The 115,343-nt window shown below is 49.1% G+C and carries 101 protein-coding genes, 3 tRNA genes and 7 pseudogenes (2 of these 111 cut by a window edge); 56 read left to right on the top strand and 55 right to left on the bottom strand.

All coding sequences use genetic code 11. From position 1 onward, the window contains the following. Window positions 1-21 carry the final stretch of a YdgH/BhsA/McbA-like domain containing protein gene (locus A7K98_RS01795; RefSeq protein WP_087487008.1) on the top strand. It extends 189 nt beyond the left edge of the window, so the window shows 21 of its 210 coding nt (coding positions 190-210); its start codon lies off the left edge, out of view; it ends in the stop codon at window positions 19-21. 204 nt (window positions 22-225) lie between these two features. Next, on the top strand, window positions 226-435 hold the full coding sequence (locus A7K98_RS01790) for a YdgH/BhsA/McbA-like domain containing protein (protein WP_087487007.1): 210 nt from the start codon (window positions 226-228) through the stop codon (window positions 433-435). An 81-nt stretch (window positions 436-516) separates the two neighbouring features. On the opposite strand, the gene A7K98_RS01785 is transcribed toward A7K98_RS01790, so the two are convergent. Next, window positions 517-837: a darcynin family protein gene (locus tag A7K98_RS01785; RefSeq protein ID WP_087487006.1), complete on the bottom strand. Its 321-nt coding sequence runs from the start codon at window positions 835-837 to the stop codon at window positions 517-519. Between the two features lie 378 nt (window positions 838-1,215). Between A7K98_RS01785 and A7K98_RS01780 the strand changes: the two genes are divergently transcribed. Beyond that, window positions 1,216-2,898 carry a DnaJ-like cysteine-rich domain-containing protein gene (locus tag A7K98_RS01780; protein WP_087487005.1) on the top strand — a complete coding sequence of 561 codons (1,683 nt, stop codon included), beginning with the start codon at window positions 1,216-1,218 and terminating at the stop codon, window positions 2,896-2,898. A gap of 60 nt (window positions 2,899-2,958) precedes the next feature. Here A7K98_RS01780 and A7K98_RS01775 read toward each other — a convergent pair whose 3' ends face one another. Next, a complete protein-coding gene (locus A7K98_RS01775; protein ID WP_169715428.1) occupies window positions 2,959-4,377 on the bottom strand; it encodes a sugar porter family MFS transporter in 1,419 nt (472 codons plus the stop codon). A 570-nt stretch (window positions 4,378-4,947) separates the two neighbouring features. Between A7K98_RS01775 and A7K98_RS01770 the strand changes: the two genes are divergently transcribed. After that, window positions 4,948-5,745, top strand: a complete 798-nt coding sequence (locus tag A7K98_RS01770) for an IclR family transcriptional regulator (RefSeq protein ID WP_087487004.1) — start codon at window positions 4,948-4,950, stop codon at window positions 5,743-5,745. Between the two features lie 60 nt (window positions 5,746-5,805). Here A7K98_RS01770 and A7K98_RS01765 read toward each other — a convergent pair whose 3' ends face one another. Continuing rightward, complete coding sequence (locus A7K98_RS01765) at window positions 5,806-6,654, bottom strand: sugar phosphate isomerase/epimerase family protein (protein ID WP_087487003.1); 849 nt, start codon at window positions 6,652-6,654, stop codon at window positions 5,806-5,808. Between the two features lie 1,215 nt (window positions 6,655-7,869). Between A7K98_RS01765 and A7K98_RS01750 the strand changes: the two genes are divergently transcribed. Further along, a complete protein-coding gene (locus tag A7K98_RS01750; RefSeq protein ID WP_157665817.1) occupies window positions 7,870-8,334 on the top strand; it encodes a helix-turn-helix domain-containing protein in 465 nt (154 codons plus the stop codon). A gap of 289 nt (window positions 8,335-8,623) precedes the next feature. After that, on the top strand, window positions 8,624-8,899 hold the full coding sequence (locus A7K98_RS01745) for a YdgH/BhsA/McbA-like domain containing protein (RefSeq protein WP_087486999.1): 276 nt from the start codon (window positions 8,624-8,626) through the stop codon (window positions 8,897-8,899). Between the two features lie 208 nt (window positions 8,900-9,107). Here the strand turns inward: A7K98_RS01745 and larB are convergent, their stop codons facing one another. The 9 genes and pseudogenes from larB to A7K98_RS01695 all read right to left on the bottom strand — a co-directional run bounded on the left by larB (window position 9,108) and on the right by A7K98_RS01695 (window position 21,778). Beyond that, window positions 9,108-9,794, bottom strand: a complete 687-nt coding sequence (gene larB / locus A7K98_RS01735; RefSeq protein ID WP_087486997.1) for a nickel pincer cofactor biosynthesis protein LarB — start codon at window positions 9,792-9,794, stop codon at window positions 9,108-9,110. A 3-nt stretch (window positions 9,795-9,797) separates the two neighbouring features. Beyond that, entirely contained in the window at window positions 9,798-10,646 is an 849-nt protein-coding gene (locus A7K98_RS01730) for an adenine nucleotide alpha-hydrolase family protein (protein ID WP_087486996.1), read from the bottom strand. Continuing rightward, window positions 10,646-11,929 (bottom strand): nickel pincer cofactor biosynthesis protein LarC, encoded by a 1,284-nt coding sequence (larC, locus tag A7K98_RS01725; protein ID WP_087486995.1) that lies wholly within the window; start codon window positions 11,927-11,929, stop codon window positions 10,646-10,648. The genes A7K98_RS01730 and larC overlap by 1 nt, the downstream gene beginning before the upstream one ends. A gap of 378 nt (window positions 11,930-12,307) precedes the next feature. Further along, a complete protein-coding gene (locus A7K98_RS01720; protein ID WP_087486994.1) occupies window positions 12,308-13,291 on the bottom strand; it encodes a 2-keto-3-deoxygluconate permease in 984 nt (327 codons plus the stop codon). Window positions 13,292-13,384: 93 nt separating this feature from the next. Further along, window positions 13,385-14,668 carry a nickel-dependent lactate racemase gene (larA, locus tag A7K98_RS01715; protein WP_087486993.1) on the bottom strand — a complete coding sequence of 428 codons (1,284 nt, stop codon included), beginning with the start codon at window positions 14,666-14,668 and terminating at the stop codon, window positions 13,385-13,387. A 318-nt stretch (window positions 14,669-14,986) separates the two neighbouring features. Next, window positions 14,987-16,150, bottom strand: coding sequence for a CdaR family transcriptional regulator (locus tag A7K98_RS01710; RefSeq protein WP_087486992.1), 1,164 nt, complete (start codon window positions 16,148-16,150; stop codon window positions 14,987-14,989). A 242-nt stretch (window positions 16,151-16,392) separates the two neighbouring features. Next, complete coding sequence (locus A7K98_RS01705; RefSeq protein ID WP_087486991.1) at window positions 16,393-19,911, bottom strand: AAA domain-containing protein; 3,519 nt, start codon at window positions 19,909-19,911, stop codon at window positions 16,393-16,395. Window positions 19,912-20,139: 228 nt separating this feature from the next. Next, window positions 20,140-21,435, bottom strand: a pseudogene (locus A7K98_RS01700) (type II toxin-antitoxin system HipA family toxin). 37 nt (window positions 21,436-21,472) lie between these two features. Continuing rightward, window positions 21,473-21,778 (bottom strand): helix-turn-helix transcriptional regulator, encoded by a 306-nt coding sequence (locus A7K98_RS01695; RefSeq protein WP_087486990.1) that lies wholly within the window; start codon window positions 21,776-21,778, stop codon window positions 21,473-21,475. 888 nt (window positions 21,779-22,666) lie between these two features. On the opposite strand from A7K98_RS01695, the pseudogene A7K98_RS21530 reads away from it, so the two are divergent. Then, window positions 22,667-22,750: pseudogene (locus tag A7K98_RS21530) on the top strand (type VI secretion system tube protein Hcp); the annotation flags it as partial. Between the two features lie 52 nt (window positions 22,751-22,802). Then, window positions 22,803-23,240, top strand: coding sequence for a hypothetical protein (locus tag A7K98_RS01680; protein WP_157665815.1), 438 nt, complete (start codon window positions 22,803-22,805; stop codon window positions 23,238-23,240). A 284-nt stretch (window positions 23,241-23,524) separates the two neighbouring features. On the opposite strand, the gene A7K98_RS01675 is transcribed toward A7K98_RS01680, so the two are convergent. Genes A7K98_RS01675 through A7K98_RS01665 form a run of 3 tightly spaced genes read right to left on the bottom strand, consistent with a single transcriptional unit; the run spans window position 23,525 to window position 26,291 of the window. Continuing rightward, complete coding sequence (locus A7K98_RS01675) at window positions 23,525-24,550, bottom strand: RES domain-containing protein (protein WP_087486988.1); 1,026 nt, start codon at window positions 24,548-24,550, stop codon at window positions 23,525-23,527. Between the two features lies 1 nt (window position 24,551). Next, window positions 24,552-25,484: a sce7725 family protein gene (locus tag A7K98_RS01670; protein ID WP_087486987.1), complete on the bottom strand. Its 933-nt coding sequence runs from the start codon at window positions 25,482-25,484 to the stop codon at window positions 24,552-24,554. A gap of 6 nt (window positions 25,485-25,490) precedes the next feature. Then, window positions 25,491-26,291: a sce7726 family protein gene (locus A7K98_RS01665; protein ID WP_021554049.1), complete on the bottom strand. Its 801-nt coding sequence runs from the start codon at window positions 26,289-26,291 to the stop codon at window positions 25,491-25,493. A 1,143-nt stretch (window positions 26,292-27,434) separates the two neighbouring features. Between A7K98_RS01665 and A7K98_RS01655 the strand changes: the two genes are divergently transcribed. From A7K98_RS01655 to A7K98_RS01640, 4 genes are all read left to right on the top strand, one after another. Then, window positions 27,435-27,998 (top strand): adenylate/guanylate cyclase, encoded by a 564-nt coding sequence (locus A7K98_RS01655; protein WP_232461581.1) that lies wholly within the window; start codon window positions 27,435-27,437, stop codon window positions 27,996-27,998. 234 nt (window positions 27,999-28,232) lie between these two features. Beyond that, window positions 28,233-28,634, top strand: coding sequence for a TIR domain-containing protein (locus A7K98_RS01650; protein ID WP_087486986.1), 402 nt, complete (start codon window positions 28,233-28,235; stop codon window positions 28,632-28,634). Window positions 28,635-28,641: 7 nt separating this feature from the next. Continuing rightward, entirely contained in the window at window positions 28,642-29,607 is a 966-nt protein-coding gene (locus A7K98_RS01645) for a caspase family protein (RefSeq protein ID WP_087486985.1), read from the top strand. Window positions 29,608-29,641: 34 nt separating this feature from the next. Beyond that, window positions 29,642-30,091: a hypothetical protein gene (locus A7K98_RS01640; protein WP_087486984.1), complete on the top strand. Its 450-nt coding sequence runs from the start codon at window positions 29,642-29,644 to the stop codon at window positions 30,089-30,091. A gap of 10 nt (window positions 30,092-30,101) precedes the next feature. Here the strand turns inward: A7K98_RS01640 and A7K98_RS01635 are convergent, their stop codons facing one another. After that, window positions 30,102-30,377, bottom strand: coding sequence for a hypothetical protein (locus A7K98_RS01635; RefSeq protein WP_087486983.1), 276 nt, complete (start codon window positions 30,375-30,377; stop codon window positions 30,102-30,104). A gap of 312 nt (window positions 30,378-30,689) precedes the next feature. Between A7K98_RS01635 and A7K98_RS21235 the strand changes: the two genes are divergently transcribed. The 3 genes and pseudogenes from A7K98_RS21235 to A7K98_RS21230 form a co-directional block, all read left to right on the top strand. After that, window positions 30,690-31,436, top strand: coding sequence for a DUF2157 domain-containing protein (locus tag A7K98_RS21235; RefSeq protein WP_157665813.1), 747 nt, complete (start codon window positions 30,690-30,692; stop codon window positions 31,434-31,436). A gap of 260 nt (window positions 31,437-31,696) precedes the next feature. Continuing rightward, a pseudogene (locus A7K98_RS01625) lies at window positions 31,697-31,987 on the top strand (hypothetical protein); the annotation flags it as partial. An 82-nt stretch (window positions 31,988-32,069) separates the two neighbouring features. Continuing rightward, window positions 32,070-32,616 (top strand): annotated as a pseudogene (locus tag A7K98_RS21230) (transposase); the annotation flags it as partial. Between the two features lie 10 nt (window positions 32,617-32,626). Here A7K98_RS21230 and A7K98_RS01610 read toward each other — a convergent pair. Then, window positions 32,627-33,277: pseudogene (locus A7K98_RS01610) on the bottom strand (IS110 family transposase); the annotation flags it as partial. 88 nt (window positions 33,278-33,365) lie between these two features. Here A7K98_RS01610 and A7K98_RS01605 point away from each other — a divergent pair. Then, window positions 33,366-33,671 (top strand): annotated as a pseudogene (locus A7K98_RS01605) (integrase core domain-containing protein); the annotation flags it as partial. Between the two features lie 17 nt (window positions 33,672-33,688). On the opposite strand, the pseudogene A7K98_RS01600 reads toward A7K98_RS01605, so the two are convergent. The 3 genes and pseudogenes from A7K98_RS01600 to A7K98_RS21225 all read right to left on the bottom strand — a co-directional run. After that, window positions 33,689-34,261: pseudogene (locus tag A7K98_RS01600) on the bottom strand (tyrosine-type recombinase/integrase); the annotation flags it as partial. Between the two features lie 189 nt (window positions 34,262-34,450). Then, window positions 34,451-34,535, bottom strand: a tRNA-Leu gene (locus tag A7K98_RS01595). A gap of 77 nt (window positions 34,536-34,612) precedes the next feature. After that, window positions 34,613-34,885, bottom strand: a complete 273-nt coding sequence (locus A7K98_RS21225) for a hypothetical protein (RefSeq protein WP_157665811.1) — start codon at window positions 34,883-34,885, stop codon at window positions 34,613-34,615. 137 nt (window positions 34,886-35,022) lie between these two features. On the opposite strand from A7K98_RS21225, the gene A7K98_RS01585 reads away from it, so the two are divergent. Together A7K98_RS01585 and A7K98_RS01580 are read left to right on the top strand one after the other, a co-directional pair. Beyond that, window positions 35,023-35,538 carry a DUF2501 domain-containing protein gene (locus A7K98_RS01585; RefSeq protein ID WP_087490323.1) on the top strand — a complete coding sequence of 172 codons (516 nt, stop codon included), beginning with the start codon at window positions 35,023-35,025 and terminating at the stop codon, window positions 35,536-35,538. A gap of 275 nt (window positions 35,539-35,813) precedes the next feature. After that, a complete protein-coding gene (locus A7K98_RS01580; protein WP_087486979.1) occupies window positions 35,814-36,488 on the top strand; it encodes a MarC family NAAT transporter in 675 nt (224 codons plus the stop codon). Between the two features lie 51 nt (window positions 36,489-36,539). On the opposite strand, the gene A7K98_RS01575 is transcribed toward A7K98_RS01580, so the two are convergent. From A7K98_RS01575 to A7K98_RS01565, 3 genes are read right to left on the bottom strand one after another with little or no spacing between them, the layout of a single operon-like run. Beyond that, window positions 36,540-37,808, bottom strand: coding sequence for a c-type cytochrome (locus A7K98_RS01575; protein ID WP_087490322.1), 1,269 nt, complete (start codon window positions 37,806-37,808; stop codon window positions 36,540-36,542). Between the two features lie 13 nt (window positions 37,809-37,821). Next, the gene (locus A7K98_RS01570) at window positions 37,822-39,591 is read right to left on the bottom strand and encodes a GMC family oxidoreductase (protein ID WP_087486978.1); all 1,770 of its coding nucleotides are present in this window, start codon (window positions 39,589-39,591) and stop codon (window positions 37,822-37,824) included. Between the two features lie 30 nt (window positions 39,592-39,621). After that, a complete protein-coding gene (locus A7K98_RS01565) occupies window positions 39,622-40,350 on the bottom strand; it encodes a gluconate 2-dehydrogenase subunit 3 family protein (RefSeq protein WP_087486977.1) in 729 nt (242 codons plus the stop codon). A gap of 400 nt (window positions 40,351-40,750) precedes the next feature. Between A7K98_RS01565 and A7K98_RS01560 the strand changes: the two genes are divergently transcribed. Further along, window positions 40,751-42,250: a helicase HerA-like C-terminal domain-containing protein gene (locus A7K98_RS01560; protein ID WP_087486976.1), complete on the top strand. Its 1,500-nt coding sequence runs from the start codon at window positions 40,751-40,753 to the stop codon at window positions 42,248-42,250. Between the two features lie 49 nt (window positions 42,251-42,299). On the opposite strand, the gene A7K98_RS01555 is transcribed toward A7K98_RS01560, so the two are convergent. Both A7K98_RS01555 and A7K98_RS01550 read right to left on the bottom strand, forming a co-directional pair. Next, window positions 42,300-42,791 (bottom strand): MFS transporter, encoded by a 492-nt coding sequence (locus tag A7K98_RS01555; protein ID WP_087486975.1) that lies wholly within the window; start codon window positions 42,789-42,791, stop codon window positions 42,300-42,302. Continuing rightward, window positions 42,788-44,218: a M20 family metallopeptidase gene (locus A7K98_RS01550; RefSeq protein WP_087486974.1), complete on the bottom strand. Its 1,431-nt coding sequence runs from the start codon at window positions 44,216-44,218 to the stop codon at window positions 42,788-42,790. Before A7K98_RS01550 ends, A7K98_RS01555 begins: the two co-directional genes overlap by 4 nt. A gap of 155 nt (window positions 44,219-44,373) precedes the next feature. Between A7K98_RS01550 and A7K98_RS01545 the strand changes: the two genes are divergently transcribed. The 3 genes from A7K98_RS01545 (at window position 44,374) to A7K98_RS01535 (ending at window position 50,504) form a co-directional block, all read left to right on the top strand. Then, window positions 44,374-45,306, top strand: coding sequence for a LysR family transcriptional regulator (locus A7K98_RS01545; RefSeq protein ID WP_087486973.1), 933 nt, complete (start codon window positions 44,374-44,376; stop codon window positions 45,304-45,306). Window positions 45,307-45,404: 98 nt separating this feature from the next. Beyond that, window positions 45,405-46,697 carry a DUF445 domain-containing protein gene (locus tag A7K98_RS01540; RefSeq protein WP_087486972.1) on the top strand — a complete coding sequence of 431 codons (1,293 nt, stop codon included), beginning with the start codon at window positions 45,405-45,407 and terminating at the stop codon, window positions 46,695-46,697. A gap of 201 nt (window positions 46,698-46,898) precedes the next feature. Further along, entirely contained in the window at window positions 46,899-50,504 is a 3,606-nt protein-coding gene (locus tag A7K98_RS01535; RefSeq protein ID WP_087486971.1) for a S6 family peptidase, read from the top strand. A gap of 59 nt (window positions 50,505-50,563) precedes the next feature. Here the strand turns inward: A7K98_RS01535 and lptG are convergent, their stop codons facing one another. Next, window positions 50,564-51,640, bottom strand: a complete 1,077-nt coding sequence (gene lptG, locus A7K98_RS01530) for an LPS export ABC transporter permease LptG (RefSeq protein WP_087486970.1) — start codon at window positions 51,638-51,640, stop codon at window positions 50,564-50,566. After that, window positions 51,640-52,740, bottom strand: a complete 1,101-nt coding sequence (gene lptF / locus A7K98_RS01525; protein ID WP_087486969.1) for an LPS export ABC transporter permease LptF — start codon at window positions 52,738-52,740, stop codon at window positions 51,640-51,642. Before lptF ends, lptG begins: the two co-directional genes overlap by 1 nt. 266 nt (window positions 52,741-53,006) lie before the next feature. Between lptF and pepA the strand changes: the two genes are divergently transcribed. From pepA to A7K98_RS01510, 3 genes are all read left to right on the top strand, one after another. Next, entirely contained in the window at window positions 53,007-54,518 is a 1,512-nt protein-coding gene (gene pepA, locus A7K98_RS01520; RefSeq protein ID WP_087486968.1) for a leucyl aminopeptidase, read from the top strand. A 120-nt stretch (window positions 54,519-54,638) separates the two neighbouring features. Then, on the top strand, window positions 54,639-55,097 hold the full coding sequence (locus A7K98_RS01515; RefSeq protein ID WP_087486967.1) for a DNA polymerase III subunit chi: 459 nt from the start codon (window positions 54,639-54,641) through the stop codon (window positions 55,095-55,097). Between the two features lie 5 nt (window positions 55,098-55,102). Continuing rightward, window positions 55,103-57,958, top strand: coding sequence for a valine--tRNA ligase (locus A7K98_RS01510; protein ID WP_087486966.1), 2,856 nt, complete (start codon window positions 55,103-55,105; stop codon window positions 57,956-57,958). Between the two features lie 111 nt (window positions 57,959-58,069). Here the strand turns inward: A7K98_RS01510 and A7K98_RS01505 are convergent, their stop codons facing one another. After that, the gene (locus tag A7K98_RS01505) at window positions 58,070-58,969 is read right to left on the bottom strand and encodes a carbon-nitrogen hydrolase family protein (RefSeq protein ID WP_087486965.1); all 900 of its coding nucleotides are present in this window, start codon (window positions 58,967-58,969) and stop codon (window positions 58,070-58,072) included. 347 nt (window positions 58,970-59,316) lie between these two features. Between A7K98_RS01505 and A7K98_RS01500 the strand changes: the two genes are divergently transcribed. The 14 genes from A7K98_RS01500 to A7K98_RS01435 all read left to right on the top strand — a co-directional run bounded on the left by A7K98_RS01500 (window position 59,317) and on the right by A7K98_RS01435 (window position 72,297). Beyond that, entirely contained in the window at window positions 59,317-60,168 is an 852-nt protein-coding gene (locus A7K98_RS01500) for a MurR/RpiR family transcriptional regulator (RefSeq protein WP_087486964.1), read from the top strand. Window positions 60,169-60,511: 343 nt separating this feature from the next. Next, window positions 60,512-61,303 (top strand): transporter substrate-binding domain-containing protein, encoded by a 792-nt coding sequence (locus A7K98_RS01495; protein ID WP_087486963.1) that lies wholly within the window; start codon window positions 60,512-60,514, stop codon window positions 61,301-61,303. Window positions 61,304-61,430: 127 nt separating this feature from the next. After that, complete coding sequence (locus A7K98_RS01490) at window positions 61,431-62,093, top strand: amino acid ABC transporter permease (RefSeq protein ID WP_087486962.1); 663 nt, start codon at window positions 61,431-61,433, stop codon at window positions 62,091-62,093. 9 nt (window positions 62,094-62,102) lie between these two features. Then, window positions 62,103-62,759, top strand: a complete 657-nt coding sequence (locus A7K98_RS01485; RefSeq protein ID WP_087486961.1) for an amino acid ABC transporter permease — start codon at window positions 62,103-62,105, stop codon at window positions 62,757-62,759. Next, a complete protein-coding gene (locus tag A7K98_RS01480) occupies window positions 62,743-63,537 on the top strand; it encodes an amino acid ABC transporter ATP-binding protein (protein WP_087486960.1) in 795 nt (264 codons plus the stop codon). The genes A7K98_RS01485 and A7K98_RS01480 overlap by 17 nt, the downstream gene beginning before the upstream one ends. 35 nt (window positions 63,538-63,572) lie before the next feature. Then, window positions 63,573-63,788, top strand: a complete 216-nt coding sequence (locus A7K98_RS01475; RefSeq protein ID WP_087486959.1) for a hypothetical protein — start codon at window positions 63,573-63,575, stop codon at window positions 63,786-63,788. A 41-nt stretch (window positions 63,789-63,829) separates the two neighbouring features. After that, the gene (locus A7K98_RS01470) at window positions 63,830-65,167 is read left to right on the top strand and encodes an amidase (RefSeq protein ID WP_087486958.1); all 1,338 of its coding nucleotides are present in this window, start codon (window positions 63,830-63,832) and stop codon (window positions 65,165-65,167) included. Window positions 65,168-65,177: 10 nt separating this feature from the next. Further along, window positions 65,178-66,677 (top strand): M81 family metallopeptidase, encoded by a 1,500-nt coding sequence (locus A7K98_RS01465; protein WP_087486957.1) that lies wholly within the window; start codon window positions 65,178-65,180, stop codon window positions 66,675-66,677. Window positions 66,678-66,890: 213 nt separating this feature from the next. Next, entirely contained in the window at window positions 66,891-68,228 is a 1,338-nt protein-coding gene (locus tag A7K98_RS01460; protein ID WP_087486956.1) for an aspartate aminotransferase family protein, read from the top strand. A 3-nt stretch (window positions 68,229-68,231) separates the two neighbouring features. Further along, window positions 68,232-68,789 carry a carboxymuconolactone decarboxylase family protein gene (locus tag A7K98_RS01455; protein ID WP_087486955.1) on the top strand — a complete coding sequence of 186 codons (558 nt, stop codon included), beginning with the start codon at window positions 68,232-68,234 and terminating at the stop codon, window positions 68,787-68,789. Window positions 68,790-69,058: 269 nt separating this feature from the next. Further along, window positions 69,059-69,811 (top strand): glutamine ABC transporter substrate-binding protein GlnH, encoded by a 753-nt coding sequence (gene glnH / locus A7K98_RS01450; protein ID WP_087486954.1) that lies wholly within the window; start codon window positions 69,059-69,061, stop codon window positions 69,809-69,811. Between the two features lie 60 nt (window positions 69,812-69,871). After that, a complete protein-coding gene (gene glnP, locus A7K98_RS01445) occupies window positions 69,872-70,528 on the top strand; it encodes a glutamine ABC transporter permease GlnP (RefSeq protein WP_087486953.1) in 657 nt (218 codons plus the stop codon). Between the two features lie 2 nt (window positions 70,529-70,530). Beyond that, window positions 70,531-71,256 (top strand): glutamine ABC transporter ATP-binding protein GlnQ, encoded by a 726-nt coding sequence (gene glnQ / locus A7K98_RS01440; RefSeq protein WP_087490321.1) that lies wholly within the window; start codon window positions 70,531-70,533, stop codon window positions 71,254-71,256. Window positions 71,257-71,277: 21 nt separating this feature from the next. Next, entirely contained in the window at window positions 71,278-72,297 is a 1,020-nt protein-coding gene (locus A7K98_RS01435) for a C45 family autoproteolytic acyltransferase/hydolase (RefSeq protein ID WP_087486952.1), read from the top strand. Between the two features lie 89 nt (window positions 72,298-72,386). Here the strand turns inward: A7K98_RS01435 and A7K98_RS01430 are convergent, their stop codons facing one another. The 4 genes from A7K98_RS01430 to rraB form a co-directional block, all read right to left on the bottom strand. Then, a complete protein-coding gene (locus tag A7K98_RS01430; RefSeq protein WP_087486951.1) occupies window positions 72,387-72,596 on the bottom strand; it encodes a YdgH/BhsA/McbA family protein in 210 nt (69 codons plus the stop codon). Window positions 72,597-73,049: 453 nt separating this feature from the next. Next, window positions 73,050-73,259 carry a YdgH/BhsA/McbA-like domain containing protein gene (locus A7K98_RS01425; protein ID WP_087486950.1) on the bottom strand — a complete coding sequence of 70 codons (210 nt, stop codon included), beginning with the start codon at window positions 73,257-73,259 and terminating at the stop codon, window positions 73,050-73,052. Window positions 73,260-73,539: 280 nt separating this feature from the next. Then, window positions 73,540-74,304 (bottom strand): tRNA isopentenyl-2-thiomethyl-A-37 hydroxylase MiaE, encoded by a 765-nt coding sequence (gene miaE, locus A7K98_RS01420; protein ID WP_087486949.1) that lies wholly within the window; start codon window positions 74,302-74,304, stop codon window positions 73,540-73,542. Window positions 74,305-74,407: 103 nt separating this feature from the next. Beyond that, window positions 74,408-74,833, bottom strand: coding sequence for a ribonuclease E inhibitor RraB (gene rraB, locus A7K98_RS01415; protein WP_087490320.1), 426 nt, complete (start codon window positions 74,831-74,833; stop codon window positions 74,408-74,410). A gap of 176 nt (window positions 74,834-75,009) precedes the next feature. Between rraB and argF (A7K98_RS01410) the strand changes: the two genes are divergently transcribed. The 11 genes from argF (A7K98_RS01410) to nrdG all read left to right on the top strand — a co-directional run bounded on the left by argF (A7K98_RS01410) (window position 75,010) and on the right by nrdG (window position 86,841). Further along, on the top strand, window positions 75,010-76,017 hold the full coding sequence (argF, locus tag A7K98_RS01410) for an ornithine carbamoyltransferase (RefSeq protein WP_087486948.1): 1,008 nt from the start codon (window positions 75,010-75,012) through the stop codon (window positions 76,015-76,017). Window positions 76,018-76,632: 615 nt separating this feature from the next. Beyond that, window positions 76,633-77,853, top strand: coding sequence for an arginine deiminase (gene arcA, locus A7K98_RS01405; RefSeq protein ID WP_087486947.1), 1,221 nt, complete (start codon window positions 76,633-76,635; stop codon window positions 77,851-77,853). Between the two features lie 17 nt (window positions 77,854-77,870). After that, window positions 77,871-78,785, top strand: a complete 915-nt coding sequence (gene arcC / locus A7K98_RS01400; protein WP_087486946.1) for a carbamate kinase — start codon at window positions 77,871-77,873, stop codon at window positions 78,783-78,785. Between the two features lie 87 nt (window positions 78,786-78,872). Continuing rightward, window positions 78,873-79,877, top strand: coding sequence for an ornithine carbamoyltransferase (gene argF, locus A7K98_RS01395; RefSeq protein ID WP_087486945.1), 1,005 nt, complete (start codon window positions 78,873-78,875; stop codon window positions 79,875-79,877). 48 nt (window positions 79,878-79,925) lie between these two features. Continuing rightward, a complete protein-coding gene (locus A7K98_RS01390) occupies window positions 79,926-81,329 on the top strand; it encodes a YfcC family protein (protein WP_087486944.1) in 1,404 nt (467 codons plus the stop codon). A gap of 111 nt (window positions 81,330-81,440) precedes the next feature. After that, entirely contained in the window at window positions 81,441-81,920 is a 480-nt protein-coding gene (locus A7K98_RS01385) for an arginine repressor (RefSeq protein WP_087490319.1), read from the top strand. A 246-nt stretch (window positions 81,921-82,166) separates the two neighbouring features. Then, window positions 82,167-83,102 (top strand): aspartate carbamoyltransferase, encoded by a 936-nt coding sequence (pyrB, locus tag A7K98_RS01380; RefSeq protein ID WP_087486943.1) that lies wholly within the window; start codon window positions 82,167-82,169, stop codon window positions 83,100-83,102. Window positions 83,103-83,117: 15 nt separating this feature from the next. Beyond that, entirely contained in the window at window positions 83,118-83,582 is a 465-nt protein-coding gene (gene pyrI / locus A7K98_RS01375; RefSeq protein ID WP_087486942.1) for an aspartate carbamoyltransferase regulatory subunit, read from the top strand. Window positions 83,583-83,660: 78 nt separating this feature from the next. Next, window positions 83,661-84,047, top strand: a complete 387-nt coding sequence (ridA, locus tag A7K98_RS01370) for a 2-iminobutanoate/2-iminopropanoate deaminase (protein ID WP_087486941.1) — start codon at window positions 83,661-83,663, stop codon at window positions 84,045-84,047. A gap of 186 nt (window positions 84,048-84,233) precedes the next feature. Next, the gene (nrdD, locus tag A7K98_RS01365) at window positions 84,234-86,372 is read left to right on the top strand and encodes an anaerobic ribonucleoside-triphosphate reductase (RefSeq protein ID WP_087486940.1); all 2,139 of its coding nucleotides are present in this window, start codon (window positions 84,234-84,236) and stop codon (window positions 86,370-86,372) included. A gap of 4 nt (window positions 86,373-86,376) precedes the next feature. After that, on the top strand, window positions 86,377-86,841 hold the full coding sequence (nrdG, locus tag A7K98_RS01360) for an anaerobic ribonucleoside-triphosphate reductase-activating protein (protein WP_087486939.1): 465 nt from the start codon (window positions 86,377-86,379) through the stop codon (window positions 86,839-86,841). A 44-nt stretch (window positions 86,842-86,885) separates the two neighbouring features. Here the strand turns inward: nrdG and A7K98_RS01355 are convergent, their stop codons facing one another. Both A7K98_RS01355 and A7K98_RS01350 read right to left on the bottom strand, forming a co-directional pair. Further along, window positions 86,886-88,088, bottom strand: coding sequence for an acyltransferase family protein (locus A7K98_RS01355; RefSeq protein WP_087486938.1), 1,203 nt, complete (start codon window positions 88,086-88,088; stop codon window positions 86,886-86,888). 415 nt (window positions 88,089-88,503) lie between these two features. Then, window positions 88,504-88,932 carry a YhbP family protein gene (locus tag A7K98_RS01350; RefSeq protein ID WP_087490318.1) on the bottom strand — a complete coding sequence of 143 codons (429 nt, stop codon included), beginning with the start codon at window positions 88,930-88,932 and terminating at the stop codon, window positions 88,504-88,506. An 81-nt stretch (window positions 88,933-89,013) separates the two neighbouring features. On the opposite strand from A7K98_RS01350, the gene A7K98_RS01345 reads away from it, so the two are divergent. Then, entirely contained in the window at window positions 89,014-89,307 is a 294-nt protein-coding gene (locus A7K98_RS01345; RefSeq protein WP_087486937.1) for a GIY-YIG nuclease family protein, read from the top strand. Here A7K98_RS01345 and A7K98_RS01340 read toward each other — a convergent pair. Both A7K98_RS01340 and ubiT read right to left on the bottom strand, forming a co-directional pair. After that, window positions 89,298-89,798, bottom strand: coding sequence for a GNAT family N-acetyltransferase (locus A7K98_RS01340; protein WP_087486936.1), 501 nt, complete (start codon window positions 89,796-89,798; stop codon window positions 89,298-89,300). The genes A7K98_RS01345 and A7K98_RS01340 overlap by 10 nt on opposite strands. Further along, window positions 89,792-90,316 carry a ubiquinone anaerobic biosynthesis accessory factor UbiT gene (ubiT, locus tag A7K98_RS01335; protein WP_087486935.1) on the bottom strand — a complete coding sequence of 175 codons (525 nt, stop codon included), beginning with the start codon at window positions 90,314-90,316 and terminating at the stop codon, window positions 89,792-89,794. The genes A7K98_RS01340 and ubiT overlap by 7 nt, the downstream gene beginning before the upstream one ends. Before the next feature lie 153 nt (window positions 90,317-90,469). On the opposite strand from ubiT, the gene ubiU reads away from it, so the two are divergent. The 3 genes from ubiU (at window position 90,470) to A7K98_RS01320 (ending at window position 93,479) form a co-directional block, all read left to right on the top strand. Continuing rightward, entirely contained in the window at window positions 90,470-91,465 is a 996-nt protein-coding gene (ubiU, locus tag A7K98_RS01330) for a ubiquinone anaerobic biosynthesis protein UbiU (RefSeq protein WP_087486934.1), read from the top strand. 8 nt (window positions 91,466-91,473) lie between these two features. After that, window positions 91,474-92,376, top strand: coding sequence for a U32 family peptidase (locus tag A7K98_RS01325; protein ID WP_087490317.1), 903 nt, complete (start codon window positions 91,474-91,476; stop codon window positions 92,374-92,376). Between the two features lie 92 nt (window positions 92,377-92,468). After that, the gene (locus tag A7K98_RS01320; protein ID WP_087490316.1) at window positions 92,469-93,479 is read left to right on the top strand and encodes a luciferase-like monooxygenase; all 1,011 of its coding nucleotides are present in this window, start codon (window positions 92,469-92,471) and stop codon (window positions 93,477-93,479) included. A 115-nt stretch (window positions 93,480-93,594) separates the two neighbouring features. On the opposite strand, the gene A7K98_RS01315 is transcribed toward A7K98_RS01320, so the two are convergent. From A7K98_RS01315 to rlmE, 17 genes are all read right to left on the bottom strand, one after another. Continuing rightward, window positions 93,595-95,478, bottom strand: coding sequence for a DEAD/DEAH family ATP-dependent RNA helicase (locus A7K98_RS01315; RefSeq protein WP_087486933.1), 1,884 nt, complete (start codon window positions 95,476-95,478; stop codon window positions 93,595-93,597). A 16-nt stretch (window positions 95,479-95,494) separates the two neighbouring features. Then, entirely contained in the window at window positions 95,495-95,551 is a 57-nt protein-coding gene (gene yrbN, locus A7K98_RS21700) for a protein YrbN (RefSeq protein WP_156994705.1), read from the bottom strand. Window positions 95,552-95,655: 104 nt separating this feature from the next. Further along, window positions 95,656-96,540: a lipoprotein NlpI gene (gene nlpI, locus A7K98_RS01310; protein ID WP_038016971.1), complete on the bottom strand. Its 885-nt coding sequence runs from the start codon at window positions 96,538-96,540 to the stop codon at window positions 95,656-95,658. A 132-nt stretch (window positions 96,541-96,672) separates the two neighbouring features. Then, window positions 96,673-98,805, bottom strand: coding sequence for a polyribonucleotide nucleotidyltransferase (pnp, locus tag A7K98_RS01305; protein WP_087486932.1), 2,133 nt, complete (start codon window positions 98,803-98,805; stop codon window positions 96,673-96,675). A gap of 316 nt (window positions 98,806-99,121) precedes the next feature. Then, complete coding sequence (gene rpsO / locus A7K98_RS01300) at window positions 99,122-99,391, bottom strand: 30S ribosomal protein S15 (protein ID WP_038016938.1); 270 nt, start codon at window positions 99,389-99,391, stop codon at window positions 99,122-99,124. Between the two features lie 105 nt (window positions 99,392-99,496). Continuing rightward, complete coding sequence (gene truB, locus A7K98_RS01295; protein ID WP_087486931.1) at window positions 99,497-100,438, bottom strand: tRNA pseudouridine(55) synthase TruB; 942 nt, start codon at window positions 100,436-100,438, stop codon at window positions 99,497-99,499. Next, complete coding sequence (gene rbfA, locus A7K98_RS01290; RefSeq protein WP_087486930.1) at window positions 100,438-100,842, bottom strand: 30S ribosome-binding factor RbfA; 405 nt, start codon at window positions 100,840-100,842, stop codon at window positions 100,438-100,440. Before rbfA ends, truB begins: the two co-directional genes overlap by 1 nt. Before the next feature lie 66 nt (window positions 100,843-100,908). Next, window positions 100,909-103,605, bottom strand: coding sequence for a translation initiation factor IF-2 (infB, locus tag A7K98_RS01285; protein ID WP_087486929.1), 2,697 nt, complete (start codon window positions 103,603-103,605; stop codon window positions 100,909-100,911). 18 nt (window positions 103,606-103,623) lie between these two features. Further along, window positions 103,624-105,129, bottom strand: a complete 1,506-nt coding sequence (gene nusA / locus A7K98_RS01280; RefSeq protein WP_087486928.1) for a transcription termination factor NusA — start codon at window positions 105,127-105,129, stop codon at window positions 103,624-103,626. A gap of 24 nt (window positions 105,130-105,153) precedes the next feature. Continuing rightward, window positions 105,154-105,606, bottom strand: a complete 453-nt coding sequence (gene rimP / locus A7K98_RS01275; RefSeq protein ID WP_157665808.1) for a ribosome maturation factor RimP — start codon at window positions 105,604-105,606, stop codon at window positions 105,154-105,156. Between the two features lie 203 nt (window positions 105,607-105,809). Next, window positions 105,810-105,886 (bottom strand) — tRNA-Met (locus A7K98_RS01270). Window positions 105,887-105,943: 57 nt separating this feature from the next. After that, a tRNA-Leu gene (locus A7K98_RS01265) sits at window positions 105,944-106,030 on the bottom strand. Between the two features lie 48 nt (window positions 106,031-106,078). Next, on the bottom strand, window positions 106,079-106,414 hold the full coding sequence (gene secG / locus A7K98_RS01260) for a preprotein translocase subunit SecG (protein ID WP_087486927.1): 336 nt from the start codon (window positions 106,412-106,414) through the stop codon (window positions 106,079-106,081). A 258-nt stretch (window positions 106,415-106,672) separates the two neighbouring features. Further along, window positions 106,673-108,007 carry a phosphoglucosamine mutase gene (gene glmM / locus A7K98_RS01255; RefSeq protein ID WP_087486926.1) on the bottom strand — a complete coding sequence of 445 codons (1,335 nt, stop codon included), beginning with the start codon at window positions 108,005-108,007 and terminating at the stop codon, window positions 106,673-106,675. Window positions 108,008-108,011: 4 nt separating this feature from the next. Continuing rightward, entirely contained in the window at window positions 108,012-108,845 is an 834-nt protein-coding gene (gene folP / locus A7K98_RS01250) for a dihydropteroate synthase (RefSeq protein WP_087486925.1), read from the bottom strand. A 78-nt stretch (window positions 108,846-108,923) separates the two neighbouring features. After that, window positions 108,924-110,867 (bottom strand): ATP-dependent zinc metalloprotease FtsH, encoded by a 1,944-nt coding sequence (gene ftsH, locus A7K98_RS01245; RefSeq protein WP_087486924.1) that lies wholly within the window; start codon window positions 110,865-110,867, stop codon window positions 108,924-108,926. Window positions 110,868-110,922: 55 nt separating this feature from the next. After that, the gene (gene rlmE, locus A7K98_RS01240) at window positions 110,923-111,552 is read right to left on the bottom strand and encodes a 23S rRNA (uridine(2552)-2'-O)-methyltransferase RlmE (protein ID WP_087486923.1); all 630 of its coding nucleotides are present in this window, start codon (window positions 111,550-111,552) and stop codon (window positions 110,923-110,925) included. Window positions 111,553-111,677: 125 nt separating this feature from the next. Between rlmE and yhbY the strand changes: the two genes are divergently transcribed. Beyond that, the gene (gene yhbY / locus A7K98_RS01235; protein WP_087486922.1) at window positions 111,678-111,971 is read left to right on the top strand and encodes a ribosome assembly RNA-binding protein YhbY; all 294 of its coding nucleotides are present in this window, start codon (window positions 111,678-111,680) and stop codon (window positions 111,969-111,971) included. Window positions 111,972-112,191: 220 nt separating this feature from the next. Here yhbY and greA read toward each other — a convergent pair whose 3' ends face one another. Further along, complete coding sequence (gene greA / locus A7K98_RS01230) at window positions 112,192-112,668, bottom strand: transcription elongation factor GreA (protein ID WP_087486921.1); 477 nt, start codon at window positions 112,666-112,668, stop codon at window positions 112,192-112,194. A 244-nt stretch (window positions 112,669-112,912) separates the two neighbouring features. Here greA and dacB point away from each other — a divergent pair, with 244 nt between their 5' ends. Then, a complete protein-coding gene (gene dacB / locus A7K98_RS01225) occupies window positions 112,913-114,349 on the top strand; it encodes a serine-type D-Ala-D-Ala carboxypeptidase (RefSeq protein ID WP_087486920.1) in 1,437 nt (478 codons plus the stop codon). Window positions 114,350-114,411: 62 nt separating this feature from the next. On the opposite strand, the gene A7K98_RS01220 is transcribed toward dacB, so the two are convergent. Continuing rightward, window positions 114,412-115,343: the 3' portion of a TonB-dependent siderophore receptor gene (locus A7K98_RS01220; RefSeq protein ID WP_087486919.1), read on the bottom strand. The gene runs 1,393 nt beyond the window's last position; only the last 932 of its 2,325 coding nucleotides appear in the window; its start codon lies beyond the right edge, outside the window; the stop codon is at window positions 114,412-114,414.

The following is a 115,343-nucleotide window of genomic DNA, read 5'->3' as shown; positions in this document are numbered from 1 at the left end:
ACGGCTGAACTGAATAAATAACAGCGTTTCTGTACCGTGCAAAAGGCCGCCTACGGGCGGCTTTTGCCTGTCTGCAGATCGCAGCAACACCGTTTCTCAATCATTCAGTTTTTTTGATTCGATACAACAATAAGCTTAGCTATTCACCTACCGCTTCCTGGCGTAGCATAACTTTCATCGGGACAGAACGTCCCACACCAACAAATTTATGCTGAGGAAACAATCATGAAAACCATCAAAAATATTGCTGCTGTTGTTCTGTTATCTGTTATTTCTGCCGGTGCTTTTGCCCAGACGGTCACCGCAACCGCCTCGACTCTGGACGGTGCCGAAGCGAAAATTGCTGCTCAGGCCAAAGCCGCAGGTAGCAGTTACAGCATTACCGAAGCTCACTACGGTAATCAGGTGCATATGACGGCTGAACTGAATAAATAACAGCATTTCTGTACCGTGCAAAAGGCCGCCTACGGGCGGCTTTTGCTTATGCGGAAATGGTCATCAGACAAGGGGGAAGGATCAGTGAGTCTGTTTTTCAAACTCTTTAAAGCCATCTTCAATCGTCGGGATAATTTCGGCAATTTCAAAGTAAGGGGTGGTAATCAATTCTGAGTCACGCAGCCTTTCAATTGAGTAATAAAATGACTGCATATCCTCAGCCTGAAACATCGCAACATCAGTACAACGGGTAGTAAATGCCTCCGCGTCGAACATTCTGAGTGTCACTTTCCCGTCACTCAGTACCTCTGCCATCACCCTGTCTGCAATCCGGTTTCTTTCTTTTCTTGGCAGCCGCAGCCAGGCGGTCGTGGTTTTCAGCAAAACAAAGACAGTAATCATTATTGCTCCTGTTGTAGGGTTTTTCTCAGAGTATCAGAGCTTTATTACACAATGTCTCACCGGACTGGCTGGTTTTGTAACAGCCGGTGTCGCCCTCAGACCAACAACACCCGCCAACTGAATCAGAAACTTAATCACAGAATCAGCCCCCCCTACAGAATACAGGGATAAATCATCTATGAATTCATAGTGATAAACCATTTGCCTGAACCGTCACCTGACAGTATTGTAAAGAAATAGTTAACTATGTAATCAAATAATTATCCGGTAGCGCTAAGTCAGCTACCTTCTCCGGCCGGGAGGTGACTGATCTCCCCGGCGACTGCGGTTGATACAAAACTGGCTACCAAAATCTTTCAGTGAAAACGGGACATCACCATGGAACAAGAGGCCTGGCTTACCGTCGGCAAAAGAGTAATACAGGACTTTACTGAAACCTCTACCCGGCTGGTCCCGGAAAAAATCGAACTGACAGTAAAGGAGTTTGTGAATTTTGCCTTCCGGATCCACCTGCAACTGGGTTTTCGCCTGCAGGAACAGCGCACCACCCAGCCAGGGTACATTTCTGCCGGTGAAAATCGTCGGGTATTTACCCATGCCAGTGAATATTCTCAGGCCCTGAAAGCAGAGAGCAGTGCCGTCTGGTCACGCACAGAAACGCTGCGTGAAGCCAGGGCATTAGTACTCTCACAGCAATATGGGGAGTTGCGCCAGGCAACGGTCATCTACTCACATCCGCGTCAGCTGTGCCATACCGAAGATTGTCATAACTGCCACGGCCGTGGCAGGATCAGTTGTTCCGGCTGTTCAGGTTCCGGCAAAAATAGCTGTCACGGCTGTGGCGGCAGTGGCCAGATCACAGAACAGCGGACGCATTACGACCATTACACCAAACAAAACCGTTACGAGAATGTCTATGTCTCCTGCTCATCCTGTTACGGCAGCGGAAAAATCAGTTGTCGTCAGTGCGGCGGTTCAGGCCATCAGAGCTGCTCCCCCTGTAATGGTACCGGTGTACTCAGCGAGATCACCCGCCTGCAGACCGTGGTTATTCCGGACTATCAGTTGGTCTACTTTAATAGTGATGTTCCGCAGTATGTTAAAGACGGGTTATACAAAACCGGCCTGCCTGACCTTGAACAGGTGGGTCAACTTGTGCTGATCTCTGACAATACGGATGAAGAGCATTATCAGGTGAATTTTCTGTTCGATGCCAGCGTTCCGTTTGCCAGACTGGACAGCCCGCTGCCGCAGTTGCACAGTGACGAGCAGGTCATCCACTGGATAATCTATGGTAGTGATCCACAGATTCTCGACTCCGGGCATGTGGTTGAGCGCATGCTGAAAGGCGACCTGGATGAGCTGGTTCTTGTCAGCAAAAAGAGCCGGCTCCTGAACCCGTTTATCGCCTGTTTCAGCCGCAAGACGCTCCGGACGTTTATGGAATCGGAATCCCATCAACAGATGTTGCAGGGCAACGCCAAAGGTCTGAGCGGGAAATTGCTGAGTGAGCAACTGAACCGGAGTTTGTCAGAACCTTACATCGAAGAGTCGCTCTCCAGCCTGCGTTCGCTGAGCCGGGCGATTCAGAACTGGTCAGTGATCAAATGGATTATTTTCAGCAGCCTGCTCAGCTGGCTGCTGATGCCGTTATTTACCGCATTGAATCATGCCTGGTTTCCTATTCCAGACTCAGGCAGAGTCTACCTGACGCCTTTTACCCGCTGGGATAGTCAACATCATATTCTGGCCTCTCTGGAATTACTGGGACGTTATTGTGGATTATTTACTGCGGTCTCGGGTCTGATCATCCCGGCGCTTGGCTATGGCTGGCTCCGTTTTCGGGCCAGACAGTGCCATGGCCCGGAATGGTCACAGTGGAGTCTGGCAAAAGGAGGGGGGCGCCATCGCTGGTTGCTCAGCCTGGTCACCAGCCTGCTGTTGAGCGGAATATTACTGGCCCTGTTGCCGATCTGGCTGACGCCGTCGGGATCACTGTTTGACGTGATCCCCTTTGAAACTCAGGCCCGGCAGATTTTGCATTTTATCGGACAGTTTTAGCCAGTTTTCACTGCGGCGCTGCGAAAATTTACAGCGCCGCATCCTGCCGGTTAGCGGAAATTACTGCCCCAGATCACGCAGTTTTTTCCCGGCCATCAGGTTTCTCTCAATATGTTCCAGAGTAATCCCTTTAGTTTCCGGCACCAGCAGAAAGGTGATAACGATAAACAGCAAATTAAAGCCGGTGTACAGCCAGAAAGTCCCCGCAGCACCAATCGAACTCAGTAACGACAGGAAGGTCGCACCGATAATCATATTTGCTACCCAGTTTGTGGTGGTAGAACAGGTAATACCGAAGTCACGGCATTTCAGCGGCTGAATTTCAGAACAAAGGATCCACACCACCGGTGCGGCGCTCATCGCATAACCACCAATACACAGCATGGTCATTCCGACAGAGACCCATGACAATCCTGAGCTGATCTGCCCTGCCCCGGCTTTCATCAGGCAATACCCCAGAACAAGGGTTGCAAATGCCATCACACTGAAGCCAATTTTAAGAATCGGTTTTCTGCCAGCCTTATCCACGGTAAACACTGCGATAAAGGTGGCAAACATAAATGTCAGCCCGACAACCACGGTGGCAATCATCTGCTGTTGAGTGCTCTGGAATCCAGCCATTTTAAAAATCTGTGGCGCGTAATACATGATGATATTCATCCCGGTAAACTGCTGCATTCCCTGCAACACCATCCCCAGAAATACCGCCCGCCGGACATTCGGGTTGCTTCTGAACAACGCAAAACCTCCCTGTTTCATTCGCAGGCTTTCCCTGATTTCGTTCAGCTCCTGGCGGGCCTTTTCCGAGGTGTCACGCAGCATACGCAACACTTCTTCCGCTTCAACATGCAACCCTTTTGCCGCCAGCCAGCGCGGGCTGTTCGGCAAGAAAATCACCATAAACAGCAGTACCACTGCAGGGATCGCCAGAACCCCCAGCATGGCTCGCCAGTTGCCGCTAAAACTAAAAACGGTATCCGACAAAAACGCCACAACAATCCCGAAGGTGATCATCAGCTGGTACAGGCTAATCATCTTGCCACGCACCTGCTCCGTCGCCATTTCTGAAAGATACAGTGGTGCACTGTAGGACGCGATGCCTACCGCCAGTCCCAGCAACACCCTGAACGCCAGCAACATATCCACTCCGCTGGCAAAAGCAGAACCGAGAGAACCGATAATAAACAGCACGGCACCCGCCATCAGGCTGTATTTACGCCCCAGACGGTGCGAAACCCAGCCATTACACAGTGCCCCCAATGCCGCGCCCAGCATCATACTGCTCACCACCCACTCCTGCTGATGCCCGGAGAGCTGGAAGTGTTCGGTAATAAACGGCAGTGCCCCGGAAATCACCCCGATATCCAGCCCAAACAGTAACCCGGCCAGCGCCGCAGAAACCGAAACGAACATATTCATTTTTCTGACTTTTGACTGGTGGTCAGCACCATATTCAACCACATGGTTTACATGAGACATCATTAAGCCCCGCTTATTCAGCATGTAATATTGAGCCAGCTTACAAAGCAGACATCCCGGGGGGTTAGAGACTAAGCATCCACGTATATGGACAATTCAACTGAAACAGATACTCCTGTGACGGAGATCTCACTCATCTGGCGGGAGATTACACAAACTCTGTAACATAATGACATAATTCACTGTTCTCCTGAAAATCTACAAAGCACAGCAGCTGTGCTGCATTTCAGGGGAATGGAAAGCCACAGAACATCAGGTAAGTAGCCGGAAAGATATGGAGTATTTTCCTGACCTCACCGGGAGAACGGCGAATGACCAGCAGGAGTTATTGGATGAAATATCGGGCTAACCGTATTTCAGCAGGAATTATATTATTCGTAGCCATCGCGATATCTGGTTCAATAATAGTTCCCCCCTTGCGGTTTTGGCGATTAAATTAATATTAAGCATCATGGAAAAAACAAGTCATTGATAAATTTACATATTTAGTCTTATTTTCAGCTATCCACTCAATTGACTTTCGGTTTTTTACTATGCTAGATTCCAAAATCATAATAACGAGATATTCTGATGACAACCTCTCTTCGACTGAATAAATCTGCCTCCCGGGCGGTTCAGTTACTGGAATTTCTTTCCGGTTGTGAAAAAGCTCCGACCCAACAGGAAATCAGTGAATATTTACACCTGCCCAAAAGCAGTACCTATGAACTGGTGTATACGCTGATGGCTACCGGAGTGGTGGAATATGATAACGAAGATTTAAAAACCTTCCGTCTGGGAATTAAGGTATTTGAGATCGGCATGAGTGTTTTACAACGCTCCGGATTTCATCAGATAGCGCGGCCTCTGCTGGAAAAGCTCAGCAGCGAAACCAATGAAGTGGTATTTCTGGCCATTGAGAATGACGGTGAAGTGGTTTATCTGGACAGGGTCGAAAAAGAACGAAATCTTGCCAGATTTGCTAACACTGTGGGTTCTCGCGGACCGATGTACTGCACCGGGCTGGGGAAGGCACTGCTTGCCACCTATCCGACGGACAAGGTCAGTGATATCTGGCAGAAGTATCAGTCACAGCATCAGCCTTTTACCGAAACTACCCACACCAGTCTGCCCTCACTGCAAAATGACCTGCAACAGATCAGGCTGCGGGGTTATGCGATTGATAATGCTGAACGGGCCACCATCACTTATTGTGTGGCAGCACCGGTATATGACTATTCCGGCCAGGCCGTTTGCGCTATCAGTATTTCCTGCATGCTACCGGCTATGAAAGCCGGAGATTCAGAACGTTATGGCAACAGCATCAACGCGACCGCACTGGAGATATCCCGGCAACTGGGGTTTCGCGGTAAAACACTTTATCCCTGATCTGCCGGATCACTACTCTCCCCGCCATTACTGACGGGGAACGGATATTGTGGATGACTGCTACAGTGAATATCCGACCACACTCTCAATATATTTTCTGGAATCTGCCAGTACTTCGGTGATGCGCTCTAATGAGACTTTGTCTTCGGATCTCACCGGGAAAGTATCGGCTTTACGATGCATACGCAGTGGAATTTCCAGACTGCACGGGATCTGCCGCTCAGCCAGTTCCACCAGAATCTGCCGGTAATCCAGATCTCCCTGACCGATAGCCGGGAAACGGTATTCGCCATTGCGTTTCTGCACATCCTTTACATGAAAATGAGTCGCACGCGGCAGCATAGCTATTGCATCAGCAATCGGGTCGATATCACTTCTCATCGATAAGGTATTTCCCGGATCAACGTTCAGACCCACAGAGTCCTGTGCAATTTCATCCAGCGCCGCAAATACCTCTTCGGCACAGGTCATAAAGTTGTAATTAGGATCGCCGCCATTTTCCAGACAGATAATGCAATTATGTTCACGGGCCAGAGGTGCCAGTTGTTTCAGGTTACTGACGATAATGTCGTGAAATTCCTGTTTACCCGGGGAGATATTCAGATATTTGACGCCAAGTTTACCGGCAAAACGGATGCGGGCAGAGAACTGATCAATGGCATCTTCACCCGACAGAGGTACCGTACAGCCGAGTGCATGCATTCCCAACTGATGTTTTTCCAGCAACTCCTTCACATGACGGGCATGTTCATCTTCGAACAACGCAGCATTCAGATTGCCGACATAGCCCTGGTTATAGGCAAGCTCCACGAACTTAAACCCGGATTTTTTAATCACCGCAAAGGCGGTGTCCAGATCCCAGCCATCGAACATCGCGGTGTTGACGCCAATAATTAATTTGTTGTCCATCGAATCCTCATAATAGCTTGTGCAGGTAATGAAAAATGGCCCGGCACCTGCCTCTATATGTTCTCTGCTGCACTCTTTACTCAGAAATATGCCCGGACAGCCGGTGGTGAGCGCCACTGATAATCGCCATTGCACACAAACACTGCTGCCGGTGAAACAGATTCCGCTTCACCGGCTCACTCATAGCACCGAAAATAGTCATGCAGGTAGTCATCAGGGCTTAAATCAGACAGATGTTCACATATACGAACCAGGTTCTCAGATATAAATAAAAAAATACGCTGATATCGATCCCTGTCAATCAGGCCACTCTCTTACCGGTTGATTCTGTGACTACCATCACTGATATTCCGCTGTCGGGCCAGCCGACAGATGACCTTCCCCGCAGCTATCCCACAGCCTGAAGGGCGACAGTCGCCGTAATAAGCAGCCGTTTATTGCTAAGACCGGTTGATAAAGCCGGTGGCTTTCCGGGATAACAGAGTCACTGAGTGAGCCAGCATTTAGGGCAATATCCTCCGAAGATCTGTGATTAACAGCCATTAACCTGTAACAGTGAAAAACCGATACCGTTTCACAACCTGCTTCATATCCTGCATTGCATAACCCGTCAGTGATTCAGATATCGAACAAAAACAGCCAATTATGTGCTGAGAAACTCTGCGGCAACATTTAACCACTGCCCTGCCAGTAAAAAATGTTAATTATTAATGTAAATCATTAACTTAAGACAAACCAGAACATCAATAACAAAACCAGGCGAGCGATAATAGTGAAGCAAGCCTACCTTTCTGTTACATTTGTACATCTTTGAACGCAATTAAGTTACAAAAAAGGCAAGGTCAGACAATTCTGTTGGGTATATAGTTTGTTTTTAACGCCGAAATGATTCGTTTGAAAAATGAAGTTGTTTATTAAAATTGCTTGTTCGTTTATGGTTGGCATCAATACACTGGTCACTAATGAATCGGTAACATTCCCAAAAAATAATAAAAAAGCAGTCCTGTCTTCAGTATTTACCTGCAGATTTCCCTGGTTAATTTCATCATCTCCTCCTTCTGGCTTCACTGTCTGACCGATAATTTTACTTTCCGGCCGGGCCTGTATTTTTAGGTTTTAGCTTGTCAGCTTAAATATTTTTATATTGCACTGAAATTACTATTTCCCGGTAATTTCCCGGTGCTGCCAGCTCATTTTTCCCTGATGGAGAAGTCAGTGAATAGTAACATCATTCGTGATCTTGTTGTATGGGTTGAATCTCATATTGAAGATAACCTGCAGCTTGACGATATTGCAGAAAAATCCGGTTATTCTAAATGGCATTTGCAGCGGGTTTTTAAAGAAACGACCAGTATGACTCTGGGGAATTATGTACGACAACGTCGTTTATCCCGGGTGGCGATTGATTTAAGGTTAACCAGTCAAAGTATCATTAATATTGCCGAAAAATACTGTTTTGATTCGCCGCAGTCTTTTTCAAGAGCGTTTAAAAGCCATTTTAAAATCTCTCCCGGGGGTTATCGCCGGTCGGAAAACTGGATAACCCAGGGAATTCTGCCCGCGCTTTACACCAGCGTTCATCACGCTTCGACCCCTGTCAGGCCTGGTTTTGCTGCTGCTCTCCCTTGCCGTCACATCGGGCCATTGCCCTATGATGTTATTCCTTTAAAATTTTATTAAATTGCAGACTGAAAGTGGTAAATAGTCTTTAAATTAATTCTTATTTATCAGTGTATAACAATAGCATTGTCAGGGTTAACAATGAAAAACAATGCTTCTCTTCGGGACTGTTTTAAATCCCCGGAAAACAGAAGATATTTTCACCCACGGCCATGTTCAGCAGAAACAGAGAATAGCCATAAATGTTAATTTACCGGTAAAAAACCCGTTGTCCCGGTGGTGGCAGAGGACTAAGATCCGTTTCGCAGATGATGCAAACAATTAAATATAAACCTAGTGGTATTAAAAAATGAAACCTGTACGGTTCGTAGCAATAGCAGTCGCGTTATTCACAATCAGCTCCACTTCTTTTGCCGCAACAGAAATTAGTAAGAGTGAGTCATCCGGTCTGAAAAACATGGGAAATATAAATGTGATACAAAACATGGACGATATCCATGAAAATGACATTTCCCGTAAAGCTGATGCAGCAGGAGCGGATTATTATGTGATTAACACCGCTGGTTCTATTGGGAATGGGTCAAACAGTATAATCAGCGCAACTATCTTTGCTAAGAATAAATAGTTACTCACTGTTATCAATAATATTGAGTGAAATATGGCCACCTGCGGGTGGCTTTTATATTTCTGCTGACACAGGTTAATAATAAAAGAGATGAAAGAGGCACCACTGTCGCAGTTCCTGATGCCCGCTATTCACCGCAGTTTTATGGAAGAAATGCCGGAATCACACCGCCAGGCCCTGCCTCATTTCATCCTGCACAGCCATCTGTTTAACCATCATTTTGCCGGCGCCCGGTTTTATAAATCTTATGGTAGATCTTGATAGCCGCGCAGGCGGCACCATAGCCATTGTCGATATTCATGGTCATGATAGCGCCACTGCAACTGGCAAGGCAGGAAGAGAGCGCCACCTGGCCACCAGCGGCAACCCCGTATCCTACCGGAGCTGGCACCGCAATAATGGGCGCATCGATTAACCCGGCCAGCACTGTGGGCAGAGCTGCCTCCATGCCTGCCACCGCGATAATGATGTCATAGCGCTGTAACTCCGGCAGAATACGTTGCAGTCGCCAGAGCGCTGCCACACCGACATCCTGAAACAGATCACAGCTGATACCGTGGTAGTTAAGGGTCATCTGAATTTCATGGCACAGCCTGGCATCAGAAGCGCCACCGGAAACCACCGCAATACAGGCCTCCCCGTCGGGTGTGACCTGTTCCCCGAGCACCGCACAGGCAGCCAGCGGGTCGTAGCTCAGTTGCGACTGAAATTCCGCCGGTAGCTGTGCTAATTTTTCTGACGACAGGCGGGTTAGCAGTAGCCGACGCTGCTGTTGCTGCGCCTGTCGCATTACTGCGCTTATCTGATCGGCAGTCTTAGATTCACAGAACACGGCCTCTTCAATACCACAGCGCTGATAGCGTTCAAAATCCATTACGATGTCAGACTTAATCATCCTTTAGCCTCCAACATTTTTAACGCCGACAAATGCACTGCCTTGTTTGTAACTGGTGACAGTCACCGGCAACATGGCCAGTGCCGGGGTCAGCAGCCGTGTCACTCCATCAATCAGGGCGGATTTTTTCTGCTCATCAAGAATCTGACAAACTGCCGGAGACAGCTGGATTTCATGCTGCTGATGACGAATGCGAAAACGTACCACATCAGTGTTCAAGTGCGATTTGATAAAGGTTTCAACATTATCAACAACCTGCAGATCCTGCTGATTGATGGCAATACCGGTTTCGATACGACTCGCCAGGCAGGGAGAGGCAGGCAGATCTTTAAGATCATCAAGCCCGAAATGGCTGGCGATCTGGCGGATCATCCGTTTGTCGATCTCCAGTTCAACATAGGGTTGCAGCACATTATTTTCACGTGCGGCAATAAGCCCCGGACGATAATCACCGAGATCATCCAGGTTAGTGCCTGTCACCAGATAACCGGCATCCAGGCCAGTCATTTTCTCGAACAGGCAACTTTTACAGTAGTAACAGCGATTGACCGGGTTCGCTTTATAGTCTGAATTTTCGATCTCGTTACTGGTAATAATTTTCAGATTCCAGTGGTAGCGACTGGCGTAATCCGCCACCCGTTGCGCGTCGGCAGAAGGAACCGCCGCAGAGGTGGAATGGGCTACCAGAAATTCCCCGCCCTCAATCTGGTTTGCAACAAAGGCCAGTAACATGCTGTCAATACCGCCACTGGTGGCAATGGTACAAGGCTGATGCGCCCGGAACCAGTCAGTCAGCCGGGTGATTTTTCCGGTGACTGACTCAGTGTTTTCTGTGACTAACTCTGTGTTCATCAGTCGGTACCTCTGTTGCTCTTGCGGTTAACGGCCAGCGTTTCAACATGATATTTTAGCTCAGCTGACACAGCGTAATTGTGTTGCACCTGCTGCCATGCATCTGCTTCCAGCTTCGCGGTGAAACTACCATCCGGCCGCGTGGCAATTTTTACCGGCCACTGCTGGTGCTGATATTCCACTTCACTGGCCTGGCGCGGCAGTTTAAACCGGGAACTCAGCCAGTAACGAACTCCCAGCGTGGTGGTCAGCAGGAAGATCTGCTGGCAGATGTCCTGCACTTTCTCCGGGACACACAACAGTTCTGTCCGGAACAGCAATCGTTGTTTTTTACCACTCAGGCAGCTGGCGGACAGTTCGATCACCTCAGGGATCTCTCTCAGTTTCTGCTGTGCGATCGCCAGGGCTTCTCCGCTCATATCATCAATATCAAACTGGATGATCATGACCTGATCCTGTAACTCATCCTGAACCGCAGGCTGATCGGCAGTAAATGCACAGATCCGCAGAATATTCGCCAGCCGGGTAAACTGGCGTTTACCGCATCCGTATCCGTCTCTGTACAAACTCCCGATTGGGCGGACCGACTGATTTTCTGCCAGCCAGGATAAAATAGCCGCCCCGGTGGGAGTTACCCGCTCCCCGGTTTCGTCGTCATGACTCCAGCGGAAAGATTTCAGCAATTTAACTGTGGCCGGAGCCGGTACCGGCAAATCACCATGAGCACAATGAACGGTGCCATTCCCCCACGGCAAAGGCGAGAAAGACCAGCTGCGCGCCCCACTGCGCAACACCAGAAAAACAGCACTGATAATATCGATAAGCGCATCATCTGCCCCGACTTCATGCAGATGAATCTGGTCTACCGGGATGCCATGCACTTCGCTTTCAGCCTGAACCAGCCGCCGATAAATATCCGATACACCCTGACGGATTTGCGGATCACTCACCTGCTGTATCCGCTGGTCAATCTCTGCGAACGAGTAGTGATGATGATCAGTGCCATTGGCATGTCGGCTTAGCGACGGTGCAGAAGAGGTTTGCGGGGTAAAGACAATGTGGTTTTTGTCATCAAAAACGGCATTTTTCTTCATCACCAGGAAGCGTTTGCCGCAGATATCCTTCTGAGTCATCGGCCGGGTCGCTATCTGGTAACTGTCAAAAAAAGCTAAGCTCGCCAGCTGCTGCTGCAAAGGTTCAGTCAGTTCAGGAAAGGCATCCAGCATTGCGGCACAGAACATATCTCCTGCCATGCCACCAATAAAATCCATATGTACATGCATCTCTGCCCCCTAATCCTGTACATTCATATTTATTCTGACAGCCAGTGCTGGCTATTTTTCCGCTCTCAGTGCCTACAGAATACGAACCTGCTCAGTACGCTTTTTTTGCAAGCTCGTCACCGTAATGTGACCCGTGGCACCTGTTATCCGGCCCCGGATTCTCTGTCGCCTGTCGCTACCTGCCCGGGTTTATCCCTACACGCGGAATAATCTTTGTGTCCTTCGGCCGCCTGCCAGGCCTTATACAATCCTCTGTTTTAGTATAGGCACTGTGAACGGCCATGCAGCCCTGTGGCTGCGTCTCTGTGAACTGCGGCTTAACTGCTGACGTTATCTGTGTTCAGGCCGGCGATCATCAGCCGGCCCCGGAAATGCTTTTTATAACGGCTGATTGTCGGATGTCAGCTGGGCTATCTGTTTTTTACGACGTCTGCTCAGCCAGGCAACAATCATCGGCATGCAGAGCGCCGTGACAATCACCGAGGTCGCCACCTGGGCGGTCGCAATTTTTTCATACGGAGCCCAGCTGGGATCAATCAATGCCATCGCCGCCGGGGTCGCTACCGCATTACCTGCAGTTGTCCCAATAAATGCCCCGGAAAGCACCGGCAAACTTTTACCTTTGCGGGCAAAGATCCAGTTCATAATGAAATAGCCGAGGATCCCGGTCACCAGCATAGTGATCACTCCCAGCAAAATTCCTGAGATTCCGGCTTCAAAGATATTTTCGACATGCATACCCGCACCAATCGGAAACGAGAAAAACGGGATGGTCAGCTTCTGGCCCGGACGGAAAAAGGCACGCAGTTCAGGATCGAGGTTACCGAGAATGAATCCCAGCACCAGCGGAATTAAAATGGCGACAAAGTAAGTGGCAGGAATCACTGAAATACCCGTAATCCCAAAAGTCAGCATGGTAAAGAATGGACCTTCGTTCAGCGACACCACAGACACCGCACCACGATCGCTTTCATCGCCATAAGCATCGGCCAGGGCCGCATAAACACCAGCATTGGCATTACTCATGGCGGCAACCATTGCCAGCGGGGTCAGCCCCAGAATACCAACATGCCCATAAAAATAAGCGGTAAGCAGCCCTATTATTGAACCAAAGAACAGCTTAATCAGGGTTAATGAAAAGCCTTTCGCCATAGGCATTTTGGCTTCTTTTATTTTAATCTGCGAACCGGCAAAGAAAATGAATAATGATAATATGGTGTAACCGCCGGTTTTAAATAACGCAGTAGTAAATAACCCTACATTTAACACTTCCGGAAAAAAAGTATTAGTGAGCATTCCCAGTATCAGGGGAACGACCATTAACCCGCCAGGTATACGTTCAACAGCTCTTAATATTTTCATCTGGGCACCTGTTATTATGTAGGGGTTAGCACCGGAATGATATCCGGTGCATAGGTAAGACTTTCCAGTATTTTTTAAAGGGGCTTAGTGCCGTTACTCAATAATTACAGATACACCATCCGGTATTACCGTAACCCGGGCGTTTTCTCCCTGTAGTGAGAATGCTTTATTAATTGCATCCTGCAAATCCGGACTGTGATCCAGTTTCATATCCAGAATAATTTGAGGCGAAATTAAATCGGTGACAAAAATAACATGGAAGCGGGACATTACCCGCGCCAGAATTTGTGACTGCCATTGATCAGGAATAGTTTTATCGGCCGGGGTTTTCTTCGCATCTTCAATAATGTCATTGACGTCTTTGGCGTCTCTGAAAGTATTAAAAAAGCCGCTTCCTCCATGACCATCACGGGCACCGGCGACCATAATTATCACTCCGCCAGGTTTGGTGGTGGCCTCTGCTGCTGTCATTCCTTTTACTGCCTGATAAATATTCTGATCCAGCGGATAACCCCCATTACAGGTAATAGTGATATCGCTTTCCAGTTTACCGGCACTCATGGTTTTACGCACAAACTGGCAGCCCTTTTCGTGGGCCGTCACTGCATCACCCGAGAAGCAGCCGATAATGCGTTTATCATGGTCCAGCACAACGTTCACAATAAATTGTAATGCCGACAGTTTTGCCGCGTAGACCATATCCTGATGAATCGGGTTACCTGTCAGATTCCCTGTACGGGCTTTCAGTGAATCGATAAATACTCCGTTATGGTTTCCGACCACCGAGGTATATCCGGCAACGCCCGGGAACACCGCTTTGCGCCCTCCGGAGAAACCGGCGAAAAAGTGCGGTTCAATAAAGCCTTCGGCCACCAGCAGATCACATTCCACAGCCAGTTTATTGATGACGCAACGGGCTCCGGAAGGCAGCACACCGATATCGGTTAAACTGCTGTCATCGCGGGAATCATGAACAATGATGGTCTCGTTATCGAAAATTTCCTGCCCGTATTTAGCAATCAGCTCTTCTTTGGTTGAAGCGCGGTGAGTACCGGTGGCAATCAGGATAGTGATTTTCGCATCCGGGCTGACACTGCGAATACGCCGCAGGATAATCGGCATAATAATGGCTGATGGCACCGGCCGGGTATGATCGGAACTAATGACTACAATATCTTTTTTACCGGCGGATAACTGCTCCAGCGTGGGTGAATCAATCGGGTTATCCAGCGAATTTTCAACCAGTTGTTGCTCACTGGTCTGGTAGCTGGATTGCAGAAATTGTGAGTTATCAACGACGATAGTACCGTGAAAGTTTTTATCCGGAATTTCTCCGGTCTGGTAGCCGTGATCATATTTCAGTTTAATATCAACCATAACGCCCTCTTTCGATACTTATTGCAACCATTTATCGGCTCGACGGTATTTCGCTAAATAACAGGCACAAAAGCTGGTGAGCTCTGGTTAGCGGTAATAAATCAATTATGGCCCCGACATTGCGGAGTGTAATTATTAATCGGCACAGAAATTAATAATAATTTGCGGTGATTTTTGTGGGATTCTACAACCCCCTGTCTGGTCGATCACATTTCCTGGCCGAAGGTGATATGGCCCGCGATTATCTTAAAAAAACCATATTTTTCGCCGTAATCAGACCCGGATCATAAATATCAGCCACAATCTTCTCTGCAACTCTCACGGGGTATTTTCGCTGTCCAGCTGTAATGCCACATATAACAGCAAACGGTCGTCAAACTTACCCAAATCCAGGCCGGTAAGTTCAGAGACACGATTAAGCCGGTACTCCAGCGTATTACGATGAATAAACAGCTCTTTTGCCGTGTTCCCTGCCTGGACATTACAACGGAACCAGCAGTCCAGCGTCCGGCGCAGCAACCCGTTATTATCCGAGGCTTTCAGCTGGTTAAGCGGGATAGCCAGTTCTTTGGCCTGCCAGCCGCCCCGCAGGCTGTCGAGCAGCACCGGCAAAATCAGATCCTGATAGCAGTAACAGCGCTGTGACGGCATACGCTGCTTACCAACGTTCATAGTGGCACGGGCGGTCCGGTAAGAACGGGCAAGGCCGCCCGGCCCGGAAAAATAGTTACCCAGAGAAAAACGTACCCGTAACTGGCTGCTCTTTTCGATACGCGCCACCAGATTTTCGATGCGCCTGCGTTGTTCTTCAGCATCCCACTGGCCGTGGCTGTTAAGCGCCGGTCTGAGCACCACAATTTCGGTCAGCGATACGATTGCTATCAGGTTATTTTGCTCCGGGGTCATCAGCAGCGTCTGCAACTGCTGCAACTCATCCATCGCACTGCCGACCCCCAGTTGCCCGCTATCGACCTCGACCACCGCCGCAACCCGCGGCTGGTTCAGATCAATCCCCAGCCGCTGGGCCCACTCCACCAGCACTGAAGGCAACTCATCGGAGCGTATAAGATTCAGCACCAGCTCTTCACGCAGGCGGCTGTCGCGGGCCAGCATATGCAACAACCGTGACTGCTCCAGCATCATCTCTGCCGCCATCTGCACCAGTTCGCCGTACTGGTGCAATTGCCCTGGATTACCGGTCAGCCCTATTACCCCGACAATCTCTTTATCGACCCGCAACGGAAAATTAACCCCCGGCTTCACCCCGTGCAGCCGGCTGGCCACGGCCTCATCAATATCGACAATCCGCCCCTGTGACAGCACCAGCAACGCACCTTCGTGCATCTCGCCAACCCGTTCAGGATCGCCACTGCCAATAATCCGCCCGCCGGAGTCCATAACATTGATATTGCAATCAATGATCTGCATGGTACGTACCACAATATCCCGCGCCAGTTTGGCCGTCAGATGATATGACGCCATATAAACCTCACTCGCTAAACTGCTCAGTGCATCAGCTTATAGTTGAGACCATATTGTGCATTTATACAAATTGGAGAGGAGAGCGGGGTCAGGAAGAGCAATAAACCCGCGTCAGCAGAGAGGCCCAGGTGAACCGGAGTTCAGGGCCGTTAGTGGCAGGAAAACCAGCGGATTCGGGTGACAGTTAACGGCTTTTATCAGCCAAACCTGCCCGGCAGACGGGCAGGTTCAAGGGGTCTGCATCAGATAAAACGTTGTTCCAGGTTGGTATAAATTGCCCTGATTTCAGCTTTCGCCGCTTCGCCCTGATGTACCATCGACGTATCATAACGCTGATATTTTTCTTCCCGCGCTGCGCTGAACCAGTTGTAAGAACCGATACATAGCATTGCATCATCGCCAGTCACAATTTTACTGTGAACACGGTCGACCAGCCGGGTACTGACTCCAATATCATTAAGTTTTGTCATCGCCTGTGCCAGCCATTGCTGTTTTTCCAGAGATTTTGTCGCATCATCATCTTCAGTATTAAAGCTTTGGTCTGTGACGACGGTAATACTCACCCCACGGGCCCGCGCCTGACTCATCGAGGCCAGAAAACCGGTCTGTTCCAGCCTTCTCCATCTCAGCCACGGCGACACAATCAGGATACTGCGACTGACACCGGCCAGAGAACGGTTAAGAAAATCATCATGTTCTTCCACTCCATGCAGGGTGGTCATCAGCGTATGAGTGTCGGTTAAATCTTTTCGTTCAGGTAACTCAAATTGCAGGGCATTGGCGGCAGATGCAAAGATATATTTTGCCAGTAACCCTCGCGGCGAGGATGGCGGCTGAATCTCGAACAAATCCATATCACCAAACACCAGAAAGCTGTCTTTGGCCCGCGAAACAGCAACGTTCAGCATGCTGTTACTGCTGTCAATAAAGCCACCATCTTCGTGCTTGGAATAGACCGGAGAGAACAATACAATGGCACGTTCAGCCCCCTGAAGTGAATGCACGGTACCGACTGTCAGGGAGTGTTCACCACCATCTGCAACAATATCGTGTTTAGCCAGCGCAGCCTTAATAGCACTCACCTGTGCCGCAAACGGGGTCACTACGCCAACCAGACTATGCAGTGGTTTCCTGTAATGGCGTTCTATCTGCTGCTTATTCTCAGCCAGCCAGCCAGCGATGGTCTCTGCTTCAACGCTGTTATAACGACTGCCGCTATTAGCCTGCTGGCCCAGTCCGTCAATATGCAAATAGCCCATTGCCGGGAATAGTGCGTCTTGCTGCACGCCCCGTTTAGGTTGTAACTTGCCGTGGTAACAAAGTTCGTTACAGTAGCCGATAATATTATCGAAGCAGCGACGATGTTCGTACAAATACATGCCACGCGACAGATCAGGGTCGTAATGGTAACGGGAAGCAAACTGGGCAACTTTCATTACACTGCCAGAGGCCGCACTCTTACCTGAATCACCGATCAGTCGGTAAGTGTCAGCCAGTTGCTGCTGCGAGTCACCGTGCAGAATTTCTGCCTCCAGCATATTGCCAATATCTATCGCCGGAGTGCTGCTCCAGATCGGGGCTATCTGGTCGGTATCACCAATGACTAACGCTTTTTTCGCCAGCGCAAAAGAGGCAGCCGCCACTTCCGGCAATACTTGTCCGGCTTCATCGACTATCAGTAAATCGGCGAGGTTATAAAAATAGCTTTTATCAAACGGCATGCCCTGGCCGGCATATTCGCTGGTTTTCATATGATTAGGCAGCATATAGCAAGTCATCACCACACAAGGGGTGAGTTTCATCCTGCGCTGCCAGCGGGCCAGTACACTTTTTGCCCCGGTTCGGCCTTTTTCTTTAGCAGGATTATCGATAGCAGCCATATCCTCCAGCCAGCGCCCTTCCCAGTAATGGGTAGCCAGTAAAAATGCAGGGAAACGGATTTGTGTATCAGCCAGTTCGTCGGCGTTTGCCAGGCTCAGTTCATCGCTGCCGGAATAGCCCAGCTCACGGCCAATTTCCTGCCATTCCGCCGCCGCATCTTTTTCCAGAGTGATCATTTGCTGAGCATGATCAATTTGTTGCTGATATCCGGCCTGATTTTTTTGGCTCCTGACGATCAACCCTTCAAGATAAGCATCGACATCTTCCGGCAACCTGCCATGAAACTCTGCCAACCGGTGACCGAATACCTCATCAAGCAACAGTCGGATCTGGTAACCACGGCGGGTACGTACTGCGGGCAGCCAGCCAAACAGGGTAAAGATCATCGATTCACTGGCACGATATTCCTGCCATTTTTTCCGGCCACGGGTTAAATGCTCGATCTCACGGGTAGTATCCAGCAGTAACTGCTGTTGAGAAGCGAGATAGTGCTGAGGATTACTGCTCATTGCATTGAGCTGCTTTCGGGTATCCTGCAGTACCTGCCACTGCTGTGCGATTTTTTGCAGCCGTATCGAATGGTGGGTTAACTGCTGATGCAGAAGTTCAGTCACCTGCCCAACGGACTGGCACTCCCCGGCCGGAAACGCCAGGCGGGCTTTTTGCAGATAGTAAGCCCGGGCTGTTTCGGTATATGCCGGAGATTCCACACGGTTGAAAAAGTCTTCGGTCTGGTATTTTTTTGCCGCCTCAGCCTTGCCTCGTGAAGAAGGAAAATAAGCACCATAACTCTGCAAATCTGGCAGCCAGCGCCCAGCCATCGCGCCACTGCCCGCCCCAAAGTCTTTACCAAACGCTTCGATAATATTAGTCACTGCCTGATTATTGGTTGAGGTGGCAATGACTATGGGCGGTTCGGTCTGGTTGAGTGCCGCATTGGCCCATTCAGTGGCAATAATTGACAGAACCAGTGTTGTTTTGCCGGTTCCCGGCGGCCCGTTGACGGCCAGTATATCGCCGGTTTGTTGGGTCAGATAATGGCTCAGGGCATCCCGCTGGGCCATCGCCAGAGGAAACTTATCTCCCGAATGCCCCAGCCGCTGAGCAAACTTTGCATTGTCATCCAGCAACGGCTCAGAGGGAGACGGTTTTGTGGCGGCAAAGCGTGATAAAAGCGGAACCTCTTGTTTAGATTTCAGCAAATGATCGTACATTGCCAGAATATGAAAACCGGCACCGCCAGCCAGCGCTTCTTTCGTCACCAGACCATAGTCGGCCCGCTCATACTGTTCGTGGGTTGCCAGCCAATGGCCTGCCACGTGCGCTAACATTTCGTCTGACTGTTTCAGGTATGTTTGCCACCGCTGCTGATACCCGGCATGTCGCTGCGCCTGCTGTTCTTCAGTTTCATTCCCGGGTTCAGGCTCCTGTTCACTGGCAAAAGGCTCTGAACTGTGAGTGGTGAGGTACTGGTCATACTGAGCCATTTCTCCCACCGAGAACACGCCCTGCGGCAGAGGTTCCAGAAGATCACGCGGGATGGTAGCAGCAGCGGCGGGGAGTAGAAAACCCTCACGATTTAGCCGGGCAGAAAGCAGTAACGGGGTAACAACCTCCGGAATTCCGCCGGCCAGTTGTTTACCGTGCTGGCGTTGCAGGATCCAGACTTGCGGTCTGAGCATCAGTTCAACCGTTTTTACGCTGGCATCTTCACCGGCAAAACATTTGCGGACAAACTCCGCCTCTAACTGCCCGCCTTCGGCATCCCGCCACTGACTAAGTTTATCTGTATCGTCGGACTTAAATGCCCCTTTGCCGGAGTCTGCATCCGCTAACGTATTTCGCCAGTATGAAGTAAATCCTTTAGTATTACTGTCCATTGCTCATCCCATATCTTTCATAAATCTGTTGATTTAATTGGTATAAATGCAAAGTATGGATAAGTATTGTCCATGCCATGATGGCGAAAGCAACAATTTATTTACACTGATAGCCTTCGGGTATCGCGCAGTGAATCAAACATATGTTGAGATATTCCGTCGGCCCACGACTACGTATTCTGTCGGAAGCCACAGATATCCCGGGCAGATGATTGCGGGTACCGATCTCTATCCTTTTCCGGCCAGACGCCCGCACTGTCTTTGTATACCCTCAAAAATACAGTCGGCCAGTTGATGAGGAAAGCTATCCGGAAGCGATGCAGCGACGCGCTCAATGACTCCGGATGTTCGGCTAATAATGTCATCCATGATGGACTCAACATGACCTCTTCCTAATCCGGTTAATTCACCATGATGAATCCAGTGCCGTCGTTGAATTCTGTAAATCTGGTAATAATTACTGCTGCCATGAACCGCCACTGCCAGCTTGCATTTTTGCCAGGCAATCTGGTTATTACCGTGTCCAGTCACTGGCCACGCTGATAAAACATCATAAAGAGGAGTCAGGTGATAACGGCTTTGTGGTCCGATTGCGATACTGAAATTTTTGGCATGCCCGTCAGTGGCGGCCATTAGCCAGAAAATAATCCGGGCTCTGAAAAACTGCTCTCTGTCCTGCTCTGCACTATCTGAATGACTGAGTACCCCCATAATATCGGAAATACCCGGTCCGCCATCAGACTGGTATTTTCTTAGTGGAGAAACCCCCAAAGCCTGGCACATATCCTCCTGAGGCAACCGAATGATCCATTGCTGATCCCCTGACCATCTTCTGTAAAAACGCTCGACAATCAATGCTTTCTGATCTTCAAACTGTGCGATCTGAGTATTGGCAACCGGGAGCCCGTAATGATCCAGCAGCGAAGAGCACAGCCACTCATTTTCGACTGAAGTACTCATATCAGCTCACATATTTCCCACCAATCCAAGCGGCAACCTGAAAATATGCGTGGTCGGTGTATTACCTTCGGGTAAACACCACTGTTGCTGATGCCACAGTAAGGCTGTTTTTTCCTGCGCACCGGCAATTGATAATCGTAAATCCCCGGCATCGTCCTGGCGACCTGGTAAAAAAGTCGCCGTAGTATTACGCAACGTAGTGGCAATTTCGGCTTCAGAAAGTGGGCGATAATTGACGGAAAATAAATCCGTGGGTTCTTCATCAATTTTAAGAAACTGGATAGCACCAACGCAGTCGCGTCCCGGTTCAGCCAACAGGTCAAAAGGTTCAGAACTTTCAGCCTGATAGCGCATCGCTAAACGCCGACGAATACTGTGACTGTCAGGCAATAAATTATCAAAATAATCGCGGACAACATCACCTCGCCAGGGCTGATTTCCGGGAGTGAAAGGCAACGAAAGTGATAAAGCCCTTCCCTGCTCGTCCGTTATCCATTCCGGAAGGTAATGCAATACATCTTCACCGCGGATCTTTTCCCGGGTTGCGGTCCGGATCCCATTCATCTATACCGCTAAACGTTGCTGTGCCCGTGGCATATCATCACCATTGTTCCCGTCTGGCAGGTGAATCTGCTGACTGAATTGATTCTTCGGATGCTGAAGATGGCTCAGACCTGGAATTCAACGGCCCGGAGGAAAGTGTCATTTCAACTCCCAATAAACTAAATACCCGGAACAACCGCTCAATACTGGCGCTGGCAGGGTTTGCTTCCAGCCGGGCATAAGTTTGCTGCGTTACCCCTAACTTTTCAGACAGATCTTTTTGCGTCAGACCTTTCGCTTTACGAAAACCAATCAGTAACAGGCGTAGCTGACTGAGAGTTTTTAGCGGATAAGCAGTATTCATAAGCTATTTATCCTGATGATCGATGATAATACAGACCAGACACTGTTTTAATACATTACACCCTGTAAGCTGTAAAAGAAAAATACAGCCTTAAAGCTGTTTTGTGAAAAAACAGCATAAAAGCTGTATAGATGTGACAGTCCTTCGGATTCGCTGTGTTGTTTACAGGGGTATCAGGCTGATTAACAAGCAGTACAGGAAATCATTTAACCTCATGGAAAAGAAAAACCATCAGTGGCAGGTGGAGTTACACAAGGTGGCCTGTGACTATCAGCTGGCCGCTTAGTGTTTCGATAGGCAATTAGAGAAGACCGGGAAAGGGTATATTGAGCATCCGGGATGATTTATGTAGGCGCCGCTGCCAGAGAACGCCATGAAGATTCCCATACCAGGAAAGATTAAAGGGGGGATGTTAGATCCATTGAGAATAAGTTTTCCGTTTAACATCACTGAACTTCCTTATTTTCAGATCATATATCATTGAAAATATATCCAATAAATATAAAAATTGAGTTACAGTAAATATTATTATATTAGCATTGATTAAAACATACTTGATGTACACTTTCGTGATTTTAAATCTTAAAGCCTCTCAATGGTCGGCATAAATATTCCCGCACCAGGGATATAAATTGAGAATCATATTAGATTTTCATAATAATACTTTCGTGTAATAGAATCTGTTAATTACCCCCATATCCTTCAGAAGATGCAATATATTTGAGAAATTCGCACTACAGTTTAATTTAACACAAATAACCTCCCTGCCATCCTCATTTACTCATTATTCCCGGTTAAGTACAATTTCATTATGGATATTAATAACAACATAAAGGAAAAAACAACATGGCTACTCCGGCTTACTTATGACTTAAAGATGATGGTGATATTAAAGGTTCTGTTGATGTTGAGGACCGTGAGGGGAACATTGAGGTCACAGGATTTTCCCATAATCTGAGCCTACCTACCGATGGTTTGGTCCGCTCCCTACGCAGATGTTCCGGACGATCAATTATGGATTAGGATGGGCACAGACTATGCAAAACGCACCGGATTTAAAGAAAAGCTATTTACTTTTATTCTACTGGCGGCAATTTCTTTTGTGGTTTATAAGGCATGGCACTTCTCACCTCCAGGACAAGAAATCGTCAGAAAAGTGAAGGTTAATAACCTGGTAAATCTGTATATAACAGAAGCCAGCGCAGGAGTCACCACGGATTTCTCATACCGTTTCTACCTGTATGATTCATCGAAAGATGATAAAGAGTTTAAAGTGAGTCTGAAAGACAATTTATCACCTTTTATGATAACCGAAGATAAGGATGCTTTAGATAAGGTTGAAAATGGTGCGATTTATTTATCTGTAAAGGGCAAGATTTATACTTTTAGAAGCCCTGCGCCTTATATTATCCGCGGCTCGATATATTATGTTCCGATATATATTACTGCGTCACCATTTTAAGGACATAGCCAGCGTGAGAGCTTGCTGTTTTTCGCCAGGGAAATTAGGGGAATGATGGAAAAAACATAGAGCATTATCACAGGCATAGCATTGGTTATTATAAGAAAGAGAAGGAACATAACCAGATGTTAGTAGAAAAGGAAACTGTTTTATATGGTGCGAAGGCCGTACTCGAACATCGCGACTATCCTTATGATCTTAAGAGAGTAAAACTTATCATGCTGGGCATGATACCATCATTGATACCATCAGTCCCGACTGGTGATAATCGAACAAAGAGTATATTAATCTTGTTTGCTTACACTAACTTCAACTTTATCTATATCATAAATACTTACATTGCCGCCAGTCGCATTTAACGGATCAAAAAGAGCAAGATTGATTCCTTCACTTACAGAACTACTATAAAGTACTCCATGAAAGCCAGTTTTCTTAATAAATTCGCATATATATTGACTTGGAATATAATCAAGGGCTGCACTTTTAGATAATACAGGTCTTGTTAGTTCATAACCAAGTCGTTCAAGAAAAGGTATATCTGCAAGCATTTTACCCATTTCACCTGGATCGGTTAATAAAAACGGTGAAACGGTTTCACGAGGGTTTCTTAGGTCTATTAGAGTCAAATTATCTCTTAGAGTAAACTCTGCGACACAAGCTCTGTCACCTGTATGAGGTCGAATTTCAGACAAAGCTGTATCTGGTTTAGATCCAAGATATAAATACGGTATACCTGTAGGATTTGCTCTCCCATGACTAACTAATCTCTTTGGGGGCGCTCCCATTTTGTCTATCGTAAAAGCAGCATCGTCTACATAAATACGGGCTCGATACCAAATTTTAGAAAAATCATCTAAAGCAAGGAAACTTAATAACTCGCCAAGCCTATCTGTATCAAGTGATTTATTCAAAAAATATCTATTTTCATACATGAGTTCCTGACAAAGATGATCCCATAATGCGAGAGATTCACTCTTATAACTATCAGAAAGTACGAAGGTTTTTCTAACAACATTCCCATCATCAAGTATATCACCTAATAACTCTTTGGCATGAGCCTCATCTAAAAGAGGATGTGAAAATAGCTTCCAATCCTCTTTCAAATGTGCAACTAGACTCTTACCATTCGGATGATTTTCGTAGATGTTTATCAATGAACTAAAATGATCAAATAAAGCATGAGGCTCAATAATCTCAATACCTTTGGTACCACAATACGAACAATCACCAAAATCTGGGGAAAGTGAAGGTATGATATTTTTCTTTAAACCATTATCCCCAAAACAGCTCGCACAGCAGCACTTGATCATATTATTTACCATCCATGAAATCGGCTAGGGTTTCTATATGGTGAATCATAGACAATTTTTTAACTGTCCCTAAACCAGGGAAGTGACTCGGATTATGTAATCGCCTAAACTCTTTGATAGCCGACGTTTCAAGCAACATGGATTTGCCTGAATTTAAAGCAGTCATTAATTTATCAAGGGACTGTGCGAACTTACCTGCTGGGTCTGTCGGTGTATCACGTGTTGTCGAAACAAAATGATAGATGTACATTTCATCTTCATGCTTCGTATTAATGTAAGTAAGATGAATAGCAACCGCATACGCAGGGCCACCGGACTCACTAAATTCATCACCAACAATTAAGAAATCACCAAAACCATTCATACCCTCTTCTTCATAATTAAGATGAAGATCTGAAAAGAACTCAGAATCGGGATGGTCAGCATTTCGTCTTTTTTCAAAGCCATCTTTAATTAAAATTCTTTCTGAACCCGAAAAATGTTTTCGATAAGCTTTAGAACAATAGTTAGAAATAAATACATGTTTGTATCCATCCCCAAATCTTTCATGTAAAGCTTTTGGCTCATCAAACCCGGCATGAATAAAGGTGACTTCATGAACGAGATCTGAATGAAGGAGATTATCAACCTTAGCAATAGTCATACTCTTATCAAGAAGTATTCCTACAGAAATTTTTTCATACTTACTAAATTCATTTTTTAATAATTGAGCTATACTTTGTCCATCGGTAGAGTGATCACCACATGCCGGATTAATGATGACAATAGCCCTACCATCATTTTCTTTTATTGTTTTCAGTGTTCGCTCAAGACCATTGAGAGCCTCTCTCACAGGCTCTATAATTGGAGTAAAACCTGCCTCAGCCATTACATTAGCAGTGTCTCTAATAGCCAACAGTTCAAATTGTTTCCCACGAAAATAAGGATAATACATAGTTTGTCACTCCCATAACAATGCCTCATTAAGAGGAAGCTGCATAGTATTAATTAATCGCTCATGATCCTTAGAGCGAAGCTGAATAGAAAGTGCCGCTGGTTGTAAAGACTTTGGTAAGTTGAGAATCAACTCTCTTAAAGAAAGTAAACTTCTGCTTTCCTTTAAAGTTTTTAGCATTAAATTATATACAGAAACAGGTGGTAGGCCACTAAACTCTTCTTTTAAGAAACCATGCATTTGGGTATTCGGTAAGTCGGGGATTTTTATACCTAACTCGGAAGCAATAATTTTCGCCTCATTAATTCTTAATGATTCAAAGATTGTTACAGGGCATATAAAGTCTAAAACTTCTTCAGCTTCTCTTATAGTAGATATTCGATTCCAACGGGTTAAACTCAATACCCCAATGGAAGATTCAGTCGTTTTCAGCACATCATCTAAATGTTCTGAACCTGCTATGACATAGATTTTCCCAAATGCTTTACGGTAGTTCGTTATTTGGTTTTGTAGACGGCTTAATGAATCCCTTTCGGATTTTATTTCGTAAACCGTTCCAGTTCCGTTCAGTATGATGAGATCAGCTTTGCAAGAGCCGATTCTGAATTCATTAAGCATACAGGCAGTTCTTAATGAATGCTTCCCAAGCAAAAGATTGTGTGTGAGTGCAGAACGATAAACATACTCATTCCGCAAGCCTGTTTGTCTAAGTAAGGCAAATGCCTCATTGAAGGCTTCACCAACGGTAATCCCAAGTGTCTCTGCATGGTCAAAAAGCTCGGTCTCTCGGAGAGAACGAGCAAACATAGGAGACTGCCCTCTTTTCGCTATCTCGCTGAAGACGGAAGCGGAAAAAAGTCTACTTAAAGCAGTCAGTTGAAAAGAGCTAAGTTCGTTACTTCTCATCATGGTGAATCACATAGTCCATCGTTCAGGATCTTGTTTGGTTACTGTCAAAATCCTTAGCAAAACCCACATAAAAGTCGTTCATCAGTGTAGGAAAGCTATGAAAAAATCTTCACCTTAGGTTACCAAACCAGCAGTGTCCTGCATAGAAAAGTCGATAGCCTAACTGTATGCACCAATTCTAGTAGTCTGCAATAACTATGTTTGTGAGATCTAACACAATCTATTGATCATAAAAGATAAAAAAACACTGAAAGATGAAACTCTATGGGTGCATACGAAATGTTATTCTTTAACATAGGGTAATTTACCATTTTTTGGCAAAGTCAAATGGGTTGAATCAATATTAATATACCCTTAAGGAATATACTTTTCATATTTATTCCCTATTGTTATATGCATTTTAACTTTCGAACACTATCTAACCCCTTGTTCAACATGAGGCTTTTATCATATCATTGAAGAAAAAATGACCTCTGGAAACTATTGTGGAAGATAAAATTAATTTTCTATATCAGTCCTTGAACGACACACAAGCAACCATTAAAGCTATTGATGTAAAAATGGGTTCCTCTTTGTAATTGCATTCATGCCTATCACTGTATTACAAACATTGAATAACACCGTGATGGCAATATGGTCTGCAAATGCAATTTATAAATTATGCTTGATTTCAATATGTGTAAGTTGGCTATTATCTGTAGTATATCTTTTTCTGGCTCTAACAAGTATCTCAGATCCTAACAAACACATGCATGGAGCTAAACCAAGCGGATTATTTTATGGCAAAGGTATTTTCAAGATTGAAACGGAAAATTTTGGTTTTAAAATAAAAGTAACATCTAATCTTACAGTAGATGAGGTAGTTAGCAATTTACCTGACCAGAATGGAATCCTTAAAGAATTAACATATGAGAAAATGAAAATAACATATATTAGAGAAATTAAGTTAGGATATTACTCTAGATCCACTAAACTTATGTCTTTTTGGCTACTACTAAGTACAGCCATTTATTTAATAAATAATTTTATTAAGATCTAAATATGAATAACGAACAAAAAGCAGCAATAGAACAAATAATTAATAGCTCGCTTGATCAAGCGGAAGCCCATTGGAGAAATGGTGGTTATAAAATAGCCCTTGAAATGAGGAAAAGCCATGCTCAAGATAGCCGAGATTTTGCTATTAACGAATCTCTGATGCCTGGTCTTCCACCTATTTATGAGGGTCAAACCATTATTGGTGAGTTCATAGCATTAGTCGCAGATATGCGAGACTCGACCAATCATTTGTTACAAGCAATTTCACCAAAGAAAGCGGATATTTCAGACTTACAACGAGTATTTTACGAAACGTCAGCTTTATTACCATCTTTAGCAAAAGTTGTTTCATTCCATGATGGAAAAACTACAGAATATTTAGGAGATGGTATCTTGGCATTTTTTTTAGTCGATGAGGAAGACAAAACTGATGCTATGTATAGGGCTCGCAGGGCTGCAAATGATATTATCGGCGAATTAAGACCTTTACTTAACCGTATTATATTTGAAAGATATAGATTTCCAGAAATTGATCTAGGGTGGGAATGGGGATCAGTAAAGCAATAGTTTCTTTAGTTGGACTTCCAAAAGAAAGACAAGTTAAAGCATTTGGTGAATGTGTATTTAGAGCAACGAAACTATCTTCAGAAAGAAACGAAATTTGTGTGGATACTAATCTACATGCCCAATGGCCGACATCTAAAAATGGAACACTCCGTTTCAGATTAAAATCCTTTGGGTCAGGAGACAAAGCCGTTTCTGGATATTTATTAGAGCCGTCTAAAAATAGGTAATTATAATATGAAAACTTATAATATTTTTATTAGCCATTCTTGGAAGTATACTGATAGTTATGACCGACTATTGAACATTCTTCATAATAGAGGGTGTTTTTATTTTAAAAATTACTCTGTGCCAAGAATAGATCCTATAATAGGGGCACAAGGTGACATTGCTCTTTACTCAGCAATTAAGAGTCAAATGTCACCGAGCAGTGTCGTTCTCATTTTAGCTGGCGTTTATGCTACATATAGTAAATGGATAGATGCAGAAATAAGAATAGCTAAAGAATATGGAAAACCTATTATAGCAATAGAACCATGGGGTTCTGAAAGAACTTCTACTGTAGTAAAAAATGCTGCAGATAGAATCGTTAAGTGGAATGCTGATAGCATTGTCGCTGCTATAAGAGAATTATCATGAGGTACCTATGAGAAAAGCTCTATTCATTGGTATTAACGAATATGAAAGCATTCAAGATCTCAAAGGATGCGAAGGTGATGCCATATCTATGTCAGAAGTGTTAAGCCGACACTCTGATGGAAGACCAAATTTTGGTGCAAAAAAGTTAATAAACTCACCAGCGAAGCCGGTAACACGCGAAGTACTTGAAAAAGAAATTCAGATGCTATTTAACGGCGATGCCGATATTGCTCTATTATTTTTTGCAGGACATGGATACTTTGATCAAAATATAGATGAAGGAGTCATTCTACCTTTTGATTATAATCAAAGTAAAAATAATGGCGTGAGGATAAGTGATATATTAAATTGGGCAAATAATGCAGATAAAATACGAAATAAAATTATAATACTTGACTGTTGTCAATCAGGTGCAGCCGGACAAATCAGGAATTTAAGAGGCGGTGAATCTCTAATTTCAGATGGAAGCACTATTTTAACCGCATGTCAAAGAGATGAGTTTGCCATGGAGGAAAATGGTCATGGTATATTTACTACATTAATGTTAGAAGCCTTGTACGGTGCCGGAGCTAATATATTAGGATATGTTACTCCGGGGAGTTTATACAGCTTTGTTGACCAAGCTTTGGGTGAGTGGGAGCAACGACTTGTATTTAAAACTAATGTTTCTAGGTTTGTTATCTTGAGAGAAACAGGTCCACGGATTTCCTTAGACACGCTCAGAATGTTACCAGTATGGTTCAAATCAGAATCGGATATTTTTGCATTAGATCCTGATTTCGAACCTGATTCACCGACTCCATCGGATGAAAAAACTGCAATTTTCAAACAGCTTCAAAACTGTAATCGACACGGAATTATAGAGCCGGTTGATAGCGACCATATGTATTTTGCAGCAATGAATTCTAAAGGTTGTCGCTTAACAGCTTTAGGCGTTTCCTATCGTAAGTTAGCAGAAAAACAGCGAATTTAATCAAGAAAATCATTATTGATAAAACGGAGAACTTATGAATAAATCGCAACCACTTTACATCATAATAAAGATAGAATTTCCCGTTGGTTTTTTACCCAAACAATTAGCTTATAACAACCATTCATTTATAGTATTTAATCTTAGTAATGGTACTTGTGAGTCTATGCATGACTCCCTTGATTCAGCTCAGAAGAAAATAATTGAATTATTAGATAAATCAGAAAAAATTGAAACTGGTGAAAAAAAACCGACTACCCAGCACTATATGCTTTATTTCAATTACCACTACTCTTCTACTAAATCACAAGAGGCTTGTCTCTCTGACGACCCTGCGACCATGTTAATTGAGGAATTCTTCGATAATATTCAAATAGTGAATAACATCAAATTATCATCAATATTAATAAGTTATGTTAATAAGAAAATATTGAATTTTTCCTTACCTTTAACTAAGAATGATAACACCTCCAAATATGACAGTTAACCTTCTCATGTCAGGTATGTTTGTTTATATTTTTATTTATAAATATTATATTCCTGACATTATTCTCAATGATACAATCAAAAGATACCATTTCATCAAGGTATAATTGAATTTCGTCGTCAGGGAAATATTCATGTTCGTATAACTCCCCATTTATATATTCAATTTGTAATTGATACATACTGATTATCTCTCCTGTTTCTGTCTTAGTAATTACTTTTTCAATATGTCTTATAATTCCATGATGAAACGTTGATTTTTCACATAATCTTTGTATTAAGCTCATACTTGATTCCTCTTCACTAATGAATTGTATTCTTTTAACGTGAATTTATAAGCATGTCAATATTACCACTTATTGATAAGCAAGAGCTAACTCAGAGATGCTCCGCTTCTCTGAGTTGCCTTGCTTTTTCTGCTCTTTGATTGAAAAAGAATGATTTAAACCTGGAACCTTAACTTTCGTACTCCTAATTTAATTAGGATGTAATTAATTTCCACATAAAAAGAGAACTTTTGGATGCCGATACGAAATTTCTTTGATCTACTATTCAATCGATGTAAAATTGTTACTCCTTCGTTTGACATGGAATAAAAAATGGGAAAATTTGCGGATTTTAATATCAAAAACAATACCGAAAATACTAATGTCAGCCAAAGCAACAGTGGTGGTTATAATGTTCAAAATACTCAGGTCATAAATAATCGAACCATCAACAATCATTATACAAAGCAAAATTCTAATAGTGATGGTGATGCAGGTGCTTTTATGGCGGGAGCGGTCATTTTAACGATAGGAATAGGATTTGTCATCTGGTCGTTTTTCACACATTATCAAGAAATTTATCCCATTTTAAAAACAGGTGCTTTATTCTCTCCTGTATTCTCGATAATTGGGATTATAGCTTTGATTCTTAGAAAAGAGGTTGAAACGACAGATTTTGTCAGATTTTTTTTCTTAGTCTTAGCTGGAGGTTCTGTTTTTTTATTAAATGAATATTTGAATATAAATGTTCCATTAGAAATCATAGACTTATCAAAACGAGCCGCATCGGTTTCAGGTTTTTGGAACGGATTAAACGAATATGGCAAAAACCTTTCTTTGTCGTTGATATCTTCGAGTATCTTGATTGGTGCATCAATAATATTGATAATCTTCGCTGCATTCAGAGAATTATCATACTCCTTAGCTAACAAAAACATGTCTGGATTTTGGTTTATAAGTCTTAAAATAACTAATTTATTCCGTATTCAAGCTCTTGGTAATGGTGGGATCATAACTTTAATCTTGGCACTAACCTTTTTAACATTAAATGGATATGTATTCCACTTTGAATGGAACTAATTTTACATGGGCCTTTTGGCCCTTATTTTTAATGAATAAATTAATATTTACAGCTTATTGATATATTCATATCAATTTTTATTATTTAGATTTACCTTATTTACTAGTTAATCTCCTTTTTAATTAGCTGCCTATTCTTATCCAATAGGGAAGTAAACATATTAAATCGCGCTTAACATTGACAACTAATAATTATTTACTATAACAGGAGATAAAGTTAGTTAATTACTTTTAAAGCATGACATATAAAAGGAGTTTATATGGCAAATAAAAAATCGCATTTTTTGAACACTAAGGATGCAAAACATTCAACCTCAAAGTGTAAATTACTACCACAGGAATTACGAATTCATTGTGTTAGTGTTCGTCTTAACAATGCTGAATTGGCCAAGCGTAATACATTGAGGGAGCATTATTCGAAAGGAGAGTGGCTTCGTATGGCTTCCCTTCAAAAATTGCCTCCAGTTATACCAGCTATTAATACCAAAGCCTGGATAGCTTTAACTGACATATCACAAAAACTAAATCGAATTGCGATCCATATCGATGGTAATGTAAGTATCCCTGCAAAAAGAACCATTCACTTTTAGAGATCTTCCGACATACTGAATATGTTTCCTGAAGGAGATCGCTATGCGTAAAGCCCGGTTTACTGAACACCAGATTATCGCCGTTCTGAAGTCTGTTGAAGCCGGCCGAACAGTGAAGGATGTCTGCCGCGAGGCCGCTATTTCAGAAGCCAGCTATTACAACTGGAAAGCGAAATATGGCGGAATGGAAGCTTCTGATATCCGCAAAATCAAAGACCTGGAAGACGAGAACCGGCGTCTTAAGCAGATGTTCGCTGATCTGAGTCTTGAGAACCGTGCACTGAAAGACGTCATCGAAAAAAAGCTTTAAAACCAGTGATAAAGCGTGAGCTCGCCCGTTATCTGATTTCGCAGTTTACAATGAGCACACGTAAGGCTTACAGGACATTATCACTGAGCAGGACGGTATTTTTCTACAAACCGGATACACGGCGTAATGACGCGTTGTCATTGAAGCCCTCAAAGAACTCGCTGAGCGCTATCCGCGATACGGTTTTAAGAAGCTTTTTCAGGTCATTCGCCGGCAGGGCCATGTCTGGAACCATAAGCGGGTTCACCGGATTTACTGCCTGCTGAAACTGAATTTCAGACACTGAGGGACTGTTTCCGCCCAACAATATCCCATGACTGTTTTACAAACACATCCCGGTTAAGTGACGTGATACAAGACGGTGTAGGGAATTGAAGTAAAAACTGGCAGAACCACTCTGCCCGGGACATATGCAGAAACTGCTCAGCTTCGGGAAAATAAAGGGTCAGATAGTGGTTAACCAGGCTGTTCAGACATCGTGTTCGTGCCAGAGTAACCTGATGGTATGTGTTTGATATCTCCTGTATATCGATAATGCCATTCGCCAGAAGATCATAAAATGGTGAAGATAATCCTTGTTCGAGCAAATACATAATGACACTGGCATCTTTGCGATCATTTTTATCCCAGGTCCTGAACAGCATCTCACGAGCTCGCGCACATCTGACAGAGGAAACAAGATGGCACTGAACTCCCTGCTTATGTAACCACCATGCGATGTTACGGTGATAATCAGCTGTAGGTTCAAATGCAGCGATAATATCTTCATGGGGTGAAGCGGTGAGCGCAAGCAGTCGGTTGAACCCTTCCAGGGTATTTTCAATACGCAGGTAGGATGTTCGTCCATCCGGGTGCCGAATTTTTGCATCGTGATGTTTTTTAGCGATATCCAGGGCAATCAGAGTCCCCGACACACCGATGTTACTAACTAAAGTGTTCATTGATTTTCTCCACTTGTGACAGACACGGACATTACAAGTTGTAGAAAATAGCTGACTTAAACGCTAGCTGGATGCACTCAATAGGTATCACGGGCCGGAATTTATCTCACTGACACTGTCCCAGTGGGCTGAAGATCATGATGTACAGCTGGAGTTCATTCAGCCGGGAAAACCCACTCAGAATGCTTTTATTGAACGATTTAACCGGACATACAGGACTGAAATACTGGATTTTTATCTGTTCAGAACACTGAATGAAGTACGGGAGATCACAGAACGGTGGCTGGAGGAATATAACAGCGAACGACCTCATGAATCCCTGAATAACCTGACACCGGAAGAATACCGGTTGATGGCTGAAAAACCGGAAACCTCAAAAAGTGTCTGGAACTAAAACAGGTATGCTTACACTGCCATCTCTTGAGCAGGGTTGTAATCTATCAGCCCGTTCTGGACAGCATATCGCATCACTGCCGTTGTTCTTTGCTGTAGGCGGGAAGCAACTTCCAGTCGCCCAGAAGCTTCAACAGCCTTGATAGGGGCAATAAGATCTCTGGTATTAAGCTCGGATATTTTTCTTTTACCAATAGCAGTAAAGAGACCATCTTCCATGCTTTTTAGAACTCTCTCGCTATGGGAATCTGACCATTTCCTTTTACAAGCCTTATGCCAGTCCCTAGCAACAGATTCAAAAGTAAGAGCTTCGCTCTGCTCGATCTTGTCTGCCTTTTTCTTCTCGGAAGGGTCGATACCATCAGATACCAACTTTTTAGCCTCATCTCGTTTCCTGCGAGCTTCACCAAGAGAGACCATTGGATAAACACCCAATGCTAAAACTTTCTGTTTGCCATCGAAACGGTATTGGAGTCGCCAGTATTTTGAACCATTGGGGTTGATCAGCAGGTGTATACCCTGCCCATCTGTGAGTTTGAAAGGTTTGTCGGAGGGCTTGGTAGTCCTAACTTTGATATCGGTGAGAGCCATCAGTTGATACCTCCAGTGTTGGTACCAAAATCAATCGAACCGAGAATACCATCAGTTATACCATCATCGGTTGGTATATGTTCAAGAAACTGAGTAGACGTGAACAGACTAAGAAAAGCCAGATACCTGCTTAACTTAATGTTTTTATGGACTAAAGTAGACGTTAGTAGACTTAAAAAAAGCTTTGTATGGTGCCGAAGGCCGGACTCGAACCGGCACGTATTTCTACGGTTGATTTTGAATCAACTGCGTCTACCGATTTCGCCACTTCGGCACTGAAGGGTATGCGGAAAACAACGGGATTATACCCTGAGTCGTGACGGGTGCAAGGTGAATCCGTGAAGTTGTCGGTTAACTGCCGAAAAAACAAGCATTCACCGCGTTCCGCCCTTCGCTGAGTTTAAACTGCCTCATCAGGGCTTCCTTGCCCTTGCCCTTGCCCTTGCCCTTGCCCTTGCCCTTGCCCTTGCCCTTGCCCTTGCCCTTGCCCTTGCCCTTGGGTTTTCGGTTTTCGGTTTTCGGTTTTCGGGTCTCGGGTTTGAGCCTTTTGCCCTTAGCCTTTTGTTGGCTGTTGGCTGTTGGCTGTTGGCTGTTGGCTGTTGGCTGTTGGCTGTTGCAGCGCAACTACACATTCTGTGTGGCAGAGGGGGTCGGAGTGTTCCGATTCGTGGGATGGGGGCGGGAAAAAAGGAACTAACGGCGGGGGTTAGGGACTAAAATATTGAGCTGTGCAAAAAAATAACCTGGATGAGGCTGTTTTAATGAAAAAAATGACACACACACCGTTGCTGGCGATGGGTTTAGTTGCAGCACTGATCAGTGGAGCGGCCAGCGCGGCCAGTTGGCAGGATAAGCTGAGTAGCAGCGCGTCGGATCTGATGAATTCTTCTTCTGCGACTTCTGGTCAGTCTTCAGCTTCCACCGGCGGGTTGTCGCTGTCCTCCATTACCGGGTTGCTGAATGGCGGTAATAAGGCTGTCAGTTCAAACAGCATGAGCAATGCCACCGGGATTCTGCAGTATTGTGCTGAGAATAACCTGGTGAAAAACAACGTCACCTCCGTGACTGACCAGTTGAAAAGTAAGCTGGGCCTGTCTGATACCTCAGAACAGAAACAGGAAACAGGTTATGCGCAGGGTCTGGCAGGGCTGCTGAATACCGGTAACGGGCAGCAGATCAGTCTGAAAAGCCTGAGCAATACCCCGATGGGCGAAAAGCTGAAAACCAAAGCCTGTAACGTGGTGCTGGATCAGGGTAAAAAATACCTCGGTATGTAATTCCCCCCGCCGGAGCCGGTCTGTGACCGGCTCCGGACTTTTGCTTCTTCTGTTGATTCCTTCTTCAAGCTTTCCCTTTCTCTGCTGATTCCTTGCAGGAATGTTCCCTTTTCCTGTTACTGCTACACTTTAGCTGCCGGAGCAACTTTCGCCCCTGTCGGTTATTCACTAACCACTATACTGTGCGCCGCACAGGCAATTGCCTGCTGATGTCGTTAATCGTACCGGTCCGTGGCATTGTCAGCGGACAGGATTAAGAATAATTTGAGGATTTTATGCAGGAACTCATCAAGGCTGTCGGGTTAGGGTTGGTGGTGCTATTGCCGCTGGCGAACCCGTTGACCAGTGTCGCACTGTTCCTCGGCTTATCCGGCGAGATGAATTTTACCGAGCGTAATCGTCAGGCATTTCAGGCCTCGGTGTACGTTTTTCTGATTATGATGGTGGCGTGGTACGCGGGGAATGCGGTGCTGGATACCTTCGGTATCTCCATTCCCGGGCTGCGGATTGCCGGTGGCTTAATCGTCGCCTTTATCGGTTTCCGGATGCTGTTTCCGGTGCAGAAGCTGCACGATACCCTGGAAGTGCAGCATAAGCAGGAAGAGATCGATGCCGCAGAGCACCAGGATACTCAGGTCAATATTGCCTTTGTGCCAATTGCCATGCCAAGTACCGCCGGTCCCGGCACCATCGCGATGATTATCAGTACCGCCTCCACCGTGAAAACCGGCGATTTCCCGGCGTGGGTTCTGCATGTCGCCCCGGTGCTGACTTTTCTGGTAGTGGCAGTGATTCTCTGGCTGTGTCTGCGCAGTTCCGGCGCCATTATGCGGCTGGTCGGCAAAGGCGGTATCGAAGCGATTTCCCGTCTGATGGGCTTCCTGCTGGTGTGTATGGGAGTTCAGTTCGTAATTAACGGTGTTCTGGATGTGGCAACCCATCTGAAATAAACATAAAAAAGCCGGGGAGTGCCCCGGCTTTTAGTTTAACTCTTGTCTGAATTAGTGCTGCTCCAGCCCCTCACGAACTTTTTTCACCTGATCAGCAGTCACTGCCGATGCATCGTTACTCCAGCCCTGTCGTACGAAGGTTGCCAGTTTAGCCACCTGGTCGTCAGATAAACGGTGTCCGAAGCCAGGCATTTTCAGCATTGATGGCGACTTCTCAGTTGCCGGTAACTGCGCACCCTGCAGGATGATATGGATCAGCCCCTGCGGATCTTTGGCATTAACAACCGATGCCTGATCCAACTGTGGGAATGCCCGTGCAGCACCCAGCCCGTTAACAAAATGGCAGGCACCACAGTTGTTCAGGTAGAGCGTCTGGCCTTCAGTCAGATCCACCGCCGCGGTCAGTTTAGCGGTAGTGGCCTGATTTTTCTGCTGATCATAAGCCTGCAATGGCGGGTTGCCACCAAGGAATTTCAGATAGGCGGCAATCGCCTGCAGGTCGGCATCGGTCATGTGCGAGGTCGAATTTTTCACGACCGAGGTCATCTCACCGGCGACACCGGCCTTGTCGTTACGTCCGCTTTGCAGGTAATCGACAATCTCATCCGGGCTCCAGCGGGCAATACCCCGTAATGAAGGGACATCCCAGCCATTGAGGTTGCCGCCAGAAAGGAAGTTGCTGTCACTGCTGTCCAGCGCTTTCTCTTCCATTGCCACACCACGCGGCGTATGGCAGCTGCTACAGTGGCCCAGAGACTCAACAATATAAGCCCCACGGTTAACCTGCTCTGAAGCTCCGCCAATCGGCTGGAATGGCTTATCGGAGGTAAACACCATGTTCCAGAAACGCATGCCCCAACGCTGACTGAACGGGAAGCTGAGGTCGGTCTGCGGCGGCTGACTGTTGCTGGCGGTCACACCGTGCATAAAGTAGCTGTACAGGGCATGAATATCCGCATCACTGGTTTTGGCATAATCCGGATAAGGCATGGCCGGATAGAGGAAACTGCCATCCGGACGCACCCCTTTGCGCACTGCATCGGCAAACTGTTGCTCGGTGTAATTACCTATCCCGTACTGTTTGTCCGGGGTGATATTGGTGGAGTAAATAGTCCCGAGATCCGATTTTATCGCCAGACCGCCCGAATAATCAGGCCGCCCGGAGGTCGTATGGCAAGCCATACAATCTCCCAGCCGTGCCAGATATTCACCCTGTTTTACCAGTTGATCCTGATTCGGTGCATCGGCCGCCTGTACCGCGCCAGCCAGCCCGCAGGCCAGAACTACAGTATTCGCCAGTAACAGGCGCTTAAATGTCATCTTTTTCATGATGTTACACCTGTACCATTGGGCCCGGATTTTTCAGATACTGTTCTTTAATGGCATTAGCTGCCATCAGCGTAATTGCACCGATAGTGTTGGTCGGGTTGGACTGGAAGTTCTGCGGGAACGCATTACCTCCCGGCACAAATACGTTATGAACATCCCAGCTTTGCAGGTAACGGTTCAGGGCCGATGTTTTCGGATCATCGCCCATAATAGCCCCGCCCACGTTATGGGTAGAGACATACTTGGTCAGATCAAAGTCAGCGCCCATCGGCAGGAAACTCATGCTGAAACTGTCAGGGTTCATCTCTTTGACGATATTGCCGACAATGCCTTTCAGGTACTGCTGTAACTGCAGTTCGTTGTGCTTCCAGTTAAAGGTCATGCGCAATAATGGCTGACCGTGGCGATCTTTATAGGTCGGGTCCAGATCCAGGTAAACGTCACGGTACGACATACAGGAAGTGGTGATCCCCACCTTCATTGAATGGCCGTACCAGTTTTCCAGCCCCTCTTTCCAGCCCGCTCCCCAGGAGGGAGTACCCGGCGGCAGCGCGGTGCTGATTGGGGTTCCGGTCGACTGGGCACTCTGAATTTTTGCTCCGCCGATAATGCCAAGTCCCGGACCGTCGAAGTTGCCCGGAGAGATATCGTTGAACTGCATACCGGTCGGTCCGGAGCTGACAAACGGGTTAAAGTTTTTATCTTTGAAAAACAGAGTCGCAGAACCATTACTCAGGAACGCATAGTTACGTCCGACTACCCCTTCTTCGGTGACCGGGTTGTAAGGCTGGCCAATACCGGACAGCAGCATCAGACGCACGTTATAGAACTGGAAGCTGCTGAGGATGACAATTTTTGCCGGCTGAAAGCATTCGTTACCCTGCTCATCGATATAGATAACCCCTTTGGCGGTTTTCTTATCATCATGCAGCACCACTCTCAACACTTCCGCGTTTACTTCATAAGAGAAGTTATCCATCTGCTTCAGTGAATCCAGCACTGCGGTCTGGGGTGAGGCTTTGGAGTAGTTGAGGCACGGATATTTAGAGCAGTAACCGCAATAGTTACACGGAGCAATAGTGTTTCCGTAAGGGTTGGTCCAGACACGGGAAGCGGCAGCCGACGGAATGGTGAACGGGTGATAACCCATTTTTTTCACGGTATCGCCAAACATCACGTTATTGAGCGTATTTTCCAGTGCCGGCAATGGCATCGGATTGGCACGGGGCCCTTCAAACGGATCTCCGCCTTCCATTATCTGGCCGCGCAGGTTACCGGTGTTACCGGATAATCCGCAGATATGCTCAAATTTTTCAAACCATGGCTCAATCTCATTCCAGGTAAACGGGAAATCACGCACCCGCATATCTTCCTGTAATACACCCGGTTTGTAGGCCTCATCGGCATAGGTTTTGAGTTTAATATCGGTCGGGGTCGGACGCAGTAACACACCGGTCCAGTGCATACCGGCACCACCCACACCGCCGCCAGGCACAAAGGCGCCCCACTTACGGGTTGGCAGTGCGGTGTCCTGCATGGTGTAACGCACGGTCACCGCAGAATCTGCGGGGGTGGTCATCACCTTGTTACGAACCGCATAGGCATATTCGTCTGCCGGTTTAGGATAGGCAAACGCTTCATAATCACGTTCAGGACCTTTTTCCAGTGCACGCACTGTCAGTCCTGCCATGGCCAGTTCAATACTCATCAGTGAACCGGCCCAGCCGAATCCGCAAACCACGACGTCGACTTCTTTCTTAGTTATCTGAGCCATAAGAAACCTTGTTATTCAGAAAAACGGCAATTACGCAGTCTCGCCCAGCAGGCTGACCGGCCCGAGGGGATACTTCACATTATGTTGTTTTACCCATTCCAGATAACTGGCGCGGGCCCCGGGAAAACCAATCGCAATCCACGCTTTCATCCCTTTATTGCCGCCATACATCGGGTCGGCGAGATAACCGTGTTTGGTTTCTCCGAGCAACTGACTGAAGAACAACGAGCCCTTCAGGGTGTTTTCACCCAGGGCTGCGAAGTCGAGAGTGTTTTTCTGTAATCCCGTCAGCACCTTGTCTTTATCTGCTTCCGATAACTGATGGAAAGGTTTCTGCAGGTTTTGCTGGCTCCACTGATTAGTCAGCCGGATACCGGTCTGATAAATCTGTTGTGGATAGAGAGGCACCTGATACCCCATAGTGGCCGGGGCATGCGGGTTAAACGGCCCTTCCATGTAGATTTCCTTACCGAAATGCTCATCATGGAGTTGCTGGTCGATAAATATCGGCACATTAGTTTCCAGCGCGCCCGGGGCTTTACCCGGTCCGCCCGCAGGAATAATGCGGTCGGTCGCAGCCAGAATAAACTGCCATTCGTCAGCGGTGAAAAAGGCCGGTTTATAGCTGGTAAGTTCAGGTGCAGCCATATCGGCTGCCTGTGCCGCAGTCAGACCCTTAAGCACCAGTTCGGTGAGTGGCAAAGCCATCAGCGAACCGAGCAGGAATTTGCGGCGCGTGGTGTTTTTTTGCAAAAGCATAAGTGACGACTCTCATTTGCTCACGATGTATTTATTATGAACTTGTTAAGAAACAAGCGGTGGTAACGCTTTCATAGCAAAGATAGCGCTTACATTACATCAAACCGATTACAAATTTAATACATACATAACTTTACTTAGGGGATTTAGCACGAAATGACGCCACTGTTAGTAGGGGAATGGCGTTTTTTTAAGCGTAGCCCGGCAGACCGTGATACTCAATATCCATCAGATAAACATGGGTATATTTTTCAGCTATCCCTGTCTATAGTCTTGGTATGACGCCCTGTGCAGGGCTGCAAAATTTTTTTCCCCGACCACAATGGCGGATAATTCCGGGTGACGTATTCCCCTGTGGGGGGGATGCTGAACACTGCTAACTTCCAGAGACTGATATCGTATGACTGCACCGTTACTGATTGCCCGAACCCCGCAACTGACCCTGAATCTGTTGCCGGCCATGTCTAACCGCCACGGTTTGATTACCGGAGCCACCGGCACCGGAAAAACCGTCACACTGCAAAAAATGGCAGAGTCATTCTCGTCAATTGGCGTCCCGGTGTTTATGGCCGATGTGAAAGGTGATTTAAGCGGTATTGCAAAAGCCGGCGAAAGCTCAGAGAAACTGCAGGCGCGGCTGGAAAAAATTGGCGTGACTGACTGGCAACCGCAGGATAATCCGGTGGTGCTGTGGGATATCTTTGGCGAAAAAGGTCACCCGGTGCGGGCGACCGTGTCTGATCTCGGCCCGCTACTGTTGGCACGGCTGTTAAACCTTAACGAGATCCAGTCCGGAGTTTTACAGATTATCTTCCGGATCGCCGACGATCAGGGCATGTTGCTGCTGGATTTCAAAGATCTTCGCGCGATGGTGCAGTATATCGGCGATAACGCAAAGGCGTTTACTACCGAATATGGCAATATCAGCACCGCTTCTGTCGGGGCAATTCAGCGTGGCCTGCTGGCACTGGAACAACAGGGCGCCGAATACTTCTTTGGCGAGCCAATGCTGGATATTAAAGACTGGATGCGCACCGATGATCAGGGGCGTGGCGTCATCAATATTCTCAGTGCCGAAAAGCTCTATCAGATGCCAAAACTGTATGCCACCAGCCTGCTGTGGATGCTGTCAGAACTGTATGAGCAGTTGCCGGAAGTCGGTGATGTCGAAAAACCGAAGCTGGTGTTTTTCTTTGATGAAGCCCATCTGCTGTTTGATGACGTGCCTGACGTATTGCTGGAAAAAATACAGCAGGTGATTCGTTTAATCCGCTCCAAAGGCGTCGGTGTCTGGTTTGTGACTCAGAATCCTTCCGATGTGCCGGATACCGTGCTGGGTCAGTTAGGTAACCGCGTTCAGCATGCACTGCGGGCATTTACTCCTAAAGATCAGAAAGCAGTGAAGGCCGCCGCGACCACCATGCGTGCCAACCCGTCCTTTAATACCGAAGAAGCCATCCAGTCGCTGGGTACCGGCGAAGCACTGATCTCGTTCCTCGATGAAAAAGGCAGCCCGTCGGTGGTAGAACGGGCGATGGTAATTGCCCCGGGTTCCCGCATGGGGCCGCTGAACAGCGATGAACGTAACAGCCTGATTAATCACTCACCGCTGTACGGCAAGTATGATGATGTGGTGGACAGAGAGTCCGCCTATGAGCTGCTGCAGAAAGGGGTACAGAATGCACCTCAGCAGTCCGGCGCGCCGGAGGCTAAGGGAAATAACAGCGGAGTAGAAAACACAGTGCTGGATGGCCTGAAAAATATCCTGTTTGGTTATACCGGCCCGCGGGGGGGTAAACACGACGGTGTGGTGCAGACGATGGCTAAAACCGCCACCCGCCAGGTGACTAATCAGATTCTGCGCGGAGTACTGGGTAGTCTGTTTGGCGGACGTAAGTAATCACTTCTGTTTCCCTGCGGAGCCCGTTGCTCCGCAGGTTTTACGGTGGTCAGGTTGCCTGATATCGTTTACTGCCTGCCAGCGCGGCACAGCTAAGCACTGCCAGCGCCATCAGATAATACCCGGGCGCCAGGCTGGTCCCGGTCGCCGTAATCAGCAGGCTACAAATCAGTGGTGCAAATCCGCCAAACACCGTCACCGCAATATTATAGCTGATGGACATACCGCTGGCACGGGTGCTGACAGGAAACAGATCCGCCATCATCGACGGTACTGTGGCAAAATAGCAGGACTTCAGTAATGCCAGCCAGCAAACCAGCACAATTGCGCCTAACGGGCGAATAAGAAAAGAAACCCCGAAACTGCCAAAGGTCAGCAGCAGCGAAACCGAGGGATCTTCGGTCGGGAAAAATTCATGGGCAATATAGCGGGCAAAAAAGGCATAGACCGCAATATCAAACCACTCCAGTGCATTGCCGACACAGGTCGAGAACAGGGTTTTATACAAATTTGGCGCTGGCCGCGTCATCGCGCCACTCATGATGGCTGCCCCTGAGTCTGACGGTAAGCCTGCTGGCTGGCGATCAGTTGGGTCCCCTGTTCACCAAAATCCCATAACAGATGCGTCATCATCAGCAAACCTTCGCGGGCTATCGATTTCAGCATATGTTCGTCCGCCGCATGCTGGCCGCAGGCCGGATAAGAGTGCGGAACCCACAGGGTGGGCAGTTGCAGAATGTTGGCAAATACATCATTCGGTAGCGAGCCACCAAGGTTTGGCAGCAACGCAGGTTTCTTACCGCTGCTCTGTTGCAGCGAAGCCAGTGCCCAGCTGACCAGCGGTGAACGGGGGTCCAGCCGGGTGGCCGGGGAACCGCGCACCACCTCCACCTGCACATCGGCGAATCCGTGTGCTGCCAGGTATTCACTCAGATGAGTATCGATTTTTTCCCAGTCAGTCCCGACCACAAACCGCAGCTGACATACCGCGGTGGCACTGCCTGGAATGGCATTCATCGGTCGCTGTGGATTACCACTGACCATCGCCAGTATTTCCAGGGTATTCCAGCCATACAGACGTTCTGCCGGCGTCAGACCAGCCTCTCCCCACTGCTCATCAATCTGCGGATCACCAGCGACCGGTTGCAGCTGAATATCACTGAGGATTTCCCGGACCTGCGCAGAAATGGCCGGCGGTTTCAGGGCGCTGACCTGCAACTGTCCGTGCTGATTCACCAGCGTGGACAGCGCATTTGCCAGCCGGATGGCCGGATTCGTCAGCAGCCCACCCCAGTTACCGGAATGGTAATCGCGCTCACGGGCGTGAATGGTGAGACGCACGTTGACCGCACCACGTGAACCTAAAAACAGCGTCGGACGTTCGGCCGACAAACGTGGCCCGTCAGAGGCGATAAACACATCTGCCGCCAGCAATGCCTGGTGTTGTCGGCAAATCTCTGCCAGCCCCGGGGAGCTGATCTCTTCCCCCATCTCAAACAGAAATTTGCAGTTAAATCCCAGGCTTCCGTTGCGGGCGGCAAAAATTTGCTCCAGCGCGGCGATATTTACCGAATGCTGGCCTTTGTTATCGGCACTGCCGCGTCCGTACCAACGGTCGCCCTCTTCGGTCAACTGCCACGGGTCCAGCCCCTGGCGCCAGTTGTCGTCATCGCCAAACACCACATCGCCATGCCCGTAACACAGCACCGTCGGCAGGGCCGGATCTTCAATGCGGGTCGCCAGCAGCATCGGGCGTAGCGGCGCCGCAGGGTTTGCCAGCTCTGTCAGCGTAAAGCCCATGGCGGCCATGGCCGGGGTAATTTCCTCTCTCAGATAGCGGCGGATTTCTTCATCACGGTCATCCCGCTGACTTTCCGAGTGGATAGCGACACGTCGCGCCAGAGTGGTTTTAAATTCCCCGCTGTCAAACCAGGCTGCCGCGGCGGCCATCACTTTTTCTGCTGTCATTTGTCTGTCCGGTATAGGTTTGTTTATTTTGTTATAGCGTCAATCTAAGCTACTCTTCTGCTTTGCCACAATTATCAAAATATCAAACAAGCTTTGCTCTTAAAGCAACGCTATACTGCACAAAAAGGCAGCACGCACCGTGATGAGGCAAACGCATGCTAAGTACCGAAATCCGTTATTTTCTGGCGGTTGCTGACAGCGGTTCGCTGAGTGCAGCCAGCCAGCAGTTGTTTGTCGCAACTTCCGCCATCAGCCGACAAATTCAGCGACTGGAACAGGATGTCGGGGTGGCATTATTTGAACGCCATGCCCGGGGGATGGTCCTGACCGATGCCGGACGGATGTTTGAGCATCGTATTCGCCAGAGTCAGCGGGAAATGGACAGTACCCTGTCGGAAATTAAAGGCCTGACGGCTATCCGTCGCACCGCGATTCGTATTGCCTGCACCGACGGGCTGGCATGGCATCTGTTACCTGCCCTCTGTTCCCAGTTTCGTCAGCAGTACCCTTCGGTAAGCTTTCATTTGCAGGTGGGCAACACCCGTCAGGTGGCAGAAAGCCTGCATCGTGGTGAGTGCGATCTGGCCTTACAGTTTTGTCTGCATGCCGAACGTGGGGTGCAGGTTGCTGGCAGCTGGCCCGCCCCGGTACTGGTGGTGATGTCTGCCAGCCATCCGCTGGCAGGCAAGGAGTTTCAGTTGCAGGATCTGAGCAGTTATCCGGTGGCACTGCCGGACCAGAGCACTACCGTGCGCCAGTTATTTGATTTGTCCTGCCAGATGAACGGGGTATTTATCGAACCCACCATTACCTGCAATAATTTTGGTTCGCTGTACCACTTCCTGACCCTGAATCCGCTCACCGTCACCCTGTGCAGCCGCTATTCCCTGCTGTATAACCCGACGGAACATCCACTGGTGGTGCGTAGCCTGGCGATAAATGCGCTGACCCAGCGCACACTGCAAATCCATCTGTTGCCCGGCCGCCAGCAGTCTGCCGCCCTGAAACTGTTTCTCGGCTTTATCAGTGATCAGTTGCAGCATCAGCATGAACAATTTTCCGCAGACAATCACGCAACCGGTCGCTGAACCGGCTATTTTTTCGGTAAACCAGCTCATTGATTGCTATGCTGAAAAGCAATAACAGCCAGTGAATGGCTTCACTTTATGACCTTCCGGACCTGTCTATGGATAAAACTTCCGGCTTAAAGAAAACCAAACGGCTGGCCCTGTGCCTGTTAATCATTGCCAGTGCTGTGTTCATCCTGACCCTGTTTCTGCCGCAGACCCTGACGGTACAGGCGATAAAATCGGTGGCTGAAGCCTCGATGGTGGGGGCGCTGGCTGACTGGTTTGCCGTCAGCGCCCTGTTCCACCGCATTCCGTTACCACTGATCGGCCAGCATACCGCGATTATTCCGCGCAACAAACAGCGGATTGCCGATAATCTCGGACGTTTTGTCGAGGAGAAATTTCTCAGTACCGACAGTATGATAGCCCTGCTGCGTCGCCAGGCTCCGGCAGAAAAACTGGCGGGCTGGCTGGTGATTCCGGAAAATGCCGGACGATTAAGCCGCCTGATATGCCAGCTGATTACCGGTTTCCTGAATGCCGGTAACGATCAACATATCCGGCGCTTTCTGCGTCAGGGGATATTGCGGGCTATCGACAGTGTCGACTTCCGGCACACCGCGGTGCTGCTGTTGGAGAGTATGACGCGGGAAAACCGCCACCAGGGGTTACTGGATGCCCTGATTGAGCAGGTAGTCCGGGTGCTGGATAATCCGGAATCGCGGCAGTTTATTGCCGGGCAAATCAGCCGCTGGTTTCGCCAGGAGTATCCGACCATGGCCCGGCTGGTCTCGGTGGAATGGCTGGGGGAAAAAGGCGCCGATAAAGTGACCTCGATGGTAGATGCTTTGCTGCTGGATGTGGCACAGGATCAGCATCACCAGTTACGGGACGGAGTAAACCGCAGTGTGAACCGGTTTATTGAAGCGCTGAAGAACGATCCGCAGATGCAGCGCCGCGCAGAACAGCTAAAAACCTGGCTAAAAGAGGACGAAACCTTCAATCAGTATACTGTCGGGCTGTGGGATGATTTACGCCGCTGGCTGACAGAAGATATGCAGCGTGAGGATTCGGCGACTGCCAGACAGATCCGCCAGGCGACACAGTGGGCCGGTGAGGCACTGCAAAATGATCCACAACTGCGGGCCTCACTCAATCAACACCTGGAACAGGCGGCCTTACAGGCCGGTCCTGAATTTGCCCGTTTTCTGACCCGACACATCAGCGATACCATCAAGAGCTGGGATAACCGCCAGCTGTCGGCGCAGATTGAACAAAATATTGGTCGTGATTTACAATTTATCCGGATTAACGGTACCCTGGTCGGCGGCACACTAGGATTATTACTGTTTGGGGTTTCGCAATTGCCGTTACTTATTGATTTTATCAGCCACTGGTCAGGCAGATAGTTATTTCCGCTTATTTTCAGGGCAATAATTTCCCAGCCCCGTTATTGCAGAGTGAATTATTAATAAACCTTACATATTCACCCTACGGATAAATAAAACGATAACTTATCCCTGATCACTGTCGCTGGACTCTGATTATAATATCCGTTATAAATCGGGGAGGTCAGGAAGACCTTCCATCCAGAGATAAGGATATCAGCCGTGAAAATACACCCTTTGGCATTACTGTGCTCAGCATCTTTATTCCCCGTTACCGGTAATGCCGGTGTGATGCGCGAAGATGTGCCGGTCCAGGAATATCGGGACTTTTCCGAAAACCGGGGGAAATACCGGCCTGGCAGTGAAAACATCAGTGTGCTAAAAAAAGATGGCACCCTTGCCGGTATATTACAGTACCCGATGCCAGACTTTGCTCCAGTGAATACTCCGGGATATGCCACGCTTATTTCTCCCTCCTACATTGTCAGCGTGAGCCATAACACCGGATATAAGTCAGTTGATTTTGGAAATAACGCCCTGTTTAAAACCAAATATCTCATTATTAATCGTAATGATTCAACTGCACGGGATTTTCATGTACCGAGATTAAATAAAGTGGTGACCGAAGCCGCCCCCATCTCTATGGTTAAAGGCACCGATCTGGCGAAAGAAAAAGATCGCTATCAATGGTATACCCGGGTCGGTAGCGGCACCCAATATCAGGTAGATGCAGCCACTCAGAAGCTGATTTATCTTAGCGGGGCCTATTCATGGAAGAGCGGTGGAACCATGACTCAACCGACCTTCGAGAACTGGCGATTACGCTGGTATAACTATGCCCCGGATGATCCGCGGGTACAGCCGCTGGACTCAGTACCCCGGGCAGGAGACAGTGGCAGTCCGATGTTCGTCTACGATAACCAGCAAAAAATCTGGAAACTGGCTGGGGTTGTGACCACTGTTGCCGGTAACCCTGCCTATAATCTGCGCGGATATCTGTTATTTCTGCAGGATCAGGATATTGCCGGGGTTATGGCGAAAAATACCGATCCCGCAGTGACCGATCAGCAGTCGCAGGGCGATATTGTCTGGACAGCAGACCACATAGTTCAGGGTAACCAGCAATGGCAATGGCACGGCGTCGATACCCTGCTACCTTCAGAGGCCAGCAACGAGCAACTGGATGCCAGTAAAGATCTGCAGTTTAACGGTGAAGGCGGCACTATTGTGTTACAGCAGTCGGTGAATCACGGTGCCGCAAAGCTGCAGTTTTCTGCTGATTATAAAGTGATCGGCAAAGACGCAGAAAGTGCACACTGGGTCGGCGGTGGTGTTGAAGTGGATGAAAATGCGACGGTGGACTGGCAGCTCAACGGGCTGGCCGGGGATACTCTGCATAAAATCGGGGCAGGAACATTATGGGTGCATGCCAGCGGTGAAAATCAGGGCGCTCTGAATACCGGAGATGGCACCGTTATCCTGGATCAACAGGCAGATGCCGACGGGAAGAAACAGGCGTTTTCTTCCGTCACGCTGGTCAGTGGTCGCCCGACAGTGATTCTGAACAGCGCCGATCAGGTCAGCCCTGAAAATATCCAGTTTGGCTACCGTGGCGGCACACTGGATCTGAATGGCCAGTCACTCACTTTCAGTGAGATTAAACACAATGATAATGGCGCACGGATACTAAATAATAATGCCAGTCAGGTATCCGAACTGACACTGAGCGGAAATGACCAGTCATTTGCCGGTGGCCTGGGAGATGCACAGGCCACCGGAAAACTGAGTGTGAACAGTGAGGGGAACTGGAACCTGACTGGTGGTGCTTTCCTCAAACAACTGACTGTTGATACCGGCTATTTACGACTGGGTGGCGAGCAGGTATTGCACGCTGGTGATGTTGTGTACAGTGATGACTGGCAGGAAAAAACTTATACCGTTGAAACCACAACAGTACAACATGGTGCCCAGCTGTGGACAGGGGAACATAGCACACTGAATTCCGACACCGTTGTCTCTGAATCCGGTACTCTGTGGCTGGAATCTCGGGCCACGCTAAATGGCAGCGTTCAGTTAGCCGGAGAGGATTCCTATCTGATGGCGGACATCAGCCAACGAGTCAGTACGCAGGGAGAATTATCTTCACAAATAAATGCCCCCGTCACCGGCCAGGGCTTGCTCTACGTCACCGGCAACGGACGTCTGACTCTGACAGGTGATGCGAGCAATACCCGGGGTGTTGAGCTCACTGGTGGTGAACTGGAAGTCCGCTCAACCGTCAGCGGGCCGCTGAACATGGGATATTATACCACCTTGTCCGGCGCCGGAACTTTCAGTCAGGTAACCGGTGGAGAGAACTCGGTCTTTTTCCCCGGCATGCATCGCCAGTCAGAAAATGAATGGTCGGTGATGAAGATGGGCAAACTGGTCACAGGAGAAAATAACCAGTTAATCCTGTACTCAGATTTTACTACTAATGCCACAGATCGGCTGCTGATAGAAGGTGATTTAGTCACTACGGACAACGATCCGCTACTGGTGAGTATTCACTCACTTGGTAGCTGGCAAAACAGTGATACTAACAATAATAATCATGCAGATAACAACGAGGGTATTTCGATTATCCAGGTCGGCGGAACATCCGATGCAAACCGGGTGAAGCTGGCAAACGATTATGTTGCAGGGGGAGCCTGGGCCTATGGCCTGTATGCTTTCGCTCCCGGAAAATCAGCATCAGGTGAGCGCTTACTTACCGGCGACGGTGACCAGTACTGGGATTACCGTTTACAGAATATCTTACTGAACAGTGACGGTAATATTGGGCCGGTTGATCCGTCGCCTGCACCTACCCCGGACCCGACACCAACACCAGACCCGACACCAGTGCCATCACCGCAACCGGTACGCCCGGCGACGACTCCGCAGGTGGCTTCCTATATTTCTCTGCCCGCGGCATTTCGCAATTTCAGCGACAGTCTGCAGGATATGTTTAGTGACAGTGTCCGGGCTCCGGGACGTGGACTGTTTATCTATGGTTATCACAGCCAGGATAACTATCACTCTGCAGGTGGTTTTTCAGACTACGGCTACAACTTTACCAGTAAGTCTAATGGCTGGATGATCGGGAGTCGCTGGCAATTCCCTGTAGCGGATCAACAGAGATTCAGCCTTGGCCTGGCCGTTAGTAAAGGCTCACTTTCTGTAAAACCTTCTTCTGTCGATGGTATCAGCCGCAGCAGCTTCAATACACTCGGTTTCCATACCATGCTGAGCTGGCTGCATCCTGAAGGATGGTGGCTGGAAAGCCCGGTAAGTTACACCCGTTTTCACGGCGATGTAAATACAGAACTACGTGGTAAGGTAGCCAGCCCTAAAGCGAGCAGCTGGCTTGCCGGCATCGATGCAGGAAAACGCTGGCAGTCTGGCGCCCACAGCATCTCACCACTGCTGGGCATACGCTGGCAACACCAGAATATTGATGCATTTACTGATGAGGATCAGGCACAGGTCAGCTACCGGATGCAACACACTCCTGATATCAGCACCGGTGCCAGTTACCAGCTGAATCTGGGTGCTCTGGCTGTTGGCGCGGATATCCGGGTCACCCACCGGCCAGGCAAGGCTCCTCAGGTAATCATTAGTGACGGACAAACACCTGCCAGGTTCAATGCGGGTCGCGGTGGCGATAGTGTTCAACTGAAAACGGATGCCTCTCTGGCCCTGACTCCTAATGCACGATTCACCAGCCGGTTGCAGTATCAGAAACGACTGGAGAAAGAAGGTATTGATAGCTGGAATGTCATTGGAGGGCTGGAAGTCAGCTTCTGACCTTAAAGCATAAAAAAGGGTTCACCGACGGGTGAACCCTTTTTATTGTGGCTGACCTGTCAGCGACGTTTAATCAGCAGATAGAAACTGATAAAGAAGAACGCCGCACTCGGCAACACCGCACCAAGAAACGGGGGTAATCCATACACCAGGCTAAGCGGCCCGAAGATTTGGTCCAGCACATAGAATAAGAAACCAAAACTAATCCCTGTGACTACCCGCATCCCCATAGAAACACTACGCAGCGGGCCAAAGATAAACGACAGAGCCATCAACATCATCACTGCAACCGATAACGGCTGAATCACTTTGCTCCACAGATTCAACTGATACCGGCCAGCTTTCTGGCCACTCTGTTTCAGGTATTTAATGTAATCATCCAGACCGCGAATCGATAAAGAATCAGGGTCCAGAGCCACCACATTCAGTTTTTCCGGAGTCAGACTGGTTTTCCAGACACCACCGACACTTTGTGAACCGGTGATTTGCTGAGGGTTACTCAGGTCAGATTCATCCACCTGCACCAGATTCCACTCATGCTGTTTACTGTCCCAGTCTGCTGTGGCAGCAAAACGTACATCTTCTAACCGGCGTTGATCATTAAACCGGTAGATACTGACGCCCTTCAGCTGACTCTCACTCTGGATATGCTCAATGAAGATGAAGTTATTACCGTCTTTGGCCCATAACCCGCCCTGAGTGGAGAGCAGAGATCCGCCAAGCATCTGTTGTGCCCGGTAGTTATGTGCCATCTGATCACCCTGCGGTGCCACAAATTCACCAATCGCCATCGAGATCAGTACCAGTGGAATCGCAGTTTTCATTACTGACAATGCAATCTGCAACCGTGTAAAACCAGCCGCCTGCATAACCACCAGCTCACTGCGCTGGGCCAGATTACCCAGCCCCAGCAAAGCCCCCAGCAAGGCAGCCATCGGGAAAAACAGCTCCAGATCGGAAGGTACACTGAGCAGGGTAAAATAACCGGCATCAAGCGCGGTATAAGCCCCCTGCCCGGTTTTTCTTAGCTGCTCTACAAATTTGATAATCCCGGATAACGACACCAGCATGAACAGTGTCGCCATGATGGTATTAAAAATGGTTTTACCGATATAACGGTCCAGAACTCCAAACATCAGACCACCTCACTGCGGCTGAAACGTGCCCGGAAGCGACGCATCGGTAAGGTATCCCACAGGTTCAGAGCAATGGCCAGTAACAGATAACCCACGTTAACCGACCACATCCAAACCGTTGGGTCCAGACGGCCTTTACCGGCATTTGAACGGAATGAACTCTGTACCAGGAAAAAGATCAGGTACAACAACATTGCCGGCAACATTGACAGCACTCGCCCCTGCCGCGGGTTAACCACACTGAGAGGAACAACCATCAGAGCCATCACCAGCACCGAGAACACCAGAGTCAGACGCCAGTTCAGTTCAGCACGGAAAGGTGCTGTATGGTTATGCCACAAGGTCTGGAAAGTTGCCTGATCAGTATCGTTCGGGTCGAGAGTTGCTTCTTTATAGCCCATCACCGCCTGGTATTGAGTGAAATCGGTGATACGGAAATCACGCAACATTGCCGTACCTTCAAAGCGGGTACCTTTATCCAGTACCACGGTTTGTGAGCCGTCAGCGTGTTGTTCCATATGACCATGATCTGCCAGCACTACCGAAGGCCGGGCATTACCCTTAGGCCGCAGCTGCGCGAGGAACACATTACCAAACTGGTTGCCTTTAACATTTTCGATAAACAGCACCGAGTTGCCGTCACTGGAAGTACGGAACTGTCCGGCAGCCAACGCTGCCGCGCCAGGGTTAGCCCTGGCATTCTGGGTGATCTGGTTCTGATAGCGGGCCGACCACGGCCCCAGCCAGGTGACATTAATCGCCGCCAGTACGGCCGTTAGCAGCATTAACAGCAATGCCGCTTTCACTAGTACGCTTTTGCCCAGACCACAGGCATGCATCACAGTGATTTCACTTTCTGTATACAGCCTGCCCAGCGTCATCAGGATCGCCAGAAACAGGCTTAATGGCAGAATAAGCTCTGCCATTTCTGGTACACCTAACCCCAGCAGGGTCAGAACTAAATTTGTCGGGATGTCGCCGTCTACCGCCGCTCCGAGGATCCTTACCAGCTTCTGACAAAAGAAGATCAGCAGCAGGACAAACAGAATGGCAAATTGACTTTTGAGCGTTTCCCGAACCAGATATCTAATGATAATCACGCTAAATACGCCTGTGAAAACTTGTCTTTTTGCAGGAAAGTCGATAGTTTCAACGCTTATGAGCCATTTTTATTCATCAATGGCTGCCATCGTGGCTAAAATTGTATGACCACCTTCTCAGGATACTGAGGTATCAGACCTCAGAATCTTAACTTATTATGACGCCGATGCGGTGTTTGTCATGGTACAACTGTTTCATAATAAGAATAAGAGTTGTACATTCTAGCGATAGCCAACGCTGTTGTCTTTAAGATTCAGGAGAATACATGGAGTTCAGTGTAAAAAGCGGTAGCCCGGAAAAACAACGCAGTGCCTGCATTGTTGTCGGCGTGTTTGAACCTCGTCGTTTGTCGCCTATTGCCGAACAACTCGACAAGATCAGCGACGGTTACATCAGTGCTCTGCTTCGCCGTGGTGAACTGGAAGGAAAAGTGGGCCAGACCCTGTTACTGCACCATGTGCCGAACATTCTCTCTGAGCGTATTCTGCTGATTGGTTGTGGTAAAGAGCGTGAACTGGACGAACGTCAGTACAAGCAAATTATCCAGAAAACCATCAATACCCTGAACGACACCGGTTCAATGGAAGCCGTATGTTTCCTGACTGAATTACATGTTAAAAGCCGTAATAATTACTGGAAAGTGCGCCAGGCTGTCGAGACTGCCAAAGAGTCGCTGTACAGCTTTGATCAGCTGAAAAGCAATAAAGCTGAACCACGCCGTCCGCTGCGTAAAATGGTATTTAACGTTCCGACCCGTCGTGAACTGACCAGCGGTGAACGTGCTATTCAGCACGGTCTGGCGGTTTCTGCAGGTGTAAAAGCGGCCAAAGATCTCAGCAATATGCCACCAAATATCTGTAATCCAGCCTATCTGGCCTCTCAGGCCCGTCAGCTGGCCGATGCTTACAGCCAGAACATCACGACCCGCGTGATTGGTGAGCAGCAGATGAAAGAGCTGGGGATGAATGCCTACCTGGCCGTGGGTGCCGGTTCGCAGAATGAATCGCTGATGTCTGTGATTGAGTACAAAGGTCATCCGGATGCCGATACCCGGCCAATTGTTCTGGTGGGTAAAGGTCTGACCTTTGACGCCGGCGGCATTTCGCTGAAGCCGGCTGAAGCCATGGACGAAATGAAGTATGATATGTGCGGCGCCGCGACAGTTTACGGTGTGATGCGCATGGTCGCTGAACTGCAGCTGCCACTGAATGTGGTAGGGATCCTGGCAGGTTGTGAAAATATGCCTGACGGACGGGCTATGCGCCCTGGCGATATCCTGACCACCATGTCTGGCCAGACGGTTGAAGTACTGAATACTGATGCTGAAGGACGTCTGGTACTGTGCGATGCTCTGACTTACGTGGAGCGTTTCGATCCGGAAGTTGTGATTGATGTGGCGACCCTGACCGGTGCTTGTGTGATTGCACTTGGCCACCATATCAGTGGTTTGCTCTCTAACCACAACCCGCTGGCTCATGAGCTGATTAGTGCCTCCGAGCAGTCCGGTGACCGCGCATGGCGCCTGCCAATGGCAGATGAGTATCAGGAACAGCTGGAATCCAATTTTGCCGATATGGCGAATATTGGTGGCCGTCCTGGTGGTGCTATTACTGCCGGCTGCTATCTGGCCCGGTTTGCGCGCAAATTTAACTGGGCACATCTGGATATTGCCGGCACAGCCTGGCGTTCAGGTAAAGCCAAAGGCGCAACCGGACGTCCGGTACCGTTGCTGTCACAGTTCCTGCTGAACCGTGCCGGACTGGGTACTGACGAGTAACCGGCCAGCGCCAACACCCCGCTCTGCGGTGTGTATTATTAACTGCCGGGTGCACCGGCAGTACTGATTCACTGAGTGGCTCCGGTCACTCTTTTTACTTCATGAAACACAGGCAATCGCATGAAAAATGCCACGTTTTACCTTCCGGGACCCGATCCGCAACAGGGCACGCTGTCTGCGACAGAAGCACTGGCCTGCGAACTGGCCGCCGCACGCTGGCGCGAAGGTAAGCGAATTCTGGTAGCCTGCGAAAATGAGCAGCAGGCGATCCGGCTGGATGAAGCGTTGTGGCAACGTCCGGCTGATGCATTTGTACCCCATAACCTGGCTGGCGAAGGGCCGCGCTACGGGGCTCCGGTGGAGCTGGCCTGGCCGGAAAAACGTGGCAGCGCATCCCGCGATTTACTGATAAGCCTGCTACCGTGGTTCGCAGATTTTGCTACCGCTTTCCATGAAGTGATAGACTTTGTTCCAGATGAAGAATCTTTGAAGCAGCTGGCGCGTGAACGCTACAAAGCGTATCGCAGCGTCGGTTTCCAATTGAATACGGCAACGCACCCTACGCCATCAACGACATAGCAGAAATGGAAAAAACATATAATCCGCAAGAGATAGAACAGCCGCTTTACGAGCACTGGGAAAAGCAAGGCTATTTCAAACCGAATGGCGATACCAGCCAGGAAAGCTATTGCATCATGATCCCGCCGCCGAACGTCACCGGCAGCCTGCACATGGGACACGCGTTCCAGCAGACCATTATGGATACCATGATTCGTTACCAGCGTATGCAGGGTAAAAATACTCTGTGGCAGGCAGGTACTGACCATGCCGGTATCGCTACTCAGATGGTGGTTGAGCGTAAAATTGCTGCGGAAGAAGGCAAAACCCGTCAGGACTATGGCCGCGATGCATTTATCGACAAGATCTGGCAGTGGAAAGGCGAATCCGGCGGCACAATCACTCGTCAGATGCGCCGTCTTGGCAACTCCGTTGACTGGGAACGTGAACGTTTCACCATGGATGACGGGCTTTCCAATGCGGTAAAAGAAGTGTTCGTCCGGCTGCACAAAGAAAACCTGATTTATCGCGGTAAACGCCTGGTTAACTGGGATCCGAAACTGCGGACAGCAATTTCTGATCTGGAAGTGGAAAACCGCGAATCGAAAGGTTCAATGTGGCATATCCGCTACCCGCTGGCGGATGGCGCGAAAACTGCTGAAGGTAAAGATTACCTGGTGGTCGCTACTACCCGTCCGGAAACCCTGTTGGGCGATACCGGTGTGGCGGTCAACCCGGAAGATCCACGCTATAAAGATCTGATCGGTAAATACCTGGTGTTACCGCTGATCAACCGCCGTATTCCGATTGTTGGCGATGAACATGCCGATATGGAAAAAGGCACCGGTTGTGTGAAAATCACTCCGGCCCACGATTTCAACGACTACGAAGTCGGACGTCGTCATCAGTTGCCGATGATCAATATCCTGACCTTTGATGGCGATATTCGCCAGCTGGCCCAGGTTTATGATACCAACGGTGAAGAAAGCAACGTCTACGATGCCACCATTCCGGCCGAGTTTGCCGGACTGGAGCGCTTTGCGGCGCGTAAAGCCATTGTGGCTGCGGTAGATGCTGCCGGATTACTGGAAGATATTAAACCCCATGATCTGACCGTTCCTTACGGCGACCGTGGCGGTGTGGTTATCGAACCGATGCTGACTGACCAGTGGTACGTCCGTACTGCTCCGCTGGCAAAAGTTGCGGTAGAAGCCGTAGAAAATGGTGATATCCAGTTCGTCCCGAAACAGTACGAAAATATGTACTTCTCGTGGATGCGTGATATTCAGGACTGGTGTATTTCCCGTCAGCTGTGGTGGGGACACCGTATTCCTGCCTGGTACGACGATCACGGCAACGTGTTTGTCGGTCGCAGCGAAGCCGAAGTGCGCGCTGAAAACAATCTGGGTGATGATGTTGCCCTGCGCCAGGATGAAGACGTACTGGATACCTGGTTCTCCTCCGGTCTGTGGACCTTCTCCACCCTCGGCTGGCCGGAAAATACCGAAGCCTTACGCACCTTCCACCCGACCAGCGTGGTAGTGAGTGGTTTCGATATTATCTTCTTCTGGATTGCCCGCATGATCATGCTGACCATGCACTTTATGAAAGATGAGAACGGAAAACCGCAGGTACCTTTCAAAACCGTCTATATGACCGGACTGATCCGTGACGACGAAGGGCAGAAAATGTCCAAGTCGAAAGGTAACGTTATCGATCCGCTGGACATGGTGGACGGTATTTCGCTGGAAGAGCTGCTGGAAAAACGTACCGGTAATATGATGCAGCCGCAGCTGGCGGAAAAAATTCGTAAGCGTACCGAGAAACAGTTCCCGAACGGCATTGAGCCATCAGGCACCGATGCACTGCGCTTTACCCTGGCGGCACTGGCCTCTACCGGCCGTGATATCAACTGGGATATGAAGCGTCTGGAAGGTTACCGCAACTTCTGTAATAAACTGTGGAACGCCAGCCGGTTTGTGCTGATGAATACCGAAGATCAGGATTGCGGCTTTAACGGCGGTGAGCAAGTACTGTCACTGGCCGATCGCTGGATCCTGACTGAATTCAACAGCACCGTGAAAGCTTACCGTGAAGCGCTGGATACTTATCGTTTCGATATCGCTGCCGGTCTGTTGTATGACTTCACCTGGAACCAATTCTGTGACTGGTACCTGGAGCTGACTAAACCGGTAATGAACAACGGTAGTGAAGCTGAACTGCGCGGAACCCGTCATACTCTGGTGACGGTACTGGAAGGACTGCTGCGTCTTGCGCACCCAATCATTCCTTTTATTACCGAAACTATCTGGCAGCGGGTGAAAGTGCTGACCGGAAACAGTGACGACACCATTATGCTGCAACCATTCCCTGCCTACGATGCTGCGAAAGAAGATGCTGCAGCGCTGGCGGATATCGAATGGATTAAGCAGGCTATCGTGGCTGTGCGTAATATCCGTGCCGAAATGGGCATTGCACTCAGTAAACCACTGGAACTGTTGCTGCGTGGCGCAACTCCGGAAGTCGTACGTCGTGTTGAGGCTAACCGTAGCTTCCTGCAACGTCTGGCGCGTCTGGAAAGCCTGACTCTGCTGGCGGCCGACGATAAAGGCCCGGTATCTGTCACCAAACTGGTGGACGGTGCTGAGTTGCTGATTCCGATGGCTGGTCTGGTAGATAAAGAAGCAGAACTGGAACGTCTGGCAAAAGAGCTCACTAAAGTGGATGCCGAGATTGAAAAACTCGACGCTAAACTGTCCAACGAAGGCTTTGTGGCTCGTGCCCCTGCCGCGGTGGTAGAAAAAGAACGTGAGCGTCTGGCTGAACTGCAACAGGCCAAAGTGAAGATTAATGATCAGCAGGAAGTCATTGCTGCGCTGTAATACGCGATAATTAGTCTGCTAAAAAAGCCGGGCCTGTCCCGGCTTTTTTATCTCTGTCTTACGATGTTTTTGCCATCGGGCGTCCGGGTAGCGCAGACAAATGGCCCCGGCTTACACCCCATACCGGCTGTAGATATCCGGCCGGCGATCCGAATAGATACCCGTGTATGTCCGGTAGAGGGCAATCTGGCTCAAATCGAGTTCAGCACGAATCACTTCTTCACGGGTACTACCGGCACGAGCCAGCACCTTTCCTCCCGGTTCCACAATCAGGCTTTGACCGAGAAAGTGGCAATGGCCCTGTTGGCCAACACGGTTACAACTCAGTACAAACACCCCATTTTCGATTGCCCGGGTATAGGCGCGATGCAGGAAAATATCCTCACTGACAGGTGGACCATCAGTCTCAGCCAACGATGCCCAGATATTGGTGATAATCCCTGCGCCCTGCAGCACCATCGCCCTTGTCACTTCAGGAAAGCGGATGTCGTAACAAACCTGCATTCCCAGCGTACCAAGAGACGTGTTAAATACCGGCAATGCATCTCCGGCGATAAAATACATTTTCTCCAGATGCCAGCGGTGGATTTTATTGTATATGCCAATAACCCCCTGTGGTCCAATCAGCACCGAACTGTTGTACAGCGCTCCATCCAGCTGCGGATGACGCATTGCCAGCCCAATCACAATATGCACACGGTGGTTGCGTGCCAGCTCTGAGAGCTCAGTGATAAATGCGCCATTGGCAGGTTCTGCTGCCTGGTACAACTCATAAGCGTAACCTTTCTCCCCTACAGGAGTACTGAAAGGTGCACCAATGGTCAGCGGCTCAATGTAGCCGGTGTTCACCAGCTCAGGGAAAACCATCAGCTGTGCCCCTTTTTCAATTTCCTGACGCACGGCGGCGATCACCCGCCTCAGATTTTGTTCCGGCTGCAGGACTTCGACATCCATTTGTACCAGGCTCACCTGAAGGCGGCCGGACGGAGTATGTTGCGGGGTATCGTTCATGAGATTTCCTGTCATTAATCACTGGTCTGATATCTGCATAATTATTGCGTTACTCACGGATCGCTGCGGTAACGATCTTTCTGTCGCCTGTTTTCAGACGAAGCGGTGGGAAGCCATGCAATAATACATTTGAATCATAATGTGATTTCATGCAACAAATATGCCACAAACATTACAATAACAGCGCCCTGCCGGGATATCACAGTCAACAAAACAGCCCGTTCAGTCGCTCCTCCTGGATTCGCAGAAATAATCAGGATTGACACTTTCTGCTGACCTGTGCTGGAGTAAAGTGACCATATCGTCAGGAAATCAATCCTGTCAGATCATCCGGATACGTATGCATTATGACAATTAAAGACATCATCATTGATAAATTTCACACCCTGCCACCTGAACTTCAGAAAGCAGCGAATTTTCTGGTTGAGCACAATAATGATGTAGCCATTGTCTCTATGCGTACCTTTGCTGATATGGCCAGCGTTCAGCCTTCAACGCTGTTACGGTTAGCCAAAAAGCTGGGATTCAAAGGCTGGGTTGAGCTGAAATCAGCTTATATTTCGGAAATCGGTCTCAGTGACGGGCTTTATGCAGAAAAAGCCAGAACGCTGATAGGCAAGGACAAGCATTTTTATAAATCACTGTTTCATTCAACAAAAGATAATATCGAGCGCACCGACAAAGCCAATATTCAGGCAGTCGATGCCGCCGTTGAGTTACTTGAGCAGGGAAAATCTGTCTATATCTGTGGCTTCAGAGCCAGTTTCCCCATCGCTTATTCACTGTTTTATGTCTATCGTCTGTTCAAAAAGAATGTATTCATGATTGATGGCCATGCCGGTAATTTTGAAATGCATACCCGTGAATTTGAACCAGATGATGTGGTGGTATTAATCAGTTTTGCCCCATATTCTCGGGAAATTATGACTCTCTATCAGGCCGCAAAAGATGCCGGCTGTAAGATTATAGCGATTACTGATAAGCAGGTGTCATCACTGGCTTTAAACGCCGATACTGCACTCTATTTTTCCACCCAGAGTCCGTCTTTTTTCCCGTCGGTGGTTTCAGGAATGGCACTGGTCGAATGCCTGTTAGCTTTGTTAGTTGCCAGACACGGGGATGACGCTATTAGCCATATAGAGCGGGCTGAAGCTTACTTTACCCGTTCCGGTGCCTATATCGTCAATTCTTCAAAATAGTCACACCACCCCGGGCTGCGATTATCCCGGTCCAAAAGTCGTACAAATATCCGAACCAGTCAATGATGTTTTTGCAGACGCAAATACACAGATGGCTGGTTGTGGCTAAGTGAAGCACCGCCTTTTTCCTGCCCCCTGAGATTCCCGGTAAACTCCGGGTCTCACGATGCTCCCTGACTGTGCAAAATTGCACCACCGATGATCATTCCTTTGCACAGGCCCCCGTGATTTCCGGGCATTCAGGCCGAATGTCCCCTGAAATCAGGTTGTCCGTTATTGGCACAAACATTGCAATATTACTAATCAGGATACATTTGTCTCAATCACGCAAGAGAGTGAAATAATGAAATTGATGAAGCGCTGGATGTCGTTTATCTGTTTACTAAGCACCCTGGCTATGGCCTCCGCGCATGCGGATGACACGCTGTCGCAGGTGGAAAAACGTGGTTCGGTAAGAATCGGGGTTCTGACTGACTTCCCACCCTACGGTTTTGTTGGACCTGATTTAAAACCACAGGGTCTGGATATTGAACTGGCTCGTTACCTTGCCAGCAAACTGGGCGTTAAACCGGATTTAGTGGTAGTACAGAGTGCTAACCGTATTGCCGCTCTACAGGCAAATAAAGTCGATATTCTGGTCGCCTCAATGGCCAAAAGCCCGGATCGCGAAAAAGTCGTCGACTTCACCGCGCCGTACTCACCTTACTATCAGGCAATTTACGGGCCTAAGTCTATCAGTGTGAAAAGTTTCGCTGATCTGGCCGGGAAAACTGTCGCTGTCGCACGTGGCACCACCCAGGATGAAAACCTGCAGGCCGTGGCACCAAAAACCACTCAGATTCTGCGCTTCGAAAGCTCTACCGATGCTATCCAGGCGGTAGTTTCCGGTCAGAGCCAGTTCATTGCTATGGGTTCTTCAGTACTCGGCCCTGTTGTTAAACAGCACCCCCAGGCGCAACTGGAATATAAGCTGCTGCTGAAAAATTCTCCGAACTATGTTGCCGTGCGTAAAGGCGATACTGCGTTGTTAAACAAACTGAATGCCATTCTGGCCGAAGCCCGTAAAGACGGAACACTGAATAACCTGTCACATAAATGGCTGGGTGAAGGCATCGATAAACTGCCTGCTAACTAATAACAACAGGTTGTCTCCGGGCCAATAAACAGAACGCCCCGGATTTCTGAAACACTGATGTATGGCGGTTTGCAGCCAGTCTGCAAACCGCCGAACTGATACCACAACCCCGACGGAAGGACCGTGCATGCACATCCAACTCGACTTTCTCGCTGTCCTGCAATACTGGCCGCTGATCCTTACCGGCGTATGCTGGACGATTGGCCTGACCGCAGCGTCAGCTATTCTCGGTTTTATACTGGGGATCGCCTTCGCCTGGTCTCGCCAGAGCGGCCCTACCTGGCTGAAGTGGGTCGTTGGTACCTATGTAGAACTGATTCGTAATACTCCGTTCATCGTACAGCTATTTTTTATCTTTTTTGGTCTGCCAGCCGCAGGGCTCCGACTGTCTCCCGGCGCAGCCGGTGTGATTGCCATGGTTGTCAGCCTGAGCGCATATTCCACCGAAATCATCCGTTCCGGGCTGGCGGCCACCCCGAAAGGGCAAATCGAAGCGGCACAAAGTCTGGCGATGGGGCGTATGCAGACGTTTTTACATGTCATCCTGCCCCCGGCGTTAAATAAAGTCTGGCCAGCCATGACCGGTCAGATAATCCTGGTCATGCTGGGCTCCGCCGTCTGCGGCCAGATCTCAGTTCCAGAGCTGAGCTATGCCACCAATCTGATTCAGAGCCGCAACTTCCGTTCTTTTGAATCCGCCATTATTGCCACGCTGATCTATCTGGTACTGGCGATCGTATTACGCAAAATTCTTAACTGGGCTGGCCCGCGCCTGCTCTTCCGTCGCTAGGAGCCACTTATGACCCAATTTACTCTGTGGGACATCATTCGCGATCTGCTGATGGCCGCTCAATGGACGGTTTATTTGTCATTAATCGCCTTTGCCGGCGGCAGTATTGTCGGCCTGCTGTTGCTGGTACTGCGTCTGTTAAACCGCCGCCCGCTGAATTATCTGGTCGCCGGTTATGTCCAGTTGTTCCAGGGAACACCGCTGCTGATGCAGATGTTTCTGGCCTATTTCGGGATTGCGTTATTCGGGATTGACACTTCACCGTGGGTTTCTGCCTCAGGCGCATTAATCCTGTATACCAGTGCCTATCTGACTGATATCTGGCGAGGTTGTGTTGAATCTGTGCCTAAAGGCCAGTGGGAAGCTGCAGACAGCCTGGCACTCAGCTTTCGTGAAAAATTACGCCACGTCATTTTGCCACAGGCCATTCGCATGGCGGTGGGGCCCAGCCTCGGGTTTCTGGTGCAGGTTGTTAAAGGGACTGCACTGGCATCGATCATCGGTTTTGTTGAGCTGACTAAAGCCGGAAATATGATTTCTAACGCTACCTTTCAGCCACTGATTGTTTACAGCTGCCTCGGGCTGTTTTACTTCGTGCTCTGTTTTCCCATCAGCCTGTGTGCCCGTTATCTTGAAAGGAAACTGAATTATGCAAACCACCACTAATTTTAATATTGCTGCTGCCGAGCGGCCTCCTGCACCTGCCGGTGCGCCGGTGGTTACCATTCACGGGTTACGAAAATCTTATGGCAGTAACGAAGTCCTGAAAGGTATTGATCTGAACGTGAACCGCGGTGAAGTGATTGCCATTATCGGAAAAAGTGGTTCCGGGAAAAGTACCCTGTTGCGTTGTATCAATGGCCTGGAAGTTTTCCAGGACGGCGCACTGAGCGTCGATGGTCAGCCACTGGTCCATGACAGTGTTCAAGCTATGCGGGCGTTGCGCCAGCGCGTTGGGATGATTTTCCAGAGCTTCAACCTGTTTCCGCATTTAAGTGTTGGCCGTAATGTCATGCTGGCACCAACGCTGGTCAGAAAAAAGAAAACTGCTGAGGCCGCAGAGCAGGCCAAAATATTACTGAACCGGGTGGGTCTGGGTGACAAGTTCGATGCGCGTCCGGAACAACTGTCCGGGGGGCAGCAGCAACGGGTAGCTATCGCCAGGGCTCTGGCCATGGAGCCTGCGGTTTTACTGTGTGATGAAATCACTTCGGCGCTGGACCCGGAACTGGTAGGGGAAGTGCTAAGAGTGGTGGAATCGCTGGCGGCCGAGGGAATGACCTTGCTGATGGTCACCCATGAAATGGCCTTTGCACGTAAAGTCGCCAGCCGGGTCATTTTTATGCATCAGGGCAAAGTCCATGAAGCAGGCCCGCCTGCTGAGTTGTTCAGCAATCCGCAAACCCCTGAACTGAAACAGTTCCTTTCCTCAGGACATGAATAACCGGTGACTTTAACAGTAAAAAGGAGTCAGTCAGCATGAAAGAACAACCTCCCGTTGCCGGAACCCTTTCAGATGATGCCACGCTTGTGGCGTTAGCCGGACACGCCGGTTTAATGAAATGCTGGCGGAACTGGCCGGATGAAGTGCGTGATGCAGCGGTTCTGGCGGCAACTTACACACAATTACTGGCAGAAGATCCGGGAGCTGAAGTTGCTCCCTGGAGCTTTCCTGTTACTAAGGAAGAGCTGTGAAACTGACCACAACATCGCTGGCGACACTGTAGGCCTGCGACATGGCTGACGGTTATCGTAACGGGGATTTTTCTCCCACCGAAGTAATTGAAGATGTATTGCAACGAACTGAGGCTCTTGATCCTGCAATCAATGCATTTATTACCATTGATGCCGATCAGGCCCGTCGACAGGCTGTGGCATGGTCAGCCATTCCACCTTCGCCCGCATATCCGTTGGCCGGTGTTCCGGTAGCGATTAAAGATATTATTGATGTGCAGGGGCTCCCCACCACCTGCCACTCGGCGGTGATGGCCGGGAATATCGCCACCCGTGACGCAGAAGTGGTCAGAAGGCTGCGGGCCGCTGGCGCTATTATCATTGGCAAACTTGCTACCCATGAGTTTGCTCTGGGAGGCCCGTCCTTTGACTTACCCTTCCCTCCGGCACGTAATCCCTGGAATACCGATCATCTGCCTGGCGGATCATCTTCCGGATCAGCCGCTGCGGTTGCTGCGGGCTTGGTTCCTTTTGCTGTGGGTACTGATACGGCCGGATCCATCCGGTTTCCTGCCGGTGCATGTGGCATTCCGGGAATGAAACCCACCTTTGGTAGCGTCCCTTGTGATGGCGTTTTTCCGCTGGCCTGGTCACTGGATCATGTCGGGCCGCTGGCGCGCACTGCCCGTGACTTAGATTTAGCCATGCAGGTGATGGGGGCAAAAAATTACCGTCCGACCCCGTTAATGCTCCCTGAAGCCACCACCAGCCAGCCACTTCGCGGGCTGCGTGTGGGTTATATCGAACATTTTCACCAGCAGGATTTATTCGCCAGCGCTGAAATCTCAGAGGGACTTAATCAGTTTGCCGGTCGGTTGACCCGGCTGGGTGCCACTGTTGAGGCTGTCAGCCTTCCTCCGTTACAGGAGTTTCTGGCGGTCAACCGCGTCATCATGTACTCGGAAGCTTGGGCAATACATGCGAAGTGGATGAGAGAACGCCCGGAGCAATATGGTAAAGCCTGTCGCCGCAGCTTTATGGCCGGAGCGTTTATCACTAATGAGCAGTATCTGCGGGCCCGGCGGTTGCAGCGACTACTGGCAGAACAGGTAAATGCTACCTTCCGTCAGCACGATGTATTACTGGCCGTCAATATGCACGATACCCCTGCACGAATCGATGACGAAGCTGAAGTACGCCGGACAACTGCACGTCAGGCCCGCGCGGTTTTCAGTCTGACAGGACATCCGGCGATCAGTTTGCCGGCAGGGCTTTCCGCGGCGGGTCTACCGTTATCGGTCCAACTGGCTGCTCCCTGGCATCAGGACTCCCGGTTGATTCATCTGGCCCGGGTACTGGAAACAGAATCCCCCTGGCCTTCACCGTCTATGACTAGTTAAAGGTAACGCTATGAGTATTTCTTCCCGGCCCTTACGTATTGCCATCGCCGGTTTTGTTCAGGAGTCCGTCACATTTATCAGTATGGCGTCAACACTCGAAACTTTTCAGGTCACTGAGTCGGCCGGCGCTGAAGTTCTGTCTCGCCACCGGGGGGCCAATACACCGACAGCAGGTTTTATTGATATCTGTGAAGCCGCAGGCTGTGAGCTGGTACCGCTGTTTTATGCCGGAGCCGCTGCTGCCGGACCAACAACCGACGAAGCCTATGAGCACTATGTCGGCCGTTTGGTTGAAGGTCTGCGAAACGCCGGGCCTCTGGACGGCGTATTATTGGATCTTCACGGTGCCATGGCCACACCTACACGGCTGGATGCTGACGCAGAAACGCTGGAGAAAGTCCGTGAAGTGGTTGGCCCGGATCTGCCGGTAATGCTGGCGCTGGATTATCACGCCAACATTGATCAGCGAACAGTGGATCTGACTGATGCGCTGTTTGGTTATCACTATTCGCCGCACACTGATATGGCAGAAACCGGTAAGCGTACTGCACGCTGTCTGCTGAAAACCTTACGGGGTGAAATTTCACCAGTGACCGTTATCCGCAAACCGGGGGTTATGGTTCCCAGTATTTTCAGTGCTACCGGCCTTGAGCCACTGAAATCCATTGTTGACCGTTCTGTTGCTCTGGGTGAGCAGCCTGGAAACTATACCGACGTTTCGGTATTTGCAGGCTTTTCCTATGCCGATGTACCGAATTGCGGTTTTTCGGTGGTAGTCGTTACCGATAATGATCAACAGGCTGCGACTGAACTGGCTGAGCAATTTTCACAGGAAATTTATGCCCTGCGGCGCGAGCTGAATCACCCGGAACTACTGTTTTCTGTTGAATCAGGTATCGAAGAAGCAAAACGCATCAAATCCTCTGCGCAAAAACCGGTGGTGTTGCTGGAGCACGCTGATCGGATGGGAGACTCCACCTATCTGTTACGCGCGGCACTTGAGAAAAAACTCAGCGGTACTGCAGTTCCTTATATTGCCGATGCCCTGGCCGCAAAACAGGCGGCTGCATTTGGTGTCGGAAATATCGCTACCGTCACTGTCGGCAGCCATAGTTCAGACAGGGCCGGTGGTCCTGTTACCCTGACCGGAAAAGTGCTGTTTGCCGAAGAAAAGCACTATCTGGCGACTGGCCCTTATTTCACCGGCAGACTGGTTGATCTGGGTCTGACTGTCGTGATTGATACCGGAGATGTGGTGGTCAGTATCACCACCAATCAGTCCACTGCAGTGGATGATGACTGCTTCAAACAATTAGGACTGGATATTAATGATTACTCCTACATTGTATTGCGTTCAAAGACCCATTTTCGCGCCGCATACGACCAGCTGGCCTCTGCCATATTGATTATTGATACCCCTGACTGGGGGCCTGCAGACCTTACATTACTGGACTTCCGGCATGTAGCCAGAGATACCACTTATCCGTTTGTCGCTGCAAAGCCAGCATAACGGTTTGTACCAGGCAGATGTACCGCCGGATGTTCCGGCGGTACGCTACCGTATTCAATAAATACCGTTTAGAAAACCGGTGTCTGCACCAGTGTCAGAGGTCGAACCAAAATAATACAAATGAATCATTATTAGATTGAATGATTCATTTGAATCTGAGAGTATAAACTTTATCCGGGGTTTTCCCCTGCTTACATCAGTGACGGGATTATCATGAGCCATATTATTCACCGCAGTCTGAGTTTCACACCACCGGTTGCCGTTTCGGCGCAAGGTGCTTATATCACCGATATTTCCGGCAAACGTTATCTGGATGCCAGCGGCGGTGCAGCAGTCTCCTGCCTCGGCCATGCTCACCCGGATGTTCTGGCGGCAATGCACCGTCAGATTGATACCCTGGCTTATGCACATACCGGGTTCTTTACCAGCGAAGCCGCAGAGAGTCTGGCTGATCAACTGGTGCGCACCTCACCAGGCTCCCTGAATTCGGTCTATTTTGTCTCCGGCGGTTCAGAAGCAGTAGAAACAGCCCTGAAGCTGGCACGTCAGTACTGCGTGGAAACCGGTCAGCCACAGAAAACCACCTTTATTGGTCGTCGCCAGAGCTATCACGGGAATACCCTGGGTGCACTGGCCGTGGGTGGCAACGAATGGCGCCGTAAACAATTTGCTCCGTTACTGATGGATGTGGCACGGGTTTCGGCCTGTAATGCTTACCGTGATCAACGTCCGGATGAAACAGAACAGCAATATACTGAACGTTTGCTGAGCGAACTTGAGCAGACCATTCTCGAAACCGGTGCGGATAAAATTATCGGTTTTATCGCCGAAACTGTTAGCGGAGCCACGACGGGTGCAGTTCCACCCACCAAAGGCTACTTCGCCGGGGTAAGGAAGCTGTGTGACCAATACGGCATCCTGTACATTGCTGATGAAGTTATGTGTGGCATGGGCCGCACCGGAACTCTGCACTCCTTCGAACAGGATGATGTTGTTCCGGATATCGTGACTATCGCTAAAGGCCTGGGCGGCGGCTATCAGCCGATTGGTGCAGTATTGGTCAGTGATAAAGTCATCGAACCGCTTCGTCGTGGCAGCGGCTTATTCCAGCATGGCCATACTTATATCTGCCACCCAACCGCCGCCGCAGCCGCTCTGGCAGTGCAGCAGGTAATCGAGCGGGAGAATTTGTTAAGTCAGGTGCAACAGCAGGGAAATTATTTACTCCAAAAATTAGAAAAAGAGTTAGCCGGACTGGAATTTGTCGGTAATACCCGTGGGCGCGGACTGTTTGCCGGTGTTGAACTGGTCAGAGATAAGCAAACTAAAGCTGCGTTTGACCCGGCTCTGAAACTGAATGCGGCGATTAAACGTGCCTGTCTGGATAAAGGGCTGATGGTTTATCCGATGGGTGGCACTATCGATGGTCAGCAGGGAGATCATATCCTGATCGCTCCGCCATTTATTGTGACAGAACAGCAGCTGGATTTTGTGGTGGATACCCTGAAGCAGGTCATTCAGCAGGAAACCCATAAAGCTGCGGGAGTCTGATAAATGACCGACAAAAACCGGTTACCACCACTCTCGCAGGAGCAGTGGAGTGAGGAGCAGCGGGTACTGGCAGAAGAGGTGATTAATGGTCCGCGCGGAGCATTGTTACCCCCTTTTCAGGTTCTGTTACGCAGCCCGGAGCTCATGTCACATGCTCAGCGTATGGGCGAGTATCTGCGCTACCGTAGTGCAATAGGTCTTCGCCTGTCAGAGCTGGCAATTATTCTGACAGCACGTTACTGGAACCAACCGGTAGAATGGGAAATCCACGCTCCGATTGCGCTCCAACAGGGCATTTCAGAACAAGCCATTACCGCTATCCGGCACCGGCAGGAACCGCAGGAAAATTCGCTGAAGCAGGACGAATGGCTGGTTTATCATTTCTGCCAGCAGCTACACCAGCAAAAACAGGTCAGTGACGAGATATGGCAGCAGGTTATCAGCCAGTTTGGTGAAACTGCTGTGATCGATTTAACCGGCATTAATGGTTATTACTCTCTGCTGGCGATGATGATGAATGTAGCCCGTACCCCGACACAATCCCCGGCGGAAGATTTCTAATCGCCGCCGAACCGCACCAAAAAGGTGCTTCATGATCCAGGATGAAGCACCACCGCAGTGCAAAAAACACCCGCTTTTCTATAAGTAAATCTGATTACCCGTCAGTTTGTAACTATGTTAATGATTAACAGCCAGGTAACATATAAAAATTATATAAATCATATGGTTAAGTTATTTTTTGTCGAAAATAATTTATTACAAATCCTGGCATAGTTATTGCTTTTTAGAATATGACTCACACACATCCGATCTTATAAAAAGGATTCGTTATGCTGAAAACAATTAATACTGTTGGGATCTCCCTGGCTTTACTGGCAAGTGCATTCAGTTTCAGTGCTATGGCACAAGACAAACTAACCGTCGGTGTCGATACCGCGTTTGTACCTTTTGAATTTAAACAAGGGGATAAATACGTCGGATTTGATATTGATCTGTGGAATGCCATCGCTAAGAAAATGGGCGTGGAATACACACTGCAACCTATGGATTTCAGTGGTCTGATCCCGGGCCTGCAGTCACGTAACATTGATGTGGCAATGGCAGGTATCACTATTACTCCGGTACGTGCTCAGGCCGTTGATTTCAGTGACCCGTACTACAATGCTGACCTGCTGATGGCAGTGAAAAGCACCGCTACTGGCATCAACAAATTCAGTGATCTGGCAGGTAAGAAAGTGGGTCTGAAGCAGGGTACTGCGGCAGCGACCTACATGAAAGCTAACGTGAAAGCGACTTACGTTGAATTCCCGAACATCGATAACGCCTACCTGGATCTGCAGGCCGGTAACATTGATGCCGTGGTCCACGACTCACCAAACGTTCTGTACTACGTGAAAACTGCCGGTGACGGAAAAATCAAAGCAACCGGCGAGAATGACAGCGTTCTGCCACAGCAGTACGGTTTTGCTCTGCAGAAAAACAGTCCATACACCAAACGTGTTGACGAAGCTCTGAAAGCCTTACGTGCTGACGGAACCTATAACAAAATTTACCTGAAATGGTTCGACAAAGAACCTAAATAAGTTGTTATTTTGGGCCAGCCCTGCTGGCCCCTTTTCTATTTGACCGTGCGGATAACCATTATGAATTTTGATATCAGTTATGTCTGGCAAGCCGTGCCAATTTTATTGCAGGGGCTGAAACTGACCCTGTTTATCTCAGTCATCGGCTTAATTGGAGGATTTGTCATTGGCCTGGTCGCCGGTGTCAGTCGTGCGTTAGGCGGTAAGATATCAAAAACCATCTCATTGATTTTTGTCGAACTTATCCGTGGCACCCCGATTATGGTGCAGGTGATGTTTATTTACTTCGCCCTGCCGTTAGCCTTGCCGGTGCATATCGAACCGATTACTGCCGCCGTCGTCACCATTATGATTAACTCCGGGGCTTATATCGCCGAAATTACCCGCGGAGCATTACTGTCTATTAATAAAGGCTTCCGTGAAGCTGGTCTGGCGATGGGGCTCTCCTCCCGCGAGACACTGTGGTACATCATTATGCCTCTGGCATTACGCCGCATGATCCCGGCCCTGGGTAACCAGTGGATCATCAGTATTAAAGACACCTCATTATTTATCGTGATTGGTGTTGCCGAGCTGACCCGTCAGGGCCAGGAAATTATCGCCGGCAACTTCCGCGCACTTGAAGTATGGACCGCAGTTGCAGCACTTTACCTGATTGTTACTCTGTGCCTGAGCTTCCTGCTTAAAACTCTGGAAAAAAGGATGCATATCTTATGAGTATGGTTGAATTTCAAAATGTCTCGAAAAATTTTGGCTCAACGCAGGTGCTGCACGATATCAATCTGAAAATTGATGCCGGTGAAGTCGTAGTCATCATCGGCCCATCCGGGTCAGGAAAATCGACGCTGCTGCGTTGCATCAATAAACTGGAAGAAATTTCTTCCGGAACCCTGATGGTTGCCGGTATGCATCTGACTGATCCACATGTCAATGAGCGTGACATTCGCCGCGAAGCAGGCATGGTGTTTCAGCAGTTTCACCTGTTCCCACATCTGACAGCTCTGGAAAACGTGATGTTCGGACCTATCAAGGTTCGTCACACCAATAAAGCTGACGCCCGCAAGCAGGCCATGGATCTGCTGACCCGGGTAGGACTGGCTGCACGTGCAGACCATTACCCTTCTGAACTGTCAGGTGGACAGCAGCAACGTGTGGCTATTGCCCGTGCACTGGCAGTAAAGCCTCAGATGATGTTGTTTGATGAGCCTACGTCAGCCCTGGACCCGGAACTGCGCCATGAAGTGCTGCAGGTTATGCGTTCACTGGCGGAAGAAGGCATGACCATGGTGATTGTGACTCACGAAATTGGCTTTGCCCGTGATGTGGCTTCCCGACTGATCTTTATCGATGGCGGAACGATTGCAGAAGATGGTTCACCGGTTGAGCTGATTGAAGGCGGTAATGGCTGTGCCCGTTTGCAGGAATTCCTGCAGCACGTATCCTGACAGGAAACTGACGTACATTTTATGAAAAAGATAACCATCCGGGGTAATGCCTTTACCATCGGTGAACAACTGGGTATCGCCGGACGAGCGGCGTGGCATCAGAAACTGACTCAGACCGCATTATGGCAGACGGTAATCAGCCTGAAACACTCGCCGGAAGCACAGTCGATGGCTCTGGCGGTACAACGTGATTACCCGTTAATCTGGCAGGAGTTGCAGGGACTGGCCTACGGGATGGAAGCCGCACCAGAGGAAGTGTTTGCCTGGAACTGCCGGGGTGACCTGGTGCGTTCTACCTCGGATGGTTGCACTACCCTGGCCGGCCGCGATAGCGCCGGTCAGGGCTTTATTGCTCATAACGAAGATGGTTTCCCCCAACTTCGTGACGACTGTTTTATTGCCGATATTATTCCGCTGGAAGGGACTGCTTTTACCAGTTTCGCCTATCCGGGTTCGATCTGCGGCCATACTTTTGCTGTTAATCAGTACGGTATCGTGAACGCAGTCAATAATATCCGGGCCATTGAGCGCCCGGCAGGACTTCCCCGCCAGGTGCTGGCCAGAGAATCTCTCAACGCCACACGACTGGATGATGCCGTTGCCATACTTAGCCAGTCACCTCGCGCCGGTGCATTTCACCATACGTTAGGTCAGGCGGGTGATGGGCGAATATTCAGCGTGGAAGCCACCGGTACAGGCAGCAGCGTTACCGAAATTACGGGTTGCAGCGGCCATGCCAACCACCTGATCCATTCACAACAGCAGAGCACCCGGCAGGTGATAACCGGCAGTTCAGGATCAAGACAACAGAGCATAGACCGGCAATTAGCAGAGGTCGCCAGCCTCTCTTCGGTACAGGTTTTATCAATCCTGTCTGATGACGAGGGTGAACTGCCGGTCTACCGACTGGCAGAAGATGACCCTGACCAGGAAAATACCCTGGCAACGGCTTTCTTCCTTATCGGTGATAATACTGTGCACTGGTCGGTTTACGGACTGGATCGCCCACAGGTAGTGTTGAGTGGTCAGAGCGGGCAGTAAGCTTTACGACTGAACATCCACTCATTGATGCACGTTCCTTGCCGCAGGTCTCTTTACCTAAGAGACCTGTTTTATTTCCGGCGACCGGTTTATTTATGTAGTTCCGCCGTCATATGCACTTCGTTATTCATAGTAGCTTCGGTAATGGTGTAGGACTCTCCGGCTTTTTTGGCCTGAGCGGCAATCACCGCTTCAGCATCATCCAGATTATCTGCAGTAGCAGTCACCGTTTCGGCCACAGAATAAAACGACAGCAATGAAAGTGCCGTCACCACTGCAAATGCTTTTTTGGTACCCATTGTATTCTCCGGTCTTAGTTAGAGGATGAGCTCACCGTTAAGCACCCTTCCCCCGCTCGCGGTCTGTCCGGATCATCAGATACTCACTGAAACCTGCCGAAGAGCATTCTGTACAAGGTGCTTGCTGGTAAGGTTAACCTCACTTTACCTGCGAATACTGACTGATCACCGTCCGAATAGCGGGGTCAACAACCCTCTGATATTCCGTTTACCCGACGCAGCTTTTATCGCCACAGCCGGAAACGGTATAAACAACCATCATTCGGCTCACCAAAAATCATGGCAATAACGGCTGAGATTCTTCGACGGAAAGGAATCACTGCACTGTGAGTAAACTAGCGGTGGAACAAAACGGGAACAGCCACAGAAAGGTTTGGTCAGGCAAGGGAACAGAGGGAAACAACAACAGCCCAACCGGCCGAAGCCGTGATGGGCTGATACTGCGAGCGAAGCTTATTTGTTAAGTTCTGCAGTCATATGTACGCCGTTTTTATAAGTAGCTTCAGTGATTTTGTAAGAAGCACCGGCTTTATGTGCCTGAGCAGCGATCTGCGCTTCTGCGGCGTCCAGAGTATCTGCACATGCAGTGACGCTTTGTGCAAAGCTACCAAAAGAAATCAGAGAAAGTGCAGCAACTGCGACGAAAGTTTTGATAGATTTCATGATATCACCTTAATTCATTTATTTGTCCGAAGGCCAGATTGCCTTGATGGAGCGAATAATAGCCCCGTCCTTCTAAAGACAAAAGCTGAACAAATTGCTTATCTTGTTCAAAATAAATGAATGATGACAATCATCTGGCACAAACGGATAAAAAAGCAGATGAAAATCAATTAAAGCAACAACAAGGCAGGGTTTATATCTTTTAATAAAGACAAACTAAAAACTAACCACTGGTCAGATAGTGCTATCTGCGGGAAAAAGTGAACAGAGTCAGCAGGTTTTAGTACTTCTCCGGCGGTCCGCTGTGAAAACGCAGTTCCTGGTCAGCAGAGGTAATCAGTTCCGCTTCAGTTTCTCCAATTTTCCGGACCCGGGAGGCAATATCGCAAGGGGATATCTGACGTGCCAGTGAAAGATAATCCTGGTAATGACGTGCTTCTGAACGCAGTAACGAACGATAAAACTTTGCCAGTTCATCATCCAGGTGGGGAGCCAGTGCAGCAAAACGTTCACAGGAGCGAGCCTCGATATAAGCCCCGCAAATCAGTTTATCTACCAGCGTATCAGGTTCATGGGTAGTCACTTCCCGCAACAAGCCTTTGGCATATCGGCTGGCAGTGATCTTCCGGTAAACCACACCACGGGCCTGCATAATCTCCCAGACCTGATAAAAATGATGCAGCTCTTCTTTGATCAATAGCACCATCTTATCTGTCAGTTCATCCGACCAGGGAAAGGTTTCTCTGCGATGAATGTTTTTGCCCAGACTGCGATGAGCCTGAATAAAATCGCTGTCCGGATGTTCACGGTAAATAAAATTCTCATAGGGAATCAGCCACTGATTGAGTGCCTCCCCACCAGGTTTATCCGTTGCATATTTACGAATCAGCCATGCCGCGGTCTGGGCCGCTTTGAGTTCACAGATCAGGTGGTCAGTCAGTAGTAACGGCAGATTTTCCGGTTTACTGGCTTCATCAATCCAGGCCTGAGGGGTCTGGCAATGCAAAAACTGTAACAGCGGTTCGACAAGGGCAGCGTAGTTCATAACTCAGTGACTTTCAGTGAAAACAACCAGCAAACAAAAAAGCACCCCGGCCCGGCGAGATGCTCAGACAGGGGTGTAGCTTTGAGTTGATATCAGTAACAACTCAGTGACGAACGCCGGTATCACCTTCTTCCGGGCCAGCTTCATCTTCATCGTCATCTTCGTCTTCAGCATCCGGGTCTTCGAAGTAAGTCCCCCAGCCATCATAATCGACGTTATGCTTACCGGCCATTTTCACCAGTTGCTCGATCTGCGCATTAATCAGATCATCTTTCAGCGCGACTTCACTGATGATATCCACGCACATTACGGTTGTGCCGTCTTCCAGTTCCAGCTCTTCAGGGTCAGTCACTTCATAGCCCAGCTTAAAAGCATCAACAGCGGCTTTTTCCAGCGCATCAAAGCTGTCACAGGACAAATGGTGTTCGATGGTATAGAGCGCATCAGGATCGCTGCCATCTTCCAGTAATTCTTCAATAATTTCGCGTGTTTCTTCGCGCTGTTCTTCCATAAAGGATTCAAAAGTCATCGGATGTTCCTCAGGTGCACACAGGGGTGAGCCCCCCGCCAAATGACTATTTTCCCACAGCCACCGGCGCGGCACTACACTAAAGCACCAGATAACTGAAAATAAGGTTGAAAATGAATATTCATACATATAGATTGAATATTAATTCATATTATTTTTACTATCCGGAGCGATGTATGAGTAAGCTGTATCAGCGTCATTTTCTGAGACTGTTAGATTTTACCCCTGCCGAACTCGAACAGTTACTGAGCCTGGCAGCCCGCCTGAAAAAAGAAAAAAAACAAGGCACTGAAAAACCCGCCCTGCAGGGAAAAAATATCGCGCTCATCTTCGAAAAAGATTCGACCCGTACCCGTTGCTCTTTCGAAGTTGCCGCCTATGACCAGGGAGCCCGCGTGACATGGCTGGGTGCCAGCGGCAGCCAGATTGGACATAAAGAATCGATTAAAGATACTGCCCGCGTACTGGGAAGAATGTATGACGGTATTCAGTACCGTGGCTACGGGCAGGACATTGTTGAAACTCTGGCCGAATTTGCCGGTGTTCCGGTATGGAATGGCCTGACCACCGAATTTCACCCTACCCAGCTGCTGGCTGATCTGCTGACAATGCAGGAACATTTGCCCGGCAAAACATTCTCCGAAATGAGCCTGGTTTATGTCGGGGATGCACGGAATAACATGGGAAATTCGATGCTGGAAGCAGCGGCACTGACCGGACTGGATTTGCGCCTGGTGGCACCTAAAGCCTGCTGGCCTGAAGCCGCGTTGGTGGAAGAGTGTCAGGCAGCAGCAGCGCAAACCGGCGGTAAAATTACCCTGACTGAATCAGTGGCTGACGGAGTGAAAGGTGCTGATTTTATCTATACCGATGTCTGGGTCTCGATGGGCGAAGCCAAAGAAGCCTGGGCTGAGCGTATAGCTCTGCTGCGTCCTTATCAGGTCAATCAGCAGATGCTGGCTCTCAGCGGCAATCCTCAGGTTAAATTCCTGCACTGTCTGCCAGCCTTCCACGATGATCAAACGTCCGTGGGTAAGCAAATGGCGGAACAGTACGGGTTTACCGACGGCATTGAAGTGACTAACGAGGTTTTTGAATCAGAACACAGTATTGTGTTTGATCAGGCAGAAAACCGTATGCACACTATCAAAGCCGTGATGGTCGCAACCCTGGGTCAGCAGTAACTTATTCCCGATGCTCTCCGGTAACCTGACGGGTTGCCGGAGCCTTGCTTTTTCCGCCCCTGATATAATTATCTGTCCCCGGCCGTAAATTTCTGAACGTCGCTGAAAAGTATATTCACTATCAACGCATATTCTGATAACTCATCGTTTCGGTTTGCTTTTCAACTACCTGTTTTTATAAATTAAAGATTAAAAATCAGGCATAGATCATAAATATAAATCCTCAAATCTTCGCCAGCAAATGAATAAATATCCAGGCATAATCCCTTTCTAAAAAAATTAATCAACAAGCCAAATGTATAACTATGCAAACAAAAAAATAAATAAAAAATTATCAATAACTTAAAAAACAAAAAGGTGGGAATCGTCTTCCGAATAATGAGTTTATAAAATAATTATTCCGATAATTTATTTTTATTCTCAGTTTCTCAATATCAGCAAACCACCACTTAATGATCTCTCTCATTAAATAGTTCATCCACAAGCTGTTTATTTCACTCTTTGAATAGCATCACATTTTCACCTGCCATGTTTTGATTATTTTTTGGCTGTTTTCAGGAACAGTCTCAGAGTTATCTTCTCAGAAACTGTTTATTCCACCGATAAGGAGCATCTATGGAAAAGCATTATGTCGGTTCCGAAATAGGTACATTACGTACTGTATTGCTGCATCGTCCGAATCTCAGTCTGAAAAGGCTGACCCCCAGTAACTGCCAGGATCTGTTATTTGACGATGTTTTGTCGGTAGAACGGGCCGGAGAGGAGCACGACAAGTTTGCCGATACGTTACGTCAGCAGGGTGTGGATGTCCTGCTGCTGTCTGATTTACTGACCAGAACTCTGGATGTCCCGGCCGCTAAAAGCTGGCTGCTGAAAACTCAGATTTCTGACTATCGTCTGGGCCCATGTTTCGCGGCCGACATCCGTGACTGGCTGGGCCAGATGCCACACCGGGAACTGTCCCGCCATCTGACCGGTGGGTTAACCTGCGATGAATTACCTTCTGAGATCAGAAATATCGCCGGCCGTCAGACCGATCAGGATGATTTTATTACCCGCCCGCTGCCTAATCATCTGTTCACCCGCGATACTTCCTGCTGGATTTATCAGGGAGTCAGTATTAATCCGATGGCTAAAGTCGCCAGACAACGTGAAACCCATAACCTGCGGGCCATCTATCGCTGGCATCCGGATTTCGCCAACAGTGATTTCATTCGCTATTACGGCGATGACAACCTTAATTATGATCATGCCACTCTGGAAGGCGGTGATGTGCTGGTGATTGGACGGGGAACCGTTCTGATCGGTTTGTCAGAAAGAACCACGGCACAGGGCATAGAATTTCTCGCCAGTTCACTGTTTAAACACCAACAGGCCAGCCGGGTTATTGTTCTGGAACTGCCACAGCAGCGCTCCTGCATGCATCTGGATACCGTGATGACCCATCTGGATATTGATACCTTCTCTGTCTATCCACAGGTGATTAATCAGAATATGACCTGCTGGACCCTGACCCCGGACGGACATGGAGGTTTATGCCGCATCGCAGAAAGCAGCTTCCTTAAAGCACTGGAGCAGGCACTGGGTATTGATCAGATCCGGTTAATCACTACCGGAGGCGATCGTTTTGAAGCTGAGCGTGAGCAATGGAACGACGCTAACAACGTTCTGACCGTTCGTCCGGGCGTAGTGATTGGTTATGAGCGTAACGTCTGGACTAACGAGAAATATGATAAGGCAGGGATTACGGTGTTGCCGATTGCCGGTGATGAGCTTGGCAGAGGACGCGGTGGAGCCAGATGTATGAGCTGTCCGCTGGAACGGGACGGAATTTAATTACAGGGAGAGTCATAGTGAAAAATAAGCCTACGCTGGTTGTCGCACTGGGCGGAAACGCATTGCTGAAACGGGGTGACCCACTGGAAGCAGAAATTCAGCAAAAAAATATCCTGATCGCCGCTGAAGTCATTGCCGGACTGACGGCTGACTGGCGTGTTGTGCTGGTGCACGGCAACGGACCACAGGTCGGGCTGCTGGCTTTGCAGAACGCAGCTTATCCGGCGGTGAAACCCTATCCGCTGGACGTACTGGGTGCAGAAACTCAGGGGATGATCGGTTATATGCTGCAACAGGCATTGAAAAACTTCCTGCCACAACAACAGATCAGCACTCTGCTGACGCAGGTCAGAGTCGATCCACAGGATCCGGCATTCCTCGATCCCTGCAAATATATCGGCCCGATGTACTCCGCAGAACAGGCACTTGAATTATCTGCAGAAAAACAGTGGACCGTCAAACCGGACGGTAGTGGATACCGTCGGGTGGTCGCTTCACCACAGCCGGTGAGTATTGTCGAAAGTGCCGCCATCACCACTCTGCTGGCAGAAGATCATCTGGTGATCTGCAATGGCGGTGGCGGTATTCCGGTCACTGATCACGGGCAGGGATTACAGGGGATTGAGGCAGTCATTGATAAAGATTTATCTGCCGCCATGTTGGCCCGCCAGCTTAAAGCCGATGCACTGTTGATTCTTACTGATGCCGATGCCGTTTATCTGAACTGGAATACACCGGCACAAAAAGCCATCGGCCAGACCAGCGTCAGCTCGCTGGAGGAACTGCAGTTTGATACCGGTTCGATGGGACCAAAAGTGTCGGCGTGCTGCCGCTATGTCCGGGACTGTCACGGTATTGCTGGCATCGGCTCATTACAGGATGGATGCACTATCCTCAGCGGCAAAAAAGGCACGTTGATTATGCCTGGCTGACTCCCGTCAGCCGTCATCCCGAACCATTGCCGGTTCGCCACTACTGGCAGCAACCGGCCTACGGATAATTAAAATAAGGACTTTGATATGTCAGTGAATCTGAAACAACGCCATTTTCTGAAACTGCTGGATTACACCGCCGAAGAGATCCATTACCTGTTGGGTCTGGCCCGTCAGCTTAAACAGGATAAACAACAGGGCATCGAACAACCGAAACTTAGCGGCAGAAATATTGCGCTGATTTTTGAAAAAAGCTCGACCCGAACCCGCTGTGCTTTTGAGGTCGCAGCATTCGATCAGGGCGCCTGTGTCACTTACCTGGGCCCTTCCGGATCTCAGATAGGCCATAAAGAATCGATGAAAGATACCGCCAGAGTTCTGGGCCGGATGTATGACGGTATCGAATACCGGGGTTTTGGTCAGCATATTGTCGAAGAACTGGCTGAATTCGCGGGAGTTCCGGTCTGGAACGGACTGACCGATGAGTTCCATCCTACTCAGATTCTGGCCGATTTGATGACCATGCAGGAACATGCTCCGGGCAGAGAGCTGTCTTCTCTGAGCTTTGCCTATTTAGGTGATGCCCGTAACAATATGGGAAATTCACTGATGGTCGGTGCCGCTATCATGGGGATGGATATCCGGCTGGTTGCTCCACGCTCTTTCTGGCCCGATGAGGCACTGGTGAAGCAATGCCTGGCTATTGCCGCCACCAGTGGAGCCAAAATCAGCCTGACTGAATCGGTGAGCGAGGGAGTGAAAGGCGTGGACTTCCTGTATACCGATGTCTGGGTTTCGATGGGCGAAGCCAAAGAGGCCTGGGAACAGCGTGTCAGCCTGATGACACCGTATCAGATTAATCAGCAAGTGATTGAAGCTACCGGAAATCCGTCGGTGAAATTTATGCACTGTCTGCCTGCCTTCCATAATGAACACACCACCGTCGGCCGTGAGATCGAAGCGGCTTATGGCCTGAAAGGACTGGAAGTCACGGAAGAAGTTTTCGAGTCAGCACACTCTATTGTGTTTGATGAAGCAGAAAACCGGATGCACACCATTAAAGCGGTGATGGTCGCAACCCTGGCAGACTAACTGACCACAGGTACGCCATCATGGCGTACCTGTCCGGGAGAGAGTGTAATGAAGACCTTTAAATTCCCCTCCGCTTATACCATCCTGTTTGCGTTGATTGTTCTGGTGGCAGCCCTTAGCTGGCTAATCCCTGCCGGGCAGTATCAGATGGCGATGAATGAAAGTCTGGGCAAAGAAGTACCGGTCGCCGGGACTTACCATACTGTAGCCCCCAGTCCGCAAGGCCTCAGCGATATTCTGTTAGCTCCAATCGACGGTCTGTGGGACCACCGGACCGGCCAGGCTGGCGCCATTGATGTCGCGCTGTTTATCCTGATCATCGGCGGATTTCTCGGTGTCACAAATAAAACAGGCGCGATTGATGCAGGGATACAACGGGTTACCCTGAAACTGCAGGGCAAAGAAGAGTGGATGATCCCGATACTCATGGGGCTGTTTGCTTTAGGTGGCACGATTTACGGAATGGCTGAAGAGTCGTTACCGTTCTACTCACTGCTGGTTCCGGTGATGATGGCCGCCCGTTTTGACCCGCTGGTCGCCGCCTCAACGGTACTGCTGGGCGCAGGTATCGGTACTTTGGGTTCCACGATTAATCCGTTCGCCACGGTGATTGCCGCGAATGCCGCCGGAATACCCTTTACTGACGGTATTACGCTGCGCATTATCATGCTTATCAGTGGCTGGCTGGTATGCGTCTGGTGGGTACGCCGCTATGCCATTAGCGTGCGCGAAAATCCTCAGCTGTCACTGCTGGCCGATAATGCCGAAGAAAACCGGCGTTACTTTTTATCTCAGCAGAGTGATGAGCCGTTACCTTTTACCCTGACACGCAAAATAATTCTTGGCCTGTTTGCCGTGGCCTTTGTGGTTATGATTTATGGCGTTTCGGTAAAAGGCTGGTGGATGGCCGAAATTTCAGCCATGTTCCTTGCGGCTTCGATTCTGGTCGGGCTGGTGGCACGGATGAGTGAGGAGAACTTTACCTCTACTTTTATTGATGGTGCCCGGGACCTGCTGGGGGTTGCCCTAATCATCGGTATTGCCCGTGGCATTGTGGTTATCATGGATAACGGCATGATTACCCATTCACTGCTGAATGCCGCCGAGCAACTGGTCAGCGGACTACCGTCGGTGGTGTTTATTAATGTCACCTGGCTGATTGAAGTGGTACTTTCGTTCCTTATCCCTTCATCTTCAGGACTGGCGGTACTCAGCATGCCAATTCTGGCGCCGCTGGCTGACTTTGCCGGTACCGGCCGTGATCTGGTGGTGACTGTTTATCAGTCAGCCTCAGGGCTGGTTAATCTGATGACTCCTACTTCCGGTGTGGTTATGGGTGGGCTGGCTATCGCTAAAGTCCCTTATATCCGTTATCTGAAATGGGTGGCTCCGCTACTGGCTATTCTTGTGATTATGAACATAGTTCTGCTCAGCATCTCCGCGTTACTATAGCGGCCAGCGTACTGCCTGATACCAGGAATCAGAGTATTCAGGCAGTCTCTGCCGGCACAGATTATCTTCGGCCGGCAGATATCATCAGGCCCGACAATGGAGATGTCTTTTATGCCTATTACCTCGCCCGCCACCAGCAGAGAACTGCAGCAACTGGCACTCTGTCAGCGGCTGATTCTGCAAAACAGCTATATTTCCCAGGAAGCATTACGCCAGGATGTCCGGCGTTCGGGTTTTCCGATGGTCAGCCAGTCCACCATCTCCAGATTACTGAAAACCCTGGGGGTGATTAAAATTCGTAACAGCCGTGGGCAGCGAATTTATACCCTTAATCCCCTGATTCAACCTTTGCCAGGGGCAAGCCGAACCATTGCCGAAATGGTGGTGGATATCGTACATAATCAGGAGTTTATTCTGGTACATACTGCGGCCGGTTATGGACGTGCGGTGGCAAGAGTTCTCGATTGCCAGCATCTGCCACAGATGATGGGAGTGGTGGCCGGCAGTGATAATGTCTGGATTGCCCCGGCACATCGTCAGCAGATAGGTCCTCTTTTTCAGCAAATTCGCCATCTTCTCAGTGCCGGGTAACCGGGAAGCGAACGCGAAAACGGGATTAGCCGTCTGCGGCTCTTGTCAGAAATTGTCAGGCCGGTATAATGCGCGGAAATTTGCCGGGGAAAAGCATGCCACAAATCATGACACAATATGATTCCCGTATCCGCCTTGTTGCGGGTGGTAGCCCTTTTTTTTCCTGTGCAGACCCCTATTCTGTTAAAGCCCCTGTTTCAGGGGCTTTTTTTTGCCCGTCATCCGCTCGTGCCGAGGATATAACTCATGGCTAACCCTCTCTATCGAAAGCATATTATCTCTATCAACGACCTGAGCCGCGAAGAGCTGGAACTGGTACTGGACACCGCAGCACGGCTGAAAGCCTCTCCCCAACCGGAGCTGCTGAAACATAAAGTCATTGCCAGTTGCTTCTTCGAGGCTTCCACCCGCACCCGGTTATCCTTTGAAACAGCTATCCATCGGTTAGGTGCCTCGGTAGTCGGTTTTGCTGACGGCGGAAACACCTCTTTAGGGAAAAAAGGCGAAACTCTGGCGGACACTATTTCGGTGATCAGCACCTATGTGGATGCCATTGTTATGCGCCATCCGCAGGAAGGCGCTGCGAGGCTGGCAACCGAATTCTCCGGTGATATTCCGGTGCTGAATGCCGGTGATGGTGCGAACCAGCACCCCACCCAGACGCTACTGGATCTGTTTACCATCAGCGAAACACAACAACGGCTGGATAATCTGAATATTGCCATGGTCGGTGATTTGAAATACGGACGTACCGTTCATTCACTGACTCAGGCATTAGCCAAATTCAGCAACAATCGCTTTTTCTTTATCGCCCCGGATGCTCTGGCGATGCCATCCTATATTACCGATTTACTGGATGAAAAAGGTATTACCTGGTCCCGCCATGCCTCTATCGAAGAAGTGATACCAGAGACTGATATTTTATATATGACCCGGGTACAGAAAGAACGCCTGGACCCGTCAGAGTATGCCAACGTTAAGGCGCAGTTTGTGTTACGGGCGGCCGATCTGACCGGTGCCCGCAAAACCATGAAAGTGCTGCATCCACTACCACGAGTAGATGAAATTGATACCGATGTAGACAGCACTCCACATGCCTGGTACTTCCAGCAGGCAGGTAACGGTATTCATGCCCGCCAGGCGTTGCTGGCATTAGTACTCAACGAACAACTGACAGCATAACGGGGAGAGACAGCCATGACTCAGGATAATAAATTACAGGTAGAAGCGATTAAATGCGGCACGGTGATTGACCATATCCCTGCCCGTGTTGGCTTCCGCCTGTTGTCACTGTTTCGCCTGACCGAAACCGATCAACGCATTACCATTGGCCTGAATCTGCCCTCCGGCGAAATGCAGCGCAAAGATTTGATCAAAATCGAAAATACTTTTCTGACTGATGACCAGATTAACCAGCTGGCTATCTACGCACCACACGCCACGGTTAACCGGATCGATAACTATGATGTGGTCGCCAAAATAATCCCGGCACTGCCGGAGCGTATTGAACGGGTGCTGGCCTGCCCGAACAGTAACTGCATTAGCCATAATGAGCCGGTTCATTCCGTATTTACGGTCCGCCAGCGGGCGCAGGATATCTCTCTGAAGTGCAAATACTGTGAAAAAGAATTTGCACATCATGTTGTTATCGGGCACTGGTAATCATCACTGACCCTTCTATAATGGGAAAAACATCGGCGGAGGGCTTTTTGCCCTCTGAACTATCATTAAGGGGAATTTATGTCTCGCGTCATCAGCACAGATAAAGCGCCTGCCGCTATCGGCCCGTATGTACAGGCTGTCGATCTCGGCAATATGATCATTACCTCCGGACAGATCCCTGTTGATCCTGCCACCGGTGACGTTGCAGAAGATGTCGCTGCACAAACCCGCCAGTCTCTGGCTAATGTGAAGGCGATTATTGAGCAGGCTGGTCTGACTGTCGGTGATATTGTGAAAACCACCGTATTCGTCAAAGATTTAAATGACTTTGCTACCGTTAATGCGACCTATGAAGCCTTCTTTACTGAGCACCAGGCGGGTTTCCCGGCACGCTCTTGTGTGGAAGTGGCTCGTTTACCGAAAGATGTGAAAATCGAGATCGAAGCGATCGCTGTTCGTCGCTAATTTCGGTACGCTGTTCCCGGCCCTGTTGCCGGGACTGTCATCAACCTCTGTCCCAATAATTTCCTCTTCCCCTTCATCACTGTTCCGCGCTTCTTTGTTCTGAATCAAACTTCAGCCAACTATTCCACAGAAAACACTAGATGTTGTGTTTAGAATGACAAAAAACACCATATATGGGTGAATCAGATGGATAACTTCGTCATTAAAAGGGATGGCTGCAAGGTACCTTTTTGCCGCCAGAGGATCTTCAACGCGATTTGTGCTGCGGCTCAGGCAGCGGGCGTGGCAGATGATCGCTATTGCGAAACAATAACGGCACAGATATGTGAAGAGCTCCGGCAGTATCCGGTGCTGGATATCAGCCGGATACAAGATAGCGTCGAAAACAGCTTAATGGCTGGCAGCTACCCCGCCATCGCCAGAAGCTATATTGAATATCGTCATGATCGCGATAAAGCCCGGGAACAGCGCGGTCGCCTGCATCAGGAAATCCAGGGGTTGGTGGAACAGACTAACGCCGCCCTGCTGAACGAAAATGCGAATAAGGACAGCAAAGTCATTCCGACCCAGAGAGATTTGCTGGCTGGGATTGTTGCGAAGCATTACGCCAGGCAGCATATTTTACCTGCTGCCGTGATGCAGGCTCATGATCGCGGCGATATCCATTATCACGACCTTGATTACTCCCCGTTCTTCCCGATGTTTAACTGCATGCTGATCGATCTGCAGGGCATGCTTACCCGCGGATTTAAAATGGGTAATGCCGAGATAACCCCGCCGAAATCGATAGCCACCGCTACTGCAGTCACCGCTCAGATCATCGCCCAGGTGGCCAGCCATATTTATGGCGGTACCACCATCAACCGGATTGACGAAGTACTGGCTCCTTTTGTCGAAGCCAGTCTGCAACGCCACCGCGAAATTGCCCGTGAATGGCAAATTCAGGATGTTGAAGGCTATGCCGATGCAAGAACCCGTAAAGAGTGTTTTGACGCTTTCCAGTCGCTGGAATATGAAGTAAATACCCTGCACACTGCCAATGGTCAGACGCCCTTTGTCACCTTTGGTTTCGGGCTGGGCACCTCCCGGGCTTCGCGACTGATACAGATATCCATCCTGCAGAACCGGATTAACGGGCTGGGGAAAAATCATAAAACCGCAGTTTTTCCTAAACTGGTGTTCGCGATTCGGGAAGGGGTAAATTATCGCCCGGAAGATATTAATTATGACATCAAGCAACTGGCTCTGGAGTGCGCCAGTCAGCGGATGTATCCGGATATTCTGAATTACGACCAGGTCGTGAAAGTGACCGGTTCATTTAAAACCCCGATGGGCTGCCGGAGTTTTCTTGGTGTTTATGAAGAAAATGGCCAGCAGATCCACGAAGGGCGAAACAATATTGGGGTAGTCAGCCTGAATCTGCCGCGAATCGCATTGCAGGCTGAGGGAGATGAAACCCGCTTCTGGTCTCTGCTGGACAACCGGCTGGAGATTGCCCGGCAGGCGCTGATGACACGCATCAGTCGGCTGGAAAATACCTGTGCGCGGGTGGCCCCTATTCTGTATATGGAGGGAGCCTGCGGCGTCCGGTTACAGGCGGATGAGAAAGTCGGTAAAATTTTCCGTAATGGCCGTGCATCCATTTCTCTGGGTTATATCGGGTTGCATGAAACTATTAATGCCCTGACCGGCAACCAGCAACATCTGTTTGATTCCCCTGAGCTGCAACAAAAAGCACAGGCTATCGTCAGCCGGTTACGTCAGGCGACCGATCAATGGAAAGCCGATACCGGTTACGGATTCAGCCTCTACAGTACTCCCAGCGAAAATTTGTGTGACCGTTTTTGTCGGCTGGATGCCGCCGAATTTGGTGTAATTCCTGGCGTGACCGACAAAGGTTATTACACCAACAGTTTCCATCTGGATGTGGAAAAAACGGCAAATCCATACGACAAAATTGATTTTGAAGCCCCGTATCCGGAAATCGCTAACGGTGGTTTTATCTGTTATGGCGAATATCCCAACTTGCGCCATAACCTGAAAGCCCTGGAGGATGTGTGGGACTATAGCTATTCCCGGGTTCCTTACTATGGCACCAATACCCCGATTGATGAGTGCTACGATTGCGGCTTTAAAGGTGAATTTAACTGTACCAGCAAAGGATTTACCTGCCCGCAATGCGGCAATCACAATCCTGCCAGGGTATCTGTCACCCGCAGGGTTTGTGGATATCTCGGCAGCCCGGATGCCAGACCGTTTAATGCCGGTAAACAGGAAGAAGTAAAACGCCGGGTGAAACATTTGCAGAACAGTATCCTGGGGTAGTGTGATGAACTACCACCGTTACTATCCACTGGATGTGATTAACGGTCCCGGCACCCGCTGTACGTTATTTGTGGCTGGCTGCGAACATCATTGCCGGGGGTGTTACAACCAGTCGACCTGGCGGGTGGATTCCGGCCACCCGTTTACCCACCAGCTGGAAGATCAGATTATTGCCGATCTGAACGATACCCGGATTCGCCGTCAGGGGTTATCACTGTCTGGTGGTGATCCGTTACATCCGGCCAATCTGAGTGCGGTGCTGAAACTGGTCACCCGGGTGACAGAAGAATGTCCGGACAAAGATATCTGGTTATGGACCGGCTACCGTTTTCACTGGCTGAGCGATGCGCAGCGCAACATCACCCGGCAAATTAATGTGCTGATCGACGGGAAATTTATAGAAAGCCAGAAAGACCTGACACTCAAATGGCGTGGCAGTAAAAACCAGCGTATCTGGTATCTGCGTTGACCCCTGCCCCTTTTCAGGGGCAGGGTAAGTTAGTGTGCTGAACGTTAACCGGCTTCACTCATCGGTTGCTGAACCTTTTTGGCTTTTACCCGTGAGTTAAGGTAATTCCCACAAGGGATTTCCACAAATTTATACAGCGCCCAGCCCAGCAGAATACTTATCGCAGCGGCCAGTGCTAACAGCAGGATACCTTGCAGAAAATTATGCGGCGTATCACCGACCCAACGCTTCAGCAGCATCAGCACAGAAAAGTGGATCATGTAAAAGCCGTACGAGATATTGCCCAGCCACTGCATGACTGGCAAATTCACAAACGAACGTTTTCCCTGTATATCACCCACCGTCAGCGATCCCAGCAGGAAAATCAGCGGATAAAGGGTAATCAGGTTGTAGCTGAACTGAAATGGCAGATATTCGTCAATCACATAACTCGCCGCCAGCAGTAAGGTACTGGTGACAGTGCTGATCCGAATAAAATATCCCTCAAGAATAATCCTCGACAGTACTAACCCGATAACAAACTCAAACACGCGGGTTAGCGGGAAGGTGTAAGAAATCCACCACTGTATTTCACCTACTTTGAACGGCCAGCCTGGCAGCGGTGTTTCATTATGGGTGAAATAGTAAATGACCAGTTGGCTGATGATCATTCCTGCATAACAGAGGAAAATTGTGGTCCACAATTTATCTGCCGGGATCGCTTTTACCCACCGATAGACTACCGGGAAAATAATATAGAACAGAATAATTGCGCAGAGGAACCAGCTGGGCGTATTCCCGCCGATGTAGTTTTCTGCCCTTGGAATCCAGGTTTGTACCAGCAGCAAATTAGGCAACCAGATATCCGGCCGGTGAAAACTGATGAGCCCGGCCAGCACCATGATCAGCATGACGACCACATTCACCGGATATATTTTTGCAAAACGCCGCTTATAAAAACGAATCGGATGATCAACCGGTCGCGATGACCAGCCCATGACAAAGCCGCTGAGAATGAAGAACATAGAAACACTGACCCAGCCAGCCTTACTGAAAATAGTATAAAACCATTGACTGATCGTCGGGTCCGAAAATGGGCCCAATACAATGCCAATCGACGAATGGAACAGGAAAACACTGAACGCTGCAATAAAACGGATCCCGTTCAGTGCCGTGAGGTTCGGTAGCATTCCCTTCTCATTACGCTGAACGATATGATGCGCAGTCGGTGACCAGGCTGATTGCTCTGAAGATGTACTGTTTTGCATATATCCCCCTTCCTCAAAACAGATGTATGTGAATAAATCATTGTTTAAAAAACATTAAATAATGAGATAAATTACTGTTTTACATTGCGCAGGCGAATTGCTCACAGTGCCTGATTGCTCAGGCAGGAAAAGTTTTATAGTAAATTATTTAGGATACATCAGGAATCACGGCTAACCACTGGCTTCCGGTAATTAACTAATATATAACACTGGCGGTGATTGCAAATGAAATTAGTTAATATTATTTATCTTTATGAATGCTATAAATTTATTTTTTGTTAAATAAATGCAACTTCGCACGAGAGGAAAGTACGTGGCAGAACGGAGAAATGTGTAGCGGAAAAGCCCCGGGATTGTGGCATAACGACCTTGCTAAAGATCGTTATGTCGTCAGGAAGGAACAGAGCAGAATCCGTCAGGAAGGTCGCTGCCAGTGGATTTTTTTACCAAATCCAAGAGTGTTGTTAGTCATTTTCAGCTCATCGAGGCGAATTTCCCACAACGGGGCTTTCATGGCTTTGGCTATCGGGAATTTCTTCTGATAACTGGCTAATGCCTGCTGCTCTCGTTGCCCTTCCGGGCGGAAAATTTCACCTGCGTACTGAACTCCTTTTATCAGCATGACTGATTTAGGAGGTGTCGTGACTGTACCGACTACGCGTGGATTTTCCAACATCAACTGCCCGTGGCGGGTAGTGTCTTCGGTCATTAGCCAGAAACAGACACTCTGTTCATCGAAAACATAAAAACAATTCGCAGCCCACAACGTTTCACCATTCCCGGCGCACAAAGTCAGAACATGGTGTTTTTTCAGATAGTCTATGCAATGTGTTAAATCAGACAAATTCAGAACCTTAGCCACTCACTCATGGCATCGTTACAAACAGCACGCTACACTGCCTGCTCTGATCAGGACGGAAAAAAGATGCAGACAGAAGATTGCTGGTTCCTTTACATCGTGCGTACCGCATCAGGTGCGTTGTATACCGGGATCACGACTGATGTTGCCCGGCGTTTTTTGCAGCATCAGCGGGGTACCGGCGCAAAAGCCTTGCGGGGTAAAGGGCCGCTGACTCTGGTTTTCCAGTGCCCTGCCGGTGACCGGTCCCGGGCATCGGTACTTGAATACCGGCTTAAACAACGGCCACGGGCAGATAAACTGCTACTGGTGGAGCAACAACCCGACAATCTGTCACTCTGGCTGACAGATCAGCCGTAAAAAGGCGCGGAAAACTGCAGTTCTCCACTGATCGTATCAGTAGGACCGTTTGCCAGCGGGTAAACCAGCAAAGTTTGCTGCAAATGACCCGTCGGGCACTGATAACTCAGCCCCTGTGAGGCAGTAAATCCGACCGAAGTCAGGCAGTCCATGTTGTTTTCAGCAATGACTGCGCTGTAACCAAATTCATTCAGAGTATCCAGGGCTTCGCAGACCAGTTGTTCGTCAAGTGCCTGATGCTGTAACTCACGGCTCACTGCGAGCGGATACAACGCGACCCAGCCACTGTCTTCACCATCTGAAGTGACAGGGCTAAATGCAGCATATCCCAGTACCTGCCCTTCATCATCTGTCGCAACAACTCCCAGGGTAAGCAACCCCTGCTCACGCAGCTCCCTGACACGTGCAGCTTCCTGCTCTGACGGGAAACGGTCTTTTAATAAACGGTCGATGCCTGGTGCATCAATACCAATTTCAGTACGAATTAGCATGAGTTCTCTTCGCGCACCGTAATAACGCTGGCGTCCTGTGTCATTCCTGCTTCTGTAAATGCAGCCAGATGCTGCAACCCGTTACGTAATAGCACCGGCATAGACTCAGGTTCAATAGCATCCATCAGGTTTTTTACCGCTAATCCCAATTCTGTATCTCCCTCAACTATCAACCGGCGTTGAAAGAATAACATATCCGGGTCTTTCCGGCCTGCCGCGAGTAGTATCAGGTCATTAATTCCTGCTCTGAACCAGACATCCGCGACTGTATCATCGGTGATAGCGATTCGACCTTGTTGCAGAGTCATCACCCATTGCAGATGCAAATCACGGATATCAATCCCCAGCCGTCGGTCTTGCAGAAAGTCTATCTCACCGGCCGCAATCAACTGCTGATATTGCCAGTTAATCAGTTGTCTCAGGAACATTTTCTTGCATGAAAACGGCAGAATAGCCAGCGGGCCTGCCAGTAATTTCGGGAGCCCGGTAACCAGCTGATGATGTAACCGTTGCAGCATAACTTTCCCTTCCTTTGGTCTCAAAAAAGAAACGCTATCTTATCTGCCCGGACGGCGATTTTTTTGAATATCCGGTAATACACTGCCCTGAATCAACTTTCAGGCTGATAAATTTCCCTACACTTTTCCACCGGCTTTTATCTGGAGATACGTATGGAATTGTTGTGTCCGGCAGGAAACCTGCCCGCGCTGAAAGCAGCGGCGGAAAACGGTGCCGACGCAGTGTATGTCGGCTTGAAAGACGATACCAATGCACGGCATTTTACCGGGCTGAATTTCACCCCTGAACGGCTGGAGCAGGCTGCAAAATATCTGCATCAGCAACGTAAGAAACTGCATGTTGCCATTAATACCTTTGCTCACCCCGGCGGTTTCAAACGCTGGCAGCAGGCAGTAGATATCGCAGTCAATAGCGGTGCTGATGCATTAATCATGGCTGATCCGGCACTACTCGACTACGCCTGTACCCGCTATCCGCACACTGAACGTCACCTGTCCGTTCAGGCTTCTGCGACTAATAGTGAAGCCATCCGCTTTTATCAGCGTGAATTTTCTGTGCATCGTGTAGTTTTACCGCGGGTATTGTCATTGCACCAGGTCCGGCAACTGGCACGCGAAACCACAGTCCCGCTGGAAGTCTTTGCCTTTGGCAGCCTGTGCATTATGGCCGAAGGCCGCTGTTACCTTTCCTCCTGGATGACCGGCGAATCCCCGAACACGGTAGGTGCCTGCTCTCCGGCCAGATTTGTCCGCTGGGAAGATACGGCTCAGGGTATGGAATCACGGCTTAATAACGTACTGATTGACCGGTTCAGTCCACAGGAAAATGCCGGTTACCCAACACTGTGTAAAGGTCGCTATCAGGTGGATGGACAGCGATACCATGTCCTGGAAGAGCCTACCAGCCTGAATACTCTGGCATTGCTGCCGGAACTACAACGAATGGGTATTGTGTCGGTAAAAATCGAAGGTCGCCAGCGCAGTCCGGCCTATGTGCGTCAGGTATCTTCGGTATGGCGTCAGGCAATTGACAGCTGCCTGCGCGCTCCCGATAGCTTTGCCATTGATCCCCGCTGGATGCAACAACTGGGCGAGCTGGCCGAAGGAACACAAACGACCCTCGGTGCCCTGCACCGCCAATGGCAATAGGATCCACCATGAAATATGCCCTCGGGCCGGTGCTCTGGTACTGGCCAACCGATACACTGAACCAATTTTATCGTGCTGCGGCTGCCAGCGATGCAGGGATTATCTATCTCGGTGAAGCAGTATGCAGTAAGCGACGTGCCACCTCTTTTAGCCAATGGATGGAGATAGCCCGTCAGCTGGCGGCTGCCGGTAAACAGGTGGTTCTGAGTACCTTATCCTTACTGCAATCACCCTCAGAGCTGAAAGAGCTGAAACGCTATGTCAGTAACGGGGAGTTTATGATTGAAGCCAGTGATATGGGGACCGTAAATCTAGCTGCTGAGAACAAGCTGCCGTTTGTTGCGGGGCATGCACTTAATATTTATAACGCTGGCAGTCTGAAAATATTGCTGAAACAAGGGATGGTGCGCTGGTGCATGCCGGTAGAATTATCCCGCGACTGGCTGGCAAGCCTGCTGAGTGAGTGTGAAGATGCAGGTTTCAGAGATAAGTTTGAAGTAGAAGTGTTTGGCTATGGTCATCTGCCACTGGCTTTATCGGCACGCTGCTTTACTGCCCGATCTGAAAACCGTGACAAAGACCATTGTGAAACCTGTTGTCTTAGCTATCCGCAAGGCAGGACTGTTCTTTCTCAGGAGGGACAGCAGGTATTTGTACTGAACGGTATTCAGACCATGAGTGGCTATTGCTATCACCTGGGTAATGAGCAAAAAGGGATGCAGTCACTGGTCGATGTGTTCCGTTTGTCGCCGGAAGATATGCAAACTCCGGATCTGATACAACAGTTCAGAGAAAACCTGAACGGGACAATGCCCTTTGATCTCGCAGGTTCAGAACACAGTAATGGCTACTGGCGAAATATTGAAGGAATGGCGTTGCAGACAGAGACGGGGCACAATCCGCTTAGCTGATCCGACAGAAAAACCGATACATTGGGAGTGATGCGTTTTGCATCACTCTGCCGGTAATACGCCAGAGATCCCGGTGTGATAAAGGTATGAATATGTCTGACCTCAAGCCCTTCAAACTTTCGGTACTGGATCTATCTCCGATTCCGGAACAGTCTGATCCGCGTGCCGCGTTTACCAATTCACTGGCATTAGCCAGATTTGCCGAGTCTGCCGGATATCATCGTTACTGGCTGGCAGAGCACCATAATATGACCGGGATTGCCAGCGCGGCGACCTCGGTACTGATTGGCTATCTCGCCGCAAATACTCAACACCTGCACCTCGGTTCAGGCGGTGTCATGCTACCTAACCATGCGCCGCTGGTGATAGCAGAGCAGTTCGGAACACTGGCGACTTTATATCCGGGCAGGATTGATTTAGGCATCGGTCGTGCCCCGGGTTCTGATCAACGAACCATGATGGCTTTGCGCCGCCATATGAGTGGCAGCGCAGAAGACAGCTTTCCACAGGATATTGAACAGCTGATCCGCTGGTTTGATGCGCCGGCAGGCAGCCATTTTGATGTTCAGCCGGTACCTGGCACCGGACTACAGATTCCGTTATGGTTGCTGGGATCCAGCCTTTACAGTGCACAACTGGCTGCACATCTTGGGCTGCCGTTTGCTTTCGCCTCTCATTTTGCTCCGGATATGCTGTCTCAGGCAGTAACTCTGTACCGGGAAAAATTCCGCCCGTCAGCACGACTGGCAGAGCCTTACGTTATGATCGGAGTGAATGTGATTGCTGCCGAGAGTAAAGCAAGGGCGCGTTATCTGTTCACCTCACAGCAGCAGCAGTTTATTAATCTGCGCCGTGGGATGCCTGGCCCGTTACCGGTCCCGGTCGAAAATATGGACCATATCTGGTCACCGGCAGAAAAATACGGTGTTGACCGTGCTCTGGGAATGTCACTGGTGGGCGATCAGGCTTCGGTAGCTCAGGGACTGGCATCACTCCAGCAGCAATATCAGGCAGATGAGATGATGGTTAACGGACAAATCTTTGATATTGACGCACGTATCTATTCGTTCTCGCTGGCGATGGCTGCCGCACAATCACTGTAAAAAATTCCTGACAGATAATCACCAGACATAAAAAAAGCGATGGTTTTCACCATCGCTTTTTTGTCTGACTTACTCAGGGACCGAAGAACGGCCCCTGTTGTTAGTCAGTTCGTGATTAGTATTCGCGACGACGGGCAGCTGGTGCTGCACCTTCTTCACGACGCTGACCACGATGACCTTCACGGTTGCCACCGAAACTACGTCCGCCTTCACGACCACCTTCACGGCGATCTGAGAAACGACGTCCGCCTTCGCGACCAGCTTCACGTGCACCATCGCGTCCGCCATCACGGCCACCACGACGAGGTTCACGGGAAGACTGAGGCGCATCACCAATCAGCTGCATATTCATCGGTTTGTTCAGAATACGAGTCTTGGTAAAGTGCTGCAGGACTTCGCCCGGCATACCTTTTGGCAGTTCGATAGTTGAGTGAGTACCAAACAGTTTGATGTTACCAATGTAACGGCTGCTGATATCACCTTCGTTAGCGATAGCGCCAACGATATGGCGAACTTCAACACCGTCGTCACGGCCCACTTCAATGCGGTACATCTGCATATCGCCAACATCACGACGCTCACGACGTGGACGGTCACCATCACGGCTGCCACGACGATCATCACGATCACGGCTGCCACGCTCATCACGCTCACGGAACTCACGACGCGGAGGACGTGGTGCATCAGCAGGAACGATTAACGGACGCTCGCCCTGTGCCATTTTCAGCAGTGCTGCGGCCAGAGTTTCCATATCCAGATCTTCCTGCGGAGACAGGTTCTGCAGCAGAGCACGGTACTGATCCAGATCGCTGCTTTCCAGCTGTTGCTGAACACGTTCAGCAAATTTAGTCTGGCGACGGCTGCTCAGCAGTTCTGCATTAGGCAGCTCAACTTCAGGAATAGTCAGCTTCATAGTGCGTTCGATGTTACGCAGCAGACGACGCTCACGGTTTTCTACAAACAGCAGCGCACGACCGGCACGACCCGCACGACCAGTACGGCCAATACGGTGAACGTAAGATTCTGCATCCAGTGGAATATCATAGTTAACCACCAGGCTGATACGTTCCACATCCAGACCACGTGCTGCTACGTCGGTAGCAATCAGGATATCCAGACGACCATCTTTCAGGCGTTCCAGAGTCTGTTCACGCAGTGACTGGTTCATGTCACCGTTCAGTGCAGCACTGTTGTAACCGCTACGTTCCAGAGTTTCGGCAACTTCCAGAGTTGCATTTTTGGTACGGACAAAAATAATTGCCGCATCAAAATCTTCAGCTTCCAGGAAACGTACCAGAGCATCACTTTTACGACCGTAGGCAGTCCAGTAAGACTGGCTGATGTCCGGACGAGTGGTGATGCTTGACTGGATACGTACTTCCTGTGGATCTTTCATAAAGCGACGAGTGATACGACGAATCGCTTCCGGCATAGTTGCAGAGAACAGTGCCGTCTGATGCCCGTCAGGGATCTGCGCCATAATGGTTTCAACGTCTTCGATAAAGCCCATACGCAGCATTTCATCAGCTTCGTCCAGAACCAGACCACGCAGGTTAGACAGATCCAGGGTACCGCGTTTCAGGTGGTCCAGCAGACGACCCGGGGTACCGACAACAATCTGTGGTCCCTGACGCAGTGCGCGCAGCTGTACGTCATAACGCTGACCGCCATACAGGGCCAGTACGTTAACGCCGCGCATATGTTTAGAAAATTCAGTTGCAGCTTCTGCTACCTGCACCGCCAACTCACGGGTCGGGGCCAGCACCAGGATTTGTGGTGCGCGCAGGGCAGGATCAATGTTGTTCAGCAATGGCAAAGAGAATGCCGCTGTTTTACCACTACCGGTCTGAGCCATACCCAGAACATCACGGCCTTCCAGCAGGTGAGGAATACAGGCCGCCTGGATAGGCGATGGTTTAACGTATCCCATGTCGTTAAGAGCAGACAAAATGGATTCGTTAAGGCCCAGATCAGCAAAAGTGGTTTGAATATCAGTCATGTAGTACACGTGCCTCTTAGATAACGGCGGCCAGTCTACATAACTCGTCATGAAAACTTGCAGTTAGTTTCATTGAAAAGTGTGAACCGGCTCAAATTAGAAGTTTTTGACGAATAAAACGCCCCTCACCCCGAAGGATGACAGGAAACATAAACAAAGGGCGTTAAAAAACGTCAGCTATTGCTGGTCGGATTCTGATAAATCGTCTTGTGCCTGGCCAAGTTCAGCCAGTTCCAACAATGCGTATCGGTGTTCAACAAAGTTATTCACGTTGTTGGCAACCGCCAGTTTGAACAACGCTTCTGCGTTGTCCTTCTCCCCCAGACTTAGGTAGTACTTACCTAAATAGAAGTTGGTTTCACTGAGATGTTCAGCGAGCGAGGTGTTATCGGTAGCATCCGCCTGGAGTCTCTCCATCAGTGTTTTTTCACTGATATCGCCCAGGTAGAATTCGACAATATTCCATCCCCATTGATCTTTATTCGCCGAGTCATAGCGCTGTTTGAGCGCTACTTTCGCTTTGTCTGCATTCATCTCGCGTTCATCGAGATAAAGCCAAAGTGCACGAAAAGGATCATTAGGATCGTCCTTATAGAACGCCAGCAGATCATCTTGCGCTAACTTGTATCGACCGCCGTAATAGAGGGCGATACCACGGTTTAAATGCGCATAATTGTAAGTTGGATCAAGCTCAAGTACAGAATCAAACGCTTCATAGGCAGAATCAAAATTACCTGCCTGCGTTAAGTATATACCAAGATAGTTAAATACTTCTGGCATATCTGGTCTGATAGACAACGCCTGGGAAAAATCGTTCCGTGCGAGTGCCCTCAAACCTAAACTATCATACAACACTCCGCGCTCATATAACAGCTGTGCGCGTTCATCATCGGTGAGGGCACGACTGGCAAGAATTTGTTCCATACGCGCCAGAATAACTTCCTGCTGCAATGTTGGTTGCAGAGGAACGGCAAGAACTTCATTCTTACGCCAATTAGAGCTGCTGCATCCTGCCAGCACCAAAGCTGTCGCAACAAAACCCCAGCGTAAAAAAGGCTTCATTATCCCACTCCCGAATACAAACATTAGGATGAACATCCTGTCATCCGCCTGCCGTGCAAAGGAATCCTGCCCTCGCGATAACATAAATCCGGATCTCCGCACATGGCGGAGACCCGGATAATCATCGAACGATTAACCCGCGTCAGCCGGATTAGCCGCAGTCGTTTCTTCTGCCTGCGGTTTTTCGACCGCTTCTTTAATGCTCAGGCGTACACGACCCTGACGATCGACTTCCAGTACTTTGACCGGAACTTCCTGACCCATTTGCAGATAATCTGTAACTTTTTCTACACGCTTGTCAGCGATCTGAGAAATATGTACCAGACCTTCTTTGCCCCCGCCAATCGCTACGAAAGCACCGAAATCAACAATACGGGTAATTTTACCGTTGTAGACACGGCCAACTTCGATTTCCGCAGTAATTTCTTCAATCCGACGGATAGCTTCTTTCGCTTTATTACCATCAGTTGCAGCAATTTTTACAGTACCATCATCTTCGATTTCAATGGTAGTACCGGTTTCTTCGGTCAGCGCACGGATGACAGAACCACCTTTACCGATGACATCTTTGATTTTGTCCGGGTTGATACGAATAGTATGAATACGCGGAGCAAATTCAGAGATTTCAACACGCGGAGTGCTGATCGCCTGTTCCATAGTTCCCAGGATATGCAAACGCGCACCTTTCGCCTGGTTCAGAGCAACCTGCATGATCTCGCGAGTGATACCTTCGATTTTGATGTCCATCTGCAGTGCAGTAACACCTTCACGGCTACCAGCAACTTTAAAGTCCATATCACCCAGGTGATCTTCGTCACCCAGAATATCGGACAGAACAACAAAGCGCTCACCGTCTTTCACCAGACCCATTGCAATACCAGCAACAGCGGCTTTAATCGGCACACCGGCATCCATCAGCGCCAGAGAGGCACCACACACAGAAGCCATAGATGATGAACCGTTAGATTCGGTAATTTCAGAAACTACACGTACGGTATATGGGAAAGCATCAGCTTTCGGCATCACTGCCAGCACACCACGTTTCGCTAAACGGCCATGGCCGATTTCACGACGTTTTGGTGAGCCAACCATCCCTGTTTCACCCACAGAGTATGGAGGGAAGTTGTAGTGGAACAGGAAGCTATCAGTTCTTTCACCCATCAGCTCATCCAGGTTCTGCGCATCACGGGTAGTACCCAGAGTAGCAGTAACCAGCGCCTGAGTTTCACCACGGGTAAACAGTGCAGAACCGTGGGTACGAGGCAGAACACCGGTACGAACATCCAGACCACGAACCATGTCTTTTTCACGACCATCGATACGCGGCTCACCATTCAGGATACGCACGCGAACAACGTTTTTCTCGATAGCATGCAGCAGATCGCTGATTTCGCCTTCATCTAGAGTTTCGTCTTCGGCTAACAGAGCTGCAGTGGTTTCGCTCTTGATCAGGTTAACCTGCTCATAACGTTCCTGCTTCTCAGTGATGCGGTAAGCATCGCTCAGGCGTGCTTCTGCTAAAGCAGAAATACGTGAATTCAGTGCTTCGTTAGCGGCTTCAGGCTGCCAGTCCCAGCGAGGTTTACCCGCTTCGGCGACCAGCGCCTTAATGTTTTCGATAACCACCTGCTGCTGGTCGTGACCAAAGACCACAGCACCCAGCATTTGCTCTTCGCTCAGGATATCGGCTTCAGATTCAACCATCAGTACCGCATTTTCGGTACCGGCAACAACCAGGTCCAGACGGGTTTTAGCCATCTCTTCGGTGGTCGGGTTCAGAACATACTGATCATTAATGTAACCCACACGGGCTGCACCAATTGGTCCGTTGAACGGAATACCAGACAGAGACAGTGCTGCAGAAGCACCAATCATCGCGACGATATCAGGGTTAACCTGTGGGTTCACAGAAACCACGGTAGCGATAACCTGAACTTCGTTGACGAAGCCTTCAGGGAACAGCGGGCGAACCGGACGGTCAATCAGACGGGCAATCAGCGTTTCGCCTTCACTTGGACGACCTTCACGACGGAAGAAGCTTCCCGGAATACGGCCGGCAGCGTAAGTACGCTCCTGATAGTTAACCGTTAACGGAAAGAAGTCCTGACCTGGTTTCGCTTTTTTCTGACCCACTACGGTAACAAACACGCAGGTGTCATCAATGCTTGCCATGACTGCGGCAGTCGCCTGACGGGCCATCATACCGGTTTCAAGTGTTACGGTATGCTGACCATACTGAAATTTACGTACAATCGGATTCAGCAAAGTTTAGATCCTTTAATTTTAATGCAGATGCCTTTTCTCAGGCTCTCTGTAATATGGGTTTCGATCTCTTAGCATCCTCGCGACTAATGACAAAACTTGCCCTATGGTAGCCGGGTAAGATTTCTCATTAGCCGCGCGAATCGTGCGTATAAAGATCACTCACGGTAACAATACATGAGTTTTAACAGAAATACTGCCAGTCGCCCGAAAAAAGGGGCCATAAAGGCCCCCTTTTCGCGAAACTCGCTCAAATTCTTTCTTCGGATGTTCACCGGCAACAAAGCACAGTGTAAACCCTCGAAAAAATTCGTCAGACTTAGCGACGCAGACCCAGATTTTCGATCAGGCTGGTGTAACGTGCTACATCTTTACGCTTCAGGTAATCCAGCAGTTTACGACGCTGGGAAACCATGCGCAGCAAACCGCGACGGCTGTGGTGGTCTTTTTTGTGCTCAGAAAAGTGACCCTGCAGGTGGTTAATCTGTGCAGTCAGCAGAGCAACCTGAACTTCAGTTGAACCACTGTCATTGGTACCACGACCGTATTTAGCAACGATCTCTGCTTTAGCTTCTACGCTTAGAGACATAATAAACTCCAGTATATGTTTGATTTCAGGTTGCCGATCTCTAATTCAGCTTCCCACTTTAAAGCCGCGCCATTCTACTCTGCGGCAGGCATGAGTGCAATTAGCTCAGTCGAAATATTCAACGACCAGCCGGCGAGGTGCAACACGCCCCTGATCATCAATCTCGGCCATGCCAATAAATTTGCCATTTTCACCTTCGCTGACCCGTACCAGGCCATTGGCCGGTGCGCCGGCAATCTGTACTGGCTGTCCGAGTTTAAACCAGTGGCTCACCGACTCTGGTAAATTTACCAGCGGATAAGCTTCGGCCGGGCTGTCCATCGGCATCAGTAAAGCATCCAGACGCTCCGCCGGATATCCGCCCTGCTCATCCGGCTCCGCAAGTGCCTGTAACTGCTCCAGTGTAACCATTCGGTCTGTCGGATAGCCCGCGACCTGTACACGGCGCAGCATGGTGACATGTGCCCCACAGCCCAGCTTTTCACCCAGATCATCAATAATGGTCCGGATATAGGTCCCTTTAGAACAGTGAATCTCCAGTTCCAGCTCATCGCCTTCATGCCGGATAAACAGTAATTCATAAACCGTTATTGGCCGTGGCTCGCGCTCAATGGTGATCCCCTGACGCGCATATTCATACAACGGACGGCCCTGGTGTTTCAGTGCGGAAAACATCGAAGGCACCTGTAAGGTCTCTCCACGAAAGCTTTCCAGTGCCTGTTGCAACATATCAGGAGTAAAAACAACCGGTCTTTCCTGCACCACATTGCCATCGGCATCGGAGGTGTCAGTACGTTGGCCCAGGCGGGCAATCACGCGGTAACGCTTATCAGAGTCGAGCAGATAGCGGGAAAATTTGGTCGCTTCACCGAGGCAGACAGGCAACATGCCGGTCGCCAGCGGATCCAGCGCTCCGGTATGTCCGGCTCTGTTAGCGTTATAAATACGTTTTACTTTTTGCAGCAGATCGTTGGAGGATATCCCGGTAGGTTTATCCAGCAACAATACGCCGTGGATATCACGGCCACGGCGACGGGGACGTCCCATTACTCCTCCCCGTGCTCTTCAGGGGTATCACCGCGACGTTCATTATCCTGTTTAACAACACTGGTCACCAGGTTTGACATACGCATCCCTTCAACCAGTGAGTTGTCATAGAAGAATGTCAGTTCTGGCACAATACGCAGACGCATCGCTTTCCCCAGTAGAGTACGGATAAAACCGGAGGCGTCCTGTAAGGCTTTCACTCCACCTTTCACCGCATCTTCATCTTTATCATTCAGAAATGTGACGAATACTTTTGCATAGGCGAGATCACGTGAGACTTCCACGCTGGATACCGTCACCATTAACCCGACACGCGGGTCTTTGATTTCACGCTGAATAATCAGAGCAATTTCTTTTTGCAGTTCCTGAGCGACACGCTGGGAACGGCCGAATTCTTTGGCCATATTTTGGCTCCTTTCAAATAATTCGGGAGGCCAGCGGCCTCCCAAATCGTCTTAACCCGGTAACGATTAATCGATAGTACGTTTGATCTCAATAACTTCAAACACTTCGATGGAATCGCCGGCGCGAACATCATTGTAGTTCTTCACACCGATACCACATTCCATGCCGTTACGGACTTCGTTAACGTCATCTTTGAAGCGACGCAGGGATTCCAGCTCACCTTCATAGATAACCACGTTATCACGCAGAACACGGATTGGGTTATGACGTTTAACCACACCTTCGGTAACCATACAACCGGCGATGGCACCAAACTTAGGTGATTTAAACACATCACGAACTTCAGCCAGACCGATAATCTGCTGTTTGTATTCCGGTGCCAGCATACCGCTCATTGCTGCTTTAACTTCGTCAATCAGGTTATAGATGACGGAGTAGTAACGCAGATCCAGACTCTCAGATTCAATAATCCGACGAGCTGAAGCATCAGCACGAACGTTAAAGCCCAGCACGATGGCGTTAGAAGCAGCGGCCAGCGTAGCATCAGTTTCAGTAATTCCACCGACGCCTGAACCGATAATTTTCACTTTCACTTCATCGGTAGACAGTTTCAGTAAGGAGTCGGCAATCGCTTCAACCGAGCCCTGTACGTCAGCTTTCAGTACGATATTCAGTTCAGAAACATCACCGTCGGTCATGTTCGCAAACATGTTTTCCAGTTTAGATTTCTGCTGACGAGCCAGTTTAACTTCACGGAATTTACCCTGACGATACAGAGCAACTTCACGGGCTTTCTTCTCATCACGTACCACAGTCGCTTCGTCACCCGCGGCAGGAACACCTGACAGACCGAGGATTTCGACCGGAATAGAAGGACCCGCTTCCAGAACGTCCTGACCCAGTTCGTTACGCATCGCACGAACACGTCCGTACTCAAAGCCACACAGAACGATATCGCCTTTGTTCAGAGTACCGGAACGAACCAGTACGGTCGCAACCGGACCACGACCTTTATCCAGGAAGGATTCGATAACAACACCGCTGGCCATACCGCTGCGAACTGCGGTCAGTTCCAGAACTTCAGCCTGCAGCAGAATAGCCTGCAGCAGATCATCAACGCCGGTACCTGCTTTCGCAGAAACGTTAACGAACATGTTTTCGCCGCCCCACTCTTCCGGAATGATTCCGTACTGAGTCAGTTCGTTTTTCACGCGGTCCGGATCTGCATCAGGCTTATCAATTTTGTTGACGGCAACAACAACCGGAACATTCGCTGCTTTCGCATGCTGAATTGCTTCAACGGTTTGTGGCATCACGCCATCATCTGCTGCAACCACCAGGATTACGATATCTGTCGCCTGAGCACCACGAGCACGCATAGCGGTAAACGCGGCGTGGCCCGGGGTATCCAGGAAGGTGATCATCCCGTTTTCAGTTTCAACGTGGTAAGCACCGATATGCTGAGTAATCCCGCCAGCTTCGCCGGAAGCGATTTTCGCTGAACGAATGTAATCCAGCAGAGAAGTTTTACCATGGTCAACGTGGCCCATAATAGTCACGACTGGTGCACGGGATTCAGCTTCAGTATTTCCGCCGGTATCACGGTCACTCATTACGGCTTCTTCCAGCTCGTTCTCACGACGCAGGATGACTTTATGACCCATTTCTTCGGCAACCAGTTGAGCAGTTTCCTGATCGATAACCTGGTTGATTGTTGCCATAGCGCCCAGTTTCATCATGGCTTTGATGACCTGAGAACCTTTAACGGCCATTTTGTTTGCCAGTTCTGCAACTGTCACAGTTTCACCGATAACTACATCACGGTTAACCACCTGAGCCGGCTTGTTGAAGCCCTGCTGCAGAGCACTGCCTTTGCGGTGTTTGCCACCTTTTCCGCCACGAACAGCTGCACGTGCTTCTTCACGGTCAGTTTTCGCTTCGGAATGTTTATTACTTTTCTTAGCACGCGGGCTTTTGGTGGCGGTACGGCCACGGCCACGGCCGCCTTCTACCTGGCGATCGTTCTCATCTTCAGCCTGACGGGCATGGGTAGAGGTAGTCACGTGATAGTCAGAAGCATCTTCAGCTTCGACTGGCTTCTGCCACTCGTCACCTTTCTCTTCTGCCAGCTTACGGGCCTCTTCAGCAATGCGTTTTGCATCAGCTTCCAGCTTACGGCGCGCTTCTTCTTCGGTTTTACGCTTGAGTTCAGCGGCTTCCGCTTCGCGACGAGCTTTTTCTGATGGCGCTGCCTGGGTCATATCGTTCTTTTGTTGGTTGGTCACTGTATTTGTTTCCGCAGCTACACGTTTGGCTTTTTCTTCTGCCTCACGCTTAGCTTTATCTTCGGCTTCACGTTTCGCTTTTTCTTCAGCAGCACGTTTGGCTTTTTCTTCTGCCTCACGGCGTGCCGTCTCTTCCGCTTCACGCTGTGCCTGCGCTTCTGCTTCTGCCTGGCGTTCAGCTTCGGCATCATCTTTCACATAGGTACGCTTTTTGCGGACTTCAATTTGCACCGATTTACTTTTACCCCCGGTGCCAGGAATATTCAAGGTGCTGCGTGTCTTGCGTTGCAAAGTGAGTTTACCTGAATCGGCATTTCCATGCTCACGATTCAGGTATGACAGTAAACTTTGTTTTTCCTGTTCAGTCACAGAGTCATTTTCAGACTTGGAGATCCCTGCGTCAGCCAGTTGCTGTACCAGACGATCCACAGGAGTTTCAATTTCTGCAGCCAGCGATTTTACAGTTACATCAGTCATGCTGTTCCTTCCTGTTTGTTACGCGTCACCGCCGAACCAGCAGATATTACGTGCGGCCATAATCAGCTCGCCGGCTTTCTCAGCAGAAAGCTCTTCAATATCTGTCAGGTCGTCAATACCCTGTTCAGCTAAATCTTCCAGAGTACAGACGCCTTTTGCCGCAAGACGATAGGCCAGATCTTTATCCATTCCCTGCAGCGCGAGTAAATCTTCCGCAGGTTTCTGGTTACCCAGACTCTCTTCTTTAGCCAACGCCAGGGTGGTCAACGCATTTTTAGCTCGCTCACGCAGGGCCTCTACCATATCTTCGTCGAGCCCGTCTATTTCCAGCAGCTCATTTACCGGCACATAAGCCAGTTCTTCAAGGGTAGAGAATCCTTCTTCAACCAGTGCAGTGGCGAAGTCCTCGTCAATATCGAGGTATTTCGTGAACATATCGATGGCTGCATGAGCTTCTGCCTGGTGCTTCGCCTGCAGGTCATCAACCGTCATCACGTTCAGTTCCCAGCCACTCAGCTGAGAGGCTAAACGCACGTTCTGGCCGTTACGGCCGATCGCCTGAGCCAGATTACCGGCTTCAACAGCGATATCCATGGTGTGATTGTCTTCATCCACCACAATGGAGGCGACATCAGCAGGAGCCATGGCATTAATAACAAACTGTGCCGGATTATCATCCCACAGCACGATATCGATACGCTCACCGCCCAGTTCACTGGAAACAGCCTGCACACGAGCCCCACGCATACCTACACATGCGCCTACCGGGTCGATACGTTTGTCATTTGTTTTTACTGCGATCTTGGCACGTGAACCCGGGTCACGGGCAGCGCCTTTAATCTCAATGACTTCTTCGCCAATTTCCGGCACTTCAATACGAAACAGCTCTTTGAGCATTTCCGGCTTAGAGCGGCTGACGAACAGTTGAGCACCACGGGCTTCCGGACGAACTGCGTACAGAATCCCACGGATACGGTCACCCGGACGGAAGTTTTCGCGTGGCAGCATATCTTCACGAATGATGACGGCTTCAGCACTGGTAGCAGAACCATCTGTCGGGCGTACTTCCAGAGAGATGTTGTCACGGTTAACTTTTTTAACCACACCGGTGATGATCTCACCTTCCTGCTCGCGGAACTGGTCAACAACCTGAGCACGTTCGGCTTCACGTACCTTTTGTACGATAACCTGTTTCGCCGTCTGGGTCGTAATACGGTCAAAAACTACAGATTCAATCTGGTCTTCAACATAATCGCCAGGAGTGAGGCTTTCGTCTTCGAACTGAGCAGCTTCCAGCGTAATTTCGCGGGTCGGCAGCGTCACTTCTTCAACAACCAGCCAACGACGGAAGGTATCAAAGTCACCACTTTTACGATCAATACAAACACGAACATCAATTTCCTGTTCGTATTTTTTCTTGGTTGCCGTTGCAAGCGCACTTTCCAGCGCCTCAAAAATTTTTTCGCGCGGCAGGGATTTCTCGTTAGAAACGGCTTCTACAACAGCTAAGATTTCTTTGTTCATCCTGGTTAGCCTCAATCCGGACGTTTAAAAATGGGGGACCAGATTCGCTTTCTGAATATTACTCAGCGCGAACACTTCATCATTACCCTCGACGGTCACGGTCACCATTTCGCCTTCTACGGCTTTAATGATGCCTTGCCACTTACGGCGGTTTTGTACCGCAATCCGCAACACCAGACTTACCTCATCGCCGGTAAAACGCTGATAGTGTGCTGCGTTAAACAACGGTCTTTCCAGACCAGGTGATGAAACTTCAAGGTTATACGCTACCGTAATTGGATCTTCGACGTCCATTACAGCGCTGACCTGGCGGCTGACATCAGCGCAATCATCAACGTTGATACCATCCTCACTGTCGATATAGATGCGCAGCGTCGAGACCCGGCCGCGAACAAACTCAATGCCGACCAGTTCGTAGCCAAGCGCTTCTACCGGAGCGGTGACTAATTCTGTTAATTTTTGCTCTAATGTGGACAAGCCCACCCCCAAGACATAAAAAAAGGGCCTAAAGCCCAAAATAACTATTACCTGATAATAAAAAACCCCGAAAATTCGGGGCTTTTTATCACTGGACCCTGTGTCTGTCGTTCTGCGACAAAGCACATACCAAAAGAATTTTTTTCAAAACCAGGTGAATGCGGAGACCTGTTGGTATTTTGAAAAACAACTCTAAGGGAAAGTGGTTGCGGGGGCCGGATTTGAACCGACGACCTTCGGGTTATGAGCCCGACGAGCTACCAGGCTGCTCCACCCCGCGTCCGAAATCGTGGCGAATTTTACGCCGAACATGCAAAAAATGCAAGTCTAACTGAATTGGTACCGAGGACGGGACTTGAACCCGTAAGCCCTAATGGGCACTACCACCTCAAGGTAGCGTGTCTACCAATTCCACCACCTCGGTACTGCTTAAGACGACGGGCAAATCATTCGTCGAAAGTAGGATTACTGCTTACTGCGGGATATCACTACCTGGTGCTGCCGGTTTGGCTGGCTGTTGAGTCTGTTCAGACTTCACAGGGGCACTCAGATTATCCCACTCACTTCCTTTGGCAGTTTTATTTGTGTTCAGGTTGCCAAGCAGCAGACTAATGATAAAGAACAGCGCAGCCAGAATGCCGGTCATGCGAGTCATAAAGTTACCTGACCCGGTAGAACCAAACAATGTTCCTGACGCACCAGCACCAAAGGATGCACCCATATCAGCGCCTTTACCTTGCTGCAGCATCACCATAGCTACCAGGCTGACTGCTACCAGAAGGAAAATAACTAAAAGAGCTTCGTACATAATTAACCTGTTTCCTTGCACGCTACCGTACAGTTAAAACTTCACCTGGCGCCAATGGGTATATTTACACCCACCAGAAGCGGGTCTGAATACTAACCAATGGCGACACGCTCTGCAAGAGCAATTTAATGCGCCGCTTTCGTTTGGTGATAAAAACAGCAGTCTACCGCAATTATCACCTTCACTTTACCAAAAGCACCATTCTTTGAGCCGGAACACGGTGAGAGTTTTCTGCGCCCCGGCTGCGTATGGCTTTAATTATACGGCTTTTACCGCATCGGCAATCCGGTTAGCCAGCAAAGTCACCTGCTGACGATCCTCACCTTCAACCATCACACGGATCAATGGCTCGGTACCTGATTTACGCAACAATACTCTGCCACGGCCCGCCAGCTCTTTCTCTACAGCTTCAGAAGCCTGGATCACTGATTCAGCCAGCAACGGATCTGCCTCACCGCTGAAACTTACATTCACCAGTATCTGAGGCAGCAATTTCATACCACTGCACAGATCGTGCAGGCTCATATGGTTGCGTACCATCGCTGTCAGCACCTGCAGACCGGCCACAATTCCATCACCGGTGGTGGTTTTATCCAGCAGGATGACATGACCTGAATTCTCAGCGCCCAGCTGCCAGCCTTTTTCCTGCAGTTTTTCCAGAACATAGCGGTCACCCACTTTTGCTCTGGCAAACGGAATACCCAGCTGTTTTAGTGCCAGTTCCAGGCCCATATTACTCATTAATGTGCCGACAACGCCGCCACGTAATTTTCCCTGGCGAAGCTTTTCACGAGCCACGATATACAGAATCAGGTCTCCGTCGACCTGATTACCTTGGTGGTCAACCATCATAATGCGGTCGCCATCACCATCATAGGCAATGCCAAGATGGGCCTGTTCGTCCAGCACGCGCTTTTGTAACAGCCGCAGGTCGGTAGCACCACACTCTTTATTAATGTTCATCCCGTCAGGCTGAGCCGCGATAGTAATCACTTCAGCGCCGAGTTCACGCAGCACGTTGGGGGCAATGTGGTAAGTCGCGCCATTGGCACAATCAACGACGATTTTCATGCCATTAAGATTGAGTTCGCTTGGAAAGGTCCCTTTACAGAATTCAATATAACGGCCGGCGGCATCAACAATCCTGCTGGCACGTCCGAGTTCTGCTGAAGGAACGCAGGTAATGGTCTTTTCCATTTCCAGCTCAATCGCAGCTTCCACCTCATCCGGCAACTTCTTACCTTCGGTAGAGAAAAATTTGATGCCGTTATCATCAAAAGGATTATGCGAAGCAGAAATGACAATCCCGGCTTCAGCCCGGAAAGTCCGGGTAAGATAGGCAATAGCCGGTGTTGGCATTGGACCGGTAAATGCCGCTGATAAACCCGCAGCAGCCAGGCCGGCTTCCAGCGCAGACTCCAGCATATAGCCGGAAATACGCGTATCTTTGCCGATAATAATTTTTTTCGAGCCATGCCGCGCCAACACTTTCCCGGCGGCCCAGCCCAGTTTCAGGACAAAATCTGGCGTAATAGGCGCTTCCCCAACTTTGCCACGAATTCCATCGGTGCCGAAATATTTACGCTCACTCATACTGTTATCCTTTCGCTCTTAATGTGGCTTCTGCAACCCGCATTGCTTCAACGGTTTCTTTAACATCATGCACACGGAGAATTTGCGCTCCCTGCATCGCAGCAATCACAGCACAAGCCAGGCTACCACTCAGTCGTTGTGACGGCCCGACATTTAACAGCTGGCCAATCATCGATTTTCTGGACATTCCGGCCAACAGAGGCAATCCGAAATGATGAAAATGACTCAGGTTTGCCAGCAACTGGTAATTATGTGTCACTGTTTTACCAAAACCATAGCCCGGGTCGAGTATCAGGTTCTGTTTTTTTATGCCTCCGGCAAGGCAGCGTTCAATCTGCTCGGTGAAAAAGCTGTCCACTTCAGCCACGACATCATCATAGTCAGGCGCCTGTTGCATTGTTTTTGGCTGCCCCTGCATATGCATAATACAAACGGGTAATCCGGTGTCAGCAGCTGCCGACAAGGCCCCTGGTACCTGCAAAGCCCGGATATCGTTAATCAGATGGGCACCTGCACGCGCAGACTCGCGGATCACTTCTGGCCGGGATGTATCTACCGAAATCCAGACCTCAAACCGCCGGGCAATTTCGGTCACCACCGGGATCACCCGCTCCAGCTCTTCTTCCACACTGACATCGGCGGCTCCGGGACGGGTCGATTCGCCTCCGACATCAATAATAGTTGCACCGGCATTAACCATTTCATTGGTATGAGTAATAGCATCGGTTAATGTCGCATGGCTGCCACCATCCGAAAATGAATCAGGGGTAATATTCAGAATTCCCATCACATGGGGAAATGACAGGTCAAGTTCAGAATCCCTGGCGTACAACTTCATCAGATGGTCTCCTGGCAACAAAAATTAGCAAAAAAAAACCCCGGACCAGCCGGGGTTGTATTTTAACGCAAAAACATCTTATTTATCGAATGATTCAGACATGGTGTTACCAGGGTTCTCAGTGCGCGGTTCATCAACCGGACGCGGAGCCTGAGGAGCCGGAGTACCACTGTTGTTGTCTGAAGAAGAACCATTGTTCTTAGGTTCTTCCCAGCCAGCCGGCGGACGTACTTCACGGCGGGCCATCAGATCATCAATCTGCGGTGCATCGATAGTCTCGTACTTCATTAATGCGTCTTTCATGGAATGCAGAATATCCATGTTTTCATTAAGAATGACACGAGCACGTTGATAGTTACTGTCAATCAGGTGTTTAACTTCCTGGTCGATAATACGAGCAGTCTCATCAGACATATGTTTCGCTTTGGCAACTGAACGACCGAGGAACACTTCACCATCTTCCTCAGCATACAGTAATGGTCCCAGTTTTTCTGAGAAGCCCCATTGCGTAACCATGTTACGTGCCAGATTGGTGGCCACTTTAATATCGTTAGATGCCCCGGTAGAAACCTTTTCGACACCATAGATAATCTCTTCTGCCAGACGACCACCATACAGCGTAGAGATCTGACTTTCGAGTTTCTGGCGACTGGCACTGATAGCATCTCCTTCCGGCAGGAAGAAGGTTACGCCTAATGCACGACCACGAGGAATAATGGTCACTTTATGCACCGGGTCATGTTCAGGAACCAGACGACCAATAATGGCATGTCCTGCTTCATGGTATGCCGTCGACTCTTTCTGAGCTTCCGTCATCACCATTGAGCGACGTTCAGCACCCATCATGATTTTGTCTTTGGCTTTCTCGAACTCAACCATCGACACAACACGTTTGTTACCACGGGCTGCAAACAATGCTGCTTCATTGACCAGGTTAGCCAGATCAGCCCCTGAGAAACCAGGAGTACCGCGGGCGATAATCGCTGCATCAATATCTGTCGCTAACGGTACGCGACGCATATGCACTTTAAGAATCTGTTCACGGCCGCGAACATCCGGCAAACCAACCACTACCTGACGGTCAAAACGACCAGGACGCAGCAATGCAGGGTCAAGAACATCCGGACGGTTAGTTGCAGCAATGACGATAATACCTTCGTTGCCTTCGAACCCATCCATCTCAACCAGCATCTGGTTCAGTGTTTGTTCACGTTCATCATGTCCGCCACCCAGGCCTGCACCACGTTGGCGACCCACGGCATCGATTTCATCGATGAAGATAATACATGGAGCAGCTTTCTTCGCCTGTTCGAACATGTCACGAACACGGGATGCACCGACACCGACAAACATTTCAACAAAGTCAGAACCGGAAATGGTAAAGAACGGGACCTTGGCTTCACCGGCAATCGCTTTCGCCAGTAATGTTTTACCGGTACCCGGAGGGCCTACCATCAGCACGCCCTTAGGAATTTTACCACCCAGTTTCTGGAAGCGGCTCGGTTCACGCAGGTATTCTACCAGCTCACCGACTTCCTCTTTCGCTTCATCACACCCGGCAACATCAGCAAAAGTGGTCTTAATCTGGTCTTCGGTGAGCATACGCGCTTTGCTCTTACCGAAAGACATCGCGCCTTTGCCGCCGCCGCCTTGCATCTGGCGCATAAAGAAGATCCACACGCCTATCAGTAACAGCATCGGGAACCAGGAGATGAAGATAGAAGTCAGCAGACTTGGCTCTTCAGGCGGCTCACCAACGACTTTTACATTTTTAGTCAGCAGATTATCGAGCAACTTGGGATCGTTGACAGGAATATAGGTCGTATATTTTCCACTGTCTTTTTTGATAACGTTAATTTCACGCCCGTTAATACGTGCCTCGCGGACCTGATCCTGGTTCACTTCCGACAGGAAAGTTGAGTAATCAACCCTCCGGCCATTCGACTCGCTGGGCCCAAAGCTCTGGAACACCGACATCAGTACTACCGCGATGACTAGCCAGAGAATCAGGTTTTTCGCCATGTCACTCAAGGGATTAACCTCATATTACAACGATGTTAACAGACAGCGTAGGGTACTATAGTTTGCGCCCAGTCGCTACAATGTACACTTCACGTGAACGTGAACGTGAAGCGTCAGGCTTCCGAATTTTCACTTTCGTAAACAGGGAGCGAATTTCCCGCAGGTATTCATCGAAGCCATCTCCCTGAAACACTTTCACTACAAAACTACCACCCGGCGCCAGAATATCCCGACACATATCCAACGCCAGTTCTATCAGATACATCGAACGTGGAATATCCACTGCCGGAGTACCACTCATATTCGGTGCCATATCAGACATGACGACCTGAACTTTCTCATCACCTACACGTTCCAGCAATGCTGCTAAAACCGCCTGGTCGCGAAAATCACCCTGCAGGAAGTCTACCCCTACAATAGGGTCCATCGGCAGCAGGTCGCAAGCAATAATACGCCCTTTGGAACCGATTTGTTGAACCACATATTGCGACCAGCCACCCGGAGCCGCACCAAGGTCAACAACCGTCATGCCTGGTTTGAATAATTTGTCACCTTGCTGAATTTCATCCAGTTTGAACCAGGCGCGTGAGCGCAATCCTTTTTTTTGTGCCTGCAGCACATACTTATCGCTAAAGTGTTCCTGAAGCCAGCGGCTGGAACTGGCCGAACGCTTTTTACCGGTCATAATTATTCCAACTAATTCGTGCTTGTCGCGAGAAATCATCACGTATAAGTCGTGTTGATTTGGCGATATACCAGAGATGGCGGTAGAATGAACCGTTTTCAATCCCTGAGTAAGTAAATAATACGATGAATCTGAGTACCAAACAAAAACAGCACCTGAAAGGCCTGGCCCATCCTCTGAAGCCAGTTGTCATGTTAGGCAACAATGGCCTGACAGAGGGTGTACTGGCTGAAATCGAGAGCGCGCTGGAACATCACGAACTGATCAAAGTGAAGATTGCCGGCGAAGACCGCGAAACTAAGGCTTTGATTGTAAATGCTATTGTTCGTGAAACCAAGGCCGCAGAAGTTCAGGTTATTGGCAAAATCCTGGTGCTGTATCGCCGCTCAAAAGAGAATAAAATTTCTCTGCCTCGCTGAATTTCTCTGCCGTACCGGTAACGGCGCCCGAAGAAATTGCCACAGCTGCGCTGTGGGTTAAAAGGCCGCACCTGCGGCCTTTTCCATTCTTTACATTTCATTCAGGCAACTTATGTTACCACGCTAAGTAAATCAATGCAGAGTTACCGCACATTTTTACCTATCCGCTGAGTCACTTAACCGCGAAAGTGACAATCTGTTACTTAAGCTTAGCAAGAGATTACAGGTATTCCACTCGCAGAATCTCATATTCCACATCACCGCCCGGGGTCTTAATCAGCGCAACATCATCCTGCTGCTTGGAAATTAATCCACGAGCCATCGGAGAATTTACAGAAATCAGATTTTGCTTAAAATCAGCCTCATCGTCACCCACAATCCGGTAAGTCGATTCTTCATCGGTTCCGGTGTTATAAACTGTGACGGTTGATCCAAAAATAACCCGCCCTGTGGCCGGCATTTTAGTGATATCGATGATCTGAGCGTTGGATAATTTTGCTTCAATTTCCTGAATACGCCCTTCACAAAATCCCTGCTCTTCACGGGCAGCATGATACTCCGCGTTTTCTTTCAGATCGCCGTGCTCACGCGCTTCCGCGATAGAGGCGATGATGCGGGGACGCTTCACAGTTTTCAGCTCTTCAAGTTCTGTACGCAGTTTTTCAGCACCACGCAGCGTCATAGGAACCTGACTCATCTTAAACTCCTCATTATCTTATGTGTAGAAGTGTCATCCTGACTGATGACTACAGAGAATAGCGCCCTGTAACGCATTAATTTCAGAATAAAACAAGCCTGCCCGGGGTATGTTTAACCACAGGCAAGCATCAGTTTTTCATTTTGATACGTATTTTACCCCGGAGTTCCCTATGGGTCATCGTTTACTTTGCCCCATAAGGGGACGTAGTATTGCGGCTTCCTCCGTCACTTAGCCCGAGATTATGCGATTTTTACGACTTATATCAGGATTGACTCTCGCTTTTACTCTGCAGGCTCAGGCCGCTATCCCTGTAGAGCAATATACACAATATTTGCCAAGCGGGACCAGTCTGGGGTTCCTGGCACAAAAAGTCGGCTCGCAGGAACCTTTAGTGGACTATAACGGCCAGCGTATGTCGTTGCCTGCCAGTACCATGAAAATTTTCACGTCACTGGCCGCGCTTCTGGAACTGGGTAAAGATTTCAGGTTTCAGACCACGTTTGAAACAAAAGGTAAAATCAGTAACGGTACATTACAGGGTGATCTGGTGGCACGCTTTGACGGTGACCCGTCATTCACCCGCCAGGATTTGCGGGCTATGGTCAGCAGTCTGAAAAAACAGGGTATCACTCATATTCAGGGCAACCTGGTCATTGATACTTCAGTATTTGCCAGCCATGACGCTGCGCCAGGTTGGCCCTGGAACGATCTGACTCAGTGTTTTAGCGCCCCACCGGGTGCCGCAATTATCGATAAGAACTGTTTTTCTGTTGCCCTTTACAGCGCAGATACTCCGGGACAGGATGCCTATATTCGTATCGCTTCCTACTATCCGGCCCATATGTTCAGTGAAGTGAAAACCATCGCCCCTGATTCCGGTGAAGGCCAGTACTGTGAGCTGGATGTGGTACCTGGCGAATTAAACCGCTATACCCTCACCGGCTGTCTGCGTAAACGTGCCGATCCTCTTCCTTTAGCTTTTGCAGTACAGGATGGTGCCGCCTGGGCCGGTGAAATTCTGCGTGATGAACTGCGACAGGCCGATATCGACTACAGTGGTCATCTGTTGCGGCAAACCCAGCCTACCCCGCCGGGTACAGTGCTTGCCAGTCATGATTCAGCGCCATTACATGACCTGTTGCACCACATGCTGAAAGTATCAGATAACATGTACGCCGATACCATTTTCCGTACCATTGGTCATCACTTCTTTAATGTCCCGGGTACCTACCGTGCAGGTTCTGATGCGGTGAGGCGAATACTGAAAGAGAAAGCAGGGATTGATTTGGGGAACACGGTACAGATGGATGGTTCGGGGCTGTCCCGCCACGATCTGGTCGCACCGACTACTATGATGCAGGCATTGCAGTACATTGGTAAAAATGACAGCACTCTGGACTTTATCAGTATGTTGCCACTGTCCGGACATGACGGAACCCTGCAGTATCGCGGCGGTTTACATGAAGCCGGAGTGGATGGCAAGTTGTCGGCGAAAACTGGTTCTTTGCAAGGGGTCTATAACCTGGCAGGTTTCCTGACTACCGCCAACGGCAGTAAAATTGCTTTTGTTCAGTACCTCTCCGGATATGCTGTGCCTCCTCAGGATCAGCGTACCCGCCGTGCTCCGCTGGTGCGCTTTGAAAGTCGTCTGTATCGCGATCTTTACCAGCAGTACTGATTCGACAAGTAAAAAGCCGCCCTCATTTCTGAGGGCGGCTTTTTTATGCTTCGGTTAACTTATCAGAAATGGGTATTCAGACTCATATAGAAAGTCCGTCCTGATTCGTTATAAGTATTGGCACCGGCACCGTACAGGTAACTGCTTACACCTGTTGTCGAGTTAATCGTACCTGTTGACTGCGAATTGCCTTCACGGAAATGACGCTTATCAAACAGGTTATCTATCCCGGCAGTGATGCTGACATTTTTAGTCGCATCCCAGGTCGCACTGGCACCAATAATGCTGTACGGGCTAACTTCACGAGTATCCGGGTAACTGACCACATTCCCCTGATAGTCGAGACGTTTTGGTTTTTGACGGCCATACCAGGTAAAGGTAGTTTCTAATGACAGATCTTCACGGGCCTGCCAGCTAACCCCGGAATTCAGAGTAAACTGCGGAATAATCGATAAGCGATCACCGGTCGTTTTGTTCTTACTCTGCAACATCCAGGTCATATTGTTATTCCAGCTGATGGTATCGGTGACCGGAATATTTAGCGTACCTTCCAGACCTTCCACTACAGCTTTAGGAACATTTTCCCACTGATAAATACGAGTACCGGAGCTGTTGGTACTTAACGGGCTGTAACCGGCTTCAATCTTGTTACGGTAGTCGTTACGGAACCAGGTCACCCCGGCCTGCAGGCCTGAATCATCCTTATATTCCAGACCAATTTCTTTGTTAATACTGGTTTCTGCTTTCAGATTATCGTTACCCATCAGATAACAACCGGTCGCTGACGAGCCATAGCATCCCTGACCTTTACTGTACAGAATATAGTTAGGGTCTGTCTGATAGAGGTTCGGTGCTTTATACGCCCGGGCAATCCCCATTTTCAGGGTAATTTTATCAGTCAGACTCTGCGACAGATTCAGTGACGGACTCCAGTTAGTTCCGGTGATTGAATGGTGATCGAAACGGAGTGCCGGGGTCAGTACGGTACTGTCGG

The organism is Tatumella citrea, assembly GCF_002163585.1.
Taxonomy (GTDB): Bacteria; Pseudomonadota; Gammaproteobacteria; order Enterobacterales; family Enterobacteriaceae; genus Tatumella; species Tatumella citrea.
Note: the sequence above shows the minus strand (reverse complement) of the source record. Positions and strands in the feature narration are given on the sequence as shown.

Coding starts and splice junctions, on each gene's coding strand:
- A7K98_RS01790 (WP_087487007.1), top strand. CDS start 226: ATGAAAACCATCAAAAATATTGCTGCTGTTGTTCTGTTATCTGTTATT.
- A7K98_RS01785 (WP_087487006.1), bottom strand. CDS start 837: ATGATTACTGTCTTTGTTTTGCTGAAAACCACGACCGCCTGGCTGCGG.
- A7K98_RS01780 (WP_087487005.1), top strand. CDS start 1,216: ATGGAACAAGAGGCCTGGCTTACCGTCGGCAAAAGAGTAATACAGGAC.
- A7K98_RS01775 (WP_169715428.1), bottom strand. CDS start 4,377: ATGTCTCATGTAAACCATGTGGTTGAATATGGTGCTGACCACCAGTCA.
- A7K98_RS01770 (WP_087487004.1), top strand. CDS start 4,948: ATGACAACCTCTCTTCGACTGAATAAATCTGCCTCCCGGGCGGTTCAG.
- A7K98_RS01765 (WP_087487003.1), bottom strand. CDS start 6,654: ATGGACAACAAATTAATTATTGGCGTCAACACCGCGATGTTCGATGGC.
- A7K98_RS01745 (WP_087486999.1), top strand. CDS start 8,624: ATGAAACCTGTACGGTTCGTAGCAATAGCAGTCGCGTTATTCACAATC.
- larB (WP_087486997.1), bottom strand. CDS start 9,794: ATGATTAAGTCTGACATCGTAATGGATTTTGAACGCTATCAGCGCTGT.
- A7K98_RS01730 (WP_087486996.1), bottom strand. CDS start 10,646: ATGAACACAGAGTTAGTCACAGAAAACACTGAGTCAGTCACCGGAAAA.
- larC (WP_087486995.1), bottom strand. CDS start 11,929: ATGCATGTACATATGGATTTTATTGGTGGCATGGCAGGAGATATGTTC.
- A7K98_RS01720 (WP_087486994.1), bottom strand. CDS start 13,291: ATGAAAATATTAAGAGCTGTTGAACGTATACCTGGCGGGTTAATGGTC.
- larA (WP_087486993.1), bottom strand. CDS start 14,668: ATGGTTGATATTAAACTGAAATATGATCACGGCTACCAGACCGGAGAA.
- A7K98_RS01710 (WP_087486992.1), bottom strand. CDS start 16,150: ATGGCGTCATATCATCTGACGGCCAAACTGGCGCGGGATATTGTGGTA.
- A7K98_RS01705 (WP_087486991.1), bottom strand. CDS start 19,911: ATGGACAGTAATACTAAAGGATTTACTTCATACTGGCGAAATACGTTA.
- A7K98_RS01695 (WP_087486990.1), bottom strand. CDS start 21,778: ATGAATACTGCTTATCCGCTAAAAACTCTCAGTCAGCTACGCCTGTTA.
- A7K98_RS01680 (WP_157665815.1), top strand. CDS start 22,803: ATGGGCACAGACTATGCAAAACGCACCGGATTTAAAGAAAAGCTATTT.
- A7K98_RS01675 (WP_087486988.1), bottom strand. CDS start 24,550: ATGATCAAGTGCTGCTGTGCGAGCTGTTTTGGGGATAATGGTTTAAAG.
- A7K98_RS01670 (WP_087486987.1), bottom strand. CDS start 25,484: ATGTATTATCCTTATTTTCGTGGGAAACAATTTGAACTGTTGGCTATT.
- A7K98_RS01665 (WP_021554049.1), bottom strand. CDS start 26,291: ATGTTTGCTCGTTCTCTCCGAGAGACCGAGCTTTTTGACCATGCAGAG.
- A7K98_RS01655 (WP_232461581.1), top strand. CDS start 27,435: ATGAATAACGAACAAAAAGCAGCAATAGAACAAATAATTAATAGCTCG.
- A7K98_RS01650 (WP_087486986.1), top strand. CDS start 28,233: ATGAAAACTTATAATATTTTTATTAGCCATTCTTGGAAGTATACTGAT.
- A7K98_RS01645 (WP_087486985.1), top strand. CDS start 28,642: ATGAGAAAAGCTCTATTCATTGGTATTAACGAATATGAAAGCATTCAA.
- A7K98_RS01640 (WP_087486984.1), top strand. CDS start 29,642: ATGAATAAATCGCAACCACTTTACATCATAATAAAGATAGAATTTCCC.
- A7K98_RS01635 (WP_087486983.1), bottom strand. CDS start 30,377: ATGAGCTTAATACAAAGATTATGTGAAAAATCAACGTTTCATCATGGA.
- A7K98_RS21235 (WP_157665813.1), top strand. CDS start 30,690: ATGGGAAAATTTGCGGATTTTAATATCAAAAACAATACCGAAAATACT.
- A7K98_RS01585 (WP_087490323.1), top strand. CDS start 35,023: ATGAAAAAAATGACACACACACCGTTGCTGGCGATGGGTTTAGTTGCA.
- A7K98_RS01580 (WP_087486979.1), top strand. CDS start 35,814: ATGCAGGAACTCATCAAGGCTGTCGGGTTAGGGTTGGTGGTGCTATTG.
- A7K98_RS01575 (WP_087490322.1), bottom strand. CDS start 37,808: ATGACATTTAAGCGCCTGTTACTGGCGAATACTGTAGTTCTGGCCTGC.
- A7K98_RS01570 (WP_087486978.1), bottom strand. CDS start 39,591: ATGGCTCAGATAACTAAGAAAGAAGTCGACGTCGTGGTTTGCGGATTC.
- A7K98_RS01565 (WP_087486977.1), bottom strand. CDS start 40,350: ATGCTTTTGCAAAAAAACACCACGCGCCGCAAATTCCTGCTCGGTTCG.
- A7K98_RS01560 (WP_087486976.1), top strand. CDS start 40,751: ATGACTGCACCGTTACTGATTGCCCGAACCCCGCAACTGACCCTGAAT.
- A7K98_RS01555 (WP_087486975.1), bottom strand. CDS start 42,791: ATGAGTGGCGCGATGACGCGGCCAGCGCCAAATTTGTATAAAACCCTG.
- A7K98_RS01550 (WP_087486974.1), bottom strand. CDS start 44,218: ATGACAGCAGAAAAAGTGATGGCCGCCGCGGCAGCCTGGTTTGACAGC.
- A7K98_RS01545 (WP_087486973.1), top strand. CDS start 44,374: ATGCTAAGTACCGAAATCCGTTATTTTCTGGCGGTTGCTGACAGCGGT.
- A7K98_RS01540 (WP_087486972.1), top strand. CDS start 45,405: ATGGATAAAACTTCCGGCTTAAAGAAAACCAAACGGCTGGCCCTGTGC.
- lptG (WP_087486970.1), bottom strand. CDS start 51,640: ATGTTTGGAGTTCTGGACCGTTATATCGGTAAAACCATTTTTAATACC.
- pepA (WP_087486968.1), top strand. CDS start 53,007: ATGGAGTTCAGTGTAAAAAGCGGTAGCCCGGAAAAACAACGCAGTGCC.
- A7K98_RS01515 (WP_087486967.1), top strand. CDS start 54,639: ATGAAAAATGCCACGTTTTACCTTCCGGGACCCGATCCGCAACAGGGC.
- A7K98_RS01510 (WP_087486966.1), top strand. CDS start 55,103: ATGGAAAAAACATATAATCCGCAAGAGATAGAACAGCCGCTTTACGAG.
- A7K98_RS01505 (WP_087486965.1), bottom strand. CDS start 58,969: ATGAACGATACCCCGCAACATACTCCGTCCGGCCGCCTTCAGGTGAGC.
- A7K98_RS01500 (WP_087486964.1), top strand. CDS start 59,317: ATGACAATTAAAGACATCATCATTGATAAATTTCACACCCTGCCACCT.
- A7K98_RS01495 (WP_087486963.1), top strand. CDS start 60,512: ATGAAATTGATGAAGCGCTGGATGTCGTTTATCTGTTTACTAAGCACC.
- A7K98_RS01490 (WP_087486962.1), top strand. CDS start 61,431: ATGCACATCCAACTCGACTTTCTCGCTGTCCTGCAATACTGGCCGCTG.
- A7K98_RS01485 (WP_087486961.1), top strand. CDS start 62,103: ATGACCCAATTTACTCTGTGGGACATCATTCGCGATCTGCTGATGGCC.
- A7K98_RS01480 (WP_087486960.1), top strand. CDS start 62,743: ATGCAAACCACCACTAATTTTAATATTGCTGCTGCCGAGCGGCCTCCT.
- A7K98_RS01475 (WP_087486959.1), top strand. CDS start 63,573: ATGAAAGAACAACCTCCCGTTGCCGGAACCCTTTCAGATGATGCCACG.
- A7K98_RS01470 (WP_087486958.1), top strand. CDS start 63,830: ATGGCTGACGGTTATCGTAACGGGGATTTTTCTCCCACCGAAGTAATT.
- A7K98_RS01465 (WP_087486957.1), top strand. CDS start 65,178: ATGAGTATTTCTTCCCGGCCCTTACGTATTGCCATCGCCGGTTTTGTT.
- A7K98_RS01460 (WP_087486956.1), top strand. CDS start 66,891: ATGAGCCATATTATTCACCGCAGTCTGAGTTTCACACCACCGGTTGCC.
- A7K98_RS01455 (WP_087486955.1), top strand. CDS start 68,232: ATGACCGACAAAAACCGGTTACCACCACTCTCGCAGGAGCAGTGGAGT.
- glnH (WP_087486954.1), top strand. CDS start 69,059: ATGCTGAAAACAATTAATACTGTTGGGATCTCCCTGGCTTTACTGGCA.
- glnP (WP_087486953.1), top strand. CDS start 69,872: ATGAATTTTGATATCAGTTATGTCTGGCAAGCCGTGCCAATTTTATTG.
- glnQ (WP_087490321.1), top strand. CDS start 70,531: ATGGTTGAATTTCAAAATGTCTCGAAAAATTTTGGCTCAACGCAGGTG.
- A7K98_RS01435 (WP_087486952.1), top strand. CDS start 71,278: ATGAAAAAGATAACCATCCGGGGTAATGCCTTTACCATCGGTGAACAA.
- A7K98_RS01430 (WP_087486951.1), bottom strand. CDS start 72,596: ATGGGTACCAAAAAAGCATTTGCAGTGGTGACGGCACTTTCATTGCTG.
- A7K98_RS01425 (WP_087486950.1), bottom strand. CDS start 73,259: ATGAAATCTATCAAAACTTTCGTCGCAGTTGCTGCACTTTCTCTGATT.
- miaE (WP_087486949.1), bottom strand. CDS start 74,304: ATGAACTACGCTGCCCTTGTCGAACCGCTGTTACAGTTTTTGCATTGC.
- rraB (WP_087490320.1), bottom strand. CDS start 74,833: ATGACTTTTGAATCCTTTATGGAAGAACAGCGCGAAGAAACACGCGAA.
- argF (WP_087486948.1), top strand. CDS start 75,010: ATGAGTAAGCTGTATCAGCGTCATTTTCTGAGACTGTTAGATTTTACC.
- arcA (WP_087486947.1), top strand. CDS start 76,633: ATGGAAAAGCATTATGTCGGTTCCGAAATAGGTACATTACGTACTGTA.
- argF (WP_087486945.1), top strand. CDS start 78,873: ATGTCAGTGAATCTGAAACAACGCCATTTTCTGAAACTGCTGGATTAC.
- A7K98_RS01390 (WP_087486944.1), top strand. CDS start 79,926: ATGAAGACCTTTAAATTCCCCTCCGCTTATACCATCCTGTTTGCGTTG.
- A7K98_RS01385 (WP_087490319.1), top strand. CDS start 81,441: ATGCCTATTACCTCGCCCGCCACCAGCAGAGAACTGCAGCAACTGGCA.
- pyrB (WP_087486943.1), top strand. CDS start 82,167: ATGGCTAACCCTCTCTATCGAAAGCATATTATCTCTATCAACGACCTG.
- pyrI (WP_087486942.1), top strand. CDS start 83,118: ATGACTCAGGATAATAAATTACAGGTAGAAGCGATTAAATGCGGCACG.
- ridA (WP_087486941.1), top strand. CDS start 83,661: ATGTCTCGCGTCATCAGCACAGATAAAGCGCCTGCCGCTATCGGCCCG.
- nrdD (WP_087486940.1), top strand. CDS start 84,234: ATGGATAACTTCGTCATTAAAAGGGATGGCTGCAAGGTACCTTTTTGC.
- nrdG (WP_087486939.1), top strand. CDS start 86,377: ATGAACTACCACCGTTACTATCCACTGGATGTGATTAACGGTCCCGGC.
- A7K98_RS01355 (WP_087486938.1), bottom strand. CDS start 88,088: ATGCAAAACAGTACATCTTCAGAGCAATCAGCCTGGTCACCGACTGCG.
- A7K98_RS01345 (WP_087486937.1), top strand. CDS start 89,014: ATGCAGACAGAAGATTGCTGGTTCCTTTACATCGTGCGTACCGCATCA.
- A7K98_RS01340 (WP_087486936.1), bottom strand. CDS start 89,798: ATGCTAATTCGTACTGAAATTGGTATTGATGCACCAGGCATCGACCGT.
- ubiT (WP_087486935.1), bottom strand. CDS start 90,316: ATGCTGCAACGGTTACATCATCAGCTGGTTACCGGGCTCCCGAAATTA.
- ubiU (WP_087486934.1), top strand. CDS start 90,470: ATGGAATTGTTGTGTCCGGCAGGAAACCTGCCCGCGCTGAAAGCAGCG.
- A7K98_RS01325 (WP_087490317.1), top strand. CDS start 91,474: ATGAAATATGCCCTCGGGCCGGTGCTCTGGTACTGGCCAACCGATACA.
- A7K98_RS01320 (WP_087490316.1), top strand. CDS start 92,469: ATGTCTGACCTCAAGCCCTTCAAACTTTCGGTACTGGATCTATCTCCG.
- A7K98_RS01315 (WP_087486933.1), bottom strand. CDS start 95,478: ATGACTGATATTCAAACCACTTTTGCTGATCTGGGCCTTAACGAATCC.
- nlpI (WP_038016971.1), bottom strand. CDS start 96,540: ATGAAGCCTTTTTTACGCTGGGGTTTTGTTGCGACAGCTTTGGTGCTG.
- rpsO (WP_038016938.1), bottom strand. CDS start 99,391: ATGTCTCTAAGCGTAGAAGCTAAAGCAGAGATCGTTGCTAAATACGGT.
- truB (WP_087486931.1), bottom strand. CDS start 100,438: ATGGGACGTCCCCGTCGCCGTGGCCGTGATATCCACGGCGTATTGTTG.
- rbfA (WP_087486930.1), bottom strand. CDS start 100,842: ATGGCCAAAGAATTCGGCCGTTCCCAGCGTGTCGCTCAGGAACTGCAA.
- infB (WP_087486929.1), bottom strand. CDS start 103,605: ATGACTGATGTAACTGTAAAATCGCTGGCTGCAGAAATTGAAACTCCT.
- nusA (WP_087486928.1), bottom strand. CDS start 105,129: ATGAACAAAGAAATCTTAGCTGTTGTAGAAGCCGTTTCTAACGAGAAA.
- secG (WP_087486927.1), bottom strand. CDS start 106,414: ATGTACGAAGCTCTTTTAGTTATTTTCCTTCTGGTAGCAGTCAGCCTG.
- glmM (WP_087486926.1), bottom strand. CDS start 108,007: ATGAGTGAGCGTAAATATTTCGGCACCGATGGAATTCGTGGCAAAGTT.
- folP (WP_087486925.1), bottom strand. CDS start 108,845: ATGAAGTTGTACGCCAGGGATTCTGAACTTGACCTGTCATTTCCCCAT.
- ftsH (WP_087486924.1), bottom strand. CDS start 110,867: ATGGCGAAAAACCTGATTCTCTGGCTAGTCATCGCGGTAGTACTGATG.
- rlmE (WP_087486923.1), bottom strand. CDS start 111,552: ATGACCGGTAAAAAGCGTTCGGCCAGTTCCAGCCGCTGGCTTCAGGAA.
- yhbY (WP_087486922.1), top strand. CDS start 111,678: ATGAATCTGAGTACCAAACAAAAACAGCACCTGAAAGGCCTGGCCCAT.
- greA (WP_087486921.1), bottom strand. CDS start 112,668: ATGAGTCAGGTTCCTATGACGCTGCGTGGTGCTGAAAAACTGCGTACA.
- dacB (WP_087486920.1), top strand. CDS start 112,913: ATGCGATTTTTACGACTTATATCAGGATTGACTCTCGCTTTTACTCTG.